We start from the raw sequence: 115,343 nt of genomic DNA on the forward strand, positions 1-115,343 counted from the left end.
ATCCCTCTCTCTCCGCCATTCATATAACTTAATTGCAAATTCCAATGTTGTTATGGCGGCGTAGCTCAGCTGGCTAGAGCGTACGGTTCATACCCGTGAGGTCGGGGGTTCGATCCCCTCCGCCGCTACCATACATACCTGGAGGCTTAGCTCAGCTGGGAGAGCATCTGCCTTACAAGCAGAGGGTCGGGGGTTCGAACCCCTCAGCCTCCACCATTGGATTTTTTGAAATGAATATGCCGGTGTAGCTCAATTGGTAGAGCAACTGACTTGTAATCAGTAGGTTGGGGGTTCAAGTCCTCTCGCCGGCACCAGTTATTTTAAATGCGGAACTGTGGTGTAGAGGCCTAACATGCCTGCCTGTCACGCAGGAGATCGCGGGTTCGAATCCCGTCAGTTCCGCCATTTATTTTAACAAAAACTAAATATGGCTCGGTAGCTCAGTCGGTAGAGCAGAGGACTGAAAATCCTCGTGTCGGCGGTTCGATTCCGTCCCGAGCCACCTTTCAACTCTGGAGGATTAGCGAAGTGGCCAAACGCATCAGACTGTAAATCTGCTCCCTTACGGGTTCGGTGGTTCGAATCCATCATCCTCCACCAGTTTTAAGAGCCATTAGCTCAGTTGGTAGAGCACCTGACTTTTAATCAGGGTGTCGAAGGTTCGAGTCCTTCATGGCTCATCACAGAAGTCGTCAACAATGTTGGCGGCTTTTTTGTATTTCAGTTCTTTGGATATTTCAGTTCTATGAATATTTCAATTCTTCGAAAATTTCAGTTCCTTGTAATAGATATGCTAAAATAATAAAAAAAGACAAAGTGGTGGAGTCAAGCAATGACGGAGATAGCGCAGATACTACAGAGTTTGAAGAGTACGCTGGATATTCCTATGACCCTTAAATCGCTGAATGAGAAAGAAGCCAGAATGTTTTTGAACTCCATGACCGTGGATGAACATATGGCTGCCGATATAACGAAAAAAGAAAAATCAGTAAGTGTACTGCCCGCACCAGGGGCCTTTTATATTACTAAGCAGGGAGAGGTCTGGTTCGCAACACCAGAAAGACATGAGCCTCTTACTGTAATAGCAGCACCAGCTGATCAGGTTACAGAGACCGAGGTTAAATTGATTGGCTTGCTGCTCTCTAATTTATCTGACTCAGACGCATCTGCCAAAAACCCGCGCCATAATAGCAAGGGTGAAGAGGAGCAATACGCTCAAATGCTGGGCGAATGGCTGCAAGAACGCATAAAGGTTGATGATTATCACGCCAGCCTGCCAGAAGAATACAAAGGGAATATTTCCTTAGTGGATCATATGACTCCCTTTTTGCTCGTTAATGAAAGCGAGCATCCGGCACAGACAACATTTAAATCGCTGCAAAGGCTGCTCCGCAGTTATTTTGGCGGTGAGATTGTGTTAATTCCACTGCAGGATAAGGTATGGATTATTCTTGCTGATCCGCACCTTCTGGATGACCTGGTGGATGATAAAGATGAAATCGCAGGTGAAGGAGACCAAAATTTACTGGAGCTCTTTTGTATGGGGCTGTACGAATTGGTCTCTAACGAATGGGTGGGAGACTTTCATATTGCGGCCATGCCGACAATCAATGTTCAAAAGGATCTTCCAAATGGGCTAAGAGAGCTGCGTGAAACGATGGTTATCGGTCGGACATTTCAAGTGAAAGAGCGTATTCATCTATCAAATGGGCTTCATCTGGAGCGCTTATTGTTTAGTATACCTGAAGTACAGCGGAACCGGTTCTTAGAGGAGTATGCCGGCCATCATGCAGGAATATTTGAAGATGCAGAGACACTGTCGACGTTGGAAAGCTTTTTTGAATTAGATTGTAATGTGAGTGAAACCGCCAAGCAGTTGTATATTCACCGCAATACGCTTTTGTATCGTCTGGATAAGATTAAACAAGAGACTGGGCTGGATGTTCGAAGCTTTGGTGATGCGGTTTTGGTGAAAATAACTCTCCTATTGTATAAAGTGACGAAAAGGAAATAAGATTTTTGTGCAGTTTGTGTATAGTCAGTCAGAAGTCTATAGGTTAATATTAAGTCTATAAAATGTATTCGATTTCATAACATTTATGAGGGGGCAAAAAAGCATGGCAGGCGTACGTTTAGAGCACATTTTCAAGAAGTATGCAGGAGCAGATAAGGCAACAGTAGCTGATATTAACCTTGATATTAAAGATAAAGAGTTTTTGGTATTGGTAGGACCTTCAGGTTGCGGTAAATCCACAACTTTGCGGATGATCGCAGGACTTGAAGAAATTACTGAAGGAAAACTCTACATTGGTGACCGCGTAGTTAACGATGTAGCACCTAAAGACCGTGACATCGCGATGGTATTCCAGTCCTACGCCTTGTATCCGCACATGAATGTGTATCAGAACATGGCCTTCGGCTTGAAACTTCGTAAAGTTAAGAAAGAAGAAATCGACAAGCGTGTACGTGAAGCAGCTAAAATCTTGGATATCGGACACTTGCTTGACCGTAAACCGAAAGCTCTTTCCGGTGGTCAGCGTCAGCGTGTTGCCTTGGGCCGTGCGATTGTCCGTGATCCGCAAGTCTTCCTGATGGATGAGCCTCTCTCCAACTTGGATGCTAAACTTCGTGGTCAGATGCGTGCTGAAATTACGAAGCTCGTTAAGCGTCTTGAAACGACTTGTATCTATGTAACGCACGACCAAACTGAGGCTATGACAATGGGTGACCGTATCGTAGTAATGCACGATGGTATCATTCAGCAAGCTGATTCTCCAGAACAGCTTTACAATAGCCCAAGCAACTTGTTCGTAGCAGGATTTATCGGTTCTCCTACAATGAACTTTATCCACGGTAAATTGTCTGAGCAAAACGGCGGCGTGTACTTCACAGCTCAAGGCTTGAACGTTCAAGTGCCAGGTGGTAAAGCTCAGCTTCTGAAGAACAAAGGCTATATTGGTAAAGAAGTAATTCTTGGTCTTCGTCCAGAAGATATTCATGAAGAGCCAGTGTTCCTGGAAGCTTCTCCGAACACAATCTTTACTGCTAAAGTTGATGTTACCGAGAACTTGGGTCACGAAATGCTCTTGTACCTGAGCGGTCTGGGTGCTGATACCGTTATCGGACGTGTAGACGGACGTTCTACAACTCGTGAAGGTGACAATGTTAAATTGGCAATCGACATGAACAAAGTTCATATCTTTGATAAAGAGACTGAACAGAATGTTTTGTTGGGAGAATAATTCCCAGGCAGTCGGCATTCTAGAAAAAACCGCCCTCTGGGGCGGTTTTTTTGTTTGATTGAAGGGCAGTTTAAGAAAATACAACAATTAATCGCTAATAGGACCCGGTAAGGAGATCCTGTGGTTGTTCTCTATTGCATAAGGTGACAATCAAGATTAATTTAGGAGACAAGCAGGGCTGGAAATCAGTCAAAATCTCCTAGTTGGAAGAAACGGGGAACATTGCATTTAGTGCCATTATCCTTTAAGATATCAGGAAGAAAGCTTACATAGTTGATCCGGAATGAGTATCTAAATATTTAAATAAGAAGAAAATGAAGGAGTGTTATGGCTATAGCTATTGGTCTATCTGGAGAGAAAGACCGGCCGGCTAGCTATCCATTATAATCCATTACAAAATACATGTGTGAGCGAGGTCAGCAGTTGGCTGGCTAAGCGAATGATGATTAACATACGAACGAAAAGGGGTACAACCATGGCCAAAAAAGTGAAAGTCTCTGAGCTGGTGCAGCAATTCCAACTGGAAGTGATCTCAGGGGAAGCAGGTCTGAAGCGCCAAATTACAACAGACGATCTTAACCGTCCTGGTCTGGAAATGGCAGGATATTTCGAATATCACCCACGCGAACGGGTTCAGCTGTTGGGACGCACAGAATTAGCTTTCTTTGCAATGCTGAAGCCGGAGGAACGCCGGGATCGCATGCGCAGTCTCTGCACGGACGAAACACCGTGCATTATTATTACCCGCTCGCTGGAGGTTCCGGAGGAGCTGATTGAGGTCAGCAGTGAGAAAGACCTGCCCGTACTGAGAAGCAGTATGGCGACAACGATATTAACGAGCCGGATTACGGGCTTTTTAGAGCGCAAGCTTGCCCCGACTACGACCATTCACGGCGTTCTGTGTGATGTATATGGTGTGGGGATGCTGATTACAGGTTCGAGCGGTATTGGTAAAAGCGAAACCGCACTGGAACTCGTGAAAAGAGGACACCGACTCATCGCGGATGACGCGGTTGAAATCCGTCAGACGTCAGATTTTCAGCTGCACGGTACAGCACCAGAATTAATCCGTCACTTGCTGGAAATCCGCGGTGTCGGCATTATTAACGTCATGACGCTGTTCGGTGCGGGTGCAGTTCGTAATAATAAGCGGATCACATTGGTCGTGCGTCTGGAAGCTTGGCAGCAGGATAAACAATATGACCGTCTGGGCCTAGATGAAGAAACGACTCGTATTATTGATACGGATGTCCCTCTGGTTACAATTCCGGTTCGTCCAGGACGAAACTTGGCTGTTATTATTGAAGTCGCTGCTATGAACTACCGTTTGAAACAAATGGGTCTTAATGCGGCTTTACAGTTCACGAATAAATTAACGGCTACGATTGCTGACGATATGGATGATTTAGACTAAGGGGGGAATTGAATGTCTACATTGCTGATCGATCCGGTTGCCTTCTCAATCGGATCGCTTCGCGTCCATTGGTACGGTATTATTTTGGGATTGGGCGCTCTGGCGGGGCTTCTGCTTGTAATCCGTGAAGGGAAACGCTTTGGCATCCCGCAGGAATTCTTCATGGATCTTCTGCTGCTTGGTGTACCTTCAGCCATTATTGGCGCGAGGATTTATTATGTGGCTTTTAAATGGGAAGATTATAAGGATAACTTCCTGGATGTATTTAAAATATGGAACGGCGGTATAGCAATATACGGGGCCCTGATTGGAGCCATTATATGTGCGATTATCTACACACGTTATAAAGGCTATAATTTTTGGCGAATTGCCGATTTATGTGCGCCTTCGCTGCTGGTAGGACAGCTTATCGGCCGCTGGGGCAACTTTGTGAATCAGGAAGCATACGGGGGACCTGTGGAGGAGTCATTCCTTCGTAATAATCTTCATCTGCCGGACTTTATTGTAAATCAGATGAATGTTGAGGGAGTATTCCATCATCCAACCTTTTTATATGAATCATTGTGGAACTTGTTAGGACTCATTCTATTACTAGTACTTCGCAGACAGAAATTTTTGCGTGTGGGTGAGCTGTTCATCGGATACTTCATCTGGTATTCCATCGGCCGCTTCTATATTGAGGCTGTACGCACAGACAGCTTGGCATTTCAGGGAGCTTCGTACGTAGAGGCGATCATTAATGGCTTGTGGAGTCCAATGAAATGGCTCGGCTTTGAGCAGGGTTATTTAGATCCAGCCTATGGTAATATACGGATTTCGCAGCTGTTGCCGGTGCTGATTGTCATTGCGGGAGTGATCTGGATTATTGTAAGACGGGTTACGGGAAGGGCGAATGTACGTTATCTGGACCCGATCGTATGCTCCAAACCAGGTTCTGCTCCAACACCGGAAGCGGCACTTGACCGCAAATCACAGCAAGGAAGTAAGCCGAAGAATCATCAGGGGCCAGCCCCAGACCAAGGCGCAGTCCGTGAGTGGAAAGACGATAAAGTGAATGCGGCAGAAGCCGGGGGTTCCACCGGAAATGAGGGTAAACAGATAGAGGCGGAGGACAAAAAGGAGTAGGCAGCATGATAGAAACCGTACTATTTGATCTTGATGGCACGATTATTGATACCAATGAATTAATCATAGCCTCGTTTATGCATGTATTTGAAAAGGGGCCAAAAGGCCCTTTAACGAGGGAAGGAATTATACCGCATATGGGCACAACACTGGAGCACCAGCTTCAAACTTTCTCTGGAGTGGAGGACGTAACTGAACTGGTTCCTATGTATCGTGCTTATAATCAACAGCATCATGATGACATGGTTCGACCGTTTCCTTACGTAAACGAAGTAGTGGAATGGCTCCATAGCAAGGGTATCTCTATGGGGATTGTTACGACCAAGATAAGGCCAAGCACACTCATGACTCTAGAGAAATTCAATCTGGATAAGTATATGTCTGCGGTGGTCACCGTGAATGATGTGGAGCATCCAAAGCCCCATCCTGAACCGGTACTCAAGGCAATTGAAAAGATTGGCTGCAATCCGGCAACAACGCTCATGGTAGGCGATAGTACCGTAGATATTCAGTCAGCCAAGGCTGCCGGTGCGTTAGCTGCAGGGGTTTCCTGGTCGCTGAAGGGCGAGCAGCTGCTGCGTGATCACGGAGCAGATTATATTTTGAAGGATATGCGAGATATTTATACGATTGTAGGACAGAAACAGGAATAGGAGCCGGGTGCCATGGCTAGAAATGTGACCCGCCACCCCATAGACGGACATAATGCGCTGTGGCATATTTATCGCACGGTGAGTCCGATCAAGGGAGTTAAAAACTTTATTTTTGTTCAACTGGCACGGTATTGCCCTGTACTGCCAATGAAGAACTGGATCTATCGGAATATCCTCGGGATGAAGGTTGGTAAGCATACAGCTTTTGGACTCATGGTTATGGTGGATGTATTTTTCCCGGAGAAGATTACGGTGGGCGAGAATTCGGTTATTGGCTATAACACGACAATCCTTGCTCATGAGTATTTAATAAAGGAATACCGACTTGGCGAAGTTGTCATTGGTGAAAATGTACTGATCGGAGCGAACACAACCATTCTTCCAGGCGTTACGATTGGTGACGGAGCGGTGGTTGCAGCCGGCGCGGTTGTACATAAGGATGTTGCCCCGGGAGCCTTTGTAGGAGGGAATCCGCTGCGGGAGCTCAAACGGGCAACACCGGAAGACGAGTCAATTTGAGACAATATGTTGTCACAGGTTCCAATAGAGTCTGTTTTATTGTAAAATAAGTAGGGCAAACAACAGGTGAAAAAATGAATGGTCCCCCTTGGTATATCTCCTTGAGGGGCTTTTTCGTTGGCAGGAAAGTGAGTACTTCAATCACAGCTATTCATGTTGTTAGGAGCAATTCAGTTATCAGCCGCTGCGCTCTATTGTTATGAACGACAAGCCGAGCGTATTTTGATGCTGCTGTTTGCGGGTCTGTTTCTACTCTATTTTCTAAAGGAGAAATTAAAAGTATGGGAACACCTCAAATTAGGAAGGAAAGGCTGCCGCAGCTGGATATTTACCGGGCCCTGGCTATTCTGGGCGTGCTGCATGTGCATGCGACATCTTTTGCAACAGTGGATGCGATCGATTCTCGTTTCTACTATATTATTAACTTTCTGAACATATTTTTTAAGTATGGAACACCTTCATTTATCTTTCTGAGCAGCTTTGTGCTGTTCTACAATTACTATGATCGTCCATTGACGAAGAACCTGATCGGTACGTTCTATAAAAGACGGCTGTTGTACATTTTGCTGCCTTATTTGCTGATCTCGATCGGTTACTTCTTTGTCCGGTTATATCAGAACGGAATGCTGAACAGTTCATTAGATCTTAGTGCACAGATTCCTGTGTTCCTGGAGAGATTGGCTAGAGGTCAGAACTATACGCACTTATACTTTGTGTTTATCAGTTTACAGTTCTATATTCTGTTCCCGATATTCCTGAAGCTGTTCAAGTCATCCCGCTTTCTGGTGCGCTGGGCAGTGCCGATTGGATTCCTGCTCCAATGGGGCTTTATTATCATGAATAAGCTTGAATGGAAAATCACAATGAAAGGAAGTCTTTCGATTTCCTACCTGGCTTACTATATGCTGGGTGCTTATCTGGCGATTAACTATGACAAGTATAAAGTATGGTTGACCTCAACGTGGAAGAATCAAACGAACCGTCAAAAGATGGCTACCATTGGACTGTGGGGCGGCTGGCTGCTGCTTGCACTGACACATGTGCAGATCTGGTATAATTCACGTCTTCATGGAGCAAAATATGACTCATTATTATATGAATTTTTGTGGAACATGCACACGATCTTCTCGGCCATCGTATTGATGCAGGCTGCGAATTGGCTGTATAAAAGCGGATGGAAGAAGATTATTGCTCTGTTAACCCGAATTGGTGAGCTGTCTTTTGCCATCTATCTGGTTCACCCGCTATGGCTTGCGTTCTACCGTATGTTCGACTTCAATCTTAATCCGGTTACGGATGATTATCTGATCTGGATCTACGGTGGTATGCTGTCTGCGTTGATCGTGAGTGCATTGGTGGTTCAGTTTATTCTAAGACGCATTCCAGGAGCATGGATGCTGCTCGGCAGCGTTCCGCGTTCCTTGAAGCCTAAAGATCCGGCAAAAGGAGTTCAAACGAAGCCGGACACCGGGAAGAAATCGGCGGGAATGTAAGTATAATTTCATAATGACTCTAGCGTTAGGGTCATATTCAAGGGGCTATCCCAAAAGATCTGGTATCTTGCGGGAGGGCCCCTTTTTTCTTGTTGCTCGGGCGCTACGGGTACGAATCATTCCTCCCATCGCTGTTGTCCTCCAAAGTAAGGTGGAAATTGGAGGACAAAGGCTTATCCTTCCGATGCAGCTTTCCTTTGGAAAGCTTTTAGCTTCTTCGGAATAGATTGTTTTATTTCTACTCACCTTGTCAGGCGACGGTAGGTTATAATGACAGGAAGCGAGAATGGTTTAATTTCCCTGCTAAATAAATTGGTTAATAGACTTTATAAGGATTTGCTTGTTAACCGATTGACGATAAGAGTGAATCCATGGTAACATATCCAATATTCTTTAATTTGTTATCGTATTAGCACTTTAATGTGATGAAGGTATGGTTAACGAGATCATTATAGACTTGAGGTGTACGTCATGTCCAAACCTAAAGGCTTTGAAAAACCGGCTGGTGTCAGGGATTATCTCCCTCATGCGGCAGCAAGATTGCGCCAAATTGAACAGCAGGTCCTAGCATGCATGGACCGCTGGGGTTACCAGCAGATTATGACGCCGACGATCGAATATTACGATACGGTTGGTGTCGCCAGCTCGACGTCAGACCAGAAGCTGTTCAAGCTGCTCAATAACCGGGGTACAACGATGGTCCTCCGTTCTGATATCACGGCTCCGATTGCCAGGGTTGTGGCATCCTTGCTGAAAGAAGAACGATTGCCGATTCGTCTGTCTTACCACTCCAATGTATTTCGTGCGATTGAAGAGGAGGCCGGGAGGGAGGCGGAGTTCTTCCAGACCGGTGTTGAGCTTGTAGGAGATGACTCGCCGGATGCTGATGCAGAGGTTGTAGCGCTGGCGATTGAATCACTGCAGGCATCCGGTGTGGAGAGGTTTAAAATCGCTCTTGGACACGTAGGCTTCCTGAACGGATTACTGGAGGAAGTACTGACTGAAAGACCTCAGGATCAAGAGAACCTGAAGCATGATCTGCTCAATCGGGACTATGTCGGGTATCGAAATACCATTTCCGGTCTCGCACTGACAGACAGCCAGGCAGCGAAGCTGGAAGGTATTCTTCGGCTGCGGGGCGGCCGAGAGGTCTGTGAACAAGCGCTGGAGCTTAGCGGTGATCCGTTGGCTCATTCCTCGATTGACCATTTATGCAAGGTGTGGGAAGTGCTTGAAGCTTATGGTGTTTCGGAGCATGTGCTGATTGATCTGACGATGATCGGAGACTTTTCTTATTATACGGGAATGATTTTTGAAGGATACGCGGCTGAGATCGGATCCCCTGTAGCAAGCGGCGGACGTTATGATAAGCTGCTTCAGCAGTTTGGTCGGAATGCGCCGGCGACGGGATTTGCCTTAAAAACGAACCGGATTCTGGATGGGGTGCAGGTGGAGCAAGCATCCGGGCCGCTTCCGGTACGGATTGAATATACAGCACAAAAGCGTAAGGAAGGCTTGGCCGAGGCAGCTCGGCTAAGGAGTCAGGGGAACGTTGTAGTTACCGCATTATTTAGCGGAGATGGTGAGGAAGACCATTTTGCTATACACGATAATGCTTCAGAGAGCGGACTGCTTTATCAAGGGTATTCGGAGATTATCCGATTCTCATAAACGATATCTTGACATAAGGAGGTGCGGAGCATGGCAGAAATATTAAAAGTCGCTATGCCTAAAGGAAGAATCTATAAGAAGGCATCCGAGTTATTCCGGTTGGCAGGACTTCCGATTCCGATGGATGTGGATGATACTCGAAGGCTGGTTATTTCGCTGCCGGAAGCAGGCATGGAATTCATTCTGGCTAAGCCGGTCGATGTGCCTACCTATGTGGAATACGGTGTAGCCGATATCGGCATCGTAGGCAAAGATGTACTTATGGAAGAGAATAAGGACGTATATGAGCTGCTTGACCTCGGCATTGCGAGATGCCGGATGTCCGTCATCGGGCTGCCGAATTGGACCCCGGGCATTCAGCAGCGGGTGGCGACGAAATATCCTAATGTAGCATCACAGTATTTCCGGGAGCAGGGGCAGCAGGTTGAGGTTGTAAAGCTGAACGGATCGATTGAGCTTGCACCGCTGATCGGGCTGGCCGATCGAATTGTCGATATGGTGGAGACAGGACAGACGCTGAAGGAGAATGGGCTGGTGGAGATGAACAGTCTGTTCGAGATTACGAGCCGGCTGATTGCGAACCGGGTGAGCTACCGAATGAAGAATAGAGAAATCCAGGAGCTGTGCGACCGCCTGCAAAAGGTGATCGTGGCTGAAGAAGCGAATAGATAGGGAAATTGAATGGCTAGCACCAAGCACGAAGAGGAGAGGTAGGGAGGAATCTAGGATGAAAGTGGTATCGGTACGGGATTTCAAGCTGCAGCGGGAGAGCGATTACGGAACACCGGAGCAGAATGAAACGGTAAAGGCTGTGGTTCAAGCGGTACGTGCTGAGGGGGATGCCGCGCTGCTGCGTTATACCGAGCAATTCGACAGCATAAGGCTTGAGGCACATCAGCTTCGTGTGACGGAAGCGGAAATGAAGGCAGCTTATGACCGTGTGGAGGCATCTTTTGTGACGGCTATTCGGGCTGCTGCGGATAATATCCGTGCATTCCATATGAAGCAAAAGCGGAGCTCGTGGATGGATTTTCAGCCGGATGGCAGCATTCTCGGTCAGATCATCCGGCCGCTGAAGCGGGTCGGCGTTTACGTCCCTGGCGGTAAGGCAGCTTATCCCTCCTCTGTGCTCATGAATGTGATCCCGGCGCAGGTAGCCGGCGTGCCGGAGATCGTAATGGTTACGCCGCCGGCAACCCGCGGGGTGGAAGGAATCGACCCTTATATTCTGGTTGCAGCTGCCGAAGCAGGTGTGACAGAGATGTACCGTGCGGGAGGTGCGCAGGCGATTGCGGCGCTGGCTTACGGAACCGATTCGATCGCGCCTGTAGATAAAATCTGCGGCCCGGGCAATATTTATGTCGCTCTGGCTAAGCGTGAAGTGTACGGGGTCGTTAATATCGACAGCATCGCAGGACCAAGCGAAATTGTGGTGCTGGCTGATGATACGGCGCAGCCGTCTTTCGTTGCGGCAGATCTACTGTCACAGGCAGAGCATGACGAGATGGCATCGGCTGTTCTCGTAACCCCGTCGCAGGCTCTTGCTGAGGCGGTGTCGGCTGAGGTGGAACGTCAGCTGGAGCTGCTGCCAAGACGGGATATCGCCCGGGCATCGATAGACAGCTATGGAGCTGCCATCGTGACGGATACCCTTCAGGAGGGGATCGATGTGGTTAACCGATTGGCTCCGGAGCATTTGGAAATCATGACAGAAGAGCCGATGGCGCTTGCAGGCCAGATCGAAAATGCGGGTGCGATCTTCCTTGGGAAGTACAGCTCAGAGCCGGTCGGTGATTATTTCGCAGGACCGAATCATATCATTCCGACGAACGGAACGGCGAGATTTTCATCACCGGTGGACTTGGATGATTTTATTAAGAAATCAAGCATGATTTACTACAGCAAGGAGGCGCTGCTCCGTAACGGCGAGACGATTATGGAGCTGGCCCGGCGTGAAGGGTTCGAAGGACACGCACGAGCAATCGCTGTTCGGTTGGAGCAGGAATCAAATACAGGGGGGCAATCATCGTGAGCAGCTTTGAGGCTAAAGGGCGGACATCCAGTGTCAGCCGCAGAACGAATGAAACGGACATATCTCTTCAATTTAATGTAGACGGGACCGGGGTATCTGAGCTGGAGACAGACGTTCCTTTTCTGAATCATATGCTGGACCTGTTCACCAAGCACGGACAGTTTGACCTGAGTGTGAAAGCAAGCGGGGATATCGAGATTGACGATCATCATACGGTCGAGGATATTGGCATCTGTCTCGGTCAGGTGCTTCGTGAAGCATTGGGTGACAAAAAAGGGATCAAGCGTTATGCGAGCGTGTTCGTGCCGATGGATGAGGCGCTGGCCCAGGTTGTCATTGATGTCAGCAACCGTCCGCATTTTGAGTATCGCGCCGAGTACCCTTCCCAGCAGGTTGGGTCATTCCACACGGAGCTGGTGCATGAGTTCTTGTGGAAGCTGGCGCTGGAAGCCCGAATTACGCTGCACGTCATTGTGCACTACGGCCGTAACACGCATCATATGATTGAGGCTGTGTTCAAGGCGCTCGGGCGGGCGCTTGATGAAGCGACAAGCATTGATCCGCGCGTAACAGGTGTGCCATCTACGAAGGGAGTGCTGTAAGCCATGGCGATTGCGATTGTGGATTACGGCATGGGCAATCTGCACAGTGTAAGTAAAGCGGTGGAGCGGCTCGGATATGAGCCGCTTGTCACCGGCTCGCGTGAGGAAATCCTCGCGGCAGACGGGATTATTTTGCCTGGCGTAGGGGCATTCGGTGATGCGATGGAGCATTTACGGGAGACGGGACTGGATGAGGTTATGAAGGAGGCCGCAACCGGCACGAAGCCGCTACTTGGCATTTGCCTGGGGATGCAGCTCCTGTTCACGGATAGCGAGGAGCATGGACGCCATGAGGGGCTGAATATTTTGCCCGGATCGGTCGTGCGGTTTCCTGGCGGCGATTATAAAGTGCCTCATATGGGGTGGAATCGTCTGCAGTTCAAAAATCCGGATCATCCGCTGTTTGCGGGGCTTGAGGAAGGGCATGTGTATTTCGTGCATTCATATCATGTCCTTCCTGAGGCAGAGTCGCATCTGCTCGCAGTAACAGACTATGGTCAAGACGTGACAGCGATTGTTGGAGACGGCAACGTGTACGGCATGCAGTTTCACCCTGAGAAAAGCGGAGAGCTCGGTATGAGTCTGCTGCGTAACTTTTTAAAGCTAACCGATACAGAGAGTAAATAAAATTTAGGAAGCGGGGATGAATATGTCATCATTTATCATATATCCGGCCATCGATATTCTTGGCGGCAAATGTGTAAGACTGGTGCAAGGAGACTACAGTCAGGAGACGATTTACAATGATAGTCCGCTGAAGGTCGCTCGTTCATGGGAAGAGCAAGGCGGCACATATGTTCATCTGGTTGATCTGGACGGGGCGAAGGCAGGCCATCCTGTCAATGATGCAATCATCGGAGAAATTGCATCGAAATTGAATGTGCCCGTGCAGGTAGGCGGCGGACTTCGCACACTTGCTGATGTTGAACGTCTGCTCTCCCTTGGCGTAAGCCGGGTCATCATTGGGACAGCTGCTATTGAAGACCGTGCTTTTACAGAAGAGGTTCTGGGCAAGTATGGCGACAAGGTTGCGATCGGGATCGATGCCCGTAACGGCTTCGTTGCCACTCGCGGATGGCTGGAGACTTCTGAAGTACAGGCGGAAGTGCTTGCGAAAGAGCTGGCATCAAAAGGCGCAGAGACGTTTATATTTACGGATATTTCCCGTGACGGCATGATGCAGGGGCCGAATGTGGAGGCTATTGTATCTTTAGCAAAAGCAAGCGGACGTACGGTTATCGCTTCCGGCGGTGTGACCAGGCTGGACGATCTAAAGGCGCTCAGTAAGCATCATGCAGACGGGGTTGGCGGAGCCATTGTCGGTAAGGCTCTCTATACAGGCAGCATCGATCTGAATGAAGCGGTAACCGTTATTGGATAGAGGTTATGAAGTGGATGAGGATATAGGGGGAGAGGGGCGAGCGATATGCTGGCTAAGCGGATTATTCCATGTCTGGATGTAAAGGACGGGCGGGTTGTAAAAGGAGTTAACTTTGTTAATCTCCGTGATGCGGGTGATCCCGTGGAGCTTGCTGCGCTGTATGATCGGGAAGGGGCTGATGAGCTGGTCTTCCTGGATATCTCGGCATCCGTTGAGGGCCGTGCCACGATGGAAGAGGTCGTGCGGCGCACGGCGGGAGAGATCGCGATTCCGTTCACGGTAGGAGGCGGAATATCATCGGTGGAAGATATGAAGCGGATACTGCGTGCCGGAGCCGATAAAATCGGGATTAATACAGCAGCTGTACGGCAGCCGGAATTGATCTCGGCAGGTGCCCGGAGATTCGGGTCCCAGTGCATTGTGGTGGCTGTAGATGCTAAATACAATGAGGCTTGGGATGAGTGGGAAGTATACACGCATGGCGGACGTACCCCTTCCGGACTAAAGGCGCTGGAATGGGTGAAGCAGGCGGAGTCACTTGGTGCGGGAGAAATTTTGCTGACGAGTATGGATGCAGACGGCACGAAGGATGGCTTTGACATCGCATTGACGTCTGCTGTATCCAGCACGGTGGGCATTCCGGTGATCGCATCGGGCGGAGCCGGGCGAGAGGAACATTTCTATGATGTATTTACAGCGGGAAGAGCCGATGCAGGACTTGCGGCGACCATTTTTCACTATAAAGAAATTGCCATCCCGGATCTCAAACAATACTTAAAGCTAAAAGGAGTGGACATACGGTGAGTGACTTTATGAAGCAGAATCTTTCGCTGGAGCAGATAATTGAGCATATTCGCTGGGATGAAGCAGGGCTTGTGCCGGCAATTATCCAGGATGCTGAGGATAAACAAGTGCTGATGATGGCCTATATGAACCGGGAATCCATGAGGCTTACGCTCGAGAGCGGGGAAGCATGGTTCTGGAGCCGCTCACGGCAAGAGCTGTGGCATAAAGGAGCGACATCCGGCAATATTCTGTCGGTTGTATCCTTGGCGTATGACTGTGATGGCGATACACTTTTGGTGCAGGTGAATCCGAAGGGTCCGGCATGTCACACCGGTGAAGTCAGCTGCTTCTTTAACGAGATTACGATTGCGGGACAACCGAGTTTATCCGGTGTTGTCGATACGCCGGCGTTAAGCAATCGTTTTAAGGTGCTGGCTGAGCTGGAGGAGATAATCGCGAAACGCGAAATCGAGCGCCCGGAAGGGGCTTATACGACATATCTGTTCGATAAAGGCGTTGATAAGATCCTGAAAAAAGTCGGCGAAGAAGCGTCCGAGACGATCATCGCTGCGAAAAATAAGGATAACGATGAACTGCGTCTCGAAGTGAGTGATCTGATCTATCATCTGCTTGTTCTGCTCCAGGAGCGCAAGCTGCCGCTGGATGATATTATGAACGAGTTAAGCCGCCGGCATGAACGGCCTCGCCGCGACTAGGGGGCGTAAGTTTTATGTATATCGACTATCATACCCACCATGCGCGCTGCGGCCATGCTGTTGGAGGGCTGGAAGAATACGTTAAGCGGGGAATCGAGATGGGCTTGCACCAAATCGGTTTATCCGATCATATGCCGCTTATTCATGTAAAACCTGAGGATTACTATCCGGAAATGGCCATGCCCATGGAGGAGCTTCCCCGTTATGTCGAGGAATGCCTGGCTCTGAAGGAGCGTTATAAGGGGCAGATTGAAGTGCGTATTGGCCTTGAAGGAGACTATATTGAAGGTTATGAACAGCAGATCGAGAAAATCATTCAGGATTATCCCTGGGATTATGTAATTGGCTCTGTTCATTTTCTGGGAGAATGGGACATTACCGACTTCCGCCAAACCCATGGGTGGGAAGGCAAGGACCCGCTCACGGTATATCGTCAGTACTATGATGCTGTACAGAAGGCGGCTGCTACCGGTCTGTACGATATCATGGGTCATCTGGATGTGATTAAACGGTTCGGCTTCGGTCCGGGAGAAGAGCATGCCGATGAAGTAATCGCGATGGAGCATGCCGCGCTTGCAGCTGTCAGCCGCAGCGGAAAGGCGATGGAGCTGAATGCATCAGGCCTTTCGAAAGCCTGCGAAGAAATGTTCCCAAGCCGCCGTATGCTTGAAGGGGCGATCAGACTCGGCATTCCGCTGACGCTTGGCTCCGATGCGCACCAGCCGCAGAAACTTGGAGAGCATTTAGACACAGCACGCTCCTTGTTAGAGGAACTTGGAGTAGAAAAGGTTGCAACCTTTGAAAATCGGATCAGGAAAATGGTGCTTTTGAAAGAATAGGGCAAACCGATATATAATAGAGATAGTGTATAATGAGTTATTGTCAATACGGCTGTCTTCGTTTACTGTGAGACCCTCTTTGCGGGTTGATCCAGGTACGGGGACAGCCTGCTTTAGCGACAGCGATTTCTTAGGCTGTATCTGTAAGACTCATAAACTATTCCTAACCATTTTCGGTATCCAGGAGGAACCCATGTATCATAAACTTCGATTGTTCGCCGGCTCATCCAATCCGCAGCTTGCTGCGAGTATAGCTGATCGGCTAGGTATTGAATTGGGGAAAATGAAAATTTCCCGTTTTCAAAGTGGTGAAATTTATGTTCATTATGAGGAAAGCATCCGGAATTGTGATGTATTTCTTGTCCAGTCATTCTCTCATCCTATTAATGAGATGTTCGTAGAGCTGCTTGTAATGATTGATGCGGCCAAGCGGGCTTCAGCACGGACGGTCAATATTATTGTTCCTTACTACGGCTATGCCCGGCAGGAGCGTAAGTCGGCACCAAGAGAGCCCATCTCGGCAAAAATGGTAGCGGATGTGCTGACAACCGCAGGTGCGAACCGCGTCATCACGATTGACCTGCACGCACCGGCAATTCAAGGCTTTTTCAATATTCCAGTGGATCACTTAACGGCACTTGACCTGATTACGGATTATCTAAAAAGCAAACAAATCGAAAATCCGGTCATCGTCTCACCAGACGCTGGTCGTGCTTCCACTGCCGAAAAGCTGGCTAACCGCTTGGGTTCACCGTTCGCTATCATGATTAAGCAGCGTCCGGCGCACAATGAGTCGGTCATTACGCATGTGATTGGGGATGTAGCGGGCCGAACTCCTATTATTATTGAAGATTTGATTGATACAGGTTCGACCATTGTCCATGTGGTTGAGGGATTGAAGGAACGCGGGGCCAGGGATGCTATTGTGTGTGCTACACATGGTGTATTTTCCGGTCAGGCACTGGACCGGCTTGACCATGCGCATATCGAGGAGCTCGTTATTACAGACTCGATTGCATTGCCTGATCAGTATAAAGGATTTGTGAAAGTATTATCTGTAGCACCGATGCTGGCACAGGCCACGAATATTATTACTGAGGGTGGATCCATAGCAACATTATTCAAAGATGCCGGGGTGTAAAAAACCGGCGTCTTTTTATCTGCAAACGACGGTGTAACGTGTTATACTGTTGTGGATAGAGGAGCAAGTTAAAGGAGGTGTCTTGCTTCCGTGAATAGATTTCAATCAGGGTCAGATGACCTTCACAATATTATACCTATCGAAATGAATGCTAACTTTTTCTTTGATCGTGCAGTGAAGTCGCTCGATCGTTACCAATATGAAAAGGCATTGAAATATTTTCGCAAGGCGGTTGAATATGAGCCGAACAATCCGGTGAATCACTGCAATATGGCGGGAATATTGTCGGAAACCGGCGATTACGAAGGCTCGAACACAGTACTGCAGCATATACTGGATAAAGTTGAGCCATCGATGACCGAATGTTATTTCTATATGGCGAACAACTATGCGAATATGGAGCGTTTCGAGGAAGCGGAAGAGGCACTTGTTACGTATCTGGAGGAAGACTCCAGCGGTCAATTTATGGACGAGGCTGAAGAATTAATGGAGCTTCTCCATTATGAGTTGAATCGTCCTGCGAAGGTAAATCGCATTAAGAGCCGTGAGGGTATGGTAGAACACGAACGTGCCCGTGAGCTGCTTGAAGAAGGAAAGTTCGCACAGGCTGTAAAAATGCTCGAGGAGATCGTTGCCGACTGCCCGGATTTCCTTGCAGCACGCAACAATTTGGCGCTTGCCTATTATTATACGGGCCGGTTCGCCAAGGCGAAGCAGACGATTGAAGAAGTGCTCGAGCAGGAGCCGGGGAATTTGCACGGACTGTGTAATCTAGCCATCTTCTTTCAGCATGAAGGAAAGATGGAGGAGCGCAACCGGCTTGTGGAAATGCTCGCTGCCACCGTTCCATTTCATCAGGAGCATGTGTTCAAGCTTGCGACAACGATGGGCATCCTTGGCAAGCATAAGGAGGCCTATGGTCATTTCCGCCGGTTATCCAAAGACGAAGAGTTCAGCAGCGATCCAAGCCTGTATCATTATACCGCAGCGGCGGCATGTAACAGCGGGCATTATGAAGCAGCTGAGAAGTATTGGCGTTACGCCAAAAAACTTGACCAGGAGTCGGTTATTCCGGACTTTTATCTTGCCCAGCTGCAGCAGCGTCAGGCGACAGGAACGAAGGTGATGAAAGTGAGTTATCATTATCATCTTCCTTTTGAGGAGCAGTTCAAGCGCTGGGAATATGATGGGGAAGTGATGACGGAGGAGGCTAGACAGAACCCTCTAATCCGGTCTTCTTTCTTCTGGGCACTTCGCCATGGTGATCCGCATATCAAGCTGCAGGTGATTCGAACGCTTGAGCTTATTGCAGATGATGAGGTTCAGCATGCGCTTCAATCCTTCCTGCAAGAGCCAGGTGAGGATGCGGATCTGAAGGATGCAGCACGCCTTGTGCTTCAGCAGCTGGAGAGCAAGCGGAGCCGCAATCAGGAACGTGAGACGCAGGAGGTTCTCCCTGACTGGCATCCTGATTGGCAGAAGGTCTTAGATCAAGCCACCCAGATGATGGACAAACGTTCTGATCATTTTTGGAAAAGGGAACTAGAGGTGCTGTGGTCGGAGTTTTTGAGCAAGCTCTATCCTGACATTCCTAATATCCGCAATACGGCGGGATGGGCGGCAGCCCTTGAGTATATGACGGCGAAAAGACGGGGCCGTGCATATACGTATGAGGAGGTAGCGGTCCGTTACGGCATTTCATCATCTACAGTTCGACGATATGTGCGTCAAATAGAACAGATATGCAGTAATGACAAGCAAGATGATGAGAACTTTCGTCCTTTTACAGAAAATATATAATAATAGGGTAAGATATATATATAGGCATGGATAGTGATGACGTTAGAAGGAGGCCTTCAATATGTACAAATCAATCGTAATCGGAACAGGACCGGCAGGCTTGACGGCAGCCATTTATTTGGCTCGCGCCAACATGAAGCCGCTCGTTATCGAGGGAATGCAGCCGGGAGGCCAGTTAACAACAACAACTGAAGTGGAGAACTTCCCCGGATTTCCGCAAGGAATCATGGGACCGGAACTGATGGATAACATGCGTCAGCAAGCGGAACGCTTCGGAGCCGAGTTTAAAAGTGCCTGGGTGGAGTCCGTTGATTTCTCCAAGCGGCCATTCAAGGTGAACGTTGAAGGTATGGGAGAACTGCTGGCTGAGTCAGTGATCATATCAACGGGTGCTTCGGCTAAATATCTTGGCATTCCTGGAGAGCAGGAGAATGTGGGCCGCGGTGTAAGCACATGTGCAACATGTGACGGCTTCTTCTTCCGTAATAAAAAGATTATTGTCATTGGTGGCGGCGATTCCGCGATGGAAGAGGCAAGCTTTCTTACTCGTTTCGCTTCCAGCGTAACGATCGTTCACCGCCGGGACGAGCTTCGTGCATCGAAGATTATGCAGGACCGGGCTCGTGAGAACGAGAAGGTGCAGTGGGCGCTTAACCGCACACCGCTTGAAGTGGTTGCGAGCGAAACCGGTGTGAAGGGCTTGAAAGTCCGCAACAACGAGACAGGTGCGGAAGAACTGATTGAAGCAGAGGGCGTATTTGTAGCCATTGGGCATACACCGAATACCGCTTTCCTCGGTGGTCAAATTACGACGGATCCGACCGGTTATATTCTCGTTAATCCGGGCACAACGGAGACGAATATTCCAGGTGTATTCGCATGCGGTGACGTACAGGATACCCGCTATCGTCAAGCGATTACAGCAGCAGGCTCCGGATGTATGGCTGCGATGGACTGTGAGAAGTACCTTGAGGGTCATATGGTTCATGACTGGAGCGAAACACTGAACGAATAATAGCAGGGTTAAATTGAAGGAGCCGGGCAGCCGGCTTCTTTTTTTGTTTCCCCCGGACTAAAGCCCTTATGGTACAATCGTAAGAGATTTGCGAAACGGATAATTTTAGAAGAATCGGGGGTTTTGGCAGATGAATAAAGCGATCAGGTTTAGAGCGGCCATTACCGCATTGTTTGGGCTGATCGGAGTGGTGCTGGCTGTTACTTCTGTTTACTTGTTCAGAGTGGATAGCAATCATAGCAGTATAAATGCACTTATATGGTTAACGCTGCTGACACTGTTTATTACGGTCGGGCATATGGTTGTGCTGATTACCATGATTCGAAGAAAGCACAGGAAAGGGTTATGATCCATGATCGTATACGAGCATAACAAGCTGATCGTTCGTCAACTGGAAGAGGCAGATGCATCTCTGCTGGTGAAATGGCTGAGTGATCCCCGGGTGCTGATGTATTACGAGGGACGGGATCGCCCTCATGATCTGGAAATGGTGAAAGCGAACTTTTTTGACGATGATGACTCAAATACCCGCTGTATCATTCAGTATGATGGGCAGGATATAGGATATATCCAGTTTTATAGGATCACAGATGAGGAACGGAAAGAGTATGGATACGCCGGGTTTTCAGGGGAAATCTTCGGCATGGATCAGTTCATTGGAGAAGCGTCGATATGGAACCGGGGTATTGGAACCGAGCTGATAACGTCTATGGTTCGTTATTTGACAGTTTATGCAGGAGCGAAGAAGGTTGTCATGGACCCCCAGGCATGGAATAAGCGGGCGCTTAGAGTGTACGAAAAGGCCGGCTTTGTAAAAAAGAAATATATTCAGCGCCATGAATGGCATGAAGGTGAATATCGGGATTGCTGGATCATGGAATATGCTGCTGAGTGAGGAGAGAGATTTTGAGTAATTACATAGCGAAAAATAAACACATACTGATTGTGCTGGCGCCATTCATTGCAGGCTGGCTCTTTTACTTATTGATGTATAGTATACCCTTCTCCGGAATGTTACTCTGGACCCTGAACATCGGTTTTGTGTTGTTCTGGTTCTGGGGAGGCAGGCAGTTTGCGAAACTGTCCATGAACAAGGTGTACAGTTACCTATTGGGTAATTCGTTATGGCTATTATCACTGCTACTGTTTTTATGGCAGTCCGTTGCACTGGATGGGGCTTCTCAGAACTTGGCCATCGCAGGCTTATCACAGTATTATATGCTGCTTATGCTTATGATTGGAACGCAGATTCACCTGACGTATGCGGTGGAGATCGATCCAGTAGAGATTACCTTAATCTCGTATGCTGTCATGCTCGTAGTATTCACGATAGGGTTTATCTATCAGACGGTGAAAGGGAAGAATTCTTCATCGAAATAAAACACATAAAGAAACCGCTCTTAAGAAGAATGGAGGTAGCCTGTGCGGCCATTCGGATATGAGCGGTTTTAATGTTTCAGGGGGACGCCGGGATTACCGATATATGCTCACGCGATAACTGCCGGGAACAATTATAAATCCTGAGACAGGCGTACCATGTCGTACAGCCGCATTCCGTTCTCCATGATTTCTTCATCATAATGCCGAATGAAAAAATCGCGGTCGATGCCTGTCATTCGAAAGCCGCATTTCTGATACAGCATCAGCTGATTAGCGCCTGTACTGCCTGTTCCGACTTCAATGGTGGCATATCCAAGCTGCCGGGCAGTTTGTAAGGCATGGAGAACGAGCTTTTTGCCGATACCCTGTCCCTGATAGGATGGATCCACGGCAACATTAACAAGCTCTACAGTATCTGGCCTTGTAGGCAGCAATACATAAACCCCGATCATCTCCTTCTCCCATCCAGCGACATAGCATTGTCCGCGATACAGGTAGGCTTGAATCAGTTTCTCTGAAGGGTCCGCCAGTAGCAGCAGCTCCATCGGTGGCTGTTCATTATTTTCAAGCATGCGTATGTTAATAGGATTCATATTCGATACAACTCCTGATTTCAAGTATGGTGCTTGTCCATATATTGTACCACGGACTGTCTGCAATCCAGACTTGAAGGAAAAAGCCAACCCATCGTCAGGCTGACTGTATGGGCTGGCATAAGGGGAGGGGATTTTATGATCGTTTCGGATTAAGGAAGGTGAACACACTTGATATGATCGGCATGAACGAAGTTCGAACGGCCATCGGCTTGTATCAACTCGATTAGATTATTGTCTATCGATTGAAGAAGCCCTGTTTTTTGCGGATGGCCGCCCAGATCAAATATAACGAGTTGTCCTTGAAGCTTGTGCAGCTGCTGGTCCCACGTTCTGGAAAGCGAAACGACAGCGGGCTGGATGGGGAAATGTTCTTGGCTTAGGGTATAGGGGGTTACATTTGGCGGATAGGGCACTAAATATTTGACATGATGGATGGGAATATACACCGTTCGATATAAGGGGGAGAAATACACGAAGTAATCATTCATAATGCTCGTTACATATCCGTGTAGTGCATGCTGTCCTCCGAGATACATTTCCGAAAAGGTTCCACGTGAATTCATCAGCATTTTGCGATAAGAGATGTGAGTATGTTCTTTCAGGGGAGCCGGTTCATCTGATACGGGTGTATCCCATTCATCCGCCAGCCGCAAGTGTTGAAGATGGTGGATAGGAATATAATAATACCTGGACTTGGAAAAAAGGACGAGCACATCGTTCCCGATATCCACAAAATGCCCGCGAAGCTGCATTTTATGCCCGGAAAGCTCAACTTCCACTGGCCTATTTAACATAGAGATGATCTGTTCCATAGCTGCCCTCCTTTCATGGCGCTGAACATATTGCTGCTGCAAAGAGGCCTAGGATGGATGTATGTTTGGGGCCTGTTCAATGATTCACACCAAGCAGGCTTCAGCATATATTATTTGCAAGGCTGCTTTGCCTAGGAGCATGGAATGCAGACTGCAATCCGTATTCCTGACAAAGTCAGATTGAAGGGAGTGTTATTCGCCGTGTGAGGAGCGGTTACGACCTGTGTGGTTGCGACCAGTGCGATTGCCGCCAGTGCGGTTACGACCTGTGCGGTTGCGACCAGTGCGATTGCCGCCAGTACGGTTGCGACCAGTGCGATTGCCGCCAATGCGGTTGCGACCAGTGCGGTTGCCACTAGTGCGGTTACCGCCAGTTCGGTTGCCACCAGTACGGTTGCCCTCAGAGCGGTTGCCCTCAGAGCGGTTGCCTTTAGAATGGTTTCCGCCAGATTGGTTACTGCCACCAGACTGATTGTTACCTCCGGATTGGTTACCTTGGTTATTGCCTCTGCTTCGGTTTTTATTTCCTTCACTCTGAGCTACAGTAATCGATTTGATATGCATGACTGGAATATGAACAACTTCCTTACCTTTTACGGTCATTAGGAGGTAGTTCTGATTCACATCAACGATAATGCCTTCTAATTTTTCATGGCCGGCGCGATTGACTTTGACATATCTGTAACGAAGTGCTTGCATTACGCCCATGAAATCATCCGATGTAATCGGATTAGCTGCATTTTCTTGTGCTCCTGCTGAGGTTCCGGTATCCGTTACACTCTTAATATGAGCATTGTTCACATAGACGGTAGATCCATCTTGTGTCTGAACAACCAGATGATCAGAGTTTACTGACCGTAATATGCCTTCCACTGAATCCGGTCCCCCACGATTGATCTTTACATTTCTACCAATCAGGCTAGCAATGCTGTACATGTTAACTGCCATGCCTCATTCCCCTTCCCTGAGCCTTATATTTAGGTAGAGTATGAGAGTATAACGAGTCGAATGGAATGCTGATTTCTGGATCCCTGGCAGTTGTCTCCCATCTCTACCTATATTGCATTTATATGTATCCCGTACTAGAAAGGGACTGGTTCAATATAATCGAACGGATAAATCAGGCGGAAGTAGATCAGCCATAAGGAGGTAAGTCCTGTGGGTTTGCCGGTTTACCAAATATTTATTAATAGTAAAGAACATGAGCTTCTAAAAAGCGATATATGGTCTGACAGTTTTGTATCAGCACAGATGCTGCAAGGGGGAAAGCGAATCCCCATCCGCATCCGTTACAGAGGTGGACATACCCGCGAATACCCGAAGAAGTCCTATGAAATACGCACATCACAGGCAACCTATCATTTTAATGCAGAGTATGATGATCCCTCGATGATCCGGAATGCTCTATCATTTCAATTCTTTGATTCTATAAATGTACCAAGTCCAGGGACAAGGCATTGTGTACTTCATATAAATGGGAAAAATGCTGGTGTATATCTGAGGATTGACGGGGTAAAGTCTTCTTTTTTCCGCAGGCGGGGCATTCCGGTGCGAAGTATTATTTATGCGGTTAACGATAACGCTGATTTCTCGGACAAAAGCTTGTCTAAGAAGTCTTTTTTTTCAGGATATAGTCTCATTAAAGGCGGAGAGGAGGACCGTACCAGACTGTCCCAGTTCATTCGCAGCCTTCATATTTATGAGGGAGAACAGCTGCAGCAGCATTTACAAAGCTGTCTTGATATCGACAATTACTTACGCTGGTTATGCGGGGCTGTACTTACGGGCAATTACGACGGATTCAATCATAATTACACCTTGTTTGAACACCGTATACGCAAGGTTTACCGTATCATGCCGTGGGATTACGAGGGCACCTGGGGCAGGAATTGCTATGGCAAGCTGGTAGATTCCAATCTGGTCAAAATTCATGGATATAACAAACTAACGGAAAAAATATTATCCTATCGGGTGTACCGCCAGCAGTATAAAGCACTGCTTCTTCACTTTTTGGATACGGTATTCACGGTGCGGCGTCAGCTTCCTGTTGTATACCGGATGGTGAACAATATTGCTGAAGATGTTTATAAGGATCCGAACCGGAAATGGAGCACGGGAGTATTTGATGGTGAGCCGGATACGATTCGTTCGTATATCGAAAATCGGCGGCAGGATATTGTAGATCAGGTCAAGAGGCTGGACGCTTGATGGAGAAGGAGACCCGCACTACCGAGACAATTATAAGTAGTGATCCAACAACCTTTATCCGTTGATTTCTGGCATTGCCTTACGCCTTCTCTATATAGATGAAAAAAACCCGCACTTTCCTTAACGGGGAAGTACGGTTTTTTTACGAACTTTCGCTCTGTTCTTAATTTAGTCTCATTATAACGAAATACCAGTAAAATTTTTCCCGAAGTTAGTAAATGTTGAAGCTGCAAGGGAGTTAGAGCCAACAAATCTTAACTACGAGGATCTGAGAAGATGGCATGCCGGTGGGGAAACCGCCAGAAATATAACGCCTCTTGGATATTTTGGCGCACCTGCGGATTTTGAGAAGGAAGATGTAGAAAATCTAATTCTAGTAGATGGTATTAGCAAATTTGCAACACTTCGATTAAAGGAATATCTTAACCAATGATAGAGAGTACCCGTGAATGGGCGATATTCGCTGAGAAGGTTGCTCCAAAAAAGAAGACCCGGTAAACTATCCGGGTCTTCTTCGATCACACAAGCTTTTTCAAATACTGAACCCACTGCTCATACAGTTCAGCCTCAGTACAATGGAAAATCTCCTGAAATCCATCTAAATTCCGAATCAGTTTATTAAGGCCCTCGATCCCGTATTCCAAAATAATGAACTCGATGATGGTATAGGATAGTTGAAAACCTTTCATCGTCCCGAAGTCCCAAGTATCGTTGTTTAATTCATGGAAGAATGGCACTCTTCCTTGCTCAATCACCTCTGCTATGGAGCTCTTAATAAAATCAGCCGCCATTTGCTTCGATTCATAGCTGCCAACCCCTTGACGAATCCATTTTGGAGCGGCCGGGTTAATATCACTTATTAGCCACATGGCATAGAGGTGCACCGTAGATTTTAAAATCGATTCATACGTATGCTCAGGTCCCGGGTTAAGCGGAGAAACGATCTTCAATGTATTGTTCTCCATCGTTCCCATAAACCAGTTCGGGGCATCATGCTCTCCCACAGCCTGGTGAAAATTCTTAAGATCCGAATAGATTTCAATGGTGATTTTGGCGGTTGGGACATGTTCGTATTTCGTATTAATTCGCTCAACGTTCTCCTGAAGCTCCTTAAACAAGTCATGGTGCAGTTTGTTCTTGCCTTCTATCTTCTGACCGCCTGCTTCATTCTTATTGACGATCGAAATCATATTCTGAATAGACATAATGGCAATGTCACCCCATTCTTTTAATTCTGTCTTTAGTTTCTCTAAAGTACGATACAGCCGATTCTTAACGGCACTTTCACGCATCCCCGTAATTTCAGAGATTTCTGAAAAAGTACAGTCCACAAAAAAACGCAGCATAATGATCTGATTATCCAAAGCGCTCAGCTTTTTCAAAGCGGTACTAATGTCAAACTGAATTTCAACATGCTTCGTAAAATCAAGAGAAATCAGACGCGATTCGTAAGCCGTAGGGTCCGAGGCACTTTCGAGGATGCGGGATATCCTTCGGTACTCATTTTTCAGTGTGTTTTGAGCAATCTTAAAGATCCAGGTAAATAAGCTGGACTCTTGGTTGAACGAGTGAATATTTCTGAATACATTTATAAAAACCTGTTGGGTTAAGTCCTCAGCAGCTTCTGGATTTAACTTGAACGAGAAATACTTACGGATTTTTTCATGATATTGTTGAAAAATGTCTTCTATATTCTCTTTGCTGCCCTGCATATCCGGATATGCAGGGTGTGATTTGTCATGAGCTCCTGACATCGCCTGAACCTCCTCTTGGCCTTACAATTCATTAGACACCGGGAAGGCAGAAAAAGCCACGAAGAATAATTATTTTTTTGTTATACTAGAGACGATTGATTATGAAGTCAGGGGGAATTCCAACCTATGAAAATTGTAATGGATTTAAAGAAAGAGGATTTCTGGAATTATAATAAGTTTGTCATGTTCAATATGCCGAAGTATAGAATATCGATGATTCTCAGCCTGCTGAGTATTCCAGTCAGCTGTATTATTATCTCGAAGCTGCTTGGCGCAAGCTGGGTGTTCTCCATTGTATCCGGAGTGATCATCGGCGGTCTGGCGGATGTCTTGTTCATTTACAGAATCAAGAGCAGAACGATGAAAATGGTAAAGACGAATGATGGCGTGATAGGCGAGCATATCATTGAAGTCAATGAGAAGGGATTGTATGATTCTACACTTCGAGCGAATTCGCATTGTAACTGGGATGGCATTCATGAGCTGAGGCAGGACAAGGACAACCTTTATATTTTTGTGAACAACATTCAAGCGACCATCGTTACGAAAAGATCGTTCTCTAACGCTGCTGAAGAACAGGAGTTTGTAAAGCAGGTGGAGCAGTACGCCAAGAAGCAGTTTATTTAAGTTTTTTTACATAAGCTAAAAGAAAGCCCATCGGCTGGCAAGGGATACGATAAAACGAATGTAGAATGAATAAAGCCTGGCTCATTGCCAGGCTCTTTAGTTGCTTATGAGCGATTAGAGAAAAAGATCGGTGGTTTGCAAAAATAGGTGACTATGAAGTTGATCCTAAAAATTAGTCTGTTTTACCATCTAACTCCCTCACCCATTCACTATCATTCCAAATATCGGGGTTGTTAATGGCTATATTTTCTCCACGAGTTATGAAATCATAACCATCTTTTGTACCCGTATACCAATCAACAATGACTAACTTGCCGTTTACATTACGTACAAGAAACTCAGTAACTTCACCACGGCTACCTACAGAATTAATAATTTCCACAGGTAATTTTAAATAGAGAACCCCCCCCTTCACATCATCGGTATACTCCGCTTCCCAAGTGCCAATCTGAATATTTTGCACCTTCTCATTAAATTGGGCATACGTATCATACTGGGATTGAATTTTCTTTTGTGTATACTGTTTAAGGTATTCGTTATGTATAAATGTATCCAATTCAATATCCGTGCCGTTCCAGATCGCTTTATAATAGTCATTCAGCGCTCGTACACACATTTCATAAGCTGTTTCAGAATCTTGAATAGATAGTTTCCCTTCATTTTTAGCTAAATATCTGGGAGAATCCTGTAATAAATTCATTTCAGTGCTTGGCTTAATTTCATTGTTATTAACACGACCTAAGCTGCTTTCATCCGAGATTGACGGTGCACATGAACTCAGAGTAAGTAAGACTACTAACAGATAAGCAAATTTCATTATATTCCCCCCTGTAGTCAAAATGTATAAATGTGGTACTAACCTGTTATTATAGTAAACTGCTTATGAATTATCCATGATTTCCCCTAATAAAACTAATATACCGGTCTTTTGTGTGAGCGTGTGACTACACATAAAAAATATAGATGAAGAAACTTTGTTAAAATTTTCACAAATTGTACTTAATATATCCGTGCACATAGTTAAAAATTAGGTAAAATAAATTTGAGGAAAAAATTAGATGTACTAATTCATATAACTTGGAGGATGAACTTCATGAAAAAAGTATTCGTACTAGGTGGAACTGGATTTTTAGGATATTTTACAATTAAGGAATTATTAAAACGAGGATACAACGTATCGACGGCAGCGCTGCCTCCTATGCCAACAGAAGATCTTCTGCCCCATGAAGTGGAATGCAAATTAGGTAATATCAATGAAATGACAGACGAAGAAGTACTGGATATGCTGCAAGGGGTTGATGCATTTGTATATGGGGCAGGTGCTGATGAACGGGTGGTACCGGACGCTCCGGCGAAGAAATTCTTCTATGAAGCAAACGTGCTTCCAACACAGCGTCTGGCTAGACTGGCCAAGCAGGCTGGTGTGAAAAAATTCGTGCTGTACGGCTCGTATTTTGCCCATTTTGCTGAACAATGGACAGACCTTCCGCTGAAGGATAACGCTTATCCGCGCACTCGCCTGCTGCAAGAAGAGGTAGCATGTATGGAAGGTGAAGGTGCAATGGACGTAATGACGCTCCGCTTGCCTTACATCTTCGGCGTGATGCCTGGACGTATGCCGCTGTGGACGATGTTCGTGGATCGGGTTAAGGGTAAGGAGGTTGTTCCTGTTCTTGGCGGGGGTACTGCAATGGTAACCGCTCAGCAGGTGGCTGAAGCAACAATCGGAGCGATCGAGTATGGAACACATCGGGGCAAATATGCGATCTGCGGTATGAATATGAAGCATAGCGAGTTCCACCAGATGATTGCTGATGCGCTGGGTCAGACAGACACCACGATAACAGTGGTGCCATTAGAACAGATGATCCCTGCGATGGAGCAAATGGATGCGGAAACCGCTGCAGCAGGTAAAGAGCATGGCATTCATTTGAGCGTAGCTGTAAGAGGACAGGACCGGGATGCTTATCTTGATCCGGCTGATACCATGCCAACTCTGAAATATAACGAGGAAGATATCCGCGCATCGATTGTGGAGACACTTCAGAAATGTGTGCAAGAAGCATAATTGTTCGCAATCACTCATCATTATAGAATAAACCAGGAACCCGTGCCGCGTCAGGCACGGGTTCTTTTGCGATGAAGATTGGCGGACCGTCCTAGCAGCCAGCTTTGATTCGTGTCTAAGTGAACGTTGGCAAGGACATATTAAGAAGCGATGTTTTTATAATCTCGATTTAAACAGAGCCTAAACTTCCTTTAAACAGAATCGTTTAAGATATATGAATATCCAGATTAGAATAGGTGATGAACATGCTTGATTACTACTTGTTTCCGATATCGTATGCGTTTCTGACCTTTCCTGTAGCTGCACTGCTGTGTGCTCTGCCAATCCTGATCCTGCAGTACCGGAAGTATGGCTATTTCAGTAAGGTTCGGGGATTGCTGCTGTATCTGTTTTTGCTGTATTTAATGAACGCATTGTATCTGGTCATCCTGCCTTTACCGGCCTCGAGACATAATGAGCCCATGAATGTGACCTCATATATGCAGTGGATACCGCTTAATTTTATACGAGATATTGTGGCGGAGACGAAGGTGGTGTGGTCTGAACCGGCCACATATGTGCACTTATTTAAGGAAAGAGCATTTTTGCAGGTGGTGTTTAATATTGCACTGGTAATACCTTTCGGGATGTTTGTCCGCTATTACTTACGGAAGGGCTGGCTTGTATGTCTTGCTGCTTCTTTCGGGTTATCCTTGTTCTTTGAGTTGACGCAGGTGACCGGGATTTACGGTTTCTATGATTATCCTTACCGGCTGTTTGATGTGGACGATTTACTGCTGAACACCTCAGGGGGAATGCTCGGATATGCGGTGGCAGCCTGGATGTCGGCACATATACCGCGCTTGAACCGTCTGCATGAGGAAATTGACCTCTCACAAAAACGTGTCAGCTACACGCGCAGGGTGATTGCTTTTGGCGTGGATTGGATGGTGCTGCTGCCTGTGATGGTTCTGCTCTATGCCCTGCAAGTACCGCTGGCCTATTTTGTAGTAACTGGCGTGTATTTCATTATCATTCCTTATCTGAAAGAAGGGAAGACGCTCGGCAAATCATTCGTGCGCATTCGCATTGCTGGTGAGGGGAAACGGCTGAAGCTGCGTGAGCTTGTCATTCGGACGGGATTACTGTACTGGGTGTTTATAGGGGCTCATGTTCTGTATATGAGTGTGAACATCTCCGGAATCATAGGTATGGTGTTTCTTCTTGGATTATTTCTCATGGATATGTATGTCTTCATGAATGTCATGTTAAGCCTGCTAGATCGCAAGCGTCCACTGCTTTATGAACAGAAAAGCGGAACCCGTCATGTCATAGCCTAAAAAAGTTATGATTTTCTCCTTGGAAAATTCCATATTGCAGACAATTATATTGTATTATTTGTTACAATATGGAATTAAGGGATGGTGATTGGATCTGGGGAAAAGAATATTTTATATTTCGGCTGCGGTATTAGGACTCATACTCCTGCCTGTTCATCATTTGGGGGACTCGGTCGGTGATGATCTTTTTCGATGGATAGGGATATCTCCTTGGTCAAATTGGGGTACATACGGATTTCATCTGCCGGTTCTAATGGGTCTCCTATTGCTCACGATTGGATGCATTGGTGTTTGGAAAATATATAGTCCTCGTTATCGTAAAATCGGAAGCTATCTCCTTATCGGTTGTATCGTTTTTATTTATATTTTTCCCTTCATGTCAAAACAGTTTTTCTTTCTAACAAAATATAATTCCACCGATATTTCTTCTGTTGCCTATTCTAAAAAGAACAGCAAGTGTACTTATACGGCCGAAGACAAGAAGGTAAAGGCAGAGTGTAAGCTGAATATTTACAATTACGGCAAGCTGGAGCAGGTAACTCTGCGTCCGATTATAAATCAGGAGATGCTGCAGGCAAACCTTGAGCCCAAGGTGGTTATAGTGCCTCCCAGATCCCAAACATTTGTGAATGAGATATTCTACGAAGATCAAATGAAGGACAGTTCTATTCAAGTGTGGGATAACGATGTTAGTGTGGAGATTGAGGTAAACGGTTACAAGAAAACGTTCGAGTAGGGGGATAAAATAATGAATCTGAACGGTAACAAGTGGCTGATCTTGCAGTTAAGTTTGAATGGAATCCTTTTATTTCTTTCCATTGTTGTATTTGCGCTGCATCACGCTCGTTTCACGCCTTCAAGCTTCGGTTTTTTATATTTTCTCGCTGTTTTGGGCTTTGCAGGTGTGTTTGTTGCCCTCATTGTAGATCTAATGACGTCGGCTACCAGACAAGTTCACGGACAAATTGTACATAAGGAAGGACGGACCATACATATTAGCCGAACCGACGGGAAGCTGAGGAAGTATAAAGTTACAGTGCCGGAAGTGCTTCAGAGGCTTGAAAAAGGGCAATTTGTTACGATGTCGCTGAGCAAGCTTGCGCAAATTCCCCAGTCCATCCACATTGTTGATCCACCTGGTGAGCCAGAGAATTGGCTGGAGGCCCGGTAAGAAGGGTGGGAACTGCATTGCGTCATGTGAAAGTACCATTGTTGGCCTGTCTAGTGTTCTTATTGCTTAACTCCCCGGTGTATTCCAGCTGGGCCTATGCGTTCGTTGTAAATGATGGCAGATTATTTGTCGTCTCTGACGATGTTGTCCAAGAGGAGCTGGTAGAGGAGAATGTTGGGGAAGTCAAGTACTATTCAACGCAGGAGGGATCTTATAGTGGCAACTTTTCTAATATATATCCAGCAGGGACGAAGTATTATGCCATTCAAGGATACTCTTCGGAGGAGGTCATTGCTGTTCAGTCGCAAGCAGGGGAGTACATTAAGGCTTACTTTGAGCGGGAATATGGCAGCAGTCAGGGTTCGAATCAGCCTGAACCTGAACCGTATAGTGAGAAGGTTTTCGAGATGGGGAAGAAGGATTATAGTATGGTTCTAGCTGTACTTTTAACCGCATTTGTAACCTTGTTTATTACGATATCCGCTGTCGTTATTAAGAACCGCAGAATATAAGATGCGTCCGTCTTAATTACCTACACCAATCAGATAAACTTTATCTTTTTCCAATTGGTCAGGATATAAATCCATAAAGGTATTAAAATCGAGTTCTTTATTTGGTAGTGAAGAGATGATATCTTGTAATTCCAATTGTAAATTGTAATATTTATTGTTATCTAAGATGATGCAGAAGGTTATATTCGTATCTAGATGTAAAACTTGAAATAACTCTTTTATCACTGCAGCCTGATTTCTTTTTGAATCGGATGATACAAAATCGCAAGAGCAATGGTTAGTAATATCATAATAATACTTCTCTGAATATCTATGTCCCACACTCCTTGTTATATCTCTAACATAGATATCCATATTGATATATTTCTCAATAATAGAATCAGGAATATTATGATCTATTACAATATGCATAAAATAACACATAGCAGCCTCCGGTTTGTATCAGGATCGATCTTACTCGTCATTTCTGTATCTTCACTGATATAAACACCATTAAATGAAAAAGGTTCTATGATTATCAGGAATTAAAACTGACTGAAGCATATCTCATCAAAAGATTTAAAATGTAAATCTATTGTACAAATAAAGAGGCTCCACGACAGCGGCAGTGATTAAATATCATCTGCGCTGCGTGCAGCCTTATTGTATTTATAGGGAGATTGGGAGTTTTCTAAAGTGAGTTAGGCTTACTTACCGACTTGTTGACCTGCGATCCGGCCGAAAGTGATGATATCGGCAATCGCATTACCACCGAGGCGGTTCGTACCATGAATAACACCTGTAACTTCACCAGCGGCATAGAGACCGTCGATGACTTTGCCATCCGTATTCAATACACGAGTTTCGGTATCGATCACGAGACCACCCATTGTATGGTGAACGGAAGGTACAGCCTTCTGGATGTAATAAGGGCCTTTCTCCAGGGAAGCCAGACCGGCACGATGGTTGAAGTCAGGGTCTTCACCCGTTTTCGCATACTTATTCACTTTATCAACCGTTGCTTGAAGCTTCGCAGGATCGATGTTGAAGAACTTTGCAGCATCTTCGATGGTTTCTGCTTTATACAGCAGACCATCTTTCACGAGTTGATCATACTCATCTGGATGAGCTTCAATGGTCTTGCTGATTGCTTCCAGGTCCTGGTTCCACAACTGATAAGCATATTTTCCTTCTTGTGCAAGGATGGCTTGAGAGATTACATCACGACGCTCAAGCTCTTCGACAAAGCGCTCGCCGTTTTGATTAATCAGAATAGCACCGTCAAAGCGGGAGTCTGCAACGAGTGAGATTACGCCTGTCTTCGGATTACATACAGGATACGTTTGAATGTTCTCCATATTCGTAATGTCTGCATTGATCTCCTGTGCCATCACGATACCATCACCTGTTGTACCAGGAGTATCTGTAGACATGTAGCTGTCATCCAGAACCGGGTTATATTTGCTGCGCATTTCAACGTTCGATCCGAATCCGCCGGATGCAATGATCACGCCTTTGCTTGCGTTGAACGTAATTTTCTGACCGGAACCACTTGTTGCTTCCACACCGACAACACGGCCGCTGTCATCTGTAATTAGCTTGTCAGCTTTCATATCTGTCTTCACAGGAATCTCAAGCTCAGCTACTTTTGCATTGAATTTCTTGATCAATTCAGCACCCGTATGACCAACCGGAATCAAAGCGCGCTTCACAGAATGACCGCCAAATTGGAATAATTGATCCGGAATGAATTCAACATTGATCTCATCGCGGAGCCATTCAGCAGAGCTGAGGGCTTTTTCAGCCAAAATCTTCACATGATCCGGACTGCCTGCATTGTCTCCGCCTTTTAACGTATCTTCGTAAAACAGCTCCACGCTGTCATTGGTAATACCGACTGCCTCCTGTACCCATGTGTTTGGAGCGTTCATCTCGCCGCCGGAGATCAGCGTATTACCGCCAACTGTAGGCATCTTCTCCAGAATCACAACATTAAAGCCGGCCTTTTTCGCTTCGATTGCTGCACTGAAGCCCGCGCCGCCTGCTCCGATAACGACAACGTCAAAGTTCTGAACTGCTTCTTCCGTCTGAGCGTTTCCGCCGCTTGCAGAACCGGCAGTTAATGTTACGCCTGCCTTTGCAATCGCATCAGCAATCGCAGCCAGGTAACCTTTACTTGTTTCAGTGGAGCCGCTGATCGCATCAACCTCGGCGCTGTTTGCCTGCATAACGCTGTCTTTCAGTTTTGTATAAACGGGCTCTGCTAGCACTTCATTTTCCTTCTGTTCCAGTACTTTGACATCCGATATCTTCCCATCTGTGAAAGCTACCTCGACCTTGATATCCCCATGTTTACCATTACCAACGCCTGTTGCCTTTACCGTTCCTTCTGCAGAAGATGGATCTTTAGATCCGCAAGCTGCCATGGTGAATACCAAGCAAAAAGTTAATACAAGAGCTATGGTCTTCTGAGTAAATTTTCGCATAGTGCCTCCTTAAAAATGTTGAGATAATATACTCCGTACCTTATGAGCGCGGGAGCCGCTAAGGAATGATAAGGAAATTAGTATATAGTATAGTGAAATTATTCACTTACTATGGAAAGAATGACCCGATTTGGCATGCACACGAGAATCTCGTTAGGCTTGCTGATCGGATGACTGTCTTCACAGAGATGATCAGGACAATCGGCTTCCAGCATGAACGCTGTACCGTCTTTAATCTTGATCGTGTTCATGCCACGCTCGGAAAGAACACTGAATGTCTGTGTATAATCCTCATTAGGAATCTCGATTTCCTTATACAGCTTGTCCTCAAGATATATCTGGAGAAGCTTGGGGCCCTGCCCGGCATCTGCTGTGTTGTCCGAGTAGAACCCAAGCAGGCTAACGGCAAATAAGCTGATGATTCCGATAAGGAGAAAATCCCACTTATTCATTACTTAACACCTACTTTGTGAAAAAAGGTACAATATGAATTATAGAGTGCATGCTGTGAATTGTATTTGCACAAACCAGTCTTTTTTTATCTATTTCGGGCTATTGCAAGTGATCTTGAACATTCAATTGTACAGCATGCTGTAATAGGAGGAGAACACCATACAACGAAAGATCACGTTATGTGCTGGAGGATGCTTCATCTGTTTGTTTATTGCCCTGTTTATTGCGATTCATCTTGAGATGGAACGGACGGTCGCTCCGCTTAATGAAAGTCTAACCCAGCAAATTGTTGATGCGCGCGGAGAGCAGATCTCCAGTTGGTTTGAGCAGCGTATGGGTGAAGTTGAACTGCTGGCTGCACTAGCTGCTGAACATGGGTGGCAGCAGGAGGATATGTTTAGAGAAGCAGAAGAATTAGAGCTGATGCGGAAGGATGAATATGAATCGATTCGAATCGTCGATGCGGATGGCTGGTCATGGTCAAGGGAGGATGAGCCATTCTCGATCGTGGACCGTGATTACTACAAGCATCTCTTGACTGGCAATTCAAGCAGTGTGGTCAGCAATATGATTCGTTCACATGCTGTGAATCGAGCGGAGATTGTTGTTATTTTGCAGCGGGTAGAGCCGCGAGTCCATGATGAAGTGGCATATATCGCAGCAGCTGTTCCGATTGCGAAGATGAAGGAGATTGCACAAGAGATTCATGTCTATGACGGCATGGGCAAGCTTTTGGATGAATATGAGACAGCTGAAGGCAAACATGATGATTCGCTTCAAAATAAGAAGGCGCAGCTGGCTACATTTACATCACCGATACTTCAGGTTCCAGGTTGGGAATTGATGTTCCAGGTGCCTGAGTCACAGCTTTCGCAAGGGACGAAGCGTACACAACGGTCTGCTCTCATCGTTGGCGCTGTCATGGGCTTGTTCCTTCTAACGCTGCTGTTATTACTGGCCAAGTCGATTGTCAGGCCGATTCGTTCACTTCAAATTGTTATGCAGCAGGTGGAAGAAGGGGATCGGAGCCTGCGGGCTAGTGTTCAGGAACGGGATGAGATAGGCGAGCTTAGTAAGAGCTTTAATCAGATGCTCGTGAAGCTGTACGGCTATGAGCAGGAGAAGAAGGAGATGGAGCTTCAGCTTATTCAAGAACAGATTAAACCGCATTTTCTATATAACACGCTGGATACGATTCAATGGAAGGCAGATGCGTACGGGGCGGATGATGTCGTAGAGCTTGTGGAGTCACTGAGTACATATTTTCGGCTAGGGCTAGGAAGCGGCAGTCAGTATGTAACTTTAGAGCAGGAGCTTTACCACGTGGAGAGCTATATGCATATTCAATGCGTGCGTTACGAAGATATTCTGGAGTATGAGCTCATGTATGATGAGCATCTCGGGGATAAACGCGTTATTCGGTTTCTGCTGCAGCCGCTCGTGGAGAATGCGATCTATCATGGAATCAAGCCGTTGTGTGACCGAAAGAGCAAAATATCGATTAAGGCGTATGAAGATCATCAAGCTTTAGTCATTCGAGTCGATAATAATGGACAGCAGATTGCGCCTGAGCGATTAAATCAGATTCGTGAATCATTGAAGAGTGAAGTATGGAGAAACGATCAAGTTGGTTTTGGATTATACAGCGTGAACCATCGAATAAAGCTCGCATACGGTGAGCCGTATGGCTTACGTATATATAGCGACAAGGGATTGACCAGCATGGTTTTGCAATTACCGTTAGAGGAGAGTAACGAAGATGTGGAATGTGCATATCGTTGATGATGAAAGTACCATCCGGCATGGTTTAACGAAATATATTGAAGAGAGCCAGCTGCCTTTTCGAGTGGTGGGAAGTGCACGTCACGCAGCGGAGGAGCTCGAACTTATGGAGCAGTCTGAACCCCATGTCCTGTTTGTAGATATAAATATGCCGGATATGAACGGTCTTGATCTGCTGCGGCTGGTGAAGAGCCGTTATCATCAAGTGGTTGCCGTCATGGTCAGCGGTTATGATCAATTTGAATATGCACGGCAAGCACTGCAGTTGAACGCCTTCGATTATATGGTGAAGCCTGTTCCGAAGAGTGATCTGAAGCGGCTGCTGCAGAAGCTCGATCAGCATTTGCACAGCATTCATGACCAAGGAGATTTGTCAGCCGAAACGGTCTCAGAGCAGAAGAATAACAGGACACCAGACGGCTCCATTATGATAAGCAAGATCACAGAATATATCGATAATCAATACTATGATCCTGAGCTGACTGTCACGCGGATCGCGGCATTGTTCCATATGAACCAGACATATTTAAGCAAACGAATGAAGCAGGAATTGGGGTCATCCTTTCTCGATTATTTGACAGAGGTGCGCATTTCGAAGGCGAAGGAACTGCTGGATCAGTCCATGCATAATATCAAGATTGGCGATTTGGCTGTGAAGGTAGGCTATACGAATCAATATTATTTCAGCCGCCTGTTTAAAAGCCGAGTCGGTATGTGCCCCCTGGAATATAAGAAACGAGGAATAGAGTGTATGTGATGAGGAGAGCGCAGTGATGCTGCGTCTCTTTTTTTATGAATCAGGAAGGAAAGAGTCAAAAATCCCGCCAATATTATAGTAAAATTAGTAAGTGACGAGCGCGAATTAACGATATGGCGTTATATATGAGGGGGGCGAATTGGATGAGTCAGTGGGAATATAGAACGGTGAAATATCAGACTGGCGGTTTTTTAGGCGGAAAAGTGAAAGAGCAAGAGCTGGACGAACTGCTGAATCAATATGGTTATGAAGGCTGGGAGCTGGTATCATGCTTCGATACGAGTCTATCTCAAGGGCAGTCAAGGGACATTATTATGATATTCAAACGAGAGGCCTATGTAGGACGTTAAAAGCCGGAGCTAAGGCCAAGGAGGGAAACCGCTTGATTATACGGGAGACGGAAGAAAGTTTTGTGATGACAGCACAGGATGAACATGCACATTTCTCAGAGGCGGTAGCCCAGGGATTCCGGGAGGAATGGTTTTTAGGCGATAAATACATGGAGGACTGCATGCTTGCCATTCGGGAGCACGACCGAAGCTGGATTCGCCTGGACGATACGCCGATCTGGAATGATCACGCTCATGTACCGTTTTCGTTCATCGATTACCCCGTTTTGCCGAAGCTGGTAATGTACGAACGGGGAGTGGATGAAGTAGAGGCGATGAGCGCTTACGCGGCGCTTCTCTGCAGTATGCATTATGCGTCATTTTTCAAGTCGGTTCAGGGTGCCGGTCATGAAGCTGAGATGGAGTTCTATCACCGGGAGCTTGCGCGCCAGACAAGATTGAAGCTGGTGCTGCAAGAGCCGGATGAAATGCTGATTGCGAGACATTTTCAACTGCTGCAATTATGTGATGATATTTCCTTATATGTCTGCATGAACAAGGAAGGTGTATCAAAGGAGCAGGAGAATCCGTGGTTTAAACAGGGCTTTAATAGCTTGGTGGACGGGCAGCGGTTTATCGCGGAGTGGGTCAGCCGGCAGGAGATCCGCATCACCCCGGGTCTGTTCGCACAAGAATGGACAGCGGTGCTACGGAACAAGCATGTTCCGAAGAAACGAATTCGCGAAGTTGGGATCCATGCGGCCTATCAAGAGTGTGAGTGGACAGAGGTTAAGGTATCATTTGTTTAGGAATACTGGATAGCCGTGGCGGCTGAGGAGCGCTCCCTGACGTTGTTTAAATGAAACTAAAGCCGATACCCCTTATATCACAGGGGTATCGGCTTTTTAGAGGATCGTTTATAACGATGCAGCTGCCTGCTGCATAAGGGATGACAATTGATCCAGATCGACAGGTTGGTCTTTTTTCAGCTTGATGGTTTTTCTTTCGGGAGGACCATCGAACAATCCTTCAGGGAGTGTAAGCTCACTTGTATTAAAGATGGTGAAGCTAACAGCGTCTTTCGATGTGCTGATCGCGGCAGCGTATTTTCCATTCTTCAAAAAGTGGGGCTTCTTGTACTGAATGCGTTCCTGAACGTCTGGCACGGCTTGGTGGACCGTCTCTCGCAGGCTGAAGCAGAGCTCCCTTTGCCATGGTTCCTTGACCGTTTCAATAAATTCTGGTACCTCTGGATTCATTCTAAATCCTCCTAAACAGCTATATTTTTTATTTGGTTACTGCTTGGTAATCATCCACGTCACGCCGTATTTATCAACGACTTCACCATAATAAGCACCCCATGGCTGCAGAGCGAGAGGATGTTTGCTTTCGCCGCCCTCGCTGAGTTTGGCATAGGCTGTTTCAGCTTCTGACACATCGTCATAGGTCAAGGAAAGACTGATGCTGCGACTATACGACACGGGTTCGAAGGAATCGGAAATCATTAATGTATTGGTCCCTGCCACAGTAAGCGCCAAATGCATAACTTTATCCTTTAACCCCTCTGGTGATCCCGGCATCTCACCGAACGTAGTGAGGAACTGAATTTCTCCACCGAGTGACTCGATATAAAAATTAGCCTGACCTCTTGCATCTGCTGACATCAGATATGAATTCAAATATGCGCTCATAATTAACAACCTCTTTCTATTCGTTTAATGTAGTAGGACCATTGTTTGAGGAATATATTGACCGTTAACTTTGGTCTCTATGAATACAACGAATGAGGATTGGTGAAGTCGACAGGTACTCGAAAAAAATATTCAAATAAATTTTTATTTCTTCTTCGGTCCCATAACCTGGTGAAGCATACCCTTTTTAACGATTGCCTGGTTGATCAGGCGAACACTCATCAGCACGCTTGAGGAGAAAATCACGCTCACGCTCGTTGTGCGTCAGCGCTGAGGCACGGAGGAACTCTTTATGAGCTTCGTCAAGACGGCCAAGCTTCACAAGCAGATCTCCCCGCACGTTAGGGAGAAGATGATAGTTCTTCAGCGATGGATCCGATTTCAACTCATCTACCAGCTGAAGCCCAACCGCAGGGCCAAACGCCATAGCGATGGAAACCGCACGATTCAACTCGATGACGGGAGAAGGTGCAATCCGTACTAATGCTTCGTAGAGGGCAGCGATTCGAATCCAGTCGGTCTCAGATGCGGTACGCGCCTGGGCGTGGCAAGCGGATATGGCTGCTTGCAGGGTATAGGGGCCATTCGGCTGCCCGAGCTTGTAGGCCTTTTCGAGGGAAGCCAATCCGCGTCTGATCAGCAGATGGTCCCAAAGTGCCCGGTTTTGGTCCATGAGAAGGATGGGTTCACCCGTAGCGTTCACCCGAGTTTTGAAACGGGACGATTGGAGCTCCATTAAAGCAACGAGTCCATACACTTCCGATTCATTCGTTATCATCTCCGCAAGGACCCGGCCGAGCCTAAGTGCTTCTTGGCATAGCACAGGGCGTATCCAGTTCCCGCCTGAAGTAGCGTTATAGCCTTCGTTATACATCAGATAGATAACCTCTAGAACAGTGGATAGGCGCTCCTTCAGTTCATTTCCCTCCGGCAAATCAAGGTAAATCTGCGCTTCTCTCAAAGTTCGTTTGGCACGAACAATCCGTTGTGAGATGGTAGATTCAGCAACAAGAAAGGCATGTGCGATTTCATCTGTTGTGAGTCCTCCAAGCAGACGCAAGGTCAAGGCTATGCGTGCTTCCCGAGATAGGACCGGGTGGCAGGTGGTGAAAATCAATCTCAGAAGATCGTCGCCAATCTCGCCATCCAGCTGAAACTCCAGTTCTTGATCGGAAGCGGTATATAAGTCGTTACTGCGGCCGTACTCTTCATATTTACGATCGCGCAGCTTATTTCTTCGCATCAGATCAATTGCACGTCGCTTCGCTGTTGTCATTAGCCAAGCACCCGGATTATCTGGCATGCCGTGATCCGGCCACTGTTCGAGTGCAATCACAAGTGCATCTTGAGCAAGGTCTTCAGCTAGTCCGATATCGCGTACCATGCGTGCCAGTACTGCGATAAGCTTGGCTGACTCCATTCGCCAAATAGCATCGATCGTTGCTGACGAAGTCATGATTTCGACGTCCTCTTCATCTGCTCACGAAAAGAGGCTTCCATCGCGAGCGTCCTTGGATTTTGGGTTAAATCTGTTGCCTCGAATACTTGACGAAGTTCAATAACTCCTGCTCCGTGACCATGAGGGTCAGGCATCCGCATCGCCCATTCAATGGCTTCTTCTCTCGAATTGACTTCAATCAGCGTGTAGCCTGCTATTAACTCTTTGGTCTCTGTGAAGGGGCCGTCGGTGACCACCGGCTTTTCGCCGGGCTTGGGATAAGATATTCGGATACCATTTGAACTGGATTGCAGACCATCGGCAGCAAGAAGAACACCTGCCTTTGCTAGCTCCTCGTTATAACGCAGCATGGCTTCAAGCAGCTCTTGATCAGGCACAATGCCAGCTTCAGAGTCCTGCGTAGCTTTAACAATCATCATGAATCGCATGGGTGGAATCCTCCTAATTCCATTAGCGTCCTATTAGCGTTAACTAATTTGTACCATAATTTTCTTGCATTTGTTAATACCTACTTTATCTAATGAATATGAGCAGTTGGATTGATGGATTATGTAAGGATTATGCTTAGTAATAAGTCCGCTTCCCTAATAGGAGAAGGAGCTTTCTCATAAGATATAGAATTGCTTAAGAACATTCATCAGGCTCATAGACAATTGTGAAGGGAAAGCAAGTGAAAGGTAACCTTAATAGAGGGGGGAGACCAGATGCATGTAACCATGTTGTCGGAACAAGCTTACGAGGTGAACGGATTAAATATTCAGCATATACTGAGCCGGAAATTTTGCGTATTTGATCTGGAAGCGACGGGCATTCAGGCGGAGACAGAACGGATTATCCAGATCGGAGCCGTCCTGATGGTTAAGGATGGGTTAATTCCGGGTAAAACCTTCAATACTTACGTCAAGCCAGCCAAGCCGATTCCGCCAGAGATTGAAACCTTAACCGGCATATACAATGGTGATGTACAGCATGCGCCGGGGCTGGGAGAGGTTTACGGATCATTTCTGGATTTTGCAGAAGGAACTATTCTGGTTACCCATGCAGGCTATGAGTTCGATCTGCCGCTGCTGCAGCGGGAATGTGCTCGTCAGGGCCTTGCGGCACCAGCCAACCCTTGTATCGATACGAAGGCATTGTTTACATATCTTCATCCTGAAGTGGAGAATATCATTTCAACAGACTTCCTCCTGAACTACTACAGACTGGAGAGTAAAGGGATACAAAGGCATGATGCATTGGGAGACAGCCTGCTAATTGGACAGATATTCATGGAAATGCTTAAGGAGCTTGAAGCGCGAAATATGGAGCATCTTGAAATCACAAGCCCCGTTCATGTCAAAAGATTTCAGCTGCCGCCGTTAAAAAAGAGACCTCACACCAGCCCGAGCCATGAGCACTTTCCGGCGCTCACCAGACAGCAGCGCTCCTTGTTTCTGGGCATGATCGTTCTGTTTCTGCTGACAACCTCACTCACCGGAATGGTCGACATGATGACCTTCCGCCTGCGGTGGAACGGTCATCTGTCAGGCAACGGCAATCCGGCCCTGCTTGTGGTATTTATTCTTATTCCGCTATATATTGCACTTCTTATTCTGACAGGCAGATCATTCCGGCAAATACCTGGCTGTGCAAAATATGAAGCTGTATGATGCCTTGCTAAGAACGGCGAAGATGGCAGCGATCATCGGGCTGGAACAGGAGTCTGGCCGAATGGAGGCCACTGCCGGATCTTTGAGAGACGCTGTTATTAAAGGTTTCTACCTTGATGAACGGGGGCGCTTTATCGATAGCTCTGAATCTGATTGCAGCAGCCAGGGAGTCAATGTATTAGCTCTGCAGTTCGGTCTGATCGAGGGAGATGCCCGCCGCTCTCTGCTGGCTGCAGTTGAAGCGGAGGAATGGACATGCAGAACACTGCTTTCCTTGAATCTTCTTCAGGTACTGTTTGAGAACGGTTATAAAGAATCTGCTTACCGGATATTAAGCCGAGAAGCATTTCCCGGCTGGGGATATATGATATCCAAAGGGGATCGAACCGTGTGGGAGGGCTTCGATGATATAGAGTCCCATTGCCATGCATGGAACGGATATCCGGCGAGACTCATGGCAGAATACATCGTCGGGATACGCGCTCTTGCTCCAGGTTTTAAGCGCACGGCAATTGAACCGTATTTGCCGGATGATTTAACTTACGCGGAGTCTGCTGTACCAACACCATATGGAATTATAAAGGCAGGCTGGTATAAAGAAGAGCGAGGGTTGAAGCTGAACTGCTCGATTCCGTCCGGCATAACCGGCGTTATTGCCTTTCCGGAGCAAGCAAACGGAGTGGTCACGATTGAACAGGATGGAGAAATAATTAAGGCTCTGAGCCATGCCTCGAGCGTGGAGCTTGAGACGGGCGAGTATGTGCTGAGGATCAAATATTCAGTAACAGAGAATTAATGCATATACAAAACGAACTTCAGGGCAGTCCCAGGTCCGTTGACCTTGTGAGACTGCCCTGTTTCCGTTCTTCCCGTTCAAGCTATATCCAGCCCTTCTCCTCAGCCAGCGCAATGGCTTCAATCCGGTTCTTGGCTTCGAGCTTGCTCAGCACTTCAGACATATAGTTGCGTACCGTTCCGTAGGACAAGTGCAGCTTGGAAGCAATTTCGCTCGAGCTGCTGCCGGCCGCTGCCAGCCTAAGGATCTCGCGTTCACGCTCGGTTAACGGATTAACCTCACGTACCGTTCCGAAGACGAGCTCCGGCGAGACCTCACGCCGTCCATCCATAACGCGCCGAATAGCCTCGGCCAACCGGTCGCTTGGCTCGTCTTTCAGCAGGTAGCCTTGGACGCCAGCCTGTACAGCACGCTCGAAATAACCGGGCCGGGCAAAGGTGGTAAGAATCATAACGCGGCAGGGTGAATCCATACGCTGCAGCTCCTCTGCAACCTCAAGACCGCTCATTAGCGGCATTTCAATATCGAGCAGGCATACATCTGGAGTCAGCTTGGTAATAAGGGATAGCGCTTCTTTACCGTCTCCGGCTTGACCTACAACTTCGATATCCTTTTCAAAATCCAGCAGCAGGGCCAGCGCCCCGCGAAGCATACGCTGGTCCTCGGCAATCAACACCCGGATGCTCAACTAAGCTTCACGCTCCTTCCGGTTCGTAATAACAATCGGGACTCTCACGGTGAGGAGCATACCCTCTTTAGCCATAATTCTCATATTCCCGTCTACCAGGGCAAGGCGTTCAGCCATGCCTTTCAATCCGTTCTTCTCTCTAGTTTGGCTTTCGGCACTGGACGGCCTTCCGATGCCGTTATCCTTTACGGACAGACGCCATTCACCCTCGGACTGCTCGAAGCTGACATGACATTTGGATGCCTCGCTGTGCTTCACAACATTCGTTATCGCTTCCCGAAGGCATAGACTCATAATATTATGGGCGGTATCAGGAATGCCTTCAAACCGCGGATTGCCTTCGTGCGTCAGTTGAATATTGGCGCTCTGCAGGATAACCTGGGCTTCCCTCAGTTCTTCCGCAAGGGTGGCTGTCCGCATGTCCGATACCAGTTCACGGACCTGACGCAGCGCAGCGCGGGAGGTGTTCTGAATCTCCTTGGCTTCAAGCCGGGCCTGCTCGATGTTGACGTCAACAAGCTTCTCCACAAGCTGGCTCTTGAGTGTAATGAGAGACAGCGTGTGGCCAAGCGTATCGTGCAAATCCCTGGCAATCCGCATCCGCTCTTCGCCTTTAATAAGATTGCGAATTTGCTCGTTAGCCTGAGCGAGCTCCTTCTCGAGCTTCTGCCTGCTGATCATGGACCGGATGCCGAATGGTGACAACAGCATAATGACCATGAAGGGCAGCGTATACAGGAGATCTGAATTCCATATGTCTTCCACATGGTAGATTAGCGGAATGAGCTCGACCATCATGAACAGCACGAATGCTGTCATAAACTCTCGCTTGTCGGTATACCAGCCGATAAAATTGGCCGTAAAAAAACCCATTAGCAAGTAAGCGCTACTATAGCTCATGCAGAATATAAAAATAATAAGCATCTGGAGCAGCAGCCAGGGGAAGAAAGACCGTTTATCCTCTGCAAAATAAAGCTGCCGATAAGTGACAAGGAACACGCCCACCATCATGTATCCGATATAAAGCTTCCAGCCTGATTCATTAGCTGCCAGATTATAGATTGGCAGGGATAGATAGACGAGCCATAGATAAGGAAAGAACCCCAAATGACGCGGAAACACTTGAAACTTCATACTTCATCCCACTCTCATCTTTACAGCGACATCGCTTGCTGCTTCTTTCGAATATAGGTGGATATTACCATAAACAGCACCAAATATCCTGCTAAAATCAAGATGGACTTCAGCTGCGGCATATCGCCGCGGATAATCTCCCATCCGCCGCTGGCAAAATGATAAGAGGGCATCCACTCTCCGATCGCCCGGAGGAACGAAGGCAGGATCTCCATTGGCATCCACATGCCGCCCATAATGGCCAGCGCTAAATAAATCCCGTTGCTGACGCCGCTTGCGGTTTCTACGCGCTTCATCGCCCCGACCAGGGTGCCTGCAGCAAGAAAAGGGGTAGAGGCAAGCATGATCCACAGACCGCTCGTTATCCACTGCCACGCTGGCATATGAATCCCGTTAATGAGATAGCCCGCAATAAAAATAACGATAATCGAGAGCAGATGCATGACGGATTGACCGAACATTTTTCCGAAGAAATAAACGCTGCCCGGAAGCGGTGTTACCCGCATATACACGGACCAGCCCAGCGTTCGCTCCTGCACAAGCCGGATTCCAAGCGACATAATAGCAGAGCCCATAACGCTGAATGTGGTCATCGACATCAAATAATGTGCCTGCCATATGGATGCATCGGGCGCTCCGGTATCAACCACTCTGGTGAAGATGAAATAGAACAGAATCGGCATCGCGAGGGACCAGAAAATAAAGTAGGGGTTGCGCGCGATCCGAAGCAGCTCCATTTTGCACTGCAGTGTTATCAGTCGTCCTGTCATCTTAAACAGCCTCCTCATGTCTTTGGGTCAGCTGGTCGAACGCTTCATCCAGACTTCCCTGTTCAATCCTTACATCCCGCACAGCCATCTCCTCGCGGAAGATCACCCTGAGCGCCTGATCCGTATTCTCGGTCACGACATGCAGCCTGCCTTCCAGCTCGTATATTTCCGTCACACCGTCCAGCTGATCGAACCGTTCTTTAATGAGGCGCTGTCCTGCTTCTACAACAAATGATACCAAGCGGCGTGTTAATTTGGCCTTGATATCCTCTGGACTGCCGTCGGCGGCTACGGCTCCATTATTGAACAGGATGATACGGTCAGCCATGTCGTCCGCTTCCTGCAGATAGTGGGTGGTGAACACGATGGTCTTACCCTGGTCAGCCATTCCTCTAATAGTCCCCCAAAATAGACGCCGGGCGTTTGTATCCAGTCCTACGGTCGGTTCATCAAAAAACAACAGCTCCGGATTACCGGCAAGCGCCAGAGCAAAGCTCAGCTTGCGCTTCTGTCCGCCTGACATTTTGGTTGCCCGTTTGTTTAGTTCTTCATCAGTGAGTCCGGTTAGGGCAACGATCTCGGTCATTCCCATGGGATTTGGGTAATAACCCCGAATGAGAGCAATGATCTCACGTGCTTTCAGGCCGTCCATTACGCTGACCTCCTGCAGCATGGCGCCGATCTTTTCCTTCACTTGCCGATCTTTAGGACTTCTGCCGAACAGCCTGATCTCCCCTTCACTGGGATCAATGAGACCGAGCATCATGGATATGGCTGTTGTCTTGCCGGCTCCGTTAGGGCCCAGAAGCGCTGTGATCGACCCTTGCTCAATGCTGAATGAAATCTGATCCACTGCTTTTTTAGCTCCATACGATTTGGTGACTTGTATGAGCTGGGCTGCAGGTTCTTTATGTTGTTGTAACATGACTCCACCTCCGAATAAATTTCCTTGATTCCAGCTTATCGAAATCGGATAAAAGGATTTAGTAAGTATTGTCAGGATTTGGAGGTGACAATTGTCATCAAGTACATATAAGAGGGTAAGGATTGTTGTTATCATGAAGATGGAAGGGGGCATACCAGTGAAAAAAGCCTGGTGGAAAGAAAGTGTAGTGTATCAGATTTACCCAATTAGCTTCAAGGATTCAAATGGCGACGGAGTAGGTGATCTGCGCGGAATCATCTCCAAGCTGGACTATTTACAGTACTTAGGCGTTAATGTCCTCTGGCTGTGTCCAATCTATGAATCTCCGGGCCACGATAACGGTTATGACATCAGCGATTATTATGCGATTAAGAGTCAGTTCGGCACGATGGAGGATTTCGATCAACTGCTTGGGGAAGCGCACAAGCGGGGAATGAAAATTATGATGGACCTGGTGCTGAATCATACATCTAATGAGCACCCATGGTTTCTGGAGTCGCGGTCTTCCAAAGATAATCCGAAGCGGGACTATTACATATGGCGTAAGGGTAAGGACGGGTTGTACCCGAATAACTGGGAGTCATACTTCGGCGGGTCGGTCTGGGAATATGATGCCAGGACGGATGAATTCTTCATGCATCTTTACGCCAAGCAGCAGCCGGATCTGAACTGGGAGAACCAGGAGATGACTGAGGAATTGTACAAAATGATCCGCTGGTGGCTCGCTAAAGGCGTGGATGGATTCCGTTTCGATGCCATCGCACACATCGTGAAGGCCGTGGGCCTGCCCAATGCGGATAACCCTGATAATTTGCCGGTCGTCCAGGCGTACCATCTTTTCTCGAACCTGGATAAGGTGCATGATCTGCTCAAGAAGCTTAACGAGGAGGTTTTGTTTGAATTCGACATTATGACGGTTGGGGAAACGTCCGGTCTTGGTCCGGAACAGGCGCTCGATTATGTCGGTGAGAACCGCAGTGAGCTGAACATGGTGTTCCAGTTCGAGCATATGTATCTGGACGCTGCCTCCGGCGGTTCGGGCAAATGGGATATCTGCTCCTGGACCCTGCTTGAGCTGAAAAAGATCATGAGCAGGTGGCAGACGACACTGCATGGCAAAGGTTGGAACGCCAACTATATGAGTAACCATGATCAGCCGCGTCCCGTATCGCGGTTCGGGAACGATAAGGAATACCGGGAGCAATCGGCCAAGATGCTGGCAACCTTAACACATATGCTTCAAGGAACGCCATATATTTACCAAGGTGAAGAGATTGGCATGACGAATGTGGCATTTGACTCCATTGATGAATATCGTGATGTCGAAACGCTGAACTATTATGAGCAGATGAGGCTCAGAGGGCAGCCGGAGGAAATCACAATGAATGCGATTCACAAAAAGAGCCGGGATAACGCCCGTACGCCGATGCAATGGGATGACACTCCAAATGCAGGTTTTACGGATGGTGATCCGTGGATCCAGCTGAACAAGAACTATAAGGAGATCAATGTAAAACAGGCGCTCGACGACCCGAACTCCATCTTTCACTATTACCGCAGGCTAATCTCGATCCGGAGACAATGCGAGGCGATTGTATATGGGGATTATAAGCTCCTGCTTCCCCTGGATACCGATATTTATGCGTTTGTTCGTTCCGTAGAGAACGAGAAGCTGCTGGTGATATTGAACTTTTTTGATAATACGCCTGTATTTAATTGGCCGGAGGATCTTAGAACAGACGAGAAAAAGCTGATGATCTCGAATTATGAACCCCAAGAGAATGAGGATGTATACCACTTAACCTTAAGGCCGTATGAGGCAAGAGTGTACTTGCTGGAGGGCAAATGCGCAAAGCCATAATCTAGCCGGTGGTTTGTTTTCATTTGACAAGGGGTGGAAGATGAGGCGGAAGCTGTATTTATAAGGTTTTTTCAGCTCATCCTAACGGGCTTTTTGAGCCTTGCCTTCTCTTGACCGATAAGGTGCCTTCAATTATAGTGGGTACTGTAGGAGCATTCTATTATAGAGGGAAAAAGGTGGCTTGTAACATGTCTGAGAACATCTACGTTGGTGTCGATTTGGGTGGAACTGCAATTAAAGTCGGAATATGCAATCAAGAGGGTCAGCTGCTGCAGAAGTATGAGGGACCGACGGAAACGTCCAAGGGCGTTGACACGGTAATCGACAATATTGAGAAATATGTACGCTATATTGTGGAGCAATCCCCTTACAGCTGGGACCAGCTTGCGGGCGTTGGAGCGGGCGTTGCAGGCTTTACGAACATCCGCGAAGGAATCATTATTCTGGCACCTAACGTAGGCTTTAAAGATGTACCAATTCGAGCAATGCTTGAAGAACGGCTCGGCAAGCCAGTCAAAATAGATAACGATGCAAACGTTGCGGCTCTGGGCGAAGCTTGGAGCGGTGCGGGACGCGGCGTGGATAACTGCGTCTGCTATACGCTCGGTACCGGGGTAGGCGGCGGCATTATCGTGAATGGAAAGATATATCAAGGATTCGGCGGTATGGCTGGTGAGCTCGGCCATACGACGGTTGTACCTGATTTGGAAGCTATTCAGTGCGGCTGCGGTAAAATGGGCTGCCTCGAAACGGTATCCTCTGCGACAGGCATTATTCGTATGGCGAAGGATGCGGTTGAACGCGGGGATCGCACTTCCCTGGCGCTTGTTGACAACATTGCGGCTAAAGAAGTGTTTGATGCTGCGAAAGCAGGGGATGAAGTTGCACTGCGGATCGTGAAGCGTGCAGCATTTTACCTTGGAAAATCCATGGCAGCCGTAGCGGCTATATTGAATCCGGAAGTATTTATTGTTGGCGGCGGTGTGTCCAAGGCCGGCGATATTCTGTTTGATGAAGTTCGTTCTGTGTTCAGTGAGCTGACACCGGAACCACTGCAGCGCGGCGTGCGCATCGTTCCGGCAGAGCTTGGAAATGATGCTGGAGTCGTGGGTGCAGCGGGTCTGCATTTGCGTTCTTAATGATATGAATGTGACTTTGAATGTGAATTAAACCTAATATAAAGGGAGGAGAAGCTGATGCTGGAAGCAGCGGATCGCGGCAACACAACATCAATGGCCACCCTGATCATTATTACCGGTATGTCGGGAGCCGGGAAGACCTTGGCCGTACAAAGCCTCGAGGATCTTGGATTTTTCTGCGTCGATAATCTGCCGCCCGTACTCATTCCTAAGTTTGCGGAGCTGATTGAGCAGTCCAAGGGTAAGATTGGCAAGGTAGCACTGGTTATCGACCTGCGTGGTCGTGAGTTTTTCACTGCATTGTCGGAATCACTCAATTATATTAAGGATCATTTTACAATCCACAGTGAAATCCTGTTTCTGGATGCGACCGATTCGGTACTCGTTCAGCGCTACAAGGAAAGCCGGCGGCGTCATCCGCTCGCTCCGGAAGGCATGCCGCTTGACGGTATCCGTCTGGAACGCAAGATGCTGGATGAGCTGAAAAACTCAGCGACACAAGTCATTGATACAAGCAATATGAAACCGGCACTGCTCAAAGAGAAAATCATTTCCCGATTTACGCATCTGGAGACGAATACATTATCTGTGAATATTACATCGTTCGGGTTCAAATACGGCATACCGATTGATGCTGACCTGATATTCGATGTAAGGTTTTTGCCTAACCCGCACTATGTTGAGAATTTGCGCCCCAACACAGGCCAAAACAGCGATGTGTACGAATATGTAATGAAATGGCCTGAAACCCAGGTTTTCCTGACCAAATTATTGGATATGCTTCATTTTCTTATCCCGCAATACCGGAAAGAAGGAAAGAGTCAAGTAATCATCGGCATTGGCTGTACAGGCGGAAAGCACCGCTCTGTGGCCATTGCAGAATATATTGGAAAAATGCTTGGCGCGAGTGAAACAGAATCAGTATCGGTCAGCCACCGTGATTCTGATCGGGATCGGCATTAATAAGGGGAAGTGATAAACGTGGCTGAGCAAGCTAGGAAGCCTCGCATTGTTGTGATGGGTGGAGGAACAGGGTTGTCTGTCATGCTGCGCGGTCTGAAGGAAAAGCCCTTGGACATCACGGCAATCGTCACTGTGGCCGATGACGGAGGGAGTTCAGGCATTTTAAGAAGTGAACTGCAGATGCCTCCCCCGGGAGATATTCGAAATGTATTAACAGCGCTCGCGGATGTCGAGCCGCTGTTATCCGACATATTGAAGTACCGCTTTAGCACCGGCTCAGGACTTGCGGGGCACAGCCTTGGCAATTTAATCCTGGCTGCCATGACGGATATGCACGGTGATTTTGTCACGGCGGTTAAGGAGATGAGCCGGGTTTTTGTCTGTCGAGGACAGGTTCTTCCTGCTGCCGGGGAATCGGTTATTCTCCATGCTGAAATGGAGGATGGCACCTTTGTCACAGGAGAATCTAAAATTCCGGAGGCTGGCGGCCGCATCAAGCGCATTTTTCTGGAGCCCAAGAATGTGGAGCCACTGCCGGAAGCGCTGGAAGCGATCCAGCAGGCTGATGCGATTTTGATTGGACCGGGAAGTCTCTATACCAGTATCATGCCCAATTTGCTCGTTCCTAAGCTGGCAGATGCCGTTGTAACATCGGAAGCGATCAAAATTTTTGTGTGCAATGTTATGACACAGCCGGGTGAAACCGATAACTATACCGTTGGTGACCATTTACAGGCTATTTATGATCATATTGGTCATCATTTATTTGATTATGTCATTGTTAATGACGGCGAAATTCCGCCTCAGGTACAAGATAAATATGCTGAGAAGGGCGCAAAGCCCGTTCGGCTTGACCGGGATGAGGTTACAAACCAGGGATACAAGCTTATCGCAGATAAATTGGTGCTGTTCCGCACATATTTGCGGCACGATGCCGACAAGCTGAGCAATCATATTTTCCAATTGGTGCAAAATTGGATTGAACGAAAGAGGTGAGACCCTTGTCCTTTGCGGCACAAACAAAGAAAGAACTAACCATGGTCGAAAGCCAGAGCTGCTGTGAGAAAGCGGAGTTGTCTGCGCTTATTCGAATGAATGGATCCGTTCAGGTTTCGAGCAAAAAAATAGTGCTGGATATTTCAACGGAAAATGCCGCGATCGCAAGGCGCATTTATACCTTAATTAAGAAACATTTCCAGGCCCATACGGAGCTTTTGGTGCGTAAAAAAATGCGTTTGAAGAAAAATAACGTATATATCGTCCGCATTCCAGCCCGAGTGCAGGAAATTCTGAAAGATCTCCGGATTGTATCAGAAGGCTTTCTGTTTAATTCCCGGATTGATGATGAGATCGTCAGCAAAAATTGCTGTAAACGGGCTTATTTACGCGGGGCCTTCATGGCAGGAGGTTCGGTCAATAATCCGGAGGGATCATCGTATCATCTGGAAATTGCTTCGATGTATGAGGAGCATTGTCAGGCGCTGGTGGAGCTTGCGAATGAATTCCATCTGAATGCTCGTTGTATTGAGCGGAAAAAGGGATTTATTTTCTATATCAAGGAAGGCGAGAAGATTATTGAATTTCTTAGTCTGATTGGTGCACACCAGGCATTGTTCAAGTTCGAGGATGTTCGAATCATGCGTGACATGCGTAACTCCGTCAACCGGATTGTGAACTGTGAAACGGCGAATCTGAATAAGACGATCGGTGCTGCTGTACGGCAGATTGAGAACATTAAGCTGCTTCAGAGGGAAGTCGGACTTGAAAGCTTGCCGGACAAACTCCGTGAGGTAGCGGAGATCCGCCTTGCCCACCCGGATATGAATCTGAAGGAAGTCGGGGAAATGCTAAAGGGGACCGTGAGTAAATCCGGGGTCAACCACCGGCTTCGCAAAATTGATGAGCTTGCTGAAAAGGTTAGAAACAGGTAAATTTTTTTATTCTAGTGTCATGTATGGTAAAATGGTATAATATTAAAAAAATAGCGTAGATTTTTAGTGTTTAGAGATTTGATAATAGGGGGTAAACTTTCCATGACAAAGCACCCAGTAGTCGTTCGGTTAAAAACAGGCTTGCATGCAAGACCGGCTGCGCTTTTCGTTCAAGAAGCGAATAAATACTCATCTGAAATTTTTGTGGAGAAAGATGATAAAAAAGTAAATGCTAAAAGCATCATGGGAATCATGAGCCTTGCGATTAGCACAGGTACAGAGATTTACATTAGCGCTGAAGGTGCTGATGCTGAGCAGGCGGTTACCTCTTTAGTGAACTTGGTCAGCAAAGAGGAATTGGAGAATCAGTAATCATTAGAAAAAGTCTTGTCAATCAAGGCTTTTTTTAATACATAAACAGATGACAGCATAGAGAGGTGGAGATAATCTCCGCCTTTTTTTTGTTCAGCCAGACCGAAGCAGTTGTTTAACTTCAGTTTAAATTGTTTGTGTATCCTCTTCTTAGAGATAAAAAACCATAAAAGGAGATGGAGAGAGTCTTATGAATGCTAAAGATCATCAATTAAATGATATAGATACCGGGGAAGAAATAACAGAGAGGAAACAGCCGGGCTTCCAATCCTTCTTCAGGTTACTGAAGGAAACAAAGCCGCCGATGGTTCTGCTTGTTATCGCGATCCTCCTTAGTGTGGCATCCACACTCGTTGGACTGGTGATTCCGATGTTTACGAAGAGCTTGGTGGACGGCTTCTCATTAACGGATATGAACCGATCCCATATCATTGGGCTGGGGATTGCGTTTATTCTGCAGACGGTTGCATCCGGATTCTCAATATTCTTGCTGAGTTATACGGGGCAGAAGATGGTTGCGGCCCTGCGTGAGCGATTATGGAAGAAGCTGCTCTTGCTGCCAATCCGATATTTTGATCATCATCGATCCGGGGAATCTGTCAGCAGGATGACCAATGATACCGGAGTGATCAGGAGCTTGATCTCTGATCATCTGGCAGGCTTCTTCAGTGGAATTATTTCAATTATCGGCTCTGTCGGCGTGCTGCTGTACCTCAATTGGAAGATGACACTCACGATGTTTGTTGTCATTCCCATCGCGGTGTTGATTCTTGTGCCGCTTGGAAAGAAGATGTACAAAATCTCACTTGGCATGCAGGATGAAACCGCCTCGTTTACAGCCAATATCAGTCAGGTGCTGTCGGAGATCCGCCTCGTTAAAGCTTCAAATGCAGAGGATAAAGAGTATGAGAATGGACGTAAGGGAATTATGAGCCTGCTGAGCTTTGGCATTAAGGAAGGCGTTGTTTCTGCCTGGATTGCGCCGCTGATGTCTTTTGTGCTGATGATGCTGCTTGTCGTAGTGATCGGTTATGGCGGGTTGCAGGTTTCAACCGGGGCGCTTACAGCAGGTGAACTCGTTGCCTTTATTCTGTATTTGATTCAGATTGTGATGCCGATGACGCAGTTAACAACATTTTTCACTCAACTGCAGAAGGCCAAGGGAGCCACGGAACGAATCCTCGAAACCCTGGATGCTGAAGAGGAATCCCTTACAAACGGCAAGGATGCAGCAGATGCAAATCAACGCGTTTCTATTGAAAATCTCAGCTTCGGTTACAAAGAGGATGAACCTGTATTAACAGATGTCAGCTTTCAGATGGAGCCCGGAACTGTAACGGCTGTCGTGGGTCCAAGCGGAGGCGGCAAGACCACTTTGTTCTCCATGCTGGAGCGCTTCTATCTTCCGCAGAAGGGGCAGATTCGGCTTGGGCAGGCTGCGATTGACACGTTCTCTTTACGTTCCTGGCGCGGATTGATTGGATATGTTTCGCAGGAAAGCCCGATGATCGCAGGTACGATCCGGGAAAATATATGTTACGGGACGGATCGCGAGATCAGTGACGATGAGATTAGAAAAGCGGCTGAAATGGCATATGCTGACGGCTTCATTGATGAGCTGCCGAACGGATTTGATACCGATGTGGGCGAACGGGGAGTGAAGCTTTCCGGCGGCCAGCGACAGCGGATTGCAATCGCAAGAGCACTTTTGCGAAACCCTAAAATTCTGATGCTGGATGAGGCTACATCAAGTCTCGACAGCCGATCGGAGATAGCGGTGCAGAAAGCGCTGAATAACCTGATGGCCGGGCGAACGACCATTGTGATTGCGCACCGTTTATCGACGGTGGTTGGAGCCGACCAGATCATATTTATAGAAAAGGGGACGGTGACCGGCCGCGGCACACATGAGGAATTAATACAGCAGCATGAGATGTACCGGGAATTTGCAGTTCAGCAGTTGCAGATGAATGACGGGATTGAGCCGGTGGATGCATAGCCGGACCCATATGTCGGTAAGGAAGGGATATTCATGGCGAGAATACTGGTAGTCGATGATGACCCGAACATTCGGGAGCTTGTAAGCGTATTTCTGGAAGAGGCGGGCATGGAAGAGGTGATCGAAGCCTGCGATGGCGTTGAAGCATTATCTGCCATGGAGCAAAACGCAGTCGATCTGGTAATCATGGATATCATGATGCCGAATATGGACGGATGGGATTTATGCCGGGAAATCCGTAAATATGAAGGAATACCGATTCTGATGCTGACTGCGATCGGGGAGACGAAGCAAATTGTGAAGGGATTTGAGCTGGGGACTGACGATTATCTTGTGAAGCCGTTTGAGCCGGCGGAGCTTGTTGTGCGTGTAAAGGCCCTGCTAAGAAGATACCAGGTTGCATCCTCCCAGACCGTCACGATCGGCAACCTGCAGATGAACCGTAAAACTTTTGAAGTTAAGACGGCTGACGAGAAGTTCAGCTTGCCTCTGAAGGAATTCGAGCTGCTGTTTAAGTTAGCCAGCTATCCAGGGAGTACGTTGACTCGGGACCGGCTGATCGAAGATATATGGGGATATGATTTTGAGGGGAATGAGAGAACATTGGATGTTCATGTAAACCGGCTGCGGGAGCGGTTCCCTGAGGAGAAATACCGGTTTAGGATTCGCACCGTACGCGGGCTCGGCTACCGGCTGGAGGCAGGTGAGGCTTAATGAAAAAGGTGCTTCGGATCAGCTGGAAGATCATACGCGAAACCTTGCTGACGATAGCCGTCTTTGCACTGCTGGCCGTATCATGGACGGGGGCAACCTATATAACGAAGGCGATTTATACGAAGACAGGAGCCCCCTCATCCGATTACATTACGCAGCTCATTGATCTTATTCTGGGTGTAATCATCTTCTTTCTGTGCATGCTGTTGATCGGGCTGATGTTCAAGTACAAAGAGATCGCTGTGATGAATACTTTTACAGACGCCATGCGCCGGATATCTAAAGGGGATTTCAGTGTCAAGATGGATGATGAAATGCTGCGCGGTGAGTTCAAGACGATTGCAGCAAGTATTAATGACATGGCCGGGGAACTTGGGCGTATGGAGAACATGCGGCAGGACTTCATCTCGAACGTATCGCATGAGATTCAGTCCCCGCTCACGTCCATACGGGGATTTGCACGGGCGCTCCGCAATCCAAGGCTGACTGAGGAGCGGAGAAATCACTACCTGGAGATCATCGAAGGGGAGAGCCGCCGGCTGTCACAGCTAAGCGATAATCTGCTCAAGCTTTCCTCCCTGGAGGGGGATCGTCAGCAATTTGAGATGACACGCTATCGGCTTGATGAGCAGCTTCGTAAGGTCGTGCTGGCGAATGAACCGCAGTGGCTGGCGAAGCAGATACAGATTGTCATGGACTTGACCGAAGTTGAGATCGAGGCTGCGGAGGAGCTAATGAGCCAGGTATGGATCAATTTGCTGCATAACAGCATCAAGTTCACACCGGATCACGGTTTAATAACGATCAAGCTGAAAGAGCACGGGCCCGAAATAGAGGTGTCTATTACGGATACCGGCGCGGGGATCGCGGAGTCTGACCAGCTTCATATTTTTGAACGCTTCTATAAGGCAGACAAATCAAGGAACCGGACTGCCGGGGGCAGTGGTCTCGGACTGTCTATCGTGAAACGGATCGTGGATATTCATGGAGGAAAGGTTACGGTGGAGTCTGAGCTTGGGAAGGGCTCTACCTTTACGGTGGTAGTGCCGTGTGGGCGTGGACAATAATCGGGTGTCGGTGATGTTGATGTTCGACGTCAACTCACATGGTGGAAGTAAGTGATATTATATGGCTCGAAGGAGATGCGATAACTGTTTTTAGAGATGATTATTCCACGAAGCAGCGGAGCGGACGAAGCGTTTCCGGACAAGCGGCAGCGGTCGCCTTTGTCTTCCAATTTCAACCTTGTGTTATATAGTTCGGGAAATTGGAAGACAACAGCGATGGTAGGAAAGATTCGTACGTGTAGCGCCTCACCAACAAGAAAAAAGAGCCCCCCCGCAAAATCTTAAGATTTTTTGGGAGAGCCCTCTATTAAACTAAGCAAGTTATAGCACCTTCTCCAGGAAGCTGATCGTCCGCTCATGCTTCGGATTTCCGAACACCTCGTCCGGATGACCTTCCTCTACGATGTAGCCGCCATCCATGAAGATAACCCGATCTGCAACCTCCCGGGCAAATCCCATCTCGTGGGTGACGATTAGCATCGTCATGCCTTCGCTTGCCAGTTTCTTCATGACACCCAGCACCTCGCCGACCATCTCGGGGTCGAGTGCGGATGTCGGCTCGTCGAAGAGCATGATGTCGGGATTCATAGCAAGCGCGCGAGCGATAGCCACCCGCTGCTTCTGTCCGCCTGACAGCTGGCTTGGCAGGGCATCCGCCTTATCGGACAGGTCCACTTGTTCAAGCAGCTGAAGAGCCGTGGTACGGGCTTCCTTCTCGCTCAGCTTCCCGAGTTCTACGGGAGCGAAGGTAATATTCTTCAATACATTGAAATGCGGGAACAGATTAAAATGCTGAAACACCATGCCGATATTTTCTCGTGCTTTGTTAATATCGGTTTTAGGATCATTGATGTCACGGCCGTGAATGATGACTTTGCCTGCCGTAATGTCATCCAGTCGGTTGATGCAGCGCAGAAACGTACTTTTGCCGGAGCCTGAAGGACCAATGATACATACAACTTCGCCTTCTGTGACCTGCATATCGATACCTTTCAGCACATGATTACTGCCGAAACTCTTCTTTAAACCTTCAACCCGAATTTTATCCACGGCTTATCTTCCTTTCCATGCTGTTTGCAACTTTGGTTAGAATGGTGATAACAATCAGATACATAAGGGCAACCGTAAGCCAGATATCAAAGGATGCAAATGTTCTTGCGATGACAATCTTCCCGGATTGCGTCAGCTCTACAAGTCCGATGACAGACAGAATCGATGTGTCCTTTAATGTAATGACAAACTGGTTGATAAACGATGGAATCATGATTCGAATTGCCTGTGGAATAATAATCTTGAGCATCGCTTTGCGGTAAGGCACACCCAGTGAACGAGCAGCCTCCATCTGACCGTGGTCAATGGACTGGATTCCCCCGCGGATGATTTCCGTCATATAGGCACCGGCATTAAGTGTTAATGTCAAGACCGCTCCCAAGAACAGGGGCATGGTGAAATCAAATGCTTGCGGAATACCGAAATAGATGAAAAAGGCGAGTACAATTAACGGGATACCGCGGAAAACATCGACGAACACCGTGGCGAGACCACGCAGCCACTTGTTGCGTCCTACCTTCATAAACCCGAAGATAAGCCCTACAATACAAGCGAAGAATAAGGAGATAATCGTATAGAGTAGCGTTTTTCCAAGACCCTCTAAAAGAGCTGGCAATGATTTGATTATGAGTTCCATGCGGCCTTGCTGTGCAGCAACCTCTGCATTTGCGCCTATGTATTTATCAAGAATACGGTCATATTCGCCATTCGCGCGAAGATTGGCAAGACCGGCATTGAATTTCTCCATCAGTTCTGGACTTTTACCTTTGCTGACAGCAAAACCGTAAGTGCCGCCGAGCTCCCTCTGATCCTCATTAACAACCTTTAAACCATTGTTCTGTTTAGCCCCGTAGGCAAGCACCGGGTAGTCATCGAAGCAGGCAATGGAATTCTTGGTTTTCACATCCTCATACATTTGAGCAGAATCGTCGAAGGGAACGATCGTGAACCCATATTTTGAGGAGATAGATTCCGCAAAGGTATACCCCTCCGTACCCGTCTTCACAGCGACCTTCTTGCCCCGTAAATCCTCATAGCTTTTGACCGATTCCTCATCCTTGCGAACAGCCATGACAACGCCGGAATCGAAATAGGGCTCTGAAAAATCAAATTTCTGTTTTCTTTCATCCGTGATACTCATACCGGCAATTACGCCGTCAACCTGATTGGACTCGAGTGCCTGCACGGCAGCATTGAATCCGAGCGGTTTAACCTCGTATTTGAAATTCTGATCCTTTGCGATGGCTTCCAGCAAGTCCATATCGATACCGACTAGATTTCCGCTTGCATCCTGGTATTCAAACGGAGGGAATGTGACGTCCGTTCCGATCTGATAGGTTTTTTCAGAGACGGGCTCTGCTGAAGCATACAGCGATAAGCCAGGTAAGCCGACTGCAGTGATGAGCAGCAATGACATGGTAAATAATAATACCCGTAGTGATTTCATATTGTCCCCTCTTTCTTAAGCCTTGTTCTAGTTAGTTACCCATTATGCTCCTGCAGTTAACAACAATTTCCTGGGTTGCTAACTTTGATTCCCGTTAAATGAGCATTAATGTTTATATTCCATCATCTAAGAATTGGAGAAAAAATGAAACAGGAAAAATTTATAAATCAGCTATTTAGATGAAACATTTACCAATTTATATACGTTAGAGGGGTAAGGCAAGCGTGATAGCGAAGCCAATTTAAAGGAGGTCTTGGATCGATGAATGTTTGGGCTAAACGGTTAGGGTCAGTAATGATTGCGGGCGCACTTCTTACAGGCGGTTCCGTATGGACAGGCGTTTTGGGCGTGAGTGAGGTGCATGCGGCAGATATTGCACAGCAGCAGAATCGGGTTACGGTGCTTGGCAAGGGTGAAATTTCGGTTAAACCGGATATCGTATACCTGTCGATCGGTGTAGAGTCTTTCGCAGAGACAGCGAATTCCGCACAGAAACACAATGCCCAGAAAATGGCTAAAATCAGCTCGCTGCTGAAAAAGACATGGAAAATCGATGAGAAAGATATTAAAACAGAAAATTTCTATGTTCAGCCTAACTACTCCTACAGTGAAAAAGAAGGGCGCAAAGTACAAAATTACAGTGCCACTCATTCACTTGAAGTAACACTTCGTGATTTAAGCAAGGTTGGCGAGCTGCTCGATGCTGCTGCCGAAGCAGGTGCGAACAATATCGGAAGCGCACGCTTCTCTATTGAGAACCGCGATGCTTTTGAAACCCAGGTAATCGAGAAGGCGATGGCAAATGCTGATCTGAAAGCACAGGCTATTGCTAAGGCGGCTAAACGCCAGCTGGGTGTCGTGGTGAGTGTGGTTCAAGACGAAGCCGCTAACCGTGATGTGTACAGCTACGGCTTTATGAATTCGGCTGCAAAAAGTGAAGCCCTGGATCAAGCCTCCACTTCCGTGAAGCCGGGCGAAATCAAGCTGATGACTCAGCTGTATGTCCAGTATGAACTGAAATAGAACTACCTTCTGTGTTACCTGAAAACCGTTCCGCTTCGCAGTAATGCGAAATGGAGCGGTTTTATTTTTCGGTATAAAGGTAATTATATGAATTGAGCTCTCGGTTTTTTTACACTTTTAACCCTGCATGGTCAGGAATACCAAAAACGGGTCAGGATAAGGCCTCAGCCTGTCGAAATCCACAGAAAAGTGTTGTGTATGGGGTCAAAACAAGGTATAGTGAATATGCAAAAAAACTGTACAAGATATGATGCTAAGCCATACCAATGGATATGGCTTTTTTCTCTTAATGGGTCAGGATAAGGTATGAATCCCTGGATCCTGGTGACACAAGAATAAACAACCGCTTAACGCTGTCTGTATTTGTAGAAATGTGTCGGAAGACGTTTTTCTCGTTTTATAGGAAAGAATATTAATATTAACCGTAAAGGGGATGATGGTGCATATGATTGAACTTGTCCAGATAACGAAAGAATTTCAAGGGCAATCGGTCGTGCATCCGCTGTCGCTCTCCATTAAGGAAGGAGAATTCCTGACTTTGCTGGGCCCCAGCGGTTGCGGCAAGACGACAATCCTCCGAATGATTGCAGGATTCGAACAGCCAACGGAAGGGGAAGTATGGCTCGCTGGCCAGAACGTGACCGATATGCCGGCGAACAAGCGGGATTTGAATCTCGTGTTTCAGCATTATGCCCTGTTTCCGCACATGACCGTAGAAGACAATATCGCATTCGGATTAAAAATGAAAAAAATGCCGCGATCCCAGATTAAAGAACGCGTAGCAGAAGCCGTAGCGATGACGCAGCTGACACAGCTGCAGGATCGATATCCGCATCAGCTTTCCGGTGGACAACAGCAACGCGTAGCGATCGCCCGTGCCATTGCCAATAAGCCAAAGGTGCTTTTGCTGGATGAGCCGCTTGGTGCACTTGACCTGCAGCTCCGCAAAAACCTGCAGTCTGAGCTGAAGCATCTGCAACGTACACTTGGCATTACATTTGTGTATGTTACGCATGACCAGGAAGAAGCGATGATGCTGTCTGACCGGATCGTGATTATGAATAACGGGAAGGTTGAACAGGTCGGCACACCGCGTGAAATTTACGCCAAGCCGAAGACCCTGTTCGCTGCCACCTTTGTAGGAGAGAATAATATTTTCTCTTCGCGCGAAGGGCTTTTTGCTGTTCGTCCTGAAAAAATCTATCCTCAGCGCGGCCCGGGCGGCAAGAAGACGGGTGTGATTGAGGATGTTCAGTATCTGGGTAACGTGCATAAGCTTAAAGTGCAGCTTGAGGATGAACCGATGAGCGTAACCATTGCTCTGGATTTTACAGATGATGAGCCTTGGGAAGTCGGTGAAAGAATCGGCCTGAATTGGGACGCGAGAGATGAGGTGGCTATCGGGTCATGAGTAAATCCAAATTCCTCCTGACTCCTGTGCTTCTGTGGCTCTCCCTGTTTCTAATTGTGCCTATGCTGATCGTGGTCGGGATATCGTTTCTGCAGCGTGATGCGTTAGGAAACATTGTGTTTTCTTTCAGTCTGGAAGGATACAAGACGTTTTTTGATCCGCTGTACCTCGGGATTTATTGGGATACACTCGTCTTATCCATACTAACTACAATAATCTGCCTGGCGGTCAGCTATCCGCTGGCTTACTATATAGCCAACGCATCCCCGCGTATCCAGACATGGGGACTGATCTTGATTACGGTGCCGTTCTGGATCAACTTCTTGATACGGACATACGCTTGGGTGCTTCTGCTTCGGACACAAGGGGTTGTAAACAATCTTCTGATCTATTTGGGATGGATTGATGAACCTCTGCAGATGCTGTATACCAAAGGCGCAGTACTCCTGGGCATGGTATATAACTTTATTCCGTTCATGGTGCTTCCGATATATGTAGCACTGGAGCAGATGGACAAGCGTCTGCTGGATGCAGCGAGTGATTTAGGGGCATCGAAATGGAATGCCTTCCGTCACATTACCCTGCCTCAGAGCAAATCGGGTATTATGACCGGATCCATTCTGGTATATGTATCTACGGCAGGGATGTTCGTCGTAACAGACATTCTCGGCGGCGCGAAGTCCGCGATGATTAGTAATATTATTCAGTCGCAGTTCCTAGGTGCACGCAACTGGCCATTCGGAGCTGCATTGTCCGTTATTTTTGTGATTACCTCGCTGGTGTTAGTCTTACTGTTTAACAGGGCTATGCAGGCCCGTCACCAACGCGTAAAGGAGGGGAGAGCGTGAAGAAACGAAATCACCCCTTGCTCGGGATTCACTCATTCCTGATGATGGCGTTCATCTATATACCGATCATTATGATCATCATATATTCCTTTAACGACACGCGTCTGAGCGGTAACTGGGAAGGCTTTACGTTTGACTGGTACGTGTCGCTGTTCAACAACCGAAATGTGATGGAAGCGCTAATGAACAGCTTAACCGTTGCTGTCATTTCAACCATTGTATCGACAGCTCTCGGCACCTTGGCGGCATTATCGCTTCGCAAATTAGGGAGAAAAGGCCGGAGTGGGATGAATGGACTCCTGTACCTGCCGGTCATCATTCCGGACATTATTATGGGTATTTCCCTCCTGGTGCTGTTTAGTCAGCTGGGAATGGAAACAGGCAAGACCACGATCATTATTGCGCATATCACATTCAGTTTGTCTTATGTATACGTCGTAGTGACGGCTCGCCTGGCGAATATGGGTAAGCAGCTGGAGGAAGCTGCGCAAGATCTTGGCGCTTCCCGGTGGCAGACATTCCGTCATGTCACGCTGCCTCAGATCTCGCCTGGTATTATCTCCGGTGCCTTGATTGCGTTCACGCTGTCGCTGGATGACTTTATGGTCAGCTTCTTCGTGGCTGGGCCAAGCTCAACCACGCTGCCGATCTACATTTACGCTCAGGTCAAACGCGGCATTTCCCCTGAAATTAACGCGCTGTGTACGCTGCTTATACTGGTCAGCGTGACCTTGATTCTGCTAGCACAATATGTGCTTAACCGCGGCAAGGGACAGAAGAAACACAAGACACTGCCGATTTAAGCGGAGCGAACCGTTTTTCGGATATATTTATTTTTAAAATATTAGGTTAGGTGGAAAGAGAGGAGATAGTGAATTGAAAAAATCGAGATGGACCCGTCTGCTGCTGGCAGGTATGATCGCAGCAATGTCGTTAACAACCTTGGCTGCCTGTGGAGGCTCTGATAAGGAAACCTTGCACATTTACAGCTGGGCTGATAACTTCGATCCAGAAGTGCTGAAGGATTTTGAGAAAGAGTATAACGTCAAGGTAACGTACGACAATTACGCGAACAATGAGGATCTGCTGGCTAAGATTAAGGCAGGCGGAGGCGGGTATGACCTGATCCAGCCTTCCGACTATATGGTAAAGACCATGATTAACATGGATTTGCTGGAGCCGCTGGACAAGAATAATATCCCGAACATCGATAATATTTCAGATGCATTTAAAAATCCCGAGTTTGACCCGGGCAATAAATACTCGGTTGTTTATATGACCGGTGTAACGGGAATCGCATATAACAAGAAGTATGTTAAGGAAGAGATTAAGAGTTGGGAAGATCTCTGGAATCCGGCATACAAAGGTAAAGTGCTGCTGCTTGATGACAATCGTGAAATGATCGGTATGGCACTCAAGAAGCTGGGTAAATCCAACAGCTCCACGGATGCAGCAGAGATTGAAGCAGCTGTCGGTGAACTGAAGACACTTCTGCCAAACGTTCTGGCATTTGATACAGACAATATCAAGCAGAAGATGATCCAAGAAGAAGGCTGGATTGCTACGGTATGGTCCGGTGATGCTTCCTTTATTGCGAAGGAGAACCCGGATGTAGCGTATGTTGTACCGGAAGAAGGAGCAACGATCTTCTCTGACAACTACGCAATTCCAAAAGGTGCTAAAAACAAGGCGCTGGCAGAGAAGTTTATTAACTACATGCTGGATCCGAAGGTAAGTGCGAAGAACTATGAGTTCATCGGCTACAGCAATCCGAACAGCAAAGCGATGGAATTCCATAGCGAAGAGTATCGCAATGACAAAATGATCAACCTGACGGAAGACGAGCTGAAGCGCACAGAATGGCTTGGCGATGTCGGAGAGAGCCTCCAAATTTATGACCGTTACTGGACGGAACTGAAGAGCGGAAGATAAGGGAAGCTGCTTGCAGCAGGTTATCACTCCGGCTTGCGCCCAGACAGGCTTTATGAGCTGCCAGGACGCGTAAGATCTGTAGGACGGACACTTTACAGAAGTGCCCGGTCCTTACAGGTCTTTTTTTATTGAAATTTCCGGCGTTCCTCTTAACAGAAGATAGTGATGCCTAAATAAATAGAGTCAAAATTGTCACCATCATTGTTACCTCTCTAGCTAACGTGTTCCATATAATAAAACTGGGTAATAAAGTAAACGGCCATACTTGAATATGGAAGGTGAGTGACAAAAAATGAATTATAAAATGAAATATAGTTCGGCAGTCATTGCAGCTGGAGTGCTGCTGGGAGGGCTCGGCTTTAATGGACAAGCTGCTGATTCTAAGCCAGCGGCTTCACCAAAAGCAGCGGTATCCGCTCAGCAGGCAGCGGCGAAGACTGAAGTGGCACTCGAGTGGAACGGAAAGACATTATCGCAAACAGGGTTACTGGATCACGGAACAGTTTATGTACCTGCGACTGCAGTTCGGGATGCGCTTGGTATTCCGCTAAAATATAATGCGAAGAGCAAAGTTTATACCCTGGGGCAGGGCTATAATATATTAAACGCCACAGTATATAGTGCGAAGGAGATTGTATTAACGGTCAATGGATATTATGCGGGGGAACCGGCAGGCAGAATTGTGAACGGTCGTCTGTATATCCCATATAAAGTGCTGAACCAATACATGGGCATTCAGGGGAAGTGGAGCCCGTCTGCCAAACAGCTTAGTATGACCGCGAAGAAAAAAAACCCGATTACGATTACGACTCAAACCTTGAAGAAGGATTTTTCGAACGTAACAGCGAGCGTGGATTATCCGGTAATTAGCGGTTTGAAGAATACAGAGGTACAAGCCAAAATAAATGATGTTTTGAAAAAGAACGCAGAATTTGTCATTTCGAGCGCTGAAAAAAGTGCCAGCGAACTTCCACCGTCCGGCAATAATTATCCGTATGAGTTTGAGGGTGATTATGTCGTGCAATACAACGCCAATGGTCTGTTAAGTATTACAGCACATGACTTCTCCTATACAGGCGGGGCGCATGGAATGTCATATCGGAACAGCTTCACGTTCTCGCTCGAAGACGGAGAGCAGAAGCAGCTCGGTGATTTCATCAATATGCAGGGCAAGAGCAAGCAGAAGCTGAATAACCATGTATTGAAGAAGCTGAAACAAGAGGGCGGATACATTGGAGAGTTCAAGGGAGTGCCTGCGGATGCCCAGTTTTATTTGAAAGACAACGCTGCTGTTCTGTACTTCCAGTTGTATGAGTACACAGCGTATGCTTATGGATTCCCGGAGTTTGAGCTTAATTTAAAGGAATGGAAGTAGAGCAGTAAGGGCTGGACTATTTTTTGCAAAAATGAAAGCTAAGGGCATTCTTCGTTTGCCGGCAATGGAGCGATAAGGCTTCTTATTGTCCGGCGGCGGAGAGTGCTTTTTTGTTGCGGTATATACCAAGGTAATAGCCGAGGATTCCTGCAGCTATAGGTAGAAACACGGCAATGGTGGAAGCTGCTGATTCCGTCCCCCTCGAGCGTTCCCTGTCTAATGATCCGCATAAAAAAGGGCTAATATCCGCGCCTCGCGGATATTAGCCCTTTGACTAGTAAGCTTAGATGCCTTGCGGTGGAGTGCTCTCCAGCACTTGGTCGATCAGACCGTATTCTTTCGCTTCAGCAGCTGTCATGAAGTAGTCACGATCGGTATCTCTCTCAATGCGCTCAAGCGGTTGTCCTGTGCGCTCAGCCAGGATGTGGTTCAGCTTATCACGCATTTTCAGAATGCGGCGGGCGCGGATTTCGATATCCGTTGCTTGCCCTTGAGCTCCGCCCAGCGGCTGGTGAATCATTACTTCACTGTTTGGCAGTGCGAATCGTTTGCCTTTAGCTCCGGCGTTCAGCAGGAACGCTCCCATGGAAGCAGCCATGCCGACACAGATTGTGGAGACATCAGGTTTAATAAACTGCATTGTATCAAATATGGCCATACCAGCGGTAATCGACCCGCCAGGACTGTTGATATATAAATGGATGTCTTTCTCAGGGTCCTCTGCTGCCAAGAACAGCATTTGTGCAATGATGGCATTGGCAACCACGTCATTTACGTCGGAGCCGAGGAAGATGATGCGATCTTTCAGCAATCTGGAATAGATGTCGTACGCCCGCTCACCGCGGTTGCTCTGTTCAACGACCATAGGTATAAAACTCATATAGAAAAACCTCCCCTTAAATGCATTCTCATTAAAATACTGTTACCTTATTACCCACATCATAAACAATTTCAATCCAAAAGTCAAAGAAAGTCAAACTATTGGGTAAAAAAAAGAGCCATCATGGGCACTTTTGGGTAAAACATTATATAGAAGTTTTGAAAAATTATGGCGCGCCCGCGAGGAATCGAACCTCGATCTCAGGCTCCGGAGGCCTACGTCATATCCATTGGACCACGGGCGCAAAATAGCAACGAAGATGATTATACCGCATCTTTTCCTAAAAAACAAGAAGCAGGTCAAAGTTTCTGTTCCAGTCCCTTTTTTAGATCGCTGAAGCTGGTGCATTGCTGTGCCAAAATTCATATTTTTCCGGCCTGTTAGTTAAAATTTTTGGAAGATTTTTATTTATTAAAAAGGAAGATTATGTGGGATGAATAAGAATGCCAATAGTTGAGAAATATACATTCGGAGCACTTGCAACCTGCATAAATATTGGTTAGAATAATGGTGGGACTTAAAACGCTTGACTGGGACATTTTGCGACCATCGGTAGAAGGTCCAAGACGAAGTTGCGGGAGTGGAAAGCATGCGTAACTTATTGGAATTACAAGAGCAGCTTCTGCCCGATCTCATGGACATTCTCAAGCGAAGGTATACGATCCTTCATCAGATCATGTTATCCGGATTGGTTGGGCGCAGGACACTCGCAGCATCACTTTCAATGACTGAACGTGTGCTGAGGGCTGAGACCGACCTGCTCAAAGCTCAGGGGCTCATTGAGATCGAGACACTGGGGATGAGGATCAGCCAATCAGGACAGAGTCTGCTGGAACAGCTCGAGCCATTCATGAATGACTTGTTCGGATTAGCAGATCTGGAGGAGAAGATCCGCGAGGCTTACGGGCTGCGCAAAGTGGTTATCGTCCCGGGTGATAGTGAGTCTTCAGCCGATGTGAAACGTGAACTTGGCAGAGCAGGTGCGAGAGCACTTTTAAGCTTTGTCCATAGTGGAGACATCATCGCAGTTACAGGCGGGTCAACGCTAGCCGAAGTGGCTGAGCAGATGACAACGCCGGCAGCGGGGCCGTTAACAGGTTCTTGGTTTGTACCTGCAAGGGGCGGTTTGGGCGAGAGTGTGGAGATTCAAGCCAACACGATCGCATCCAAGATGGCGAATAAGGCAGGAGCCGAATACAGGCTGCTGCATGTACCAGACCTGCTGAGCGACGACGCCTACCAGTCACTGGTTCAGGACCACCACATTAAGGACATTGTTGATGTTATACGCAGATCATGTGTTATTGTTCACGGTATCGGAGATGCTATGGAGATGGCCCAGCGCCGGAAGCTTGACGAAACTTCTATTAACAATCTGAAGGCAGAAGGAGCCATTGCTGAATCCTTTGGCTATTATTTTTCCGAAGAAGGAACAGTCGTTCACCGTATGTTAACGCTTGGGCTGAGACTTGAGGATATTATGCGGGCAGAGAACGTGATCGGCATTGCGGGTGGACGAAGTAAGGCCAAGGCAATACACGCCGTGCTCAAATTCGGACACGAGGACATCCTTGTAACGGACGAGGCTGCAGCCCTAGAAATTGCCAGGGGGCTGGACTAAACGGCGGACGAAAGAAAGCATATAGCATAATTCAGCTGTACTCAATTTGTTGTCATGACAGGCCTCACCGTCTGTTTTGAATAAATAAAACTTCACTATATGGAGGGAATTACTAATGGTTAAAGTAGGTATTAACGGTTTTGGACGTATTGGACGTAACGTGTTCCGCGCTGCGCTGAATAACAGCGAAGTTGAAGTTGTTGCAATCAACGACTTGACTGACGTTAAGACGCTGGCACACCTTTTGAAATATGACACAACTCACGGTAAACTCGATGCAACTGTAGAAGCTAAAGACGGTGCAATCGTAGTTAACGGTAAAGAAATCAAAGTATTCGCTGAGCGTAATCCAGAAGCTCTTCCTTGGGGAGAATACGGCGTTGAAATCGTTGTTGAATCCACTGGTATCTTCACAGCTAAAGAAAAAGCTGAAGCTCACCTGAAAGGCGGCGCGAAGAAAGTTATCATCTCCGCTCCTGCTACTAACGAAGACATCACAATCGTTATGGGTGTTAACGAAGAGAAATACGATCCAGCTAACCACACTGTAATCTCTAACGCTTCTTGCACAACGAACTGCCTTGCTCCATTTGCAAAAGTTCTTGACGAGAACTTCGGTATCGTTAAAGGTATGATGACTACTGTTCACTCTTACACGAATGACCAGCAAGTACTTGACCTGCCGCACAAAGACCTTCGTCGTGCTCGTGCAGCAGCTGAGAACATCATTCCTTCCACAACTGGTGCAGCTAAAGCAGTTAGCTTGGTTCTGCCACAGTTGAAAGGTAAATTGAACGGTATGGCTATGCGTGTACCTACTAAGAACGTTTCCGTAACTGACCTGGTTATCGAAACTTCCAAGCCAGTAACTAAAGAGTCCGTTAACGAAGCTCTGAAAGCAGCTGCTAACGGTCCTTTGAAAGGCATCATGAACTACTCCGAAGAGCCGCTTGTATCCAGCGACTACAACACAGATCCTGCTTCTTCTACAATCGACGCTTTGTCCACTATGGTTGTAGGCGACAACATGGTGAAAGTTGTTTCTTGGTACGACAACGAGTGGGGCTACTCCAACCGCGTTGTTGACCTCGCTGCTTACATCGCAAGCAAAGGTCTGTAATTGATCTGATTTACCAATCGAAGAGGGGTTCCTTGTGGCGCTCCTCTTTGATTTTTTACAAGAAACGCTGTTCATTTCTGATTAACAGAAAGACAGGTTTCTGCCTGTATATGTTTTCATGCCAGAGTACTGGGAAGAATAAATAAAAACCGGACTCGAATAAAGAGAGAGCAGCTAAGCTGTCGGCGAGGAAATAGTTTCTTAGGAGGAACGTGGAGATGAACAAGAAAAGTGTACGTGATGTAGAAGTAAGCGGCAAACGGGTGTTTGTCCGCGTCGATTTCAATGTCCCCCTCGAGGATGGGAAGATTACCGATGATACTCGGATCCGTGAAACCCTGCCGACCATTAAATATTTGGTGGAAAAAGGCGCTAAAGTTATTTTGGCAAGCCATTTGGGTCGTCCGAAAGGTCAAGTGGTTGAATCCATGCGTTTGACACCTGCCAGCGAACGTTTGTCTGAGCTTCTTGGCAAACCGGTAGCTAAAGCAGATGAAGCGATTGGGGATGCAGTAAAAGAGCAAATCGCTAACATGAAGGACGGCGACGTGCTCGTGCTTGAGAACGTTCGTTTTTATCCTGGTGAAGAGAAGAATGATCCAGAGCTTGCGAAACAATTCGCTGAGCTTGCCGATCTGTTCGTGAACGATGCGTTTGGTGCTGCACACCGTGCACACGCATCGACTGAAGGAATCGCGCATCATCTTCCGGCTGTATCTGGTCTCTTGATGGAGAAAGAATTGTCCGTACTGGGCAAGGCTCTTTCTAATCCGGATCGTCCTTTCACTGCTATCATTGGCGGTTCGAAGGTTAAAGACAAAATCGATGTGATTAATAACCTGCTTACACTCGCTGACAACGTTATTATCGGCGGTGGACTTACTTACACGTTCTTCAAGGCCCAAGGTTACGAAATCGGTCAATCCCTGTGCGATGATTCCAAACTGGACACTGCACTTGGCTTTATCGAGAAAGCAAAAGAACTGGGCAAGAACTTCTATCTCCCCGTTGACATTGTGGTTTCGGATGATTTCAGTGCAGATGCTAACACGAAAATCGTTGATATCGACAGCATTCCTGCAGGTTGGGAAGGCATAGACATCGGACCGAAGACACGTGAGATTTATGCTGATGTGATCAAAAACTCCAAGCTGGTCGTTTGGAACGGACCAATGGGCGTATTTGAAATTGAACCTTTCTCTCATGGTACTCGTGAAGTAGCTCAAGCTTGTGCAGACACAGAAGCTTACACGATTATCGGCGGCGGCGATTCCGCAGCAGCAGCAGAGAAATTCCACTTGGCAGACAAGATGAACCACATCTCCACAGGTGGCGGCGCATCTCTTGAGTTCATGGAAGGCAAAGAGCTTCCTGGTGTTGTGGCACTGAACGATAAGTAGTAAAATTTTTGTGGAAGGGCTGTTACCTTTTGAGAAAGCTCGGTAACAGTCGATTCTACTTGTATAGAGTGAATTAACGCAAAGAAGCGGACCCTGATGGTTTGGGGTGAGTAAAGGAGTGAACTGTGTGAGAACACCTATCATTGCCGGCAACTGGAAAATGTTCAAAACTGTTCCGGAAGCCAAAGCATTCTTTGAAGAAGTAAAGGGCAAAGCAGAAATTGAAGGCGTAGAAGCGGTGATTTGCGCACCGTTTACGAATCTTCCTGCGCTTGTTGAAGCTGCGAAAGGGACTAGCATCAAGATTGGTGCACAGAACCTTCATTTTGAAGAGAATGGAGCATTCACTGGTGAAATCAGCAGTGTGATGCTGCAGGATCTGGGCGTAGATTATGTTATTATCGGACACTCGGAGCGTCGTCAATATTTTGGCGAAACGGATGAGATCGTGAACAAGAAAGTCCATGCTGCGTTCCGTCACAGCCTTCTTCCAATCGTATGTGTTGGTGAGAAGCTTGAAGAGCGTGAAGCAGGACAAACCAAAGATGTATGTAAAGTACAGACTGAAGCTGCTTTTGCAGGTATTCCTGCGGATCAAGCAGTTCATGTGGTTATTGCATACGAGCCAATCTGGGCGATTGGAACAGGTAAATCCTCTACGGCAGAGGACGCTAACGAAGTAATCTCCTACATCCGTGACCTTGTGAAAGGAATGTATGGTGATGACGTTGCTGCTCAGGTACGTATTCAGTACGGCGGTAGTGTGAAGCCTGAGAATGTAGCTGAGTACATGGGACAAAGCGACATCGATGGTGCGCTTGTTGGCGGTGCCAGCCTGCAGCCTGCTTCTTACGTTCAACTCGTTGAGGGGGCGAAGTAAGATGTCAGCACCAAAACCTGTAGCGCTTATCATCATGGACGGTTTCGGTCTTCGCAACACGACTGTAGGCAATGCGGTTTCCCAGGCAAACAAGCCGAATTATGATCGTTATTTGAAGCAGTACCCAAATACGACATTGACAGCTTGCGGCGAAGCCGTAGGTCTTCCTGAGGGACAGATGGGTAACTCCGAAGTAGGCCATCTGAACATCGGGGCTGGCCGAATCGTCTATCAAGATCTGACCCGGATTTCGAAGTCCATTCGCGAAGGTGAATTCTATGAGAATGAAACCTTGGTAGAAGCTATTCGTGCCGCGAAGAACAACAACAAGAAGCTGCATCTGTACGGTCTGGTATCTGATGGCGGTGTACACAGTCACATTGAGCATTTGTTCGCTATGCTGGATCTGGCGAAGAAAGAAGATATGCATGAAGTGTACATCCATGCGTTCATGGATGGCCGTGACGTGGCTCCCGACAGCGGTAAGCAGTTCATTACAAAGCTGCTTGCTAAAATTGAGGAAGTCGGTGTCGGCAAAATTGCTACCGTATCGGGACGTTACTATGCGATGGACCGCGATAAGCGCTGGGATCGTGTAGAGAAGACTTACCGTGCGATGGTGTACGGCGAAGGTCCAAAATATACAGACCCGCTGAAAGCAGTCACTGAATCGTATGAGAAATCGGTTTATGATGAATTCGTAGAACCTACTGTAATCGTAGATGACCAGGGCAATCCGGTAAGTACAGTGGAAAGCGGAGACTCCGTTATCTTCTTGAACTTCCGTCCGGACCGTGCGATTCAGCTGTCCCAGGTGTTTACGAACAAGGACTTCCGCGGATTTGAGCGTGGACCGAAGTTTCCTCAGGGACTTCATTTTGTCTGCTTGACCTTGTTCAGCGAAACTGTAGAAGGTTTTGTTGCATACAAGCCGAAGAACCTCGACAATACGCTGGGTGAAGTTCTTGTGCAGAACAACAAGAAACAGCTGCGTATTGCTGAAACCGAGAAATACCCACACGTCACTTTCTTCTTCAGCGGCGGCCGCGATGTGGAGCTTCCGGGTGAAACTCGCGTGCTGATCAACTCACCGAAGGTTGCAACGTATGACTTAAAGCCTGAGATGAGTGCTTATGAAGTGGCAGATGCTTGTGTGAAGGAAATTGAAGCAGATAAGCATGATGCAATTATCCTGAACTTTGCCAATCCGGATATGGTTGGTCACTCCGGTATGCTGGAGCCGACCATCAAAGCGGTTGAAACCACTGACGAGTGTGTTGGTAAAGTTGTGGATGCTGTTCTTGCAAAAGGCGGCGTGGCTATCATCACTGCTGACCATGGTAATGCGGATATGGTATTCGATGAGAATGGACGTCCATTCACAGCGCATACGACAAATCCGGTTCCGTTCATCGTTACAGACGAGAACATCACCCTGCGTGAAGGCGGTATTTTGGCTGATATCGCTCCAACGATTCTAGACCTGATGCAGCTTGATAAGCCGGAAGAAATGACAGGAACCTCAATGATTGCATCACGCAAATAGTTTTGTTGAACTATGAAATCTGGCATTTTACCAAAATGCTTAAATAAATCACATTAAAAGGAGATCCAAACTATGACTATTATTTCTGACGTTTACGCACGCGAAGTCCTTGACTCCCGTGGTAACCCGACTGTAGAAGTTGAAGTATACCTAGAATCTGGCGCAATCGGCCGCGCAATCGTTCCATCCGGTGCTTCCACTGGTGTTCACGAAGCTGTTGAGCTTCGTGATGACGATAAATCCCGTTACCTTGGTAAAGGTGTTCTGAAAGCTGTTGAGAACGTAAACGAAATTATCGCTCCAGAAGTAATCGGCATGGATGCTTTGGATCAACTCGGCATCGACAAGCTGATGATTTCCCTGGACGGAACTCCGAACAAAGGCAAACTGGGCGCTAACGCAATCCTGGCTGTTTCCATGGCTGTTGCTCGCGCTGCTGCTGACGCTCTTGACCTGCCACTGTATGTTTACCTTGGCGGATTCAATGCAAAACAACTTCCAGTACCAATGATGAACATCGTTAACGGTGGTGCACACGCTGACAACAACGTTGACGTTCAAGAGTTCATGGTATTGCCAGTTGGCGCTGAAAGCTTCAAAGAAGCTCTTCGCATGGGTGCTGAAATCTTCCACAACCTGAAATCCGTATTGAAAGGCAAAGGCCTTAACACTGCGGTTGGTGACGAAGGCGGCTTCGCTCCTAACTTCACTTCCAACGAAGATGCATTGTCTTCTATCATCGAAGCAATCGAAAAAGCTGGTTACAAGCCAGGCGAAGACGTATTCTTGGGTATGGACGTAGCTTCCACTGAGTTCTTCAAAGATGGTAAATATGTTCTTGAAGGTGAAGGCAAATCCTACACACCTGCTGAGTTCGTTGACCTGCTTGCTTCTTGGGTTGAAAAGTACCCAATCATCACAATCGAAGACGGATGCTCCGAGGACGACTGGGAAGGTTGGAAATTACTCACTGAGAAATTGGGCAGCAAAATTCAACTCGTTGGTGACGACTTGTTCGTTACGAACACTGAGCGTCTGGAAAGAGGTATCAAAGAAGGTATTGGTAACTCCATCCTGATCAAAGTTAACCAAATCGGTACTTTGACTGAAACTTTCGATGCAATCGAAATGGCAAAACGCGCTGGTTACACAGCTGTTGTCTCCCACCGTTCCGGTGAGTCCGAAGACAGCACAATCGCTGACATCGCAGTTGCTACTAACGCTGGTCAGATCAAAACAGGTGCTCCATCCCGTACTGACCGTGTTGCAAAATACAACCAATTGCTTCGTATCGAAGATCAATTGGGTGAGCTTGCACAGTACAACGGCTTGAAGTCGTTCTATAACTTGAAGCAAAACTAATAGGTGATAAAAGCCCAGCTCCTGCTTTTGGGGAGTTGGGCTTTTTTTGCGCGCGTTTTTTCATGGGAGGATAGGGCAAGGGCGGGGAGCGGGGGCTGCACACTTTTGGATGATGGTTGGGCGGTGCGTGAATCGTCTCCGGTCGCTGTTAAAATCGGGAAACTGGATTGGAATAGGCTGAGGAGGTTTCCCGATTTTAAAGGCGAACGCGTTGCTCCTCCGACCGCTTCACGCACCTCTGCAGGGTAGGTGTGCAGGCCCCTCATGGTGTCTCATGGAAGTGCAAAGAAAAGACCAGCTTGATGCCAAAGGCATGAGATGGGCTTATTGGTTAAAGCTTATATTTTCCACTCACCGTTTTCCATTACTAGAATTTCTTCCTGTTCTAATAATCCGTAGACGTTCATGGAGCTGTCGCCAATCATAATGTCTTCATGTACTGCAGATCTATTCATACCTAGCTCGTTTAGTTCATCCTCCGTCTTTGAAAAACCATCCATTATGTTATCAATGTAAGCTTGGCCTAATGCAATATGGCAAGCTGCATTTTCATCAAATAGGGCACTCTTAAAAGTGATTCCCGTTTTGGCAATACTCGAGCTTGCTGAAACGAGTGCAACTTCACCAATGGCTCTCGCACCATCATCCGTTAGAAGAAAATCAATAACGACTTGGTGATTAGGTTCCACTCTGGTTATTTTCCCATTTTCGAAGAACAGCTTTAAATCCTTAATCGTCTGCCCTGCCAAAATGATCGGTTTTGTAATGGAAGCATATCCATTTACATGATGCTTATTGGGCATGGTCCAGACTTCTTCGACAGGAATATTAGACATAAATTCTTTTCCATCTTTAGTTATTTCTGAACCGCCTAACCACACATGATTTTTGACTAACGAAACAGTTAAATCTGTTTTCTCACTAACATAGCGCAGCGCAGAGAATTGATAGTTGTTCAATTTTTCAGCTATGCTTTTCAGAACAAGATCGTGTTGTTTCCAAGCTGATACAGGATTAGGCTCATTTGATTTGGTTGCCTCAAATATATATTTCCATAGAAGTTCAACGGCATCATTCTCAGGGTGATCTGGAAAAAGCTGCATTGCCCATTCCATAGTTGGTGCATTAACGACTACCCATTTATTATGATTTTCCATTCCGTAAGTTCGACAAGGACTCATAGCAATCGATTTTGCTTTATTTATTTTAGAAGATCTTTCGACCCAATCCGAATCCTTATCCGAAAACGTAGGTGCAATGATTGTAATCATTGAATAGCCAGACTTCGCATAATTCAATTCATTTTCAACTTCAGTTTTGGGGAATTCCTCTAAAAAATCATCTTTTAGATAACGTATTCGATTCTTTTCAATTTCCGGATCCCTTAGATTAAGGGAAACAAATTTAGCTCCGCTCTTATAGGCTTCTTTTGAGATTTCACGTGCTAAAGGTAAATGTTCAGGTGAAAAATTAATCTTAATTAAATCCCCCTCTTCAACGGTCACTCCAATATTCACAATTATTTTTGCATAATTATTTAAGTACATATAATGCTCACTGCTCCTTAGTTTAATAGCCAAGACCCGTAATATCCGTGTCTCTATGTATTACTAATTCAACGTTCTAATTACAACTACCTATTATCCGAATAAATTGATATACAGTTCAAGTTGCCAGACCGAGAAGCTCTGTTTAAACTGAATTGGAACATTATAAGGGATTAAGTCGTCTATATGAATAATAGAGATAATATGGTTTTGGAGGCTGCTGTTAATGAAAAAAGCGTTGTTAGTTGTTTTATCATCAACTCTAATGTTAATCGCTCTCTTTGGTTGTAGTTCTCAAAAAGATGGGGAAATAACCAAAGTCAGAGTGTCTAAATCAAGCGGGCAGAAACAAGGGTTTCATTTCTGGCTAGGTGAAAAAGGACAGAAAAGCATTTTAATATCACGTGGTGGATACCAACACAATCTATACCATTTCAGAAAACATGACAGTTAAGTTAACAGACCTGCTTCAGCCTTAAGTTAAAACGTAAACTATTGTACCCACTACAGATATGGCCATCAGCCATAGTGAAATAACGTGTTTTTGTGAATTGCGGATATATTTCCATTCAAAGATAGATCGAACACCGAACAATAGAATAAGCAGTACGCCGCTCCAAACATATTTATAAGGCTCATTAACAAAAATAAAAAACGAGATGACCACGATAACCCCAATCACGATGAACCATCTATATGGGATATAACCATCTGTGTCCGATATCTTCTCATCTGTCTTCGTAATCATTTTATCCAGCGCAAATTGAATCACAGCTATAATAAAAAATACAACAGCAAGTGGGGATATTTGATTCACCTTCTTTTTCTATTTGTTTATATACGAGAACAGATTGTTGCGTGATTTCTACGCGTCCGACTTTCCTGTTTTCCATCCAGTAATTTGACTCCATTTGCTTGCTCTACTCATAATTTCCCAAATAATTGGTTCCTTTCCTTCTACATAGAGATCCCGTTCCTTTTGAAATAGTTTCATTAAGTTATATTTCATTTCAGCGTATTTCCTGCAATCATTTTCATTAGCCCGAAGGTAGTCCCTAAATAAAAGTGCAAATTGTTCTGACCAACTACCGTATTCTCTTACATGAATGTGGGTTCGTTTCCTTCCTGGTTTCTCCCGAAAATACCGTTTCGTAAGATCAGGATTACCTGCTCTATAAATAAACCCGATGTTCTCAAGCTTAGTTTTATATGTTTCTACCGGTTCTAACGATCGAACGGAAATCTGAATATCAATTATTGGTATTCGTTATTCCAAGTAGTATCATAAGGTACTACAATAATCGGGTCTGGCATACTAACCTCCGATAAAGTTGTATTTTTTGATTGCGCAAGTTTCATTTAACGTTTATCAATTATACAATTCATGTGTAGGGAAAATATGGTCGGAAGTTCAAAATACTTTTTGGGAATGAGGTGTGAAGTTGTTTAAGTCATGGAGTATGGCTCTTATATCTCTGATATTATTGATCCTCGTGGGTTGCAGTGATCAGTCGGAACAGGTAGATCTGGACCAGGGCGTTATGCCTCTAACGGATTTAATGGGAACGGACTTTGAGAATATTAGCAAAATCGATGTGACATATGGCGATGGAAATAAGCTGGTCATTGATAAGATGAATGAGATCGATCAGATTGCAGACAAGCTTCGTCAGATGAGTGCTGAACAAGCGTCCCTACCTGGTCCGGGCTACTTATATTTTTTGGATATTTATCAGGAGGATAAGGTGTTTCGGATAGGCGATACGATTACTTTGGACAAAAGAACTTTCAAGTTAGTAGGAAGAGAAGTTGATGAGTTAAATAAAAAGATGGTTGAGATGGGCAGAAAAAAATTCCCTGATCTTTTGCCAGGTATTGATTTATTGAACTGAATGGATCTGAATTGAAATGATGCAGTGCATATGCATTCGTGCATGATTATGTATCATTTCCCCAAAAAACCGCCCTCCGACCGGATTACCTGCCCTGTGATCCACTGGGAATCGTCACTTGCCAAGAAGCTGATTCCTCTGGCTGCGTCTTCCGGCAGGCCGATCCGTCCCATAGGGAACAGGGGTAAGAACTGGGCCTTCATTTCTTCGGTGATCCAGCCTGAGTCGGTTGGACCGGGGTCGAAGCCATTCACTGTGATGTGGAGTGGGGCCAAGCCTACGGAAAGTGGCTCGATCACACCGATTAATGCTCCTTTTGTTAAGGTGTAAGCGAGGTTGTTCGGGTCGGGTCCTTTTGAAACCATGAAAATGATTCGACCGGGAGTACCTTTTGGATGATGCTGTTCAAATCTTTTGGCGAACTCTGTGCTGAGCAGAACGGTTCCGCGGTTGTTCACGAGATAATGCTGGTCTAATATGTCGATATCCAGGCTCTGAACATTGGAGGGCGCGCAGTAAGCGGCGTTATTAATCAGGATCGAAGCATGCCCCAGGGTCTTTTCGATCTGATCCATGATGCGTCCCGGCGTTTCAGGGAGAGTGAGATCTGCCTCCATATGAGCTGCCCTTACCCCTAGATACTCTAATTCCTTGCAAAATAGCTCAGGCCACTCCTTCTCCCCGCCATTACCCTCAGTTTCGTCAAATGGATGCCAGTGTGTAAAAAAGATATCTGCCCCCAGGTTGGCAAGCGCACGGCAAACGGCGGTTCCGATCCCTGTGGATCTGCTTGCGCCGGTAACGATGGCAATTTTATTTTTTAGTGAGAGCATCTTCTACATTCCCTCCATTCGGTGATTTTCAACTACTACACATATTCTTCGTTAAGAGCTCTTGTCCTGTGCTTATTACATATTCCGTACGCGTGTCTGTACACCAGAACGCTTACTCCAGAACAGCGACAGCGCGAGCTTGGCACACCATAAGGCGAATACCAGAAACAATAGTGCCCATACAAAAGCAGGCACCGACGTTTGTAAGGCTAGGTTCGTGGCATCTCCCGCACGACCCGGCCGCTGAAATGAATACAGCAGGAGAGAGAATGGGCCCATGACCGATTCCTCCAGGGAAAGAAAGGCGAGCAGCAGGTAGTAAGCGTTTCGCACCCGAGGACCAATGAAGTAAATGGCCAGTGTGATGATAACAAAGATGGTAAGCCATATAATACCGTATCCATTTTGTACGAATAACAGGATCATAAGGACGGCAACTCCCGAAATGGCGAGAAGACCCTCGCCTTGCTTGCGCTTGGCATAGCCGTGGAACATCAGCACAGAGAATAACGATGCAGACATATAGCCGGATAGAGATACGAGGATTGTTCTCCAGCCGGAGGCCACAACGGATAGCGTCGCGCCGCTATGGTCGGGGTATAGTGCAATGCTTTTCACACGCCCCGAAAGGAGCAGAGTCGTAACAGCGTGCCCAAGCTCATGAATCATCGTGTCCATAATCCTGAACCAGGAGGAGAACGGAATGAATCGGGTGAGGATGGCGGCCCCCAGGAGATACAGTATCGTTTTGAACCATTTATTCATCGTACAACTCCTTCCTCTAAATGCTTTTTTAAGGGGGAATAGAAGTTCTGCTGAATCGTGCTCAAGCTGTTAACAGGGAATAGCTGTTTGTATGTAAGCCAGAAGACAGCATCCTTTTCCTATGATAAAATGGAACATATGTTCCTTGAAGATGGATGGATGTTATGGCTCTACATGTAGTATAGTTGCCGGGCACGCGCTTGTAAAAGAGCATCTTTATAAATGGACGGGAATGGTATAATTGGTGGAGTGATGGAGGTACGATATCAATGGAGCATTTCAGGAAAAACCATGAAATCAACATAGATCACATCCGGCATACCATCGTGCGTGACAACGACATTCGGTTCGCTGAGTTTGAGCTGGGCGGGGAGGAGAAGAACATGCCTCTTCCGGCACAACCGGAGATGAACGGGAAGAACAGACGCAGCGGGGACGGTGCTTGGCAGGCAGGGCAAGCCGGACACGCAAAAGCGGAGCTTTCCCTGACGGATCTGAACTTCTGGGATGAGAAGGAGACCGCTGGATCTGCTGCACCAGGGAACGTTCCCGATTCTAAGACGGATTCCCGTGGTGACAGTCAATCCTCTGCATACACGCCCATTCCTGGTGGCTCATCGTATGACGGTGTGCGCTACTATTCCCGAGAGCAGCAATTTGTGCTGAAAGCTCGCGAATTGGCGTGGCATGTGGAGCCGGAGCAGCCTTTTGTTCCATTCAAAAGCTACTGGCCTACTTATGAGCAGATGACTTCAGGGCAGTATAAATGGTATTTCTACTGGCGGGAAGAAGTGCGGTGTGGCCGGTATCCGGATAGTGATTTGTCGTATTTATTTGTATATATGTATGAGCTGATTAACGGAATCGGCTGGAGCAACCCGGCTCAAGGCTATCAGCTGCTGAGCAGTGTGTGGAAGGCTTACCGGGAGAGATATCCCAAGCTTGATGGGTATGCGAGGGAATGGTTGTACGATTTCTCGTTGATTCATGGCCTGGATATGCCGGTGACAGAAGCCTACAGCCGGATTCCGCGCAGCTTGTCCAGTGAGCTGAAGGAGCTGGAGTGGCTAAGAATATTTAGCGCTCAGCCGCTGATGCTGAACTGGGATCTGCTCTCTGACCTCATGGATTATGAGCCTAATAAGAGCCGGTTCTATCAGGAGGGCGGCCGCAAGGACATGAGAACATTTGGCCCGAAGGTGATTGCTCTGGTGGACTCTTATTATGGTAAAACAAAAGGCCAGCGCCTGCTTGAACGGTTCCGGCCCCGGGAGAGGTCATCCGAGAGATATGTGTTTCGCAGTGCGGTGTACGACTACGATCTCTATGGTCGTACGGTTTCCCTTATGAAGCTGCCGATCAGCAGCCATCCGCCGCTTCGAAATTATATAACGCAGCTTATTCGGATGATGGAGAACAAACTGCGGGAGCTGCGCGGATTTAAGGGCAGACTGCGCGGAATTGAGATCGAGCCGGAAATTGAGGAGCTGGTGGCGCGATTTCTGAAGCGGGAGATCGAATTATCCACTGTTTCGACAGAGAAGGCGAATAAACCAAAGGTAAAGATTGACCGTGCGAAGCTGCGGCAGCTTCAGCGGGAATCGGATGATGTCCGGGATATGCTGCTGATGGAGGAGCCGGTGGCAGAATCGGATAATGGGCGAGCGTCGTTGGACCCGGTGGCAGAAACGGGCAATGAACGAGCGATATCGGAGCCAGGGACGGTGAAGAAGGCGAAGAAAGCGCATAAATTACAGGACCAGATCGGACCGCTTCAGATGGATATGTTCGATATCAGCCAAGCTGTTGATGATCTTGAGGATGGCATGGAGTCCGGGATGACGGGTGGCCTTGAGCGGGAGTCAGAGCAGCGATTGGCGATGGACCTCAGTCTGGATGCGCGGGATGCTGAGAATCGAGCGAACGAGGATTCGGCGCCATTCGGCTCAGCCGATCAGGAAGCTGAACAAGCCGGCTCGGGCAGCGATGAGTTGAAGGATGAACCTTCATCCGGCATCGGGCTCATCTGGCATACGGATCAGCTGGATGAGGAATGGCGGGAGCTGGCTTCGCAGCTTGGGCCTGTACATCTTGAGGTATTGTATGCATTGAAATCTGGAGCGAACATGGCCGAGCTCCATGCTGTGGCGGAAGCGGCTGGCTCGATGCCTGCCCTGCTGATTGATGAAATTAATGATGCCGCGATGGAAACGATCGGCGATCTGTTGATCGACGGCGAGACCCTCGTGGATGAATATAGAATGATGCTTGATCCATTGATGAGGTGATCAAACGATGAAAGAATTGAAGATACCGAAGCGTCTAACGACCGCTTTGGTAAACTCCTTGACAGCCGGGGTAGTTCCCCGGGTTGGACTTGAACATATCGCTGTCGGACGCAAGCCGGAGGTCGAAGCGATCCTGCGTGATATGGACAATATTGCGGAAGGTGGGGCAGCTTTTAAGCTGATTACCGGACGTTATGGAAGCGGCAAAAGCTTTCTGCTCCAGATTATACGCAACTATGCGATGGATCGGGATTTTGTCGTCGCGGACGCTGATTTATCGCCGGAACGGCGGCTTGTTGGCACGAAGGGACAAGGCCTTGCTACCTATCGCGAGCTGATGACGCATCTCTCGACACGTACCCGCCCGGATGGCGGCGCGCTTGAGATGATTCTGCAGAAATGGATTGCTGCGATCCAGCAGCAGATTATGCAGGAGTCGGGCCTCCGGCCGGGAGACCCGGCGCTGAACGAGCAGGTGGAGCTTCGCATTTTCGAGGTGACGAACAATATGCAAAACTTCGTTCATGGATTCGACTTCGCCAAGGTGCTCGCCGTTTATTGGAACAGCTACAAGCTGGGTAATGATGACCGTAAACAGGCTGCACTGCGCTGGCTGCGAGGGGAATATCCGACCAAGACCGAGGCGCGTAAAGACCTTGGCGTTGGCGTTATTATCGACGATGACAGCTGGTACGACTATATCAAGCTGTGGTCGGAGTTTACGGCTGCCATCGGTTATAAAGGGCTGCTGTTATTTATTGACGAAGGGGTCAATCTGTACAAGATTACGAACTCCATCTCCCGTCAGAGCAATTACGAGAAGCTGCTGACCATGTTTAATGACACGATGCAGGGCAAGGCGGAGCACCTCGGCATCTTCATGGGCGGCACGCCACAGTTCGTAGAGGATGAGCGGCGGGGGTTGTTCAGTTATGATGCGCTGCGCTCCCGCCTGATTGACGGCCGTTATGGAAGCAGCGGACTGAAGACGTATACCTCGCCGATTCTGAAGCTGGACATGCTCTCCCATGAGGAAATTCTCATTTTGCTGCAAAAGCTGCGGGATATTCATGCCCTGCACTTTCAATATGAGGCGAGCCTTACAGACGAGCAGCTGATCTCATTTATGCAGCTTGCCGTCTCGCGCCTGGGAGCAGAGGAGCTGCTGACAACCCGTGAGGTCGTTCGCGACTTTATGGATCTGCTGCACACGCTGCACCAGCACCCGGACACAAGCTTTGAACAGCTGCTGGGTGAGATGGCGACCCAAGAACAGCCTGCGTCCAAGGACGGGGGCAATAAAGACAAAAAACCAGACGACACCGATGACATGGGCGACTTTCTGGCGGAGTTCGAGCTATGAATGCGAACCCTTTTACCAGACTGGCGCCATTTATTCAGGAATTTATATACCGCAAACGATGGGACACACTCCGTGAAGCCCAGGTGGATGCCTGCCGGGTGCTGTTCGATACGCCAAACCACCTGCTGATTGCTTCCGGTACGGCATCGGGCAAGACTGAGGCTGCATTCTTCCCGGCACTTACCGAGTTATATGAGCGGCCTTCTTCCTCGGTCGGCATTCTGTATATCGGCCCGCTGAAGGCACTGATCAACGACCAGTTTGAGCGGATTCGGGAGCTGCTGCGGGAAGGGGAGGTCCCTGTCTGGCATTGGCACGGGGATGTAGCTCAAGCAGAAAAGACCAAGCTGATGCAAAAGCCCTCCGGCGTGCTTCAGATTACTCCGGAATCCTTAGAGGGCTTGCTTATGAACCGGCCGAATGCGATTCCCGCTCTGTTTCAGGACCTGAGATATGTGATCATCGATGAGGTTCACGCCTTTATGGGCGCAGACCGGGGAATCCAGGTGCTCAGCCAGCTGACACGGATCGAGCGAATGGCGTCCTGCTCACCGCGGCGGATCGGGCTATCCGCGACACTAAGCGACTATGAGACGGCAGCAGGCTGGCTTGCCGCCGGGACGCGGTATCCAGTTGAAGTGGTGTCGCCTGAGGGCGGCCGGAAGCTGCGGCTGAGTGTGGAGCACTTCTCCTTCCCCGATGCGCGGGATGAGAAGCAGGCCGAGCAGCTGGAGCTCGCACAGAAGGCGTACTATGATTTTGTATATGACCATACTCATCTGAAAAAAGCACTCGTCTTCACCAACTCCCGTTCCGACGCGGAGCTGACCACCCTGGAACTGCGGCGTATTGCCGCCAAGCGGCAGCAGCCCGATGTATTCCATGTTCATCATGGCAGTATTTCAGCGATGCTGCGCGAAGAGACGGAGGCAGCTCTGCGGAGCGGACCGGGTCCAGCGGTTGCTGCGGCAACGCTTACGCTTGAGCTTGGCATCGACCTCGGAGAGCTGGAGCGGGTGATTCAGCTCGGAGCCCCTTACAGCTGCTCCAGCTTCGTACAGCGTCTTGGGCGTTCAGGCCGCCGTGGACAGGCATCGGAAATGATGTTCCTGTGTCCAGAGGAAGAGGATGAAGAAGCACAGCTGCCGGCGCGAATGCCGTGGACGCTGCTGCGGGCGATTGCGGTCATTGAGCTGTATGTGCGTGAGAAATGGGTGGAGCCTTTAATGTTAAGGGAGAAGCCGATGGGGCTCTTGTATCATCAGACAATGAGCATTCTGAAAAGCATGGGGGAGGCAGAGCCGGCTGAGCTGGCCCGGGCGATCTTGACCCTTCCGGCTTTTCGGGGAATCACGCCTGATGAATACCGTATATTCCTGAACTATCTTCTGCAGACCGATCATATTCAGCGAACGGATGAGGGACCGCTTATTATCGGCCTTATGGGAGAGCGCATCGTGAACAATTTCCGCTTCTACGCGGTCTTTAAAGACGATGAGGAACATGTTGTGTACAACGGATCCGAAGAAATTGGTTCTATAACAACGGTGCCCCCGCCAGGCTACTGCTTCTCCCTTGCCGGCAAGCTGTGGAAGGTGGAGGAAGTGGATACGAAGCATAAGGCACTGTACGTGAAATCGGCCAGAGGCAAGGTCGATACCCTCTGGCTTGGAGCGGGGGGCGATGTACACACCCGTATTGTTCGCAAAATGCGTGAGATTCTGGCAGACAGCACACTGTATCCTTACCTGGCTCCGGGTGCTGTGAACCGGCTGGAACGGGCGCGCCGCCTTGCTCGCGAGAGTGGACTCCTGAAGAGTGTCGTTATTCCCGCTGGGGGAGACTCGATGTTCATCCTGCCATGGGCGGGCAGCAAGCAGTTCCGCACCCTGGAGCGCATGCTTAAGCATAACCTGAGCAGCAAGCTGGCGCTGCGGTCGATCGTGCCGATGGAGCCGTATTATATGGTCGTAGCGGGCAAGACGGATGCGGATCAGCTCATGCATGAGATCATGTCAGAGCTGAATGCGTGTGAAGCAGCCGGGACCGAGACATTGCTGGATGCCGATGAAGCTCCTTATCTCGGCAAGTATGATGAATTCGTGGCTCCTGAATTAATCCGGAAAGCTTTTGCGGTGGATGGGCTGGATCTGGAAGGTCTGGCCGCAGCATTAAAGCATTAGATGGTAAAAATGTAACTTAGAGCGCTTGAGAGTGGAGCACTTGGCATGTTGATCTCTAGAGATCAACATGCTTTTTTAATGCGCTTTAAGCCTTTGGCAGGACATGCTGAAGTCGGCTGCAAATCCTTGCCGGTCCTACTCTAAAGGGTATATTATTCAGCGAGAAAATGACCATTTACGATTGAAGCTGGCATAATTGGTTAAAAACTTAAGTGAGTTTAATGATTAAAATTATACAGAGGTGAAGATAGTGAAAGGTGAATTGCTGAAAAATCCGGTCTTTACCATTTCTGCGATCATTATTGCCGTTCTCGCTTTATTTGGAGCGATTATGCCAGAGGCATTCGGCAATGCTGCTTCGTATTTATTTAATTTTACGACCGTTAACTTTGGTTGGTTTTATCTGCTGTCTGTGTTTGTTATTATTATTTTTCTTATATGGGTAGCTGCGAGTAAATATGGCTCCATCCGTCTTGGCGGTGAGAAGGAAAAACCGGAGTATCCCTTTTTCACGTGGATTGGAATGCTGTTCTCGGCAGGTTTGGGGGTAGGACTCGTATTCTGGGGCGTTGCGGAGCCTATGAGTCACTACTTCTCGACTCCATTTGCAGGGGTTGAGACGCAGACTGTGGAATCCGCTCGTATTGCCATGGGGTATTCTTTCTTCCACTGGGGCATCAGTCAATGGGCTGTGTTCACACTGGTGGGTTTGGTTATCGCATTTTTTCAATTTCGCAAAAAAAGAGACGGCCTGGTATCCACAGCTCTTGAACCCATCGTAGGCAAAAAACCGGTTGTGAAGAACACGATTAATATATTGGCGATTGTCGCAACGGTAATGGGAATCGCAACCTCTATTGGTCTTGGTGTAATGCAGATGAGCGGCGGACTGAGCTCGGTTACAGGAATGGATAACAGCAGATTTGTCCAGCTCGGTATCCTGGGGCTCATTTTTATTACCTATATGATTTCTTCAGGCACCGGATTGGATAAAGGAATTAAACATTTGAGTAATCTGAACCTGGCACTCGCTTTAATTTTTCTGGTGTTTGTATTAACCATGGGGCCAACTGTATTCATTATGGAGACCTTCACGCTGGCACTTGGGGATTATATCACGAATTTCGTTCAATACAGCTTGCGCCTGCAGCCTTATGCAGCAGGAACCTGGGTAAGGGATTGGACTATTTTTTACTGGGCATGGGCAATCGCTTGGTCACCGTATGTCGGGGCATTTGTTGCGAGGGTGTCCAGAGGAAGAACGGTTCGGGAATTTATCGTGGGTGTGATGGTTGTCCCTCCGGTCATTGCATGTCTGTGGATCGCAGCGTTCGGGGGTACAGCGCTTTGGTTTGATATAAACGAAGCTGCAGGAATTGCGCAGGCTGTAAATGCAGATGTTACGTCAGCATTGTTCAAAATGTTTGAGCAGCTGCCGATGTCAACGGTGATGTCAGTCTTATCGATCCTGCTTATTCTAACCTTCCTGGTGACTTCAGCTGATTCTGCAACATATATTCTGTCGAGCATGACAACGAATGGAAATATAAACCCGCCGCTCATGGCCAAAATCGTATGGGGAACCTTGATGGCTGCCATAGCTGGCGTGCTGTTGTTCACTGGCGGACTTGAAGCGCTGCAGACAGCCTCGCTGATTGCAGCACTGCCATTTACAGTTTTGCTCCTGCTGCTAATTGTGGCCATGGCCAAGCTGTTAAGGCGCGAACCTATACCGATACGGGCAGCTGATCTAAAACGGTTCAAGCGTCTCGAAGAGGCTGCGAGTAAAGATAAGAATTCATCGTCCAGGATGTTTGTAGATATGGAACATAAATAGCTTCACCCCAAATAGCCGATTAGGGAAAGAAGGACTCAGATCATGAGTTTTTCTTTCTTTTTTATGTGTTTTGTTATTGAAATGAAATTAGGGCGTTTATATACTGTGTGAAAAGCGGCTGGACACTCACTCGTGAAGAGGGGATGAACAATGAAAGATACGATAACGATTCAGGACGTAAGTAAAAGCTTCGGCAAAAAAACAGTGCTTAAAGATATCTCTTTGGCGATCGAAGAGGGCCGTATTTATGGGTTTATTGGACCGTCCGGAGCCGGGAAAACCACCTTGGTGAAGATGATTGTCGGAATGGATGCCCCGGATCAAGGCTCTGTTCATGTATTAGGTGAAAAAATGCCAAGCTTACATATTTTGCGGCAGATTGGATACATGGCTCAATCCGATGCTTTATACACGGCACTTACGGGCAAGGAAAACCTGATATTTTTTGCATCCCTGTTTAAATTAAGCAAGGCAGAACGTCAGAATCGAATGGCTTATGCTGCAGATCTTGTAAACTTGACGTCAGACCTTGATAAGAAGGTGTCAGCATATTCTGGCGGAATGAAACGCAGGCTGTCTCTTGCAATTGCCTTAATTCAAAACCCCCAAATTCTAATTCTCGATGAACCGACCGTAGGAATTGACCCGGAGCTCCGAATCAGCATTTGGAATGAATTACTGCGATTAAAGCGGGAGGAAGGAAAAACGATTATTGTGACCACACACGTCATGGATGAAGCAGAGAAATGTGATCACATTTCCATGGTTCGGGATGGTGCGCTCATTGCGAATGGCACACCTGATCAATTGAAAGAGCAATACTCAGTTAACACCTTGGACGAAGTATTCTTAAAGGCAGGGAGGATAGTCCAATGAGAGTATTCGCGCTGATCAAACGAATTTTACTGCAGGTGGTGAGAGACAAACGCACATTAGCCCTGCTGTTCATTGCCCCTTTATTAATACTCACGCTGATGAATCTGGTGTTTAACGGAAACAAGGTGGACCCTGTTCTAGCTATTGAAGCTGGGAGCTCACAAATCACGGAAGCATTAAAAGACGCAGATATTGTAGTCGAAAATTATGAGCAGGTTACCGATCCAGAGGAATTTATCATCATGCATGATTTAGACGGTTTTTTACAGATCGAAGAAGATAAGGCAACATTAACGCTGCTTAATGATGATCCAGCCGTAGCTAAAAGTCTAGAAATGAAGGTAAGGCAAGTTGTCAGCAAACAAGCTCAACTACAGCTCATGGGTGCTCGTAATGAAGCACAAGCTCAGGCCCAGGGAGAATTGCCTTCACAGGATACCATGCAGACAAATTATGTGTATGGAAGCAGTGAAACGGAGGCTTTTGATACGATTAGTCCTGTGCTGGTAGGCTTTTTTGTTTTCTTTTTCGTGTTCCTAATCTCGGGTATAGGTCTGCTAAATGAAAGAACAACGGGTACGCTGGAACGTCTGATGGCAACCCCGATCCGAAGAGGGGAGATTGTTGCAGCTTATCTTATTGGTTACGGCCTATTAGCGCTGATTCAGACCGTTATTATTGTTCTCTATTCTATCAATGTGCTGGATATGGTCTTGGTGGGCTCCGTCTGGAACGTTATTTTAACCAATGTAATGATTGCTCTTGTCGCACTGTCACTCGGTATATTACTGTCTTCTTTTGCAAGCTCGGAGTTTCAAATGGTTCAGTTTATTCCGCTCGTTGTGGTTCCCCAGGTGTTCTTCTCCGGGATCTTCTCCATTGAAGGAATGGCTGACTGGCTGCAGGTATTCGCCAAGTTTATGCCTTTATATTACGGGGCTGATGCTTTAAGAGGAGTCATGTATAGAGGAGAAGGCTTACTCGACATCAGTACAGATTTATATGTTTTATTAGCTTTTGCTGTTGTGTTTATCGTACTGAATCTGTTTGCGCTTAAAAAGTACCGTAAGCTTTAAGAAAAAATGAATAACTTGGTGCTCATAATACCTGGTTTAGTGTATAGTTTGATTATCATAGAAATGGAAGAAGAGGCGAAGCTGGCACTTAGACAGCCAACGTTCGCTGCCACTATTTAACTGAGGTGAGAAGAGATGAGTCCAGTTGAGAAGAGAAAACAGGAGTTAGAGCGTATTATTTTTGTGGGTCGTACTTATGAGGAATATATTCAGATGTTTGATCTGGAACAACATGAGCTGGAGGGAAGGCGCATCCTAGATTGTCCGGGCGGGGCGTGTTCATTCACTGCTGTTGGAAATATGCAGGGACTGGATATTACGGCATGTGATATGGCGTAGGATCACCCGGCGGATGAGCTGGAGCGAAAAGGGATGCAGGATACCTTACATGCCATGGAAATGATGGAGAATGCAAAGGACCGTTATCGCTGGGATTTTTATGAGAATGTGCAGGGATTGGGGAAGCATCGGTATCAAGCGCTTCATGATTGTGTGAAGGATATGAGGGAGAGACCTGAACGTTATATTCCGGCGATGCTGCCGGATCTTCCTTTTGATGATGGGCAGTTTGATCTGGTCTTATCCGCGCATTTTTTGTTTATGTATGGTGATCGTTTGAGTTATGAATTTCATCTTAGGACGATTCGAGAGCTGCTCCGTGTAACGTCGGATGAACTTCGCATATTCCCGTTAGTGGATCTGACGGGGACACGTTATGAGCATCTGGATCGGTTGCTGGCTGAATTGCAGAGCGAGGGCTTAGAGATAGAGGAGCACATTGTTCCTTATGAATTCCTGCGTAACGCAAACTCTATGCTATGCATACGGTAGAGATAGCAAATTTTACATTAGAAAAGGCATAAACCTTCGATAGATGAAGGTTTATGCCTTTTTTGCATAATGAAATTATTGATGATAATAAGGGCCGTTTCCTTTAGACTTGTTTAGCGATAATAACTGAGATACCGTGACGAATTGATACCCTTGCTTTTTCAGTGATTTGAGCATTTGAGGCAGAGCGTCTGCCGTAGAACGGTGAATATCGTGCATGAGTATAATAGAGCCTGGTCTAACGTCCCGCATAACCACCTTATTCACGGCTTGGGCATTTCGGCTTTTCCAATCCAGGGAGTCGACGGACCATAAAATAATGGGTGTCTTCTGTTCTGTCGTAACTTTTTTGACTGCATCATTCATTGCGCCATAAGGCGGACGGAAGAGCGTAGGCTTTGCCCCGGTTGCTGCTTCGATCTGTTTCGATGCATCCGTGAGCTGTTTCCTTACTTCGTACAGGCTCATGTTCGCCAGATTCGGATGGCTTTTGGAGTGACTCCCGATTTCGTGCCCCGCTTCAGCAACCTTTTTGGCCAGATTCGGATAATACTCGACTTGTACACCCAGCATGAAGAAGGTAGCTTTGGCATCGTATTTTTCCAGTGTCTTCAAAACCCTTGGCGTTACCTTCGGATTTGGCCCGTCATCAAAGGTCAGAGCCACATATTTTCCTTTGGGATCGAGCGGGAGCTGTATGGGCTTCTTCTCTTCCGGTTCATCCTCAACCACATAAGATATATTCCATTTGGAGAATAGCTCCTTATTCAAGTAGGAATGCAGGGACTTCAGCGGAATGTTCACTTGGATGGTTCCGGCTGCACCTGCTGCAATTTCGTATTCATTGAAATATAGGGTGAAGACTTCGTTGTCAATGGACCATTTCCATTCAGAGGGGTTCTTCATTGATTTCTGAAGTTCTTCCTCCAATATATAGGGGATGACCTCTTCCTGTTTCTTCAGCTCTTTCTTTACGATCGATTGAATATGGTTAACAGCTGTCTTGTCAGATACCATGATATCCGCTAATGTCAAAATTCTGTTCTCAGCTGTGTCGATATTAAACGTTTTAATCATCGTCTGTCCGTTAGCCCCATACGCAATTTGATAGGAGGTGAACACTAAGCTGTACAGATGGTCATTAATCTTATTCGTTTCTACGGTAAGATTCAGTTCAGCGCGTTGACCGCTATGAATCGTTTTTGATCCGGCTTCCACTTCAGCCAGGAAATTCTTCTCCTGCTCATTGATCCATGCCTGAATCGGAGTATTGATCTCTTTACTGTCAGCGAGCGGACTGCTGATTGTCGATATGTAATGCTTCGTATTTTTCGTCCGTGTTTCAATATTTAAACCAGGGTACGCACTGGGCGAGACTTCTACGGTTTCTACATCACTGCTGTTTCCAGCTCTAGCATCCTGCACGATCAGATGGATTCCTAAAGTTCCGACAATAAGTACCATGCATCCGACCAGCCATACGGGCCACAGCGGTTTCTTCTTTCTGTTCACATCCAACCATTCCTTAATCTTTATTCTAGTTAAAACTTCAGGTCTCTATGAATGCTAAATCCAATAATAAGATCAAACGTTCCGTGTTTCATTATAATCCGGTCTATGAAAAAGAGGGTGACAAAATAGTAAATACAGAGTTGCTAGATTTTCACTTCTTCAGCCGACAGCAGCAGCTGGACTTATCGTTTTTCTGTATAGAGTAATTTTATTATTATCTTGGGGTAATCGTATTGACTTATGAAGTAAATTAAAATACTCTTTAAAGTAACAACTACGATCGTAAACACCAGGAGCTATCCCATACTGTAGAAAGGATGTTAAGACATGGACCAGTTAAGATTAAATGTTTCACTTCTTCGGCAGCGTGTCCCGAATTTAACGACGGCCGCGCGCAGCGTAGGTTTGAGACCGGCAACGGTATCGAATCTTTGCACAGGTAAGATCCCGGTCGGCAGAGCAGAGGTCCGTACGATCGCTGCACTTGCAGACCTGGCTAAATGCAGTCTTGACGAATTAATTATTCGAGGGGAGACAACTGAAATGATCGAAACGAAAATCAAAACGCTGGATCTGTTTGCTCCTTTAGCTAAAGGCGGTACGGTAGGGCTGGTTTCCAGACCGGGCATGGGGCAGCTGGTACTTCTTGGTGAATTGTTTTACCGTTTTAAAACGGATGGTTATGTCACGATCTTATTGAAACCGAAAGGACAATACCCTGAGCTGCAGGATTTATTGGATGATGTTCAGCATATTGCATATACGATCGATGAAGCTTACAACCTTATCCTGAAGGCGGGATCTGCAACAGAAATTTTATTTGCCGCAGATCGGGAGCATGTGTTAAACGGCAATATATTTGAACTGCAGGACCGTCTTGCTAAAGAGGGAGTAGGCAATGTTACGACATTCCTAGTTGACTTGAAGGGTAATGTGGTCGATGAAGACTTGCCGTATGGACCGCTCGAAACGGTTTGGCATTTTGATATGGACCTGGGTGCCCGGCACATGTATCCGGCTGTAAATCCGCTATACTCTACTTCCTCGGTCATGGAAGGATCTTATCTGGATCCAAATCATTCAGCACTTCAGCAAAAAGCCCAAAAGCTGCTGCGCCGTTATCGTGAGCTTCGGGCGTTGGTTAACGTAAGGGGCACGAAGGGGGTTATTCCTTCATCAGAGGAGGAAACCTACCGCCGTGGGGAGCGCCTGGAGGCATATTTGACCCAACCATTTTGCGTAGCTGAAGCCTTTACCGGCAAAAAGGGGGCTTTTGTTACGCTTCAGGAAACGCTCCATGATGTACAGACGATTTTGAATGGCGGTTTGGACGACACCCCGGCAGAGGATTTATATATGATCGGCAAAATTTCTTGATGATTCATTTGCTATAACGAATGGATCAAGATAAGAATGAAGGATTGCATTAAAAAATGCAGTATGGGGCTTAAGTAGCTCCATACTGCATTTTGTTTTTTTGCCGGATTAAGACCTTAGAAAAGACGGACATCAGATTGGCCTTGCCGATGCATTTTACAGCACTTTCCGGAATTCTTCCGTCAGCAAGGGTACAATGTCGAACAGATCACCGACGATTCCATAGTCGGCCACCTTGAAGATTGGCGCCTCAGGGTCCTTGTTAATCGCAATAATGACGCGGGATTGGCTCATGCCGGCAAGGTGCTGGATTGCACCGCTAATGCCGCAGGCAATATAGATCTCGGGCGTTACCACTTTGCCCGTCTGTCCGATCTGCAGCGCATAATCGCAGTAGCCTGCGTCACAAGCGCCGCGGGAGGCGCCGACGGCACCGCCGAGCAGGTCGGCCAGCTCCTCCAGCGGCTTGAAGCCGTCGGCACTCTTCACACCGCGTCCTCCGGAGATAACGATTCTGGCCTCGGCGAGGTCGATTTTGCCTGTTGTTTTACGTACAACATCCTTTACAACAGATCGAAGAGACGGAGCAGGATAAGGGATATTTACGATGCTCGAATTTCCGGAATCTGCTGCAGGTTCAGCGGCCGGAATATTGTTCGGACGGATGGTTACCACCCATGGTCCAGCCTCGAATACACGTTTCTCGAACGCTTTGCCGGCATAGAGAGGACGGGTAAAGGAAGCCTCGCCGTCTTGAACCTCAATCATCGTAACGTCGGAAATCTGTCCGGCGTTTAAAGATGCCGCTGTCAGCGGAGCAAGATCCCGGCCGATTGCCGTGTGACCGAACAGCACGACATCCGGCTTCGCTTCGCTGATGGCTGCCTGGACAGCCGCCATGTAGGCGTCCGGGGAGTAGTCTTTCAAGTCCTCATGCTCCATCACATAGATGGTATCTGAACCGTAAGGGAGCAGGGCAGAGGCGGCCTCCGTTACATTAGAGCCTGCTAACAAAATGCAGATGCTGTCACTGTCATTGGCTAATATGCGCGCTGCTCCCAGTGTCTCGAGCGCAACCTGGCGCAGCTTCCCGTCACGGCTTTCGGCGTACACCAAAATTCTTCTCATCAAATGACCTCCCAGATCAGTATAAGAAAGAGCTTAGTTCATCCATAGATTCAATTCATATCCCATCTATATTCTGCTTTAAGAAACCAGCGGTTCATCAGAGTTATCCTCGCTATAGTAAGCATGACGGACGGACCGTAAACCATACACTCAGAATAAGCGGGTTCCTTGAGTTAGATAACCTTGGCCTCCGTTCGCAGTAAAGATACGAGCTCATGCGCCACCTCTTCGGAGGTTCCTTTCAATATACGACCGGCACTGCGTTCCGGCGGAAGGGACAGCTCTGACTGCTTCGTTGCCGGGAGCACCTCGTTTTCAGAGAGGCCGATGTCATCCAGCGAGAGTGTTTTAAACGGCTTTTTCTTCGCCTTCATAATGCCGGGAAGGGAAGGATACCGTGGTTCATTGAGGCCCTGCTGAGCGGTGAATAACGCTGGAAGAGAAAGCTCAAGCACCTCAAGGTCACCTTCGGCGTCACGGTGGACTTCTGCTGTATCGCCTGTGATCGCAAGCTTCGTAATCGAGCTGACATGCGGAATGCCGAGCAGGGAGGCCAGGCGAACAGCGACTTGACCTGAGCCCCTGTCGACGGAGAAATTGCCGCCAAGAATCAGGTCGGCCTGTTCATTTGATAAATAGGCATGCAGCACCTTGGATACGGCATACTCGTCATCCGGTATGCGCTCATCGGAGATGAGCACCGCATCGTCTGCGCCCATGGCAAGCGCTGTTCGCAGAGCTTCCGCGGTCCGGTCCGGACCGACGGAAAGGAGCGTAACGGTCCCGCCGAATTCATCGCGCAGCTTGACCGCTTCCTCAACTGCATACTCGTCGTACGGGTTGATAACGAATTTCACATCCTCCTCGGCGACGGTTCCGTTTTCAATCACGATTTTTTCTTCCGTATCAAATGTTTGCTTGAGCAGCACTACAATCTTCATCGGCTTTCGCTCTCCCTTCAATTTGGAAGTTACACGTCATATGCCGGCTGGACGCCGGATGAGGCCAACTTAAAGACAATGAATCATTGTTTCCCCGGACACCTGGCTTAAATTCTGCCTTTCTGGATTGACTCAGCTTACTCTGTACGGGCTGTATCAGCCTGTGCACGGCTGGAAATCCCATGGAGGAAGAAGTCCAGCGTATCATCAACCTGTTCGCTTAACGGATACTTGCGGCCCGAGATGAGCCAGGAGGTTACGGCTTCATCCATAGACCCAAAGATCAGATTGCGTACCAGCTTAATGTTCAGATTGGGACGGAACAGCTTCTCTTCCACACCCTGCTTCAGAATATTCTCGATCAGCACAATATATGGCTTTAGCGCGCTTCCGATTTCCTTACGCAGCTCCAGATCGCTCTGCCGAAGCTCGATCTGCGTAACATATGCCAGCTGAGGATTGCTCTCCAGCTCAGAGAAATGGATATAACACACTTTACGCAGCGCTTCCGCCGGGTCCGTGATGCCTTCCACGCTTTGGTGGAATTTTTCGACCAGCTCACCGAGCTTCTCCTGGAACAGGCGGATCAGGATATCCTCCTTTCTTTTGAAGTATAGATAGATCGTTCCGTCGGCTACACCAGCGGCCTTCGCAATCTTGGATACCTGGGAGCGGTGATATCCGTGCTCGGCAAACACGTTCAGGGCGCCTTGGAGAATAAGTTGGTATTTTTCATTTTTTTTGGTTGTCAATCTGCTCACCCCGGTGTTAGAATACTAGTAAATTTATGAATGAATACTCATTCATTTCCTGAAATCATCATAAATTACGGTAAAAACATTGTCAATGCTGTGTTACAGAAATTTGTTAAAACCCATCACAATCCTTTAGAGAGGAGGAGAGAGACGGTCTGGTTGAGCATAGCGCAATATTTTTTGTCCCATTATTGAAAGCGCTTCATAAGTTGTCCTGTTGTAACTACAAGCTTTAGATTCCTAAGCATAAGGGGCTGATGAGGATGATCTGGCAGCTAATCAACGCGACGCTCTTCGCCTTGATCACCGGCTGGGCAGTCTATATGTTCGCTGTCGTCGTGTACCGCCGTTATTTGTATCTCCGTCTGGGGCGATCTGTCAATCTGGACAGAGAGATGAAGGCACGGCTGAGCCAATTCATGATACAGGTGTTCGGCCAGAGCAAGCTGTTCAAGGACCGCAAGAGCGGCATAATGCACTTTATCGTATTCTATGGATTTATTATTTTGCAGTTTGGGGCGCTGGATTTGATCTGGAAAGGATTAAGCGGGCACAATCTGCCGATTCCCGGACACGCCGGATTTATTCTCATGCAGGAAATAACGGTGGCTCTCATTCTTCTTGCCATCGCATACGCCGCCTATCGGCGGTACGGGGAGAAGCTGAAGCGTCTGAAGCGGGGCTGGAAGCCGAGTATCGTGGTTTTCTTCATTACTTCGCTTATGATATCGGTCCTGCTGACGATGGCTTTTGAAAGACTCCGGGAGGGACTGCCGTTCTCCGGGATGGCGCCGATATCATCTGCAATCTCGGAGCTGTTTACTTGGATGCCGCATACAGGAGTGACCATCGCCTATTACGTATTCTGGTGGCTTCATCTCATCATTCTGCTGTCGTTCCTGGTTTATGTGCCGCAGTCGAAGCATTTCCATCTGATTACCGCACCTGTCAACATTTTAGTGCGCCGAACCGAACCGGCAGGACGCCTGTCGAAGCTGGATCTGGAGGATGAGGAAGCCGAGGAATTCGGCGTTGGCAAAATCGAGGATTTCACGCAAAAGCAGCTGCTTGACCTCTATGCCTGCGTTGAGTGCGGGCGCTGCACGAATGTGTGTCCTGCTTCGAATACCGGCAAGCTGCTCTCACCGATGCACATGATCGTAAAGCTTAGAGACCACCTGACGGAGAAAGGCGCAGCACTCACCTCCAAATCTCCCTGGGTGCCTGCCGCTGTGTTCGGCTCTCCCGGTGTTCACCGGATGGAGGCAGGGGAGGAGCCCCTTGCACAGTGGAAGGGGGAAGGCATCACGGACATTGGTCCAACGATGGCGGTACAGAAGCGCGCCTGGCATCAAGTGGAAGGGGTGAGCCCTAAGGATATAGAGCTGCTTGGCGGGGTGATGACGGAAGAGGAGATATGGGCCTGCACGACCTGCCGCAACTGTGAGGATCAGTGTCCGGTGGCGAATGAGCATGTGGATAAGATTGTGGATCTAAGGCGCCATCTGGTGCTGATGCAGGGCAGTGTGCCACAGGAAGGACAGCGGGCAATGATGAACATCGAGCGTCAGGGCAACCCGTGGGGCATCAGCCGCAGCGACCGGAGTAAATGGGTGACGGAGGTTGACCCGGATGGCAGCATGGGGCTGCAAATTCCGACTGTGAAGGAGAATCCCGAATTTGAATATCTGTTCTTCGTCGGCTCCATGGGTTCTTACGATAACCGCAGCCGAAAGATTACCCGCGCTTTCGTGAGGCTGATGAACGAAGCAGGAGTAAACTTTGCGATTCTTGGCAACGAGGAGAAGAACTCGGGTGATACGCCGCGCCGTATGGGGAACGAATTTCTGTTCCAGCAGCTGTGCAGCGAGAATATCGATACATTCCAAAAGTACAACGTCCGCAAGATCGTCACCGCTTGTCCGCATACCTATAATACGCTCAAGAACGAATACCCGGAGTTCGGGCTGGAGGCTGAAGTGCTCCACCACACCGAGCTGCTGGATCAGCTGGTGAAGGAGGGGCGGCTCAAGCCGGTCTATGAGGTTCATGAGACGATTACGTACCACGATTCCTGTTACCTCGGACGATATAACAATGTTTATGACCAGCCTAGAGATGTACTGCGGAACATACCTGGCGTCAAGCTGACAGAGATGGAGCGAAGCCGTGAGAACGGGATGTGCTGCGGCGCTGGCGGCGGCCGGATGTGGATGGAGGAGGACGAGGGTAAACGGGTCAATCTTGCCCGGACGGAGCAGGCTCTGGCTGTATCGCCGACCATGATCAGCTCCGCTTGTCCGTACTGCCTGACGATGCTGGAGGATGGAACGAAGGAAAAAGAAGTAGAAGAAAGCGTGAAAACTCGTGATATCGCAGAAATTCTGGAGTTATCTGTATTCGGTTCATCACCAATCCATGAACGGGAGGTTGTAATGCAATGAGTAATCCAGTAACCAAAGACCAGACTATCGCAGCAGGCACATACAGCGGAAGCAGAACTATTACCAGAGCAGCCGTGATCGGCTCCGGGGTCATGGGATCCGGCATCGCTGCCCATCTTGCCAATGCAGGCATCCCTTGTCTCCTGCTCGATATCATCCCGAAATCCTTAACCCCTGAGGAGGAAAAAGCCGGATTAACGCTTGATCATCCGAAGGTGCGCAATCGTCTTGCCGCCACGGCTGTAGCTGGATTGCCCAAGGCAAGCACAGCACCGTTATACACGCCGGATTTCGCCAAGCGAATTACGCCCGGGAACATCGAGGATTATCTGAATCAGCTGAAAGAGGCTGACTGGATTATAGAGGTGGTTACCGAGCGTCTTGAGGTCAAGAAGAGCATTCTCGCTCTTATTGAAGGCGCACGCAAGGAAGGAGCGATTGTCAGCACGAACACCTCCGGAATTTCCGTTAATGAAATGGCCGAGGACCGCAGTGAGGAGTTTCGCCGTCATTTTCTGGGGACGCATTTTTTCAACCCGCCCCGTCATATGAAGCTGCTGGAGATCATTCCTGGCTTCGATACGGATTCTGAAGTGACAGCCTTTATGTCGGAGTTCTGTGAGAAACGTCTTGGCAAGGGCGTTGTGCTGGCGAAGGATACCCCGAATTTCATTTCGAACCGGATCGGAACCTACGGCCTGCTGATCACGCTTAAGGAGATGATCCAGAACGGATATACGGTGGAGGAGGTCGACGCGGCAACAGGCCCCGTGCTTGGGCGCCCCAAGAGCGCCACGTTCCGCACACTTGATCTGGTCGGGATCGACACCTTCGTGCATGTAGCAAGAAATGTATATGATAACGTGCCGGATGGAGCAGAGAAGGATGTATTCACGGTGCCGGAGGTCATGCTTGAGCTTGTAACCCGCGGCTGGATAGGGGAGAAGGGCGGTCAGGGATTCTATAAAAAAATAAAGGGAGAGCACGGCAGTCAAATTCTGTCCCTGAATCTGATGACGATGGAGTATCAGCCGACTGCGAAGATCAGCTCCGTTTCCCTTGAGGCGGCAAAGGCCGCTAAAGGCGCACGCAGAAAAATGAAAACCTTCCTGAGCACACAGGACCGCTATTCGGAGCTGGCATGGAATGTATTGAAGCAGGTGCTGGTGTACGCGGCGGAGAAGGTCGGCGAGATCGCGGATTCGATTCAGGATATCGACCGTGCGATGAAATGGGGCTTTAACTGGGAACTGGGCCCGTTCGAGACATGGGATTTGATCGGCTTGAAAGCATCCGTGGAGCGGATGGAGGCGGAAGGAATGACCGTTCCGGCTTGGGTCAAGGACTGGATTGCCGCCGGACATGAATCCTTCTATCAGCAGAAGGAAAACCAGTCCTTCTATTACTTCAAGGGAGAGTATAAAGGCGTAGAGGAACAGCCGGAGATCATCTCGCTTCAGAGTTTAAAGGCACAGAACAAGATCATCCGCTCGAATACAGGTGCCAATCTGATCGATATTGGCGACGGAGTAGCTTGTCTTGAATTCACTTCCCCGAACAATGCGATCGGCGCTGATATTCTGGTTATGATCCAGCAGAGCGTGGAGGAGGTCCGCTCCAATTACAGGGGACTCGTCATTGCTAACGAGGGGCGCAATTTCTGTGTAGGCGCTAACCTGATGCTTATGCTGATGGAAGCCCAGAGCGGTGACTGGGATGAGGTGGATGATATTATCCGCATGTTCCAGAACAGCATGATGATGCTAAAGAGGCTGGAGAAGCCGGTCGCGGCAGCTCCGCACCGGATGACACTGGGCGGCGGGGTGGAAGCCTGTCTTCCGGCAGACCGGATTGTGTTCTCGGCTGAAACGTATTTTGGTCTTGTGGAGACAGGCGTCGGCTTGATTCCTGCCGGCGGCGGATGTAAGGAGATGGTGCTTCGCCTCAGTGACAGTCAACCCGATCCGGAAGCTGATCTGCAGCCAAGGCTGAACAAGATCTTCGAAACCATTGCCATGGCGAAGACATCCACAAGCGGTCATGATGCCATTCGGATGGGGTACGGGCGTGCTGCGGATACGGTAGTTATGAATCCGGATTACCGTATTTTCAAGGCGAAGGAGGAGGTCCTCGCGATGGACCGTGCCGGCTATGTGCCGCCTCAGCCTGGCCGCGCCCGCGTTACCGGCCGTGACGGGCGCGCCGTGCTGCAGATGGGTGCGCTCGGCTTGAAGCAGGGCGGATATATCAGTGAGCATGATCTTCTGATCGCGAAGAAGCTGGCACATATTCTGTCAGGCGGTGACGTGCCGGCAGGAACGCTCGTAACCGAGCAGCATTTGCTTGACCTGGAGCGGGAAGCCTTCTTAAGCCTGCTCGGAGAAGTGAAGACCCAGCAGCGCATGCAGCATATGTTAGCCAAAGGCAAGCCGCTGCGTAACTAATAACCATCATTAAAATGAATGAGGTGAATGGCATGAGAGAGGCAGTGATTGTATCCCTTGCACGCACAGCGGTCGGCAGAGCCAAGAAGGGAAGCCTGGCCCAGACAAGAGCAGAGGATCTGGGAAAGGCTGTACTGGAAGCCGTGATTGAACGTGCGCCTGGTCTTGCTAAAGAAGATGTGGAAGATGTCATTCTCGGCTGCGCTATGCCGGAAGGGGAGCAGGGGCTGAATGTAGCCCGGATGATTTCCCTGTATGCGGGTTATCCGGTGACGGTTCCGGCCGTGACCGTTAACCGGTTCTGCTCCTCAGGGCTTCAGGCAATCGCCTATGCAGCTGAGCGCATTATGCTGGGTCATGCTGAAGTCATTGTTGCAGGCGGTGTGGAGAGCATGAGCCATGTGCCGATGACCGGATTTAAGCCGTCCCCGCATCCGGAGCTGGTGGAAGAAATGCCGGAGGTGTATATGGGCATGGGGCATACCGCGGAAGAGGTTGCGCGCAGGTTCCGTATTAGCCGTGAAGACCAGGATGCATTTGCCGTCAGCAGTCACCGGAAAGCGGCAGCAGCGATTCAGGAAGGAAAGTTCAAGGACGAGATTGTCCCTGTAAGAGTGAAGCTGACGGCAGCGGATGATCAAGGGAAAATCCGGAGCAGGGAGGTTGATTTTGATATAGATGAGGGAGTTAGGCAGGATACCTCGCTGGAAGCTCTATCCCGGTTGAAGCCTGCATTTTCCCTTGGCGGAACCGTTACCGCAGGTAATGCGTCGCAGACGAGCGATGGTGCCGCGGCCGTTGTGGTCATGAGCCGTGAGAAAGCAGAATCGCTTGGGCTGCAGCCGCTTGCGACATTCCGTTCCTTCGCTCTGGCGGGTGTAGATCCGGAAATTATGGGCGTAGGCCCGGTGGAGGCAATCCCGAAAGCGCTTCGGATGGCAGGCATCACGCTGGATCAGGTGGACATCTTCGAGATTAATGAAGCTTTCTCTTCCCAGTGTCTGCATATCATTCGGGAGCTTGGCATCGACGAGAGCAAGGTGAACGTCAATGGCGGAGCAATTGCGCTGGGTCATCCGCTAGGCTGTACAGGCGCGAAGCTGACAACGAGCCTGATTTCGGAGCTGCATCGCCGCGGCGGCGGTTTCGGCGTAGTGAGCATGTGTATTGGTGGAGGCATGGGAGCGGCAGGAGTATTCCAAATACATGGTGAAAGGGGAAATATAGCATGAGTGATAAGACGCAAACGAAACAGCCCGCAATCGCAGGCGGCGGATTTGTAATTGAGGACCTGAATACCGACCGGATCCTGACACCGGAGGATTTCACGGAAGAGCACCGCATGATTGGCGAGACGGTTCGCGACTTTATCGAAGGAGAGGTTGTTCCGCAGGATGAGCATATTGAGAAGCTGGATTATGAGCTGACTGTCGAGCTTCTGCGCAAAGCGGGAGAGCTTGGCCTGCTCGGTGCGGACGTTCCGGAGGAATTCGGCGGCCTCGGTCTGGATAAGGTGAGCACCACCATTATTAATGAATCCCTAGCCAAAGGCTCCTCCTTTGCCCTGTCCTTCGGCGCTCATGTCGGCATTGGCACCCTGCCGATCGTCCTCTTCGGCACCAAGGCTCAGAAAGAGAAGTACCTGCCGGATCTGGCGACAGGGGCCAAAATCGCAGCTTACTGCTTGACAGAGCCGACCTCAGGCTCGGATGCAATGAGTGCCAAGACAACAGCGAAGCTGTCGGAGGACGGCGAGCATTATATTTTGAACGGATCCAAATTGTACATTACAAACGCGGGATTTGCGGATATCTTTATTGTATATGCCAAAATCGACGGCGAGCATTTCACCGCATTCATCGTGGAAAAAGGGCTGGAGGGCTTCTCTCTTGGGCCTGAGGAGAAGAAGATGGGCATCAAGGGCTCGTCTACTCGCCCGCTTTTCTTCGAGGATGTGAAGGTGCCGAAGGAGAACCTGCTTGGGGAGATCGGCAAGGGTCACCGGATTGCCTTTAATATTCTGAACATCGGGCGTTACAAGCTTGCGGCAGGTACGGTTGGCGCGGCTAAGGAATCGATTGAGCTGAGCGCCAAATATGCGAACACGCGCAAGCAGTTTGAGACGCCGATCTCGGGCTTCCCTCTGATCCGGAAGAAGCTTGCAGAGATGAACATCACCACCTTTGTGATGGAGAGTATGGTTTACCGCACCGCAGGCCTTTTGGATGAGGCAATGAAGGATATCGACTACAGCAGCGATGACGCAGGAGTACAGGCGGCTGCGGCTGTGTCGGAGTATGCGATTGAGTGCTCGATTAACAAGGTGTTCGCCTCGGAAGGATTGGATCAAATTGCAGACGAAGGAGTCCAGATTCACGGGGGTTACGGGTATATCCAGGAGTACAAGGTAGAGCGGATATACCGCGATTCGCGGATCAACCGGATTTTTGAGGGTACCAATGAAATCAACCGCCTGCTCATTCCGGGTACACTCGTCAAGAAAGCAATGAAGGGCCAGATTGCACTGCTGCAGAAAGCCCAAAACCTGCAAGGAGAGCTGCTGCAGCTGGTTCCGGGCCAGACGTTTGAAGGTACGCTTGAACAGGAAGAGCATTACCTGAATATGAGCAAGAAGATATTCCTGCTTGCTGGAGGCATGGCTGTACAAAAGTTCGGGACGAAGCTGGAGAAGGAGCAGGAGGCGCTCGCGAACCTGGCCGATATGATGATCGATATTTATGCGCTGGAAAGCGTGCTGCTCCGCACCCGTAAACAGATCAAACGCACCTCGGAAGAAAAAGCAGCCAACATGATTGAAATGACACAGGTATTTGCGTACGAGGCATTCCAGCGTATTGAGGCGCTGGCGAAGGAAACACTTGCTTCGGTAGAGACCGGTGACATGCTGCGCATGCAGCTGTCGGTCCTGAAGAAGCTGACACGCAGCACGCCTGCAAATACGGTAGCTCTCCAGCGGAGCATTGCAGCGCGTGTCGTAAAGAATGAGCGGTACACGGTGTAACGAACGGCTGATCACGGTTTGTGCATCCAAGACTTTATAAAAGAAAGGATCCGCATTCGTATAATGGTCTCCTGGATGATTACACAGTAGTTTGAACCTTGGAGTAGGAGTGAAGGAAGCTCTACAGCATTCCGCAGGAAAGGGATGGTTTTGTATGAATGCAAAGCCTTGGCTGCCGTATTACCCGGCTGAAGTAGCCCCCGCTTTTGAATATCCGAAACAAAATTTGGCGTTATTTCTCGTAACGTCTGCGCAGAAATACCCGGATCGGCCGGCACTGTATTTTATGGGCAAGAGTATAAGCTATAAGAAACTGCTGGAATTATCATACCGTATGGCAAATGCACTTCGGGATAAAGGCATAAGTAAAGGGGACCGGGTGGCGATTATGCTGCCCAATTGCCCCCAGGTGGTCATCTCTTATTATGGAGCGCTTCTCGCCGGTGCGGTTGCCGTAATGACAAATCCGCTCTACATGGAGCGGGAAATCGCACATCAGATGAAGGACTCCGGTGCAAAAGTGATGATTACGATGGATATGTTCGTGCAGCGGGTGGAGAAGGTGGTTGCCGAAACGGAGCTGAAGCACATCATTGTGACCTCCATTCCGGATTATCTTCCTTTTCCGAAAAATAAACTGTATCCGATCAAGGCCAAAAAAGACGGCCCGCTCCCTGTGATTACCTACAGCGAAACCGTGCATTCATTCAAAAAGTTGCTTGATAACGCATCAGGCAATCCTGTATGCGAGAAGATGAACGCGGATGTGGATTTGGCACTGCTTCAATATACAGGGGGAACGACAGGGGTTCCCAAAGGGGTCATGCTCACACATTCGAATCTCATCGCGAACACGCTTCAAAGCGCGAACTGGTGTTACAAGGTAGAAGAGGGCAAAGAGCGTTATCTGGCGGCTCTGCCCTGCTTCCATGTGTTCGGTCTGACCGTACTGATGAACCAGGCGATCTACCGTGCAGGCGAGCTGCTGCTCGTACCAAGGTTCGAGGGAACGATGATTCTGGAGCTCATCAGGAAAAGAAAACCAACCCTGTTCCCCGGCGCCCCAACTATGTACATTGCGCTGATTAACCATCCGCGTATTAAGGAATACGATTTGTCTTCCTTAAATGTATGTATCAGCGGCTCGGCAGGGCTGCCGGCCGAGGTTCAGGATAAATTCGAGGAGCTGACCAAGGGCCGCTTGATTGAAGGGTACGGGCTGACCGAAGCTTCGCCGGTTACGCATGTGAATCCGATCTGGGGCAGGCGCAAGCTGGGTACCATTGGACTGCCGATGCCGGATACGGAGGCCATGGTGGTGAACCCGGAGACCGGGGAAGAGGTTCCGGTTGGCGAGCCCGGCGAGCTGATCGTGAAGGGACCGCAGGTGATGAGGGGATATTGGAACAAGCCGGAGGAGACCTTCGATACGATCCGAAACGGCTGGCTGTTCACGGGCGATATGGCGACGATGGATGAAGAAGGCTACTTCAGAATCATCGACCGCAAGAAGGATATGATTATCGCGAGCGGTTACAATATATATCCGCGTGAAATTGAAGAAGTGCTTTACGAGCATCCATCTGTCAAAGAAGCGGTCGTCATTGGCGTGCGGGATGAATACCGTGGTGAGACGGTTAAGGCGTTCATCGTGCTGAAGGATGGCGCAAAGCCTGATCCTGAGGATCTGGAGAAGTATTGCCGCAGTCAGCTGGCTGCTTATAAAGTGCCAAGACAGTATGTGTTCCGCGACTCGCTGCCCAAGACAATGATTGGTAAAGTGCTGAGACGGAAACTACTCGAGGAAGAAAACGCGGAGTAGTTGATGGGTGACGACATGAACTCGCCTTTTGAGAATGAGTGCCGGTGCCTGATGATCCAGGCGCCGGGTCGTTACCGATGGCTGCCGCTTGAACAGGTTAAACAGGGTGTTTTTTGTCCAATGATTCATGAGTAGTTAAATAGAAGAGAGGTGCTTTTCCTATGAAAGATGCCGATACCGGACCAGACATGAATCCGAAACAGCGTGAGGAGGAACGGGAGGCATATATTCAAGAAATGAGCAAAGCCGCAGAGCCGACCTTTTGGGGTTACCTGGGCTGTGAGATGGAATCGGTGAGCGTGGAGGAGGTCGTCATCACGCTGGATGTCCAGCCGCATCATATGAACATGATGGGGATTGTGCATGGCGGTGTACTCTCTTCCCTGATGGATAATGCGATGGGAATTGCCGTTATGTTTAATCGCCCTGGCGAATCCACCGTGACCAGCAATTTGAATGTACACTTTCTAACCCCGGCAAGAGAAGGGAAGCTGACGGTGAAGGCGCACATTGTCCACCGCACGCGGCGTTCCATGACGGTCGAGTCCCGGATTATACATGAAAACGGGGAGCTGGTGGCGATCAGCACGGGTTCTTTCCGGGTAAAATAAAGCGGCAGTGAAAGGCCGTTAACCATACTTCCTTAATTCACCATGCCCGTCTTGTCAATCCTATGCAGCTATGCTACAATAAGAATGCTGTTTTTTGTATTTAAATATGTAAGTTATTCTTATTGTAATACGTTAAGATGTCTACTCGTTTAGGAGGTGGAAGTATTGGTAATGTTTTTTGAGGTGCTGCTTGTTATTTTCTCGATCGCGCTGATTGCAATTGTTCTTCTGCAGAAAGGGAAAAGCGCAGGTCTTTCCGGTGCCATCTCCGGCGGTGCGGAACATCTTTTCGGCAAATCGAAAGCCCGCGGTATGGAGCTCGTATTGCAGCGTGTTACGGTTGGCGTGGCAGCGGCGTTTTTCATTTTAGCGATTGTCGTAGCCGTTTTGAAATAATACACCAAGAGCAGTTTGTGAGATCCAGATCGAATTTTACAAAATGCTAAAACATAACCTTCGCTTTTTCAACTTGGAAGAGCGGGGGTTTTTTTATGCTTATTCATGAATTCATTGGATATGGTGCTAAGGATACCCGGGATTAAATTCGTGTATACTAGGGTATGAGTATAATATGCAGGTTAACAATGGACGACATTTGTATTCAGGACGAACAGGTGTGCACGTTCCCTCGAGGTGATAAGGATGATAACAGAAGAAATTATATTAGATTTGATGCGGGAAAAAGACTATAAACCGATGACGTACCAGGAGCTGGAGAAGCATTTTGGGATCGATGATGCTCATGAATTCCGGGAATTTTTGAAGCTGCTGAATGAATTGGAGCAGTCCGGAAAAATCATTCTGACCAGCAATGAGCGCTACGGTGTGCCGGAGCGTCTTGATCTGCTGCGCGGGCGTCTGCAGGTTCACTCCAAAGGCTTTGCGTTTCTCATTCCGGATGATCGTGAGCATCCCGATGTATATATTCATGCGAATGACCTGAAAAGCGCGATGAACGGCGATATTGTGCTTGTACGTGTCAGCTCGAAAAGCGTGGCCGGCGGTAAGCTGGAAGGGGAAGTGGTTCGCATTGTGACACGCGCGGTGACCCAAGTGGTCGGCGTGTTCCAGAATCATGAGGCGTATGGATTCGTGCTGCCGGATGACAAGCGGATTAACCGGGATATTTTTGTGCCGAAGCATGCGATAAACGGTGCGGTGGATGGCCAGAAGGTCGTGGTGAAGCTGGTCAGCTATCCGGAAGGACGTGCGGCGGCCGAGGGTGAGGTTATCGAGATTCTGGGTCATAAGGATGATCCGGGTATCGATATTCTGTCTATCATTCGCAAGCATCAGCTGCCTGAAGCGTTTCCGGAGGAAGTGATGGCTGCTGCAGAGGCTGCGCCGGATTCCATTACAGAGGAAGAGATTAAACAGCAGGGCCGCCGGGATTTGCGCGGACTGAATATTGTTACCATTGATGGCGAGGATGCCAAGGACCTGGATGATGCGGTGAACGTGGAGCGTCTGCCGAATGGTCATTACAAGCTCGGTGTACATATCGCCGACGTCGGCTATTACGTACGTGAGGGGTCGCCTTTGGATGTGGAAGCGTATAACCGGGGATGCAGTGTGTACCTGGTGGACCGGGTCATTCCGATGCTGCCGCACAGACTCTCGAACGGGATCTGCAGCTTGAACCCTCAGGTTGACCGGCTTACGCTGTCTTGTGAGATGGAGTTCGACGAGCAGATGAAGGTTGTGAACCATGATGTGTTCACGAGCGTAATACGCACCAAGGAACGGATGACTTATAATAACGTCCGCAAAATTCTGATCGACGAAGACCCTGAGCTGATCGAGCGTTACAGCGATTTGGTGGACGACTTCAGACTGATGCGCGAGCTGGCACTTAAGCTGCGGAATCGCCGGATGAAGCGCGGCGCGGTTGATTTTGATTTTGTGGAATCGAAGGTCATTGTGGATGAGAACGGAAAAGCGGTGGACATTGTCAAAAGAGAGCGTTCCATCGCGGAGCAAATCATCGAAGAATTCATGCTTGCGGCGAACGAGACGGTAGCGGAGCACTTCCACTGGCTGAAGGTGCCGTTCCTATACCGTATCCATGAGGATCCGGATCAGGAGAAGCTGCAGAACTTTATGGCTTTTGCCGCGAATTTCGGGCATCACATCAAGGGGCGGGGCAACTCGATCCATCCGCGTGCGCTGCAAAGCCTGCTAGAAGATATTCAGGGAACCAAGGAGCAGACCGTGCTGAGCACCATGATGCTTCGTTCAATGAAGCAGGCGAAGTACGATGCTGAAAGTACAGGGCACTTTGGCCTTGCGGCGGAGTATTACTCCCACTTTACGTCGCCGATTCGCCGGTATCCGGACCTTGTTATTCACCGGGTGATCCGCGAGGTGCTGGAGAACAACAATATCCTGCCTGAGAAGCGGCAGGAATATCTCGCTGAAAGAATGCCGGATATTGCGCAGCAATCCTCCGAGCGGGAACGTGTGGCCGTGGATGCCGAGCGTGATACGGAAGCGCTCAAGAAGGCGGAATACATGCTGGACAAAATCGGTGAAGAATTCGAAGGCATTATCAGCAGCGTAACGAGCTTCGGTATGTTTATCGAGCTGGAGAACACGGTAGAAGGCCTGATCCGTATGGCTGGTCTTACAGACGACTACTACCACTTCGACGAGCAGCATATGGCACTGATTGGCGAACGGACATCCAAGGTGTTCCGGATCGGTGATGAGGTGAAGGTGCGCGTAGCGAACGTGAACATGGCGGAGCACACCATCGACTTTGAGATGGTGGATATGAAGCCGCGCGGTGAGCGCGGAAGCCGCGGCGGTGGCCGTGGTGGTTTTGATAACCGCGATGGCGGTGGCGGCAGAGGCGCAGGCGGCAGACGCGGCAAGCGCGGCGGCGATGCAGCGGCTGTCGGTGAGAACGGCAGCTATGGTGGTGCAAGAGGCGGCAAAGGCAAGAAGCGCGGTGCGGGTGAACCGGCAGCCAGGGGCAATGAGAGCAGCGGCCGTGGCAAGCGCGGCGGTGAAACTGGCCAAGCTGCAACTGCGGATAAGGGCAATTCGAAGAGCAAAGGTATTGTAATTGCTCCAGACAACACAAGCGGAGAAGATAAGCGCAGCTTTGCTTTCGGTTCAGGCAAAGGCGGCTACAGCTCGCAGAGCGGCGGCACGCTCGGGTTTGACCGCAACGCCCGCAGCGGCGGCGGCAAGGGCCGCCGGAAGAAGACAAGCGGCAGCGGAATCTTCATCGGCGAGGGTCAGACACCTGGATCAGGTGCAGGCGAAGCCGGCGGCGGTAAAGGCGGACGCAAGCGGAAGAAAAAAGGCGGTAACAGCACAGCTGCTTTTGTACGGAAGAAGAAAAAGTAAGATGCGGGTAAGGACAGCGTTTTGGTAACCTTGTTATAAGGAATATAAGAAGGGGAGTTTGCACCCTTTTAGTGTATTTCTTTACATCATGCCAAAGACGTTCACAGGCTGCTTGTGAAACATGAATTGCGATGAATTGCGGTAGCCCGCGGAACGCCTGTAAACGCTTGTCCTTTCTTGCTTTTGACCGATTCTGTTGGTACAATGGACTTCTGGTGCGATTGCTTTTTGTGGTCGACCGGAAGTCTTTTTGACTCATATTTATGTCATAGATGGCAAGGAGTGAGACCATGGGTAAGAAAAGTGACGGGAAGGTTCTGGCCCAGAACAAAAAAGCTTCCCATGATTACTTCATCGAGGATACGTATGAAGCCGGCATGGTGTTGACCGGAACAGAGATCAAATCTCTGAGGAATGGCCGCGCTAATATCGGAGATGCGTTTGCTACGATTCGTAATGGCGAGATTCATATTCATAACATGCACATCAGTCCTTTTGAACAGGGAAACCGGAGCAATCCTTCGGATCCTACCCGGACACGGAAGCTTTTGCTGCATAAGGAACAGATCCGCAAGCTGCTCGGCCAGTCCAAGCAGGACGGATATGCGATTGTGCCGCTGAAGGTATATGTCCGTAATGGGTATGCGAAGCTGCTGCTCGGCCTTGGTAAAGGTAAGAAGCAGTATGACAAGCGGGACACTGCTGCGAAGCGGGATGCACAGCGCGATATCCAGCGTGCGCTGCGTGAGAAGCAGAAGATTGCGAGATAATTGGTGCGTTCTGTGACTGAAAAGTATGAATCCACAGAGGTAATATTTTACTAACATATATATTTTGTTTAATGCATCATCATATCGTGTAATGATAGGCACAGGGGTGGCAGCTTTTAGCTGCTTTCCCTGCTAAATATATATGACAATGCAGCAAAATATGATATACTAAGTGATGTAAGAGATGCTACAGATCATTGAAAACAAGCTTTAAGCTTCGTCATTCTTTCTTGGAGGGAAAGAGTGCGGAATAGATCGATCTGCCATGCTGATCGTCTCAGATCTAATCCGGAAGCCCTTTTGAACAGGCAGCTTCGCTTCCATAAGGAAGGATACTGTTTGTCCTATTAAGGGGGCGTTTTTGGATTCGACGGGGATAGTTCGGGCATGAGTAGCGGGTAGTGGGGACGCGTCCACTTCATCAACGCTAAAGCCAATTAAACGGCAAACAACAAAACAACTACGCTTTCGCAGCTTAATAACCTGTGAGCGTGCTCTCGCTCTGTATCGCCCATGTACCGGGATGAGGGCTCAACTTTAGTGGGATACGCTGTCTAGTCTCCGCCTGGGGCTAGCTGAAGAAGACAATCAGGCTGACCCAACGTAGAGCCGGTTACAGGGCGCTACTCGGGTGACATCAAACCTGTAACTACACCCGTAGAAGCTTGTGTTGTCGTTATCTTCGGACAGGGGTTCGACTCCCCTCGCCTCCATTTTGAAAGCCCAGTCCTCACGCGGACTGGGCTTTCTTGCGTTTTGTACAGAGAATCTCAAAAGTAATAGATTCCTTTTATGAAGGACTATTCAGCTCCTGCAGGTAACGCTTTGTAATGTCATCGTCCGAAGTGAATAAAAATAAACCATTCCCTACCTAAATACATCTTACCGGACCTCCCAACCACAGGATTACATGATTTACCGCCCCTTCTCCGGAAGGGGCGCTGATTTAGCTTTACCCTTGAAGTTTATATTAAATTTATTTACATATGCTAGAGTAAGAGCGATGAATTGAGAAGGAGTGAAGATCTGTTGAGAAAAATATTGCGTCCCATCACCGACTGGGTATCCACTAAACGGGGAATGTGGATTACCATTGCTGTCTGGCTGGTAGTCATGATCGGCCTAAGCGCTGGTCCCCAGCTGAGTGAATACAAGGTGACCAACTTTCAGTCGCTTCCGGATGAAGCACAGTCCATTATAGCGGAGAACAAGCTGGAGGAAACCTTCCCTAATGAGCAGGGAGCTCCTGGCATTCTCGTCTTTCATAACGAGTCAGGCGAGATTAATGTCGATGAAGTGAAAGATATTCTGAGTGCCCTCATATCGGCTAATATTGAAGGGGTCGATGCCATTGTTGATATCAGCGCACTGCCTCCGCAGGCTCTGACAGGCTTCACATCGGAAGACAAATCTACCATGATCGTTCCCATGAGCCTGGAGGCTGGACTTGGCAACAGCCAATATGCCGAGATTAATGAGGAAGCGACCAAGCTTGGAGAAAACATTGCGGCCAGTCTAAGCACGGACTTCTACATCACCGGGCCGGCAGGCATTGCGGGTGATACGGTTAAGCTGTTCGAGCAGGCGGACATTATTCTGCTGCTTGCGACCATTGTGATTATTTTGGTCCTGCTCATAGCCATTTACCGTTCACCGCTGCTAGCCTTTATTCCGCTTTTGGCTACTGCCATTGTGTACCAGGTGGCGAACCAGTCAATAGCCCTGATGGGGGCTGCTGGACTGGAAATCAACAACTCGACTACCTCCATCATGAGCATTTTGCTGTTCGCAGCCGTGATCGATTATTCGCTGTTCGTATTTTCCCGCTACCGCGAGGAATTAAATAAATACGAAAGTAAGTATACTGCAATGCAGCAGGCAATGAGAGCAACCGGCGAGCCTGTGTTCTTTGCGGGCGGCACGGTGCTGGCGGCCATGCTCATCCTGTTTTTTACCGATTTCCGCGATTATCAGAACTTTGCGCCGGTATTCGGCACGGCCATGTTCATTATTATGCTGGCTTCCGTTACGCTGGTGCCTGCCTTGTTCACCCTGTTCGGGCGCAAAGCATTTTGGCCCAAGGTTCCTAAATACGGCCAGGAGCATGAGGTCAAGCATGGAATATGGGCCCCGATTGCCAAGTTTGTCGTAAATAAACCGTTCCTGACAGGCGGCATCGTGGCTGTCTTCATGGTTATCACGGCACTGAATGTATTTAATCTGAAATATGAATTCGATACGGTTAAAAGCTTTCCGAAAGATTTGCCTTCCCGCGTAGGCTATGAAATTGTCGAGTCCCGGTTCAATAAGGGCGAGCTGGCTCCTTCTACGGTTCTCCTGGAATCCGAGACAGCCCTGACCGAGGATCAGCTCAGCCAGTTCGCAGCAAAACTGGAAAGCTACGAGGAGATCAATTCGGTTCGTGCATCCGGCGTCACAGAAGACTCCGGTGCCGCCAAGTTCAGCGTTGCACTGACCATGAATCCCTACTCCACAGAGGCTCTTGACTTTGTCGAAGAGCTTCGCGGCCAATCGGATTCCATGCTCAGCGAGCTGTCCCTGCAGGGAGACATTTACTACAGCGGCGTGACAGCCAAGCTGGTCGATGAACGTGAAATCAACAACCGTGATATTATTAAAGTAGTTATACTAGAAACACTGCTTATTCTAGTGCTTCTTGTTGCACTGACCCGATCTTGGAAGATGCCGATTTACATGATGGCAACCATCCTGATTTCATACGTATCCGCTTTGGGCCTCGGCCTGTTCCTGGTGGATGTACTCTTCGGGTATGAATCCATCAGCACCCGGGTACCGGTTTACGCATTTATTTTCCTGGTGGCACTCGGCATTGACTATAACATCATTATGATTTCCCGCTTCCTCGAGGAGCGTAAGAAGCTGAACGTCAAAGACGCTTTAGAAGCTGCTATCCGCAACACAGGAGGCGTGATCTCCTCGGCTGGTGTCATCCTGGCTGCCACATTTGCCGCTCTGACAACTATGCCGATTGCCGATCTCTTCGTGTTCGGGTTCATTGTTGCTGTCGGTATATTAATAGACACCTTCCTCGTGAGGGGAGTGTTTCTGCCATCCTTAATCCTGCTGTTCGAAAGGGATAAGAAGCCGCAGAAGCAGTCAGTTTAAGCGCAAAAGGTTTGGAGGGGATGTTCCTTGAAAATTTTAGTGGTGGATGATGATTATGATATCCTGCAGCTTGTGACTATTCATCTGACCCGCGAAGGCTATGAGGTCATACAGGCTCAGAACGGCCAGTCTGCCCTTAAGCTGCTGGAGGAGACCGAGGTAAACCTCGCCATTGTGGATGTCATGATGCCCGGGATCGACGGCTTCTCCTTGACTAAAATTCTGACCCAAGAGCTGGACATCCCCGTCATTCTCTTAACTGCCAAGGGCCAGCTGTCCGACAAGGAGCAGGGCTTTAAATCCGGCTCCGAGGATTATATTGTGAAGCCGTTTGAACCGAAAGAATTGCTGTTTCGAGTGGCTGTTGTCCTGCGCCGTTACGGTCGTTCGCTGGAGGGTGTCCTAAAAGTTGGCAACGTCAAAATCAACCGAAACGACTATGAGGTCATTATTAACGACGAAACCATTCTCTTCCCTCTCAAAGAGTTCGAGCTTCTGACCATGCTCGCCACCCGGGTTAACAAGGTCACCCCGCGTTCCCTGCTGCTTGAACAGGCATGGGGTGAGGATTATCAAGGAAGCGAGATGACCCTGAACACGCATATGAATCGGATTCGCGAGCGGTTAAAGCGGTATGACGCTACAATTGAGATTCAAACGGTCCGCGGGGTCGGCTATAAATTAGAGGCTGATGAATGAGAACCTTATACCGTGAGTATATATCGGCTATTCTGCTTATTTTAGGAATCAGCGTATGTATCGGCTTTATACTGGCCAATGTGGTTTACGTCGTATTTACTAAAGATGAGA

General features: G+C 48.1%; 107 protein-coding genes, 8 tRNA genes, 1 other RNA gene and 2 pseudogenes (1 of these 118 running past the window's edge). 88 read left to right on the forward strand and 30 right to left on the reverse strand.

Going from position 1 to position 115,343, the window contains the following annotated elements:
* Nucleotides 1–54 precede the first annotated feature (54 nt).
* The 29 genes from BN1234_RS00490 to BN1234_RS00630 all read left to right on the forward strand — a co-directional run bounded on the left by BN1234_RS00490 (nt 55) and on the right by BN1234_RS00630 (nt 21,809).
* Nucleotides 55–131 (forward strand) — tRNA-Met (locus BN1234_RS00490).
* A gap of 9 nt (nt 132–140) precedes the next feature.
* Nucleotides 141–216: transfer RNA gene (locus tag BN1234_RS00495), tRNA-Val, on the forward strand.
* 22 nt (nt 217–238) lie between these two features.
* A tRNA-Thr gene (locus BN1234_RS00500) sits at nt 239–314 on the forward strand.
* A 14-nt stretch (nt 315–328) separates the two neighbouring features.
* Nucleotides 329–405, forward strand: a tRNA-Asp gene (locus BN1234_RS00505).
* Nucleotides 406–429: 24 nt separating this feature from the next.
* Nucleotides 430–502, forward strand: a tRNA-Phe gene (locus tag BN1234_RS00510).
* A gap of 12 nt (nt 503–514) precedes the next feature.
* Nucleotides 515–600, forward strand: a tRNA-Tyr gene (locus tag BN1234_RS00515).
* A gap of 7 nt (nt 601–607) precedes the next feature.
* Nucleotides 608–680, forward strand: a tRNA-Lys gene (locus BN1234_RS00520).
* 152 nt (nt 681–832) lie between these two features.
* The gene (locus tag BN1234_RS00525; RefSeq protein WP_054954711.1) at nt 833–2,014 is read left to right on the forward strand and encodes a PucR family transcriptional regulator; all 1,182 of its coding nucleotides are present in this window, start codon (nt 833–835) and stop codon (nt 2,012–2,014) included.
* A gap of 103 nt (nt 2,015–2,117) precedes the next feature.
* The gene (locus tag BN1234_RS00530; protein ID WP_054954712.1) at nt 2,118–3,242 is read left to right on the forward strand and encodes an ABC transporter ATP-binding protein; all 1,125 of its coding nucleotides are present in this window, start codon (nt 2,118–2,120) and stop codon (nt 3,240–3,242) included.
* 475 nt (nt 3,243–3,717) lie between these two features.
* Entirely contained in the window at nt 3,718–4,656 is a 939-nt protein-coding gene (gene hprK / locus BN1234_RS00535; protein WP_054954713.1) for an HPr(Ser) kinase/phosphatase, read from the forward strand.
* A gap of 12 nt (nt 4,657–4,668) precedes the next feature.
* Nucleotides 4,669–5,781 carry a prolipoprotein diacylglyceryl transferase gene (gene lgt, locus BN1234_RS00540; RefSeq protein ID WP_082423048.1) on the forward strand — a complete coding sequence of 371 codons (1,113 nt, stop codon included), beginning with the start codon at nt 4,669–4,671 and terminating at the stop codon, nt 5,779–5,781.
* Between the two features lie 5 nt (nt 5,782–5,786).
* The gene (ppaX, locus tag BN1234_RS00545; RefSeq protein WP_054954714.1) at nt 5,787–6,434 is read left to right on the forward strand and encodes a pyrophosphatase PpaX; all 648 of its coding nucleotides are present in this window, start codon (nt 5,787–5,789) and stop codon (nt 6,432–6,434) included.
* Between the two features lie 12 nt (nt 6,435–6,446).
* Complete coding sequence (locus tag BN1234_RS00550; RefSeq protein WP_054954715.1) at nt 6,447–6,953, forward strand: acyltransferase; 507 nt, start codon at nt 6,447–6,449, stop codon at nt 6,951–6,953.
* Nucleotides 6,954–7,234: 281 nt separating this feature from the next.
* Nucleotides 7,235–8,446, forward strand: coding sequence for an acyltransferase (locus tag BN1234_RS00555; protein ID WP_054954716.1), 1,212 nt, complete (start codon nt 7,235–7,237; stop codon nt 8,444–8,446).
* A gap of 471 nt (nt 8,447–8,917) precedes the next feature.
* Nucleotides 8,918–10,117, forward strand: a complete 1,200-nt coding sequence (locus tag BN1234_RS00560; RefSeq protein WP_054954717.1) for an ATP phosphoribosyltransferase regulatory subunit — start codon at nt 8,918–8,920, stop codon at nt 10,115–10,117.
* 30 nt (nt 10,118–10,147) lie between these two features.
* Nucleotides 10,148–10,789 carry an ATP phosphoribosyltransferase gene (gene hisG / locus BN1234_RS00565; RefSeq protein WP_054954718.1) on the forward strand — a complete coding sequence of 214 codons (642 nt, stop codon included), beginning with the start codon at nt 10,148–10,150 and terminating at the stop codon, nt 10,787–10,789.
* A 55-nt stretch (nt 10,790–10,844) separates the two neighbouring features.
* Nucleotides 10,845–12,149 carry a histidinol dehydrogenase gene (hisD, locus tag BN1234_RS00570; protein ID WP_054954719.1) on the forward strand — a complete coding sequence of 435 codons (1,305 nt, stop codon included), beginning with the start codon at nt 10,845–10,847 and terminating at the stop codon, nt 12,147–12,149.
* The gene (gene hisB, locus BN1234_RS00575) at nt 12,146–12,751 is read left to right on the forward strand and encodes an imidazoleglycerol-phosphate dehydratase HisB (protein WP_054954720.1); all 606 of its coding nucleotides are present in this window, start codon (nt 12,146–12,148) and stop codon (nt 12,749–12,751) included. Before hisD ends, hisB begins: the two co-directional genes overlap by 4 nt.
* Nucleotides 12,752–12,754: 3 nt before the next feature.
* The gene (hisH, locus tag BN1234_RS00580) at nt 12,755–13,378 is read left to right on the forward strand and encodes an imidazole glycerol phosphate synthase subunit HisH (protein WP_054954721.1); all 624 of its coding nucleotides are present in this window, start codon (nt 12,755–12,757) and stop codon (nt 13,376–13,378) included.
* A gap of 22 nt (nt 13,379–13,400) precedes the next feature.
* A complete protein-coding gene (gene hisA / locus BN1234_RS00585) occupies nt 13,401–14,132 on the forward strand; it encodes a 1-(5-phosphoribosyl)-5-[(5-phosphoribosylamino)methylideneamino]imidazole-4-carboxamide isomerase (RefSeq protein WP_170307951.1) in 732 nt (243 codons plus the stop codon).
* Between the two features lie 45 nt (nt 14,133–14,177).
* On the forward strand, nt 14,178–14,936 hold the full coding sequence (gene hisF / locus BN1234_RS00590) for an imidazole glycerol phosphate synthase subunit HisF (RefSeq protein ID WP_054954723.1): 759 nt from the start codon (nt 14,178–14,180) through the stop codon (nt 14,934–14,936).
* Nucleotides 14,933–15,634 carry a bifunctional phosphoribosyl-AMP cyclohydrolase/phosphoribosyl-ATP diphosphatase HisIE gene (hisIE, locus tag BN1234_RS00595; RefSeq protein ID WP_054954724.1) on the forward strand — a complete coding sequence of 234 codons (702 nt, stop codon included), beginning with the start codon at nt 14,933–14,935 and terminating at the stop codon, nt 15,632–15,634. The genes hisF and hisIE overlap by 4 nt, the downstream gene beginning before the upstream one ends.
* A gap of 14 nt (nt 15,635–15,648) precedes the next feature.
* Nucleotides 15,649–16,473 (forward strand): histidinol-phosphatase HisJ, encoded by an 825-nt coding sequence (hisJ, locus tag BN1234_RS00600; protein ID WP_054954725.1) that lies wholly within the window; start codon nt 15,649–15,651, stop codon nt 16,471–16,473.
* A 193-nt stretch (nt 16,474–16,666) separates the two neighbouring features.
* On the forward strand, nt 16,667–17,614 hold the full coding sequence (locus tag BN1234_RS00605) for a ribose-phosphate diphosphokinase (protein WP_054954726.1): 948 nt from the start codon (nt 16,667–16,669) through the stop codon (nt 17,612–17,614).
* Between the two features lie 144 nt (nt 17,615–17,758).
* Nucleotides 17,759–19,414: a tetratricopeptide repeat protein gene (locus BN1234_RS00610; protein WP_170307962.1), complete on the forward strand. Its 1,656-nt coding sequence runs from the start codon at nt 17,759–17,761 to the stop codon at nt 19,412–19,414.
* Between the two features lie 61 nt (nt 19,415–19,475).
* On the forward strand, nt 19,476–20,429 hold the full coding sequence (trxB, locus tag BN1234_RS00615) for a thioredoxin-disulfide reductase (RefSeq protein WP_054954728.1): 954 nt from the start codon (nt 19,476–19,478) through the stop codon (nt 20,427–20,429).
* 130 nt (nt 20,430–20,559) lie between these two features.
* Nucleotides 20,560–20,778 (forward strand): hypothetical protein, encoded by a 219-nt coding sequence (locus BN1234_RS00620; RefSeq protein ID WP_054954729.1) that lies wholly within the window; start codon nt 20,560–20,562, stop codon nt 20,776–20,778.
* Between the two features lie 3 nt (nt 20,779–20,781).
* On the forward strand, nt 20,782–21,324 hold the full coding sequence (locus BN1234_RS00625) for a GNAT family N-acetyltransferase (RefSeq protein ID WP_054954730.1): 543 nt from the start codon (nt 20,782–20,784) through the stop codon (nt 21,322–21,324).
* 11 nt (nt 21,325–21,335) lie between these two features.
* Nucleotides 21,336–21,809 carry a hypothetical protein gene (locus BN1234_RS00630; protein ID WP_054954731.1) on the forward strand — a complete coding sequence of 158 codons (474 nt, stop codon included), beginning with the start codon at nt 21,336–21,338 and terminating at the stop codon, nt 21,807–21,809.
* 131 nt (nt 21,810–21,940) lie between these two features.
* On the opposite strand, the gene BN1234_RS00635 is transcribed toward BN1234_RS00630, so the two are convergent.
* The 4 genes and pseudogenes from BN1234_RS00635 to BN1234_RS23005 form a co-directional block, all read right to left on the reverse strand.
* Nucleotides 21,941–22,393, reverse strand: coding sequence for a GNAT family N-acetyltransferase (locus tag BN1234_RS00635; protein ID WP_054954947.1), 453 nt, complete (start codon nt 22,391–22,393; stop codon nt 21,941–21,943).
* Between the two features lie 161 nt (nt 22,394–22,554).
* The gene (locus BN1234_RS00640) at nt 22,555–23,217 is read right to left on the reverse strand and encodes a YwrJ family protein (RefSeq protein WP_054954732.1); all 663 of its coding nucleotides are present in this window, start codon (nt 23,215–23,217) and stop codon (nt 22,555–22,557) included.
* Nucleotides 23,218–23,348: 131 nt separating this feature from the next.
* Nucleotides 23,349–23,750, reverse strand: a complete 402-nt coding sequence (locus BN1234_RS22650) for a hypothetical protein (protein ID WP_245640047.1) — start codon at nt 23,748–23,750, stop codon at nt 23,349–23,351.
* A gap of 253 nt (nt 23,751–24,003) precedes the next feature.
* Nucleotides 24,004–24,165: pseudogene (locus BN1234_RS23005) on the reverse strand (DUF2642 domain-containing protein); the annotation flags it as partial.
* Nucleotides 24,166–24,375: 210 nt separating this feature from the next.
* Between BN1234_RS23005 and BN1234_RS00650 the strand changes: the two are divergent.
* A complete protein-coding gene (locus tag BN1234_RS00650) occupies nt 24,376–25,425 on the forward strand; it encodes a CotH kinase family protein (RefSeq protein ID WP_054954734.1) in 1,050 nt (349 codons plus the stop codon).
* Nucleotides 25,426–25,943: 518 nt separating this feature from the next.
* On the opposite strand, the gene BN1234_RS00655 is transcribed toward BN1234_RS00650, so the two are convergent.
* Complete coding sequence (locus tag BN1234_RS00655) at nt 25,944–27,179, reverse strand: RNA polymerase sigma factor (RefSeq protein WP_054954735.1); 1,236 nt, start codon at nt 27,177–27,179, stop codon at nt 25,944–25,946.
* Nucleotides 27,180–27,305: 126 nt separating this feature from the next.
* Here BN1234_RS00655 and BN1234_RS00660 point away from each other — a divergent pair, with 126 nt between their 5' ends.
* On the forward strand, nt 27,306–27,806 hold the full coding sequence (locus tag BN1234_RS00660) for a YcxB family protein (RefSeq protein ID WP_054954736.1): 501 nt from the start codon (nt 27,306–27,308) through the stop codon (nt 27,804–27,806).
* Between the two features lie 172 nt (nt 27,807–27,978).
* Here the strand turns inward: BN1234_RS00660 and BN1234_RS00665 are convergent, their stop codons facing one another.
* Nucleotides 27,979–28,623 carry a hypothetical protein gene (locus tag BN1234_RS00665; protein WP_054954737.1) on the reverse strand — a complete coding sequence of 215 codons (645 nt, stop codon included), beginning with the start codon at nt 28,621–28,623 and terminating at the stop codon, nt 27,979–27,981.
* Nucleotides 28,624–28,899: 276 nt separating this feature from the next.
* Here BN1234_RS00665 and BN1234_RS00670 point away from each other — a divergent pair, with 276 nt between their 5' ends.
* The 5 genes from BN1234_RS00670 (at nt 28,900) to BN1234_RS00690 (ending at nt 32,876) form a co-directional block, all read left to right on the forward strand.
* On the forward strand, nt 28,900–29,874 hold the full coding sequence (locus BN1234_RS00670; protein WP_054954738.1) for an NAD-dependent epimerase/dehydratase family protein: 975 nt from the start codon (nt 28,900–28,902) through the stop codon (nt 29,872–29,874).
* A gap of 245 nt (nt 29,875–30,119) precedes the next feature.
* Nucleotides 30,120–31,193, forward strand: a complete 1,074-nt coding sequence (locus tag BN1234_RS00675) for a VanZ family protein (RefSeq protein WP_054954739.1) — start codon at nt 30,120–30,122, stop codon at nt 31,191–31,193.
* An 88-nt stretch (nt 31,194–31,281) separates the two neighbouring features.
* Entirely contained in the window at nt 31,282–31,929 is a 648-nt protein-coding gene (locus BN1234_RS22375; protein ID WP_054954740.1) for a hypothetical protein, read from the forward strand.
* A 12-nt stretch (nt 31,930–31,941) separates the two neighbouring features.
* The gene (locus BN1234_RS00685) at nt 31,942–32,364 is read left to right on the forward strand and encodes a hypothetical protein (RefSeq protein WP_054954741.1); all 423 of its coding nucleotides are present in this window, start codon (nt 31,942–31,944) and stop codon (nt 32,362–32,364) included.
* Between the two features lie 5 nt (nt 32,365–32,369).
* Nucleotides 32,370–32,876: a hypothetical protein gene (locus tag BN1234_RS00690; RefSeq protein ID WP_054954742.1), complete on the forward strand. Its 507-nt coding sequence runs from the start codon at nt 32,370–32,372 to the stop codon at nt 32,874–32,876.
* A 12-nt stretch (nt 32,877–32,888) separates the two neighbouring features.
* Here BN1234_RS00690 and BN1234_RS00695 read toward each other — a convergent pair whose 3' ends face one another.
* The 3 genes from BN1234_RS00695 to BN1234_RS00705 all read right to left on the reverse strand — a co-directional run bounded on the left by BN1234_RS00695 (nt 32,889) and on the right by BN1234_RS00705 (nt 35,793).
* The gene (locus BN1234_RS00695) at nt 32,889–33,299 is read right to left on the reverse strand and encodes a hypothetical protein (RefSeq protein WP_054954743.1); all 411 of its coding nucleotides are present in this window, start codon (nt 33,297–33,299) and stop codon (nt 32,889–32,891) included.
* Between the two features lie 263 nt (nt 33,300–33,562).
* Nucleotides 33,563–35,341, reverse strand: coding sequence for a flavocytochrome c (locus BN1234_RS00700; protein ID WP_054954744.1), 1,779 nt, complete (start codon nt 35,339–35,341; stop codon nt 33,563–33,565).
* Between the two features lie 98 nt (nt 35,342–35,439).
* Complete coding sequence (locus BN1234_RS00705) at nt 35,440–35,793, reverse strand: NusG domain II-containing protein (protein WP_054954745.1); 354 nt, start codon at nt 35,791–35,793, stop codon at nt 35,440–35,442.
* 205 nt (nt 35,794–35,998) lie between these two features.
* Here BN1234_RS00705 and BN1234_RS00710 point away from each other — a divergent pair, with 205 nt between their 5' ends.
* The 4 genes from BN1234_RS00710 to BN1234_RS00725 all read left to right on the forward strand — a co-directional run bounded on the left by BN1234_RS00710 (nt 35,999) and on the right by BN1234_RS00725 (nt 39,471).
* Complete coding sequence (locus tag BN1234_RS00710; RefSeq protein WP_054954746.1) at nt 35,999–37,576, forward strand: histidine kinase; 1,578 nt, start codon at nt 35,999–36,001, stop codon at nt 37,574–37,576.
* A complete protein-coding gene (locus BN1234_RS00715; protein ID WP_054954747.1) occupies nt 37,554–38,333 on the forward strand; it encodes a response regulator transcription factor in 780 nt (259 codons plus the stop codon). Before BN1234_RS00710 ends, BN1234_RS00715 begins: the two co-directional genes overlap by 23 nt.
* Nucleotides 38,334–38,476: 143 nt before the next feature.
* A complete protein-coding gene (locus BN1234_RS00720) occupies nt 38,477–38,683 on the forward strand; it encodes a DUF4177 domain-containing protein (protein ID WP_054954748.1) in 207 nt (68 codons plus the stop codon).
* A gap of 32 nt (nt 38,684–38,715) precedes the next feature.
* Nucleotides 38,716–39,471, forward strand: coding sequence for a DUF3891 family protein (locus tag BN1234_RS00725; protein ID WP_054954749.1), 756 nt, complete (start codon nt 38,716–38,718; stop codon nt 39,469–39,471).
* A gap of 108 nt (nt 39,472–39,579) precedes the next feature.
* Here BN1234_RS00725 and BN1234_RS00730 read toward each other — a convergent pair whose 3' ends face one another.
* The 4 genes from BN1234_RS00730 to BN1234_RS00745 form a co-directional block, all read right to left on the reverse strand.
* The gene (locus BN1234_RS00730; RefSeq protein ID WP_054954750.1) at nt 39,580–39,921 is read right to left on the reverse strand and encodes a DUF1801 domain-containing protein; all 342 of its coding nucleotides are present in this window, start codon (nt 39,919–39,921) and stop codon (nt 39,580–39,582) included.
* 36 nt (nt 39,922–39,957) lie between these two features.
* Nucleotides 39,958–40,353 (reverse strand): VOC family protein, encoded by a 396-nt coding sequence (locus BN1234_RS00735; protein ID WP_054954751.1) that lies wholly within the window; start codon nt 40,351–40,353, stop codon nt 39,958–39,960.
* Nucleotides 40,354–40,540: 187 nt separating this feature from the next.
* The gene (locus tag BN1234_RS00740) at nt 40,541–41,809 is read right to left on the reverse strand and encodes an RNA polymerase sigma factor (RefSeq protein ID WP_054954752.1); all 1,269 of its coding nucleotides are present in this window, start codon (nt 41,807–41,809) and stop codon (nt 40,541–40,543) included.
* Nucleotides 41,806–42,240 (reverse strand): YciI family protein, encoded by a 435-nt coding sequence (locus tag BN1234_RS00745; protein WP_054954753.1) that lies wholly within the window; start codon nt 42,238–42,240, stop codon nt 41,806–41,808. The genes BN1234_RS00740 and BN1234_RS00745 overlap by 4 nt, the downstream gene beginning before the upstream one ends.
* A 276-nt stretch (nt 42,241–42,516) precedes the next feature.
* On the opposite strand from BN1234_RS00745, the gene BN1234_RS00750 reads away from it, so the two are divergent.
* Nucleotides 42,517–43,461, forward strand: a complete 945-nt coding sequence (locus tag BN1234_RS00750) for a 3'-5' exonuclease (RefSeq protein ID WP_054954754.1) — start codon at nt 42,517–42,519, stop codon at nt 43,459–43,461.
* Entirely contained in the window at nt 43,448–44,257 is an 810-nt protein-coding gene (locus tag BN1234_RS00755; RefSeq protein WP_054954755.1) for an alpha-L-rhamnosidase-related protein, read from the forward strand. Before BN1234_RS00750 ends, BN1234_RS00755 begins: the two co-directional genes overlap by 14 nt.
* A gap of 82 nt (nt 44,258–44,339) precedes the next feature.
* On the opposite strand, the gene BN1234_RS00760 is transcribed toward BN1234_RS00755, so the two are convergent.
* From BN1234_RS00760 to BN1234_RS00775, 4 genes are read right to left on the reverse strand one after another with little or no spacing between them, the layout of a single operon-like run.
* Nucleotides 44,340–44,909 (reverse strand): response regulator, encoded by a 570-nt coding sequence (locus BN1234_RS00760; RefSeq protein ID WP_054954948.1) that lies wholly within the window; start codon nt 44,907–44,909, stop codon nt 44,340–44,342.
* Nucleotides 44,910–44,945: 36 nt separating this feature from the next.
* Nucleotides 44,946–46,079 carry a sensor histidine kinase gene (locus tag BN1234_RS00765; protein ID WP_054954756.1) on the reverse strand — a complete coding sequence of 378 codons (1,134 nt, stop codon included), beginning with the start codon at nt 46,077–46,079 and terminating at the stop codon, nt 44,946–44,948.
* Between the two features lie 20 nt (nt 46,080–46,099).
* Nucleotides 46,100–46,849, reverse strand: a complete 750-nt coding sequence (locus tag BN1234_RS00770; protein WP_054954757.1) for an ABC transporter permease — start codon at nt 46,847–46,849, stop codon at nt 46,100–46,102.
* Between the two features lies 1 nt (nt 46,850).
* Nucleotides 46,851–47,774 (reverse strand): ABC transporter ATP-binding protein, encoded by a 924-nt coding sequence (locus BN1234_RS00775; protein WP_054954758.1) that lies wholly within the window; start codon nt 47,772–47,774, stop codon nt 46,851–46,853.
* 157 nt (nt 47,775–47,931) lie between these two features.
* On the opposite strand from BN1234_RS00775, the gene BN1234_RS00780 reads away from it, so the two are divergent.
* The 9 genes from BN1234_RS00780 to BN1234_RS00820 all read left to right on the forward strand — a co-directional run bounded on the left by BN1234_RS00780 (nt 47,932) and on the right by BN1234_RS00820 (nt 57,820).
* Nucleotides 47,932–49,635: a glycoside hydrolase family 13 protein gene (locus BN1234_RS00780; RefSeq protein ID WP_054954949.1), complete on the forward strand. Its 1,704-nt coding sequence runs from the start codon at nt 47,932–47,934 to the stop codon at nt 49,633–49,635.
* A 188-nt stretch (nt 49,636–49,823) separates the two neighbouring features.
* Nucleotides 49,824–50,774, forward strand: coding sequence for an ROK family glucokinase (locus tag BN1234_RS00785; RefSeq protein WP_054954759.1), 951 nt, complete (start codon nt 49,824–49,826; stop codon nt 50,772–50,774).
* A 57-nt stretch (nt 50,775–50,831) separates the two neighbouring features.
* The gene (gene rapZ / locus BN1234_RS00790; protein WP_054954760.1) at nt 50,832–51,737 is read left to right on the forward strand and encodes an RNase adapter RapZ; all 906 of its coding nucleotides are present in this window, start codon (nt 50,832–50,834) and stop codon (nt 51,735–51,737) included.
* 18 nt (nt 51,738–51,755) lie between these two features.
* Nucleotides 51,756–52,733: a gluconeogenesis morphogenetic factor MgfK gene (gene mgfK, locus BN1234_RS00795; protein ID WP_054954761.1), complete on the forward strand. Its 978-nt coding sequence runs from the start codon at nt 51,756–51,758 to the stop codon at nt 52,731–52,733.
* Between the two features lie 5 nt (nt 52,734–52,738).
* Nucleotides 52,739–53,668, forward strand: a complete 930-nt coding sequence (whiA, locus tag BN1234_RS00800; protein ID WP_054954762.1) for a DNA-binding protein WhiA — start codon at nt 52,739–52,741, stop codon at nt 53,666–53,668.
* 102 nt (nt 53,669–53,770) lie between these two features.
* A complete protein-coding gene (locus BN1234_RS00805; protein WP_054954763.1) occupies nt 53,771–54,040 on the forward strand; it encodes an HPr family phosphocarrier protein in 270 nt (89 codons plus the stop codon).
* 190 nt (nt 54,041–54,230) lie between these two features.
* Nucleotides 54,231–56,039, forward strand: coding sequence for an ABC transporter ATP-binding protein (locus tag BN1234_RS00810; protein ID WP_054954764.1), 1,809 nt, complete (start codon nt 54,231–54,233; stop codon nt 56,037–56,039).
* 33 nt (nt 56,040–56,072) lie between these two features.
* Complete coding sequence (locus BN1234_RS00815) at nt 56,073–56,753, forward strand: response regulator transcription factor (protein ID WP_054954765.1); 681 nt, start codon at nt 56,073–56,075, stop codon at nt 56,751–56,753.
* The gene (locus tag BN1234_RS00820; RefSeq protein WP_054954766.1) at nt 56,753–57,820 is read left to right on the forward strand and encodes a sensor histidine kinase; all 1,068 of its coding nucleotides are present in this window, start codon (nt 56,753–56,755) and stop codon (nt 57,818–57,820) included. The genes BN1234_RS00815 and BN1234_RS00820 overlap by 1 nt, the downstream gene beginning before the upstream one ends.
* A gap of 321 nt (nt 57,821–58,141) precedes the next feature.
* On the opposite strand, the gene BN1234_RS00825 is transcribed toward BN1234_RS00820, so the two are convergent.
* Nucleotides 58,142–58,870 carry an amino acid ABC transporter ATP-binding protein gene (locus tag BN1234_RS00825; RefSeq protein WP_054954767.1) on the reverse strand — a complete coding sequence of 243 codons (729 nt, stop codon included), beginning with the start codon at nt 58,868–58,870 and terminating at the stop codon, nt 58,142–58,144.
* The gene (locus BN1234_RS00830; RefSeq protein WP_054954768.1) at nt 58,863–60,317 is read right to left on the reverse strand and encodes an amino acid ABC transporter substrate-binding protein/permease; all 1,455 of its coding nucleotides are present in this window, start codon (nt 60,315–60,317) and stop codon (nt 58,863–58,865) included. The genes BN1234_RS00825 and BN1234_RS00830 overlap by 8 nt, the downstream gene beginning before the upstream one ends.
* Before the next feature lie 261 nt (nt 60,318–60,578).
* On the opposite strand from BN1234_RS00830, the gene BN1234_RS00835 reads away from it, so the two are divergent.
* The 6 genes from BN1234_RS00835 (at nt 60,579) to BN1234_RS00860 (ending at nt 66,906) form a co-directional block, all read left to right on the forward strand.
* The gene (locus tag BN1234_RS00835; protein WP_054954769.1) at nt 60,579–61,340 is read left to right on the forward strand and encodes an SIMPL domain-containing protein; all 762 of its coding nucleotides are present in this window, start codon (nt 60,579–60,581) and stop codon (nt 61,338–61,340) included.
* 445 nt (nt 61,341–61,785) lie between these two features.
* Nucleotides 61,786–62,751: an ABC transporter ATP-binding protein gene (locus tag BN1234_RS00840; RefSeq protein ID WP_054954770.1), complete on the forward strand. Its 966-nt coding sequence runs from the start codon at nt 61,786–61,788 to the stop codon at nt 62,749–62,751.
* The gene (locus BN1234_RS00845) at nt 62,748–63,599 is read left to right on the forward strand and encodes an ABC transporter permease (protein ID WP_054954771.1); all 852 of its coding nucleotides are present in this window, start codon (nt 62,748–62,750) and stop codon (nt 63,597–63,599) included. Before BN1234_RS00840 ends, BN1234_RS00845 begins: the two co-directional genes overlap by 4 nt.
* Complete coding sequence (locus BN1234_RS00850) at nt 63,596–64,402, forward strand: ABC transporter permease (protein WP_054954772.1); 807 nt, start codon at nt 63,596–63,598, stop codon at nt 64,400–64,402. The genes BN1234_RS00845 and BN1234_RS00850 overlap by 4 nt, the downstream gene beginning before the upstream one ends.
* A gap of 73 nt (nt 64,403–64,475) precedes the next feature.
* Nucleotides 64,476–65,531, forward strand: a complete 1,056-nt coding sequence (locus BN1234_RS00855; protein ID WP_054954773.1) for a polyamine ABC transporter substrate-binding protein — start codon at nt 64,476–64,478, stop codon at nt 65,529–65,531.
* A 292-nt stretch (nt 65,532–65,823) separates the two neighbouring features.
* Nucleotides 65,824–66,906: a PdaC/SigV domain-containing protein gene (locus BN1234_RS00860; RefSeq protein WP_054954774.1), complete on the forward strand. Its 1,083-nt coding sequence runs from the start codon at nt 65,824–65,826 to the stop codon at nt 66,904–66,906.
* Between the two features lie 283 nt (nt 66,907–67,189).
* On the opposite strand, the gene clpP is transcribed toward BN1234_RS00860, so the two are convergent.
* Both clpP and BN1234_RS00870 read right to left on the reverse strand, forming a co-directional pair.
* Nucleotides 67,190–67,786, reverse strand: coding sequence for an ATP-dependent Clp endopeptidase proteolytic subunit ClpP (gene clpP / locus BN1234_RS00865; RefSeq protein ID WP_054954775.1), 597 nt, complete (start codon nt 67,784–67,786; stop codon nt 67,190–67,192).
* Nucleotides 67,787–67,955: 169 nt separating this feature from the next.
* Nucleotides 67,956–68,030 (reverse strand) — tRNA-Arg (locus tag BN1234_RS00870).
* Nucleotides 68,031–68,375: 345 nt separating this feature from the next.
* Here BN1234_RS00870 and BN1234_RS00875 point away from each other — a divergent pair.
* From BN1234_RS00875 to BN1234_RS22095, 7 genes are all read left to right on the forward strand, one after another.
* Nucleotides 68,376–69,407, forward strand: a complete 1,032-nt coding sequence (locus tag BN1234_RS00875; RefSeq protein ID WP_054954776.1) for a sugar-binding transcriptional regulator — start codon at nt 68,376–68,378, stop codon at nt 69,405–69,407.
* 115 nt (nt 69,408–69,522) lie between these two features.
* The gene (gap, locus tag BN1234_RS00880; protein ID WP_054954777.1) at nt 69,523–70,527 is read left to right on the forward strand and encodes a type I glyceraldehyde-3-phosphate dehydrogenase; all 1,005 of its coding nucleotides are present in this window, start codon (nt 69,523–69,525) and stop codon (nt 70,525–70,527) included.
* A 218-nt stretch (nt 70,528–70,745) separates the two neighbouring features.
* Nucleotides 70,746–71,927 (forward strand): phosphoglycerate kinase, encoded by a 1,182-nt coding sequence (locus tag BN1234_RS00885; protein ID WP_054954778.1) that lies wholly within the window; start codon nt 70,746–70,748, stop codon nt 71,925–71,927.
* Between the two features lie 127 nt (nt 71,928–72,054).
* A complete protein-coding gene (gene tpiA / locus BN1234_RS00890; protein WP_054954779.1) occupies nt 72,055–72,807 on the forward strand; it encodes a triose-phosphate isomerase in 753 nt (250 codons plus the stop codon).
* A gap of 1 nt (nt 72,808) precedes the next feature.
* Nucleotides 72,809–74,353, forward strand: a complete 1,545-nt coding sequence (gpmI, locus tag BN1234_RS00895; RefSeq protein ID WP_054954780.1) for a 2,3-bisphosphoglycerate-independent phosphoglycerate mutase — start codon at nt 72,809–72,811, stop codon at nt 74,351–74,353.
* Between the two features lie 72 nt (nt 74,354–74,425).
* Nucleotides 74,426–75,715: a phosphopyruvate hydratase gene (eno, locus tag BN1234_RS00900; protein ID WP_054954781.1), complete on the forward strand. Its 1,290-nt coding sequence runs from the start codon at nt 74,426–74,428 to the stop codon at nt 75,713–75,715.
* Nucleotides 75,716–75,820: 105 nt separating this feature from the next.
* Complete coding sequence (locus BN1234_RS22095; RefSeq protein ID WP_156337094.1) at nt 75,821–75,964, forward strand: hypothetical protein; 144 nt, start codon at nt 75,821–75,823, stop codon at nt 75,962–75,964.
* A gap of 89 nt (nt 75,965–76,053) precedes the next feature.
* Here the strand turns inward: BN1234_RS22095 and BN1234_RS00905 are convergent, their stop codons facing one another.
* Entirely contained in the window at nt 76,054–77,262 is a 1,209-nt protein-coding gene (locus BN1234_RS00905; protein WP_054954782.1) for an aminopeptidase, read from the reverse strand.
* A 226-nt stretch (nt 77,263–77,488) separates the two neighbouring features.
* On the opposite strand from BN1234_RS00905, the gene BN1234_RS00910 reads away from it, so the two are divergent.
* Nucleotides 77,489–77,716 (forward strand): hypothetical protein, encoded by a 228-nt coding sequence (locus BN1234_RS00910; protein WP_054954783.1) that lies wholly within the window; start codon nt 77,489–77,491, stop codon nt 77,714–77,716.
* A 21-nt stretch (nt 77,717–77,737) separates the two neighbouring features.
* On the opposite strand, the gene BN1234_RS00915 is transcribed toward BN1234_RS00910, so the two are convergent.
* Entirely contained in the window at nt 77,738–78,079 is a 342-nt protein-coding gene (locus tag BN1234_RS00915) for a DUF4181 domain-containing protein (protein WP_245640048.1), read from the reverse strand.
* 48 nt (nt 78,080–78,127) lie between these two features.
* Nucleotides 78,128–78,526, reverse strand: a complete 399-nt coding sequence (locus tag BN1234_RS21645; protein ID WP_211751787.1) for a GrpB family protein — start codon at nt 78,524–78,526, stop codon at nt 78,128–78,130.
* Nucleotides 78,527–78,704: 178 nt separating this feature from the next.
* On the opposite strand from BN1234_RS21645, the gene BN1234_RS00920 reads away from it, so the two are divergent.
* Nucleotides 78,705–79,154, forward strand: coding sequence for a hypothetical protein (locus BN1234_RS00920; protein WP_054954784.1), 450 nt, complete (start codon nt 78,705–78,707; stop codon nt 79,152–79,154).
* 53 nt (nt 79,155–79,207) lie between these two features.
* On the opposite strand, the gene BN1234_RS00925 is transcribed toward BN1234_RS00920, so the two are convergent.
* Together BN1234_RS00925 and BN1234_RS00930 are read right to left on the reverse strand one after the other, a co-directional pair.
* Entirely contained in the window at nt 79,208–79,987 is a 780-nt protein-coding gene (locus BN1234_RS00925) for an SDR family oxidoreductase (protein ID WP_054954785.1), read from the reverse strand.
* Between the two features lie 75 nt (nt 79,988–80,062).
* Nucleotides 80,063–80,752, reverse strand: coding sequence for a M50 family metallopeptidase (locus tag BN1234_RS00930; RefSeq protein ID WP_054954786.1), 690 nt, complete (start codon nt 80,750–80,752; stop codon nt 80,063–80,065).
* Between the two features lie 269 nt (nt 80,753–81,021).
* Between BN1234_RS00930 and BN1234_RS00935 the strand changes: the two genes are divergently transcribed.
* From BN1234_RS00935 to BN1234_RS00965, 7 genes and pseudogenes are all read left to right on the forward strand, one after another.
* Nucleotides 81,022–83,040 (forward strand): TerB N-terminal domain-containing protein, encoded by a 2,019-nt coding sequence (locus BN1234_RS00935; protein ID WP_054954787.1) that lies wholly within the window; start codon nt 81,022–81,024, stop codon nt 83,038–83,040.
* Between the two features lie 7 nt (nt 83,041–83,047).
* Entirely contained in the window at nt 83,048–84,403 is a 1,356-nt protein-coding gene (locus tag BN1234_RS00940) for an ATP-binding protein (RefSeq protein ID WP_054954788.1), read from the forward strand.
* On the forward strand, nt 84,400–86,586 hold the full coding sequence (locus BN1234_RS00945; RefSeq protein ID WP_054954789.1) for a DEAD/DEAH box helicase: 2,187 nt from the start codon (nt 84,400–84,402) through the stop codon (nt 86,584–86,586). The genes BN1234_RS00940 and BN1234_RS00945 overlap by 4 nt, the downstream gene beginning before the upstream one ends.
* Nucleotides 86,587–86,836: 250 nt before the next feature.
* Entirely contained in the window at nt 86,837–88,423 is a 1,587-nt protein-coding gene (locus BN1234_RS00950; RefSeq protein WP_054954790.1) for a BCCT family transporter, read from the forward strand.
* 150 nt (nt 88,424–88,573) lie between these two features.
* Nucleotides 88,574–89,299, forward strand: coding sequence for an ABC transporter ATP-binding protein (locus BN1234_RS00955; RefSeq protein ID WP_054954791.1), 726 nt, complete (start codon nt 88,574–88,576; stop codon nt 89,297–89,299).
* The gene (locus BN1234_RS00960; protein WP_054954792.1) at nt 89,296–90,375 is read left to right on the forward strand and encodes an ABC transporter permease; all 1,080 of its coding nucleotides are present in this window, start codon (nt 89,296–89,298) and stop codon (nt 90,373–90,375) included. Before BN1234_RS00955 ends, BN1234_RS00960 begins: the two co-directional genes overlap by 4 nt.
* Nucleotides 90,376–90,510: 135 nt before the next feature.
* A pseudogene (locus BN1234_RS00965) lies at nt 90,511–91,206 on the forward strand (SAM-dependent methyltransferase).
* A 75-nt stretch (nt 91,207–91,281) separates the two neighbouring features.
* Here the strand turns inward: BN1234_RS00965 and BN1234_RS00970 are convergent.
* A complete protein-coding gene (locus BN1234_RS00970) occupies nt 91,282–92,718 on the reverse strand; it encodes a polysaccharide deacetylase family protein (RefSeq protein ID WP_054954793.1) in 1,437 nt (478 codons plus the stop codon).
* A 327-nt stretch (nt 92,719–93,045) separates the two neighbouring features.
* Here BN1234_RS00970 and BN1234_RS00975 point away from each other — a divergent pair, with 327 nt between their 5' ends.
* On the forward strand, nt 93,046–94,095 hold the full coding sequence (locus tag BN1234_RS00975; RefSeq protein ID WP_054954794.1) for a P-loop NTPase family protein: 1,050 nt from the start codon (nt 93,046–93,048) through the stop codon (nt 94,093–94,095).
* A gap of 156 nt (nt 94,096–94,251) precedes the next feature.
* On the opposite strand, the gene BN1234_RS00980 is transcribed toward BN1234_RS00975, so the two are convergent.
* The 3 genes from BN1234_RS00980 to fadR form a co-directional block, all read right to left on the reverse strand.
* The gene (locus tag BN1234_RS00980; protein WP_054954795.1) at nt 94,252–95,226 is read right to left on the reverse strand and encodes an electron transfer flavoprotein subunit alpha/FixB family protein; all 975 of its coding nucleotides are present in this window, start codon (nt 95,224–95,226) and stop codon (nt 94,252–94,254) included.
* Nucleotides 95,227–95,396: 170 nt separating this feature from the next.
* Nucleotides 95,397–96,164, reverse strand: a complete 768-nt coding sequence (locus BN1234_RS00985; RefSeq protein ID WP_054954796.1) for an electron transfer flavoprotein subunit beta/FixA family protein — start codon at nt 96,162–96,164, stop codon at nt 95,397–95,399.
* 137 nt (nt 96,165–96,301) lie between these two features.
* A complete protein-coding gene (fadR, locus tag BN1234_RS00990; protein ID WP_054954797.1) occupies nt 96,302–96,916 on the reverse strand; it encodes a fatty acid metabolism transcriptional regulator FadR in 615 nt (204 codons plus the stop codon).
* Nucleotides 96,917–97,182: 266 nt separating this feature from the next.
* Here fadR and BN1234_RS00995 point away from each other — a divergent pair, with 266 nt between their 5' ends.
* The 14 genes from BN1234_RS00995 to BN1234_RS01050 form a co-directional block, all read left to right on the forward strand.
* Nucleotides 97,183–99,363 (forward strand): (Fe-S)-binding protein, encoded by a 2,181-nt coding sequence (locus tag BN1234_RS00995; RefSeq protein ID WP_054954798.1) that lies wholly within the window; start codon nt 97,183–97,185, stop codon nt 99,361–99,363.
* On the forward strand, nt 99,360–101,807 hold the full coding sequence (locus BN1234_RS01000; RefSeq protein ID WP_054954799.1) for a 3-hydroxyacyl-CoA dehydrogenase/enoyl-CoA hydratase family protein: 2,448 nt from the start codon (nt 99,360–99,362) through the stop codon (nt 101,805–101,807). The genes BN1234_RS00995 and BN1234_RS01000 overlap by 4 nt, the downstream gene beginning before the upstream one ends.
* 32 nt (nt 101,808–101,839) lie before the next feature.
* Nucleotides 101,840–103,039, forward strand: coding sequence for an acetyl-CoA C-acyltransferase (locus BN1234_RS01005; protein ID WP_054954800.1), 1,200 nt, complete (start codon nt 101,840–101,842; stop codon nt 103,037–103,039).
* The gene (locus BN1234_RS01010) at nt 103,036–104,829 is read left to right on the forward strand and encodes an acyl-CoA dehydrogenase FadE (RefSeq protein WP_054954801.1); all 1,794 of its coding nucleotides are present in this window, start codon (nt 103,036–103,038) and stop codon (nt 104,827–104,829) included. Before BN1234_RS01005 ends, BN1234_RS01010 begins: the two co-directional genes overlap by 4 nt.
* A 154-nt stretch (nt 104,830–104,983) precedes the next feature.
* A complete protein-coding gene (locus BN1234_RS01015) occupies nt 104,984–106,651 on the forward strand; it encodes a long-chain-fatty-acid--CoA ligase (RefSeq protein ID WP_054954802.1) in 1,668 nt (555 codons plus the stop codon).
* Nucleotides 106,652–106,654: 3 nt separating this feature from the next.
* Nucleotides 106,655–106,786 (forward strand): hypothetical protein, encoded by a 132-nt coding sequence (locus tag BN1234_RS22890; protein WP_281177634.1) that lies wholly within the window; start codon nt 106,655–106,657, stop codon nt 106,784–106,786.
* Between the two features lie 26 nt (nt 106,787–106,812).
* The gene (locus BN1234_RS01020; protein WP_054954803.1) at nt 106,813–107,262 is read left to right on the forward strand and encodes a PaaI family thioesterase; all 450 of its coding nucleotides are present in this window, start codon (nt 106,813–106,815) and stop codon (nt 107,260–107,262) included.
* Nucleotides 107,263–107,427: 165 nt separating this feature from the next.
* A complete protein-coding gene (secG, locus tag BN1234_RS01025; RefSeq protein WP_054954804.1) occupies nt 107,428–107,658 on the forward strand; it encodes a preprotein translocase subunit SecG in 231 nt (76 codons plus the stop codon).
* Nucleotides 107,659–107,904: 246 nt separating this feature from the next.
* The gene (gene rnr, locus BN1234_RS01030) at nt 107,905–110,616 is read left to right on the forward strand and encodes a ribonuclease R (protein WP_054954805.1); all 2,712 of its coding nucleotides are present in this window, start codon (nt 107,905–107,907) and stop codon (nt 110,614–110,616) included.
* Between the two features lie 290 nt (nt 110,617–110,906).
* On the forward strand, nt 110,907–111,386 hold the full coding sequence (gene smpB, locus BN1234_RS01035) for an SsrA-binding protein SmpB (protein ID WP_054954806.1): 480 nt from the start codon (nt 110,907–110,909) through the stop codon (nt 111,384–111,386).
* Between the two features lie 351 nt (nt 111,387–111,737).
* Nucleotides 111,738–112,102: a transfer-messenger RNA gene (gene ssrA, locus BN1234_RS21650) on the forward strand.
* A gap of 313 nt (nt 112,103–112,415) precedes the next feature.
* Complete coding sequence (locus tag BN1234_RS01040; protein WP_054954807.1) at nt 112,416–114,533, forward strand: MMPL family transporter; 2,118 nt, start codon at nt 112,416–112,418, stop codon at nt 114,531–114,533.
* A 27-nt stretch (nt 114,534–114,560) separates the two neighbouring features.
* Nucleotides 114,561–115,232 (forward strand): response regulator transcription factor, encoded by a 672-nt coding sequence (locus BN1234_RS01045; protein WP_054954808.1) that lies wholly within the window; start codon nt 114,561–114,563, stop codon nt 115,230–115,232.
* Nucleotides 115,229–115,343, forward strand: the 5' portion of a protein-coding gene (locus tag BN1234_RS01050; RefSeq protein WP_054954809.1) for a sensor histidine kinase. The gene runs 1,277 nt beyond the window's last position; the window shows 115 of its 1,392 coding nt (coding positions 1–115); the start codon lies at nt 115,229–115,231; its stop codon lies beyond the right edge, outside the window. Before BN1234_RS01045 ends, BN1234_RS01050 begins: the two co-directional genes overlap by 4 nt.

This window comes from Paenibacillus dakarensis (assembly GCF_001373415.1).
Classification (GTDB): Bacteria; Bacillota; Bacilli; order Paenibacillales; family Paenibacillaceae; genus Paenibacillus_AQ; species Paenibacillus_AQ dakarensis.

Excerpts from the sequence above, each read along its gene's own strand:
- BN1234_RS00525 (WP_054954711.1), top strand. The coding sequence starts at position 833 with ATGACGGAGATAGCGCAGATACTACAGAGTTTGAAGAGTACGCTGGAT.
- BN1234_RS00530 (WP_054954712.1), top strand. The coding sequence starts at position 2,118 with ATGGCAGGCGTACGTTTAGAGCACATTTTCAAGAAGTATGCAGGAGCA.
- hprK (WP_054954713.1), top strand. The coding sequence starts at position 3,718 with ATGGCCAAAAAAGTGAAAGTCTCTGAGCTGGTGCAGCAATTCCAACTG.
- lgt (WP_082423048.1), top strand. The coding sequence starts at position 4,669 with ATGTCTACATTGCTGATCGATCCGGTTGCCTTCTCAATCGGATCGCTT.
- ppaX (WP_054954714.1), top strand. The coding sequence starts at position 5,787 with ATGATAGAAACCGTACTATTTGATCTTGATGGCACGATTATTGATACC.
- BN1234_RS00550 (WP_054954715.1), top strand. The coding sequence starts at position 6,447 with ATGGCTAGAAATGTGACCCGCCACCCCATAGACGGACATAATGCGCTG.
- BN1234_RS00555 (WP_054954716.1), top strand. The coding sequence starts at position 7,235 with ATGGGAACACCTCAAATTAGGAAGGAAAGGCTGCCGCAGCTGGATATT.
- BN1234_RS00560 (WP_054954717.1), top strand. The coding sequence starts at position 8,918 with ATGTCCAAACCTAAAGGCTTTGAAAAACCGGCTGGTGTCAGGGATTAT.
- hisG (WP_054954718.1), top strand. The coding sequence starts at position 10,148 with ATGGCAGAAATATTAAAAGTCGCTATGCCTAAAGGAAGAATCTATAAG.
- hisD (WP_054954719.1), top strand. The coding sequence starts at position 10,845 with ATGAAAGTGGTATCGGTACGGGATTTCAAGCTGCAGCGGGAGAGCGAT.
- hisH (WP_054954721.1), top strand. The coding sequence starts at position 12,755 with ATGGCGATTGCGATTGTGGATTACGGCATGGGCAATCTGCACAGTGTA.
- hisA (WP_170307951.1), top strand. The coding sequence starts at position 13,401 with ATGTCATCATTTATCATATATCCGGCCATCGATATTCTTGGCGGCAAA.
- hisF (WP_054954723.1), top strand. The coding sequence starts at position 14,178 with ATGCTGGCTAAGCGGATTATTCCATGTCTGGATGTAAAGGACGGGCGG.
- hisJ (WP_054954725.1), top strand. The coding sequence starts at position 15,649 with ATGTATATCGACTATCATACCCACCATGCGCGCTGCGGCCATGCTGTT.
- BN1234_RS00605 (WP_054954726.1), top strand. The coding sequence starts at position 16,667 with ATGTATCATAAACTTCGATTGTTCGCCGGCTCATCCAATCCGCAGCTT.
- BN1234_RS00610 (WP_170307962.1), top strand. The coding sequence starts at position 17,759 with ATGAATGCTAACTTTTTCTTTGATCGTGCAGTGAAGTCGCTCGATCGT.
- trxB (WP_054954728.1), top strand. The coding sequence starts at position 19,476 with ATGTACAAATCAATCGTAATCGGAACAGGACCGGCAGGCTTGACGGCA.
- BN1234_RS00620 (WP_054954729.1), top strand. The coding sequence starts at position 20,560 with ATGAATAAAGCGATCAGGTTTAGAGCGGCCATTACCGCATTGTTTGGG.
- BN1234_RS00625 (WP_054954730.1), top strand. The coding sequence starts at position 20,782 with ATGATCGTATACGAGCATAACAAGCTGATCGTTCGTCAACTGGAAGAG.
- BN1234_RS00640 (WP_054954732.1), bottom strand. The coding sequence starts at position 23,217 with ATGGAACAGATCATCTCTATGTTAAATAGGCCAGTGGAAGTTGAGCTT.
- BN1234_RS00655 (WP_054954735.1), bottom strand. The coding sequence starts at position 27,179 with ATGTCAGGAGCTCATGACAAATCACACCCTGCATATCCGGATATGCAG.
- BN1234_RS00660 (WP_054954736.1), top strand. The coding sequence starts at position 27,306 with ATGAAAATTGTAATGGATTTAAAGAAAGAGGATTTCTGGAATTATAAT.
- BN1234_RS00665 (WP_054954737.1), bottom strand. The coding sequence starts at position 28,623 with ATGAAATTTGCTTATCTGTTAGTAGTCTTACTTACTCTGAGTTCATGT.
- BN1234_RS00670 (WP_054954738.1), top strand. The coding sequence starts at position 28,900 with ATGAAAAAAGTATTCGTACTAGGTGGAACTGGATTTTTAGGATATTTT.
- BN1234_RS00675 (WP_054954739.1), top strand. The coding sequence starts at position 30,120 with ATGCTTGATTACTACTTGTTTCCGATATCGTATGCGTTTCTGACCTTT.
- BN1234_RS00685 (WP_054954741.1), top strand. The coding sequence starts at position 31,942 with ATGAATCTGAACGGTAACAAGTGGCTGATCTTGCAGTTAAGTTTGAAT.
- BN1234_RS00695 (WP_054954743.1), bottom strand. The coding sequence starts at position 33,299 with ATGTGTTATTTTATGCATATTGTAATAGATCATAATATTCCTGATTCT.
- BN1234_RS00700 (WP_054954744.1), bottom strand. The coding sequence starts at position 35,341 with ATGCGAAAATTTACTCAGAAGACCATAGCTCTTGTATTAACTTTTTGC.
- BN1234_RS00705 (WP_054954745.1), bottom strand. The coding sequence starts at position 35,793 with ATGAATAAGTGGGATTTTCTCCTTATCGGAATCATCAGCTTATTTGCC.
- BN1234_RS00715 (WP_054954747.1), top strand. The coding sequence starts at position 37,554 with ATGTGGAATGTGCATATCGTTGATGATGAAAGTACCATCCGGCATGGT.
- BN1234_RS00720 (WP_054954748.1), top strand. The coding sequence starts at position 38,477 with ATGAGTCAGTGGGAATATAGAACGGTGAAATATCAGACTGGCGGTTTT.
- BN1234_RS00730 (WP_054954750.1), bottom strand. The coding sequence starts at position 39,921 with ATGAATCCAGAGGTACCAGAATTTATTGAAACGGTCAAGGAACCATGG.
- BN1234_RS00735 (WP_054954751.1), bottom strand. The coding sequence starts at position 40,353 with ATGAGCGCATATTTGAATTCATATCTGATGTCAGCAGATGCAAGAGGT.
- BN1234_RS00740 (WP_054954752.1), bottom strand. The coding sequence starts at position 41,809 with ATGACTTCGTCAGCAACGATCGATGCTATTTGGCGAATGGAGTCAGCC.
- BN1234_RS00745 (WP_054954753.1), bottom strand. The coding sequence starts at position 42,240 with ATGCGATTCATGATGATTGTTAAAGCTACGCAGGACTCTGAAGCTGGC.
- BN1234_RS00750 (WP_054954754.1), top strand. The coding sequence starts at position 42,517 with ATGCATGTAACCATGTTGTCGGAACAAGCTTACGAGGTGAACGGATTA.
- BN1234_RS00755 (WP_054954755.1), top strand. The coding sequence starts at position 43,448 with ATGAAGCTGTATGATGCCTTGCTAAGAACGGCGAAGATGGCAGCGATC.
- BN1234_RS00760 (WP_054954948.1), bottom strand. The coding sequence starts at position 44,909 with ATGCTTCGCGGGGCGCTGGCCCTGCTGCTGGATTTTGAAAAGGATATC.
- BN1234_RS00765 (WP_054954756.1), bottom strand. The coding sequence starts at position 46,079 with ATGAAGTTTCAAGTGTTTCCGCGTCATTTGGGGTTCTTTCCTTATCTA.
- BN1234_RS00770 (WP_054954757.1), bottom strand. The coding sequence starts at position 46,849 with ATGACAGGACGACTGATAACACTGCAGTGCAAAATGGAGCTGCTTCGG.
- BN1234_RS00775 (WP_054954758.1), bottom strand. The coding sequence starts at position 47,774 with ATGTTACAACAACATAAAGAACCTGCAGCCCAGCTCATACAAGTCACC.
- BN1234_RS00785 (WP_054954759.1), top strand. The coding sequence starts at position 49,824 with ATGTCTGAGAACATCTACGTTGGTGTCGATTTGGGTGGAACTGCAATT.
- rapZ (WP_054954760.1), top strand. The coding sequence starts at position 50,832 with ATGCTGGAAGCAGCGGATCGCGGCAACACAACATCAATGGCCACCCTG.
- BN1234_RS00805 (WP_054954763.1), top strand. The coding sequence starts at position 53,771 with ATGACAAAGCACCCAGTAGTCGTTCGGTTAAAAACAGGCTTGCATGCA.
- BN1234_RS00810 (WP_054954764.1), top strand. The coding sequence starts at position 54,231 with ATGAATGCTAAAGATCATCAATTAAATGATATAGATACCGGGGAAGAA.
- BN1234_RS00815 (WP_054954765.1), top strand. The coding sequence starts at position 56,073 with ATGGCGAGAATACTGGTAGTCGATGATGACCCGAACATTCGGGAGCTT.
- BN1234_RS00820 (WP_054954766.1), top strand. The coding sequence starts at position 56,753 with ATGAAAAAGGTGCTTCGGATCAGCTGGAAGATCATACGCGAAACCTTG.
- BN1234_RS00830 (WP_054954768.1), bottom strand. The coding sequence starts at position 60,317 with ATGAAATCACTACGGGTATTATTATTTACCATGTCATTGCTGCTCATC.
- BN1234_RS00835 (WP_054954769.1), top strand. The coding sequence starts at position 60,579 with ATGAATGTTTGGGCTAAACGGTTAGGGTCAGTAATGATTGCGGGCGCA.
- BN1234_RS00840 (WP_054954770.1), top strand. The coding sequence starts at position 61,786 with ATGATTGAACTTGTCCAGATAACGAAAGAATTTCAAGGGCAATCGGTC.
- BN1234_RS00845 (WP_054954771.1), top strand. The coding sequence starts at position 62,748 with ATGAGTAAATCCAAATTCCTCCTGACTCCTGTGCTTCTGTGGCTCTCC.
- BN1234_RS00860 (WP_054954774.1), top strand. The coding sequence starts at position 65,824 with ATGAATTATAAAATGAAATATAGTTCGGCAGTCATTGCAGCTGGAGTG.
- clpP (WP_054954775.1), bottom strand. The coding sequence starts at position 67,786 with ATGAGTTTTATACCTATGGTCGTTGAACAGAGCAACCGCGGTGAGCGG.
- BN1234_RS00875 (WP_054954776.1), top strand. The coding sequence starts at position 68,376 with ATGCGTAACTTATTGGAATTACAAGAGCAGCTTCTGCCCGATCTCATG.
- gap (WP_054954777.1), top strand. The coding sequence starts at position 69,523 with ATGGTTAAAGTAGGTATTAACGGTTTTGGACGTATTGGACGTAACGTG.
- BN1234_RS00885 (WP_054954778.1), top strand. The coding sequence starts at position 70,746 with ATGAACAAGAAAAGTGTACGTGATGTAGAAGTAAGCGGCAAACGGGTG.
- gpmI (WP_054954780.1), top strand. The coding sequence starts at position 72,809 with ATGTCAGCACCAAAACCTGTAGCGCTTATCATCATGGACGGTTTCGGT.
- eno (WP_054954781.1), top strand. The coding sequence starts at position 74,426 with ATGACTATTATTTCTGACGTTTACGCACGCGAAGTCCTTGACTCCCGT.
- BN1234_RS00905 (WP_054954782.1), bottom strand. The coding sequence starts at position 77,262 with ATGTACTTAAATAATTATGCAAAAATAATTGTGAATATTGGAGTGACC.
- BN1234_RS00910 (WP_054954783.1), top strand. The coding sequence starts at position 77,489 with ATGAAAAAAGCGTTGTTAGTTGTTTTATCATCAACTCTAATGTTAATC.
- BN1234_RS00925 (WP_054954785.1), bottom strand. The coding sequence starts at position 79,987 with ATGCTCTCACTAAAAAATAAAATTGCCATCGTTACCGGCGCAAGCAGA.
- BN1234_RS00930 (WP_054954786.1), bottom strand. The coding sequence starts at position 80,752 with ATGAATAAATGGTTCAAAACGATACTGTATCTCCTGGGGGCCGCCATC.
- BN1234_RS00935 (WP_054954787.1), top strand. The coding sequence starts at position 81,022 with ATGGAGCATTTCAGGAAAAACCATGAAATCAACATAGATCACATCCGG.
- BN1234_RS00940 (WP_054954788.1), top strand. The coding sequence starts at position 83,048 with ATGAAAGAATTGAAGATACCGAAGCGTCTAACGACCGCTTTGGTAAAC.
- BN1234_RS00945 (WP_054954789.1), top strand. The coding sequence starts at position 84,400 with ATGAATGCGAACCCTTTTACCAGACTGGCGCCATTTATTCAGGAATTT.
- BN1234_RS00955 (WP_054954791.1), top strand. The coding sequence starts at position 88,574 with ATGAAAGATACGATAACGATTCAGGACGTAAGTAAAAGCTTCGGCAAA.
- BN1234_RS00960 (WP_054954792.1), top strand. The coding sequence starts at position 89,296 with ATGAGAGTATTCGCGCTGATCAAACGAATTTTACTGCAGGTGGTGAGA.
- BN1234_RS00975 (WP_054954794.1), top strand. The coding sequence starts at position 93,046 with ATGGACCAGTTAAGATTAAATGTTTCACTTCTTCGGCAGCGTGTCCCG.
- BN1234_RS00985 (WP_054954796.1), bottom strand. The coding sequence starts at position 96,164 with ATGAAGATTGTAGTGCTGCTCAAGCAAACATTTGATACGGAAGAAAAA.
- BN1234_RS00995 (WP_054954798.1), top strand. The coding sequence starts at position 97,183 with ATGATCTGGCAGCTAATCAACGCGACGCTCTTCGCCTTGATCACCGGC.
- BN1234_RS01000 (WP_054954799.1), top strand. The coding sequence starts at position 99,360 with ATGAGTAATCCAGTAACCAAAGACCAGACTATCGCAGCAGGCACATAC.
- BN1234_RS01005 (WP_054954800.1), top strand. The coding sequence starts at position 101,840 with ATGAGAGAGGCAGTGATTGTATCCCTTGCACGCACAGCGGTCGGCAGA.
- BN1234_RS01010 (WP_054954801.1), top strand. The coding sequence starts at position 103,036 with ATGAGTGATAAGACGCAAACGAAACAGCCCGCAATCGCAGGCGGCGGA.
- BN1234_RS01015 (WP_054954802.1), top strand. The coding sequence starts at position 104,984 with ATGAATGCAAAGCCTTGGCTGCCGTATTACCCGGCTGAAGTAGCCCCC.
- BN1234_RS22890 (WP_281177634.1), top strand. The coding sequence starts at position 106,655 with ATGGGTGACGACATGAACTCGCCTTTTGAGAATGAGTGCCGGTGCCTG.
- BN1234_RS01020 (WP_054954803.1), top strand. The coding sequence starts at position 106,813 with ATGAAAGATGCCGATACCGGACCAGACATGAATCCGAAACAGCGTGAG.
- rnr (WP_054954805.1), top strand. The coding sequence starts at position 107,905 with ATGATAACAGAAGAAATTATATTAGATTTGATGCGGGAAAAAGACTAT.
- smpB (WP_054954806.1), top strand. The coding sequence starts at position 110,907 with ATGGGTAAGAAAAGTGACGGGAAGGTTCTGGCCCAGAACAAAAAAGCT.